This window comes from Methylophaga sp. UBA3613, from assembly GCF_002375415.1.
Lineage (GTDB): Bacteria > Pseudomonadota > Gammaproteobacteria > Nitrosococcales > Methylophagaceae > Methylophaga.
Genome location: NZ_DFLS01000008.1, coordinates 144,998 through 260,340, shown reverse-complemented (window position 1 = coordinate 260,340; position 115,343 = coordinate 144,998). Strand labels below are relative to the sequence as shown.

Here is a 115,343-nt window from a genome sequence, read left to right as displayed (position 1 = left end):
CGTCCTTCAATGAAATAGCGTTTTTCGTCAAATACGCCGTAATTAGGCAATTTTTGTTTAAGGTATTGGGCTGAGATGTGATTTTTGTTGATCACCGAAGCGGCATTAAATAATTCTTTGCCGACTTCACCGAGCGGATGACCGACAATGATCGTAATATCATCAATTTGCTGACAAAGCGTCTGCAATGCTTTATTAACCCGCTTTAACAAACCGGGTCGCAGTAACAAATCTTCCGGTGGATAACCGGTCAGACATAGTTCGGGAAATACAACCAGCTCAGCATCATGCTCTTGCCTGGCTTGCCGGGTGGCAGCCATCACTTTTCTGGTATTGCCAGCAACATCTCCCACAACGGGATCGATCTGTGCCAGCACAACCCGAAGTTGATTATTGACCATTAATTTTCCATCAGTTGCAGCATGGTTGAACCAATTTCTGCCGGTGAACCTGCAATCGCCACGCCGGCTGCTTCCAGCGCTGCGAGTTTGGCTTTGGCAGTGCCCTGTCCACCGCTGATGATGGCACCGGCATGTCCCATACGTTTCCCTGCTGGAGCGGTTAAACCTGCAATATAGGCCGCAACCGGTTTGGTCACATATTGTTTGATGTATTCGGCAGCTTCCTCTTCAGCCTGACCGCCGATTTCACCGACCATAACGATGCCTTCAGTCAGTGGATCTGCTTCAAATAACGCCAGACAATCAATAAAATTCATGCCATGTATTGGATCACCACCAATCCCGACACAGGTACTTTGCCCCAGACCATTCTGGGTGGTTTGATAAACCGCTTCATAAGTCAGGGTACCGGATCGCGAGACAATACCAATTTTGCCAGGCAAATGAATACTGCCAGGCATAATGCCAATTTTGCATTCGCCCGGCGTGATCAGGCCTGGGCAGTTTGGCCCAATTAATCTGGCATCATAGGATTTCAGCGCGTGCTTTACCCGCAACATGTCCAGTACCGGAATACCTTCCGTAATACAGGCAATCACTTTAATGCCGGCATCAGCAGCTTCAAGTATGGCATCAGCAGCGAATGCCGCTGGAACATAGATCATGCTGGCATCAGCACCGGTTTCGTTGACGGCTTCATGCACCGTATTAAATACCGGCATATTAAGATGCATTTGACCACCTTTACCGGGTGTGACCCCGCCAACAAACTGCGTGCCATAGGCAATAGCCTGCTCGGAATGGAAAGTGCCCTGTTTGCCGGTAAAACCCTGACAGATAACTTTGGTGTCTTTATTAACCAAGATACTCACGTGTTTATTACTCCCCTGCCGCAGTGACAGCCATGGCTGCTGCTTCAGTTAAATCCTGTGCTACGCGCAAATTCATGCCGCTGTTTTCCAATAATGTACGGCCCAAATCGGCATTGGTACCTTCCAGGCGAACCACCACCGGCAATGATAAACCAACTTCCTTGGCCGCCTGCATAATGCCTTGAGCAATCAGGTCACAGCGCACAATTCCGCCAAAGATATTCACCAGAATAGATTTCACTTTTTTGTCAGATAAAATCAATTTAAATGCTTCGGCAACGCGATCTGAAGTCGTACCGCCACCAACATCAAGGAAATTGGCCGGTTCACCGCCCTGCTTCTGAATCAAGTCCATTGTAGCCATTGCCAACCCGGCACCATTGACCATACAAGCCACATTGCCATCCAGAGCAATATAATTCAGGCCGAAATCACGAGCGATCACTTCAGCTGGATTTTCCTGGCTTGGATCAAATAATTCGGCTAAATCCGTGTGACGATATAAAGCATTATCATCAACATTGATTTTGGCATCTAATGCCAGTAAATCTCCGGAATCGGTAACCACTAACGGGTTAATTTCCAACAGGCTGATGTCTTTTTCACAAAACAGCTGATACAAGTTTTGCATCAATTGCTGTAACTGCTTAAAGGCGGCACCGGTTAACTGCAAAAAGAAACCTGCCTGACGACATTGATAGGATTGCAGACCGGCGACCGGATCGACATAAAGATTTAAAATAGCTTCCGGCGTTTTCTCAGCCACCTCTTCAATATCCATTCCGCCTTCAGCTGAAATCATAAACACAACACGTTGCGTGACGCGGTCGACCAGTAAGGCGAGATATAATTCACGGGCAATTGATGAGGGAGTTTCAATCCAGATTTTGTTTACCGGTAAACCTTCTGCAGTTGTCTGATGCGTCACCAGCTGACTTCCCAACATCGCATTTACCGCGTCCTTCACCGCATGCTGATTATCTTCTACCCGTACACCACCGGCCTTACCACGTCCGCCACTGTGCACTTGGGCTTTCACTACCCAACGATCACCACCAATTGCTGTAATGGCAGATTCCACTTCATCAGCCGTAGCTATCATCCTTCCTTTAGGTGTTGCGATGCCATATTGGTTAAACAATTGTTTTGCCTGATACTCATGCAGGTTCATGTTGAGTTCGCCTTGTATGTCTTTATTATTGCTGAACAGCAGTGCCAACAGTTAAACGTCATATTTTCGCCCATCAAGGTAATAATTACCATCATCTGACATGATATAGTTGCGTGCTGAAAACCATTACGGAACAGCATATGCGTACTCTATACCCTGATATCGAGCCTTTTCACAGCCAGCTATTATCCTGTGAAGAAATGCCGGATGGTCGACGTCATGAGGTTTATTTCGAGCAGTGCGGCAATCCACAGGGAATCCCGGTAATATTTTTACATGGTGGTCCTGGCTCTGGTTGCCGGCCACAGCACCGTTGTTATTTTGATCCTGAGTTATATCACGTTATTTTATTTGATCAGCGTGGTTGCGGACGTTCGTTACCAGCAGGTGAACTGGAACATAACACCACCGATTATCTGATAGCGGATATGGAAGCTATCCGCAAATTACTCGATATTGATAAGTGGATGTTATTTGGTGGATCATGGGGAGCCACATTAGCGTTAGCGTATGCCCGACAGCATCCTCAAAAAGTCTCAAACATGGTGTTACGCGGCACTTTTCTTGGAAGACAGCAGGATATTAACTGGGTTTATGCTGCAGGCGGCGCATCCAGAGTGTTTGCTGAAGCCTGGCATGAACTGGTGAAGGATTTACCTGAAAGTGAGCAAAATTCACCATTGGCATATTTTTATCAGAAATTAACCCATCCGGATGTCTCTCAACAGGAAATCGCTGCCAATACATTACAAAACTGGGAAGCCACCATTGTGATGCTCCGCGATCAACATTATCAACCCGATGCTGAGCAATCGCCAGGGCCACTGGCACATTCCAGAATCCAATTGCATTACGCGTTGAATAATTGTTTTCTGGCAGACCAGCCCTTGTTGGAAAGCATAGAATCAATTAATCATCTCCCGGCAACCATTATTCATGGCCGCTACGACATGGTGTGTCCAATGCAGCAATCGTGGGAAGTCTATCAACGCTGGCCAAATGCACAGTTTGAAGTGTTGCCTTTGGCTGGACACGCAGCAAGCGAGCCTGCGATTATTGATGCGCTGGTCAGAACGACAGATCAATTGGCATCGAAACTAAAATGATTGCATTGCTACAACGTGTCAGTCAGGCGGATGTCACTATCAATGAAAATCAAACCATTGCTCAAATCGGCCAGGGTTTGCTGGTATTGATTGGTATAGAAAAAACCGACACGATAGCTGTTGCTGACAGATTGTTAAAACGCATTTTAAACTATCGAGTATTCAGCGATGCCGACGACAAAATGAATTTAAGCTTGCTCGATATAAAAGGTGATTTACTGCTGGTACCGCAATTTACCTTGCCCGCTGATACCCGTAAAGGCAATCGCCCCAGTTTCACGCCTGCTGCACCGCCCGAACAGGGCAAACAATTGTTTGATTATCTGCTGGCACAGGCACGGCTGCAAACTGTCACGGTTGAAGCCGGACAATTTGCTGCTGATATGCAGGTTTCACTGACCAATGACGGGCCAGTCACTTTCTGGTTACAAGTTAACTAATTCGGATATTTATGCGTATATTGCTCAAATTTTTACTTGGTACGACTTTAGTCATTATTGCGATTGCTGCATTAATGCTGGTCCCCTCTCCACAACCCACCGCCCCCAAACCTTGGGAAGTGACGGTGATGCCTGATAACCAAATTCAAGTGATGGGTGTGCACTTAGGCACCACTACTTACGGGGAAATTCAACAGTTATGGCGTGAAGCCGGGGAAGCGGCTCTTTTTATTTCTGAAAACGACGATATTTCTGCTGAAGTATTTTTTGAATCCATTAATCTTGGTGGACTCTCAGCACGTACTGTCCTTAATCTTCAGCTTCCTGAAGAGAAATTACAAGCGATGGCGGCAAGAGCGGTTTCGGCAAAACTCCAACCCAGTGGAGCTCGGCGCTATGATCCTGCTTTTGATGATAAGCAGGCTTTATTAGCTGCTCCGGCAATAGTGCTTACTTATATTCCTTCAGTACGTCTCGATGAGGAAATGGTACACACGCGTTTTGGAGAACCCGAACAAATTCAGAATGAAGCAGAAGAAAGTCCGGCACAAATCTGGCATTACCCGAATATTGGTCTCACTATCCGACTTCACCCTGAAGAACGTCCAATGTTGACTTATACGGCCCGCTCATCCTGATCAGTTAGTTTTATATAATCCATAAGGTCGCTCAGGTCGATGGCCTTGCTGAAATAAAACCCTTGTGCCCGTTTGCACTGACTCTTACGTAAAAATGCCAGCTGCTCTGCAGTCTCAACGCCTTCAGCTACAACTTCCAAGGCCAGACTGTTCGACATGGCCAGAATGGCATTTACGATAGCCGCGTCATCACTGTCTTCTGTCACATCGCGAACGAAAGTTCGGTCGATCTTTAGCACATTGAGCGGGAACTGCTTCAAATATGACAACGACGAATAGCCGGTGCCAAAGTCGTCAATGGCCAGGGTAATACCAAGCAAACTCAATTCTCGTAAGGTCTGAACAGCTTGCTCAGTGTTTTCCATTAACAGACTTTCGGTAATCTCCAATTCCAGATTTTTGGCAGGCATTCCGGTTTGTTCCAGCAGATTGCGAATAAAGTTGACCAGTAAATTGCCTTTAAATTGACGGCCCGAAAGATTGACTGCCATTAAAAAGTCATCGGGCAAATATTGCTGGTTTGCCATGTACGCTTCACAGGTTTTTCTTAACACCCATTCTCCTACCGTACTTATCAGACCGGTATCTTCTAACACGGGTACAAAAATCGCTGGTGAAACATCTCCCCATTGCTCTGTATGCCAACGTAATAACACCTCGGCACCTGCCACCCGGCCCGTTTCCAGATCAATCTGCGGTTGAAACTGCAGATAAAACTCCTGCAATTCAACTGCACGACGCAAACCGGTTTCCATTGCCAGTCGCTGTGATGCCTGGGCATTCATTTCTGAGGAATAGAACTGAAAATTATTACGACCACTCCCCTTGGCGTAGTACATCGCTGCATCGGCATTACGCACCAGCATATCGACATCGCGTCCGTCTGCAGGATATAAGCTTATCCCGATACTCGGACTGATATTCACTTCAATGTTATCCAACATATATGGCAAAGCTGTCGTGCTGAGAATTTTTTCAGCCACTCTGCCGACATACTGAGCTGAGGTGATATCTTCCAGAATAACGGTAAATTCATCCCCACCTAATCTCGCAACCGTATCGCTGTCCCTGACACAGGAACGGATGCGCCGTGCCACTTCGCACAACAAGATGTCTCCGGCTTTATGGCCCAATGAATCGTTGATATGTTTGAAATGATCCAAGTCGAGAAAGAACACGGCAAGTCGACCATTTTGTCGTTTGGCTTTGTGTATGGCATGTTCAAGGCGATCTTTAAATACACCTCGGTTAGGTAAACCAGTCAGAATATCGCTGCTGGCTAATCTAGTCAGTCGCTCTTCATTCTGACGTTGATGAGTCACATCTTCATACAGCCAGATGGATCCCTCTGCTGGATTGACCGGATCAATTACCTGACCGGCGACTGCACACCAGAATTTCTCGCCATTAGCACGGATCATTTCAACTTGAGCTTCAAAGTTTTCTGCTTCAGACAATGTGCTGTAAGCCTGTTCGCCAAAGCGTTCAAAAGCTTCTTCGCTGGGATGCAGACATAAAGTGCTTTTGCCTTCAATATCCTCTCGGGAAAACAGAAACAATTGTTCGAATTTATTATTTACACGAATAATCTGGCGATTCTTGATAAAAGCAATACCTACCATGGCATTTTCAAGAATGGCATTTAATTCATTACTGGTTTGGACTAATGCCAGTTTGGTTCTTTTCCATGAGCTGATATCCGATATCACGCAAACCCAGATATCATCATCAAACTCTGATAAAGGACTGAGCGAGACCCACATGGAAAATGACTCACCAAACCAGTTCAAACCCTCAAACTCACGATTGTCTTTTTGCAGCTGCTCAATATCACCAAGCGAGTGAATCGATTCCGTTTGTGCAAAGAACTGCAATATTTTCTGGCCAGCCAATTGGCTTTCACTGGCCTTTAATATTTTTTCTGCTGCCGGATTACAGGAACTGATTGTTCCATCGGCCTGAAGCGCCAGAATAGCTTCCGGAACACCATTAAGAATGGCACGAATCCGTGTTTCCCGCACCTCCAGTGAGTGTCTGGTCTCATCCAGTGTCTCAATCAGACTCTGGGTTTGCGCAGCAAAAACATTAAAGTCATTGGCAAGTAAGTTAAATTCACTTTGACCATTATCTGTTGGCATCCGGGTATCAAAATTCTGAGCAGACAAGGAATGCATCGCTTTACGTAAGCGTTGCATCGGCTGATTAATACGTGCTGTCATGGTGAGTACAAAACCGGTAATACCTAACGAAATAATCAAACAACTTATAATCATCCACCATTTGGCTGTCTTGGCCAGTGCGGCTGAGGCCTGCGTTCTGACCAGCCCCTGCTCCCCTACTCTGGCGGAAAGGTTATTCAGATTCAGCATCAATATTTCCAATATATCCAACCCCTGCTGTTGCACGATTTGGGATTGTTCATATGCCTCTATTTGTCGGATACGCAATTGATAAACCGAATTATCATTGTCTACTACCAAGTGAATAAAGCTATCAATCTGTTGTTGTAATCTATCGGCCTGTAGCATCAAATCAGGGTAATTTTGTAGATGCTGCTTGATTACCAAAATAGCATTACGCAACATCGCCTCTTGTTCCCTAATATCGTTTTCCCTGATACTCAGCAGCAAATCCTGATTTTGTGTTTCACGAATTTTCTGACTTAACATACTGATACGCAACACATTCAGCATCAAAGAATAGCTGCTTCGTTCTACGGCACTGTAATTATCAATTAACGTAGTTGTATCAGACTGTTCAACTAATGCAGGAGGACGTAAGGACTGGATTTGTCTGGTCAGGGTCAAATCAATTTTGCCGGTAATCGCTTCGGCAATTTCCTGAATTTCTTCTCCCAGCAAGGACACACTTTCGGTACGTTGTTCAAGCTGTTCAGATAATTGGTGCTGAACCTGCATTTGCTGCAGTAACTGACTATCAGTTTCGAGAAACTGTTGATAATAATCAGTTAAAACAGTGGTGAGCTCTGGTGAAATTTCCAGCTCCTGCATACTTACCAGTAAACGTTGCCAGGTTTGTTCGAATTCAGCCTCAAGCGGCGCTCGTTTAGCAACACTGGCAAGTTCATCAGCATTTTGGGCACTGATAATCTGCTTCTGCCTGGTAATAAAGGCGGCCGCGCTGGTCGTAATTTGTCGAGCATTATCTACCAGCGGAAACACTTGTTCGGTAAGCTGGAGTTGATTTTTGGTGTAATGATGATGGCTGAACATGGCTATTGCCGCCATTAGCAATACCATCAATACGGTAATGACTGCCCAGAAGTGCAGCAGTGCACGGATGCTCCAGTTTTTAAACATATTTTCCCTGTTCATTTTGCTCACATCCTGTAGATGAAGCTACTGTGGTAACTCAAAGTCACGCCATTCAAAGGATCTAAACGAACCGTTTTCAAGTTTGCTGAGCCAGACTTTGTTGCCTACAGCAGAGGTATTACTGGCAAAACTGCTCTGGGTCTCCAGACCAATATCCCAATCCTCCAGATCATAAAGAGCATCAACAACTGACTGTCGTGTTACTGGACCATCAATACGTTTTAATGCCTGGCAAAATACTTTTGCCACGATGTAGCCTTCCAGAGAGACCGTATTGGGCTGCAAGTTTTTATCATATTGCGCCAAAGCCTGCCGATATTCATTGACGATCGGCAGATCCGCATCGACTTCCGGCACAACCTGACTGACCACAACATTTGCATCAATCCCTTTAAGAGATTGCTCCAGTACATGGCTACCGACAAATGACACATTCACAAACCACATGTCCGGCTTATCTGCATGCAATAGTTTTATAAACTTGGCCGATGGGGCATAACTGCCAGCCATCAGAATAACTTTGGGTGTTTTTTTTGCTTTGAGAATCGTCGCAACAGCACTTTCGACATTCATTGTATTGCGAGAATAATAGGCATGGGGCAGGTACTCCGCCCGATAAAACCCTTTGGCTTGCAAGGCCAGCGCAGCTGACTGATATACCGCATTGCCATAACTATCCTGCTGCGTAAAAAAAGCGATCTCATCGGCTTGAATGCCCGCATTCAATAAACCGTAAATCAACGTTGCGACTTCCTGTCGATATCCCGGCCGAATATTAATGATATAACGACTAGGGGGATCTCGCCTTAGCACTTCACCGCCGGAAAATGCACCGACCAAAGCAACCTGAGATTGTTCCGCAATCGGAACACTGACAACTGCCGTTGGTGTTCCAACATTACCCAGTACCGCCACGACATTATGCTCAGTAATAAGCTGCCGCATATTAGAGGCTGCCAGAACTGGTTCGTAGGAGTCATCCAGTGCCAATAGTTCAATACGATTGCCCTGAATGCCTCCCTGATCATTTACTTTGGAAAAAAAAGCGTTTATTCCGGCTTGCATTGACAATCCCATTTCAGCTAGTGGACCAGTCAAAGCACTACTCATGCCAACATGTATATTTTCAGCCAGGACGTTTTTCGTCAGCAAAAGGCCAACGCAACACAGAATAACAAGCCTATTCATCCTTGCGGGCTTCATTCTTTACTTGTGGTTCTTCGTCCGCTTCGAGCTCTTCAGGATCGTTATCATCATCCATCAATACCCGGTTAGCGGCGCCATCCATATCGTCGTACTGACCACTTCGAACAGCCCAGAAAAACACTGCAACACCCACCAGGCCCAGCAATAACATACCGGGTAAAAGTCCATAAATGACTTCCATAGCCTACCTCTTTACTATTCGACTAATCCTGGCAGCATTACCAATGACAAGTAACGAACTAATCGGCATCGTGATTGCTGCCAGTAAGGGACTGACTAAGGCCATCATAGCTAATGGGACCATAATCACGTTATAACTTATGGATAATACAATATTCTGCCGAATGGTGCGTAATGTCCGGGCAGCCAACTGCCTTGCCAAAGCGACCTGACTCAGTTGATTATGCGATAGGATAATATCGGCACTTTCAATAGAGACATCGGTCCCCGAAGCCAGAGCTATACCCACATCAGCCTGAATTAATGCGGGTGAATCATTAATGCCATCACCCACCATTGCAACAAAATCGCCTTGTTGCTGTAATCTCTGAATCACCTGCCGTTTCTCAGCAGGCAATACTTCGGCCAACCGCTGGATATTGCCTAAATCTGCGGTAACCGAATCCACTACCAGTTGACGATCACCACTTAATACAGTGACTTTAAGCCCCTGCGCCAACATATCAGCAATCACGTTTTTTGCGTCATCTCGTAACGTATCGAATAAGCCTAAAATGCCTATCAGTTTTTGTTCACGCGCCACAAATACACCGCTGATCCCTTGTTGTTCCAGCTGATTGACCTGTGATTGCCATTCGCCATTTAGCTTTATATCATGCAGCGTCATCCATTCCGCCGTACCTACCAGAATTTTCTGTCCCTCAATATCCGCTTCCACCCCTCTTCCCGGAGAAGCATTAAACCCGGAAATCTCCAATATAGGCAGATTCTCTTGGTGAGCGGCTGAGATAATGGTTTTTGCAATGCCGTGTTCGGACTGTTGCTCTGCTGACGCCGCAATCTGTAGGACCGTTTGTGGGGAAATGCCTTCCGCGGTGAACCGTTTAACCAGCCTTAATTTACCTTCAGTCAATGTGCCTGTTTTATCAAACACATAATGAGTCACACTGGATAACTTCTCTAATGCAATACCTTGTTTGATCAAAATACCATTGCTAGCCCCCACACCACTGGCAACCGCAATCGACATTGGGGTTGCCATGCCAAAAGCGCAGGGACAGGTCACTACTAATACCGAGGCTGCAGCCAATAATGCTTTTTCAAAATCACTTCCCACCCAATACATAAAGGTCAACGTAGCAAGAGTCAAGGTAATTACCACAAACCAGGGAACGATTTTGTCTGCCAGCGTTTGAATAGGCGCTTTAGAGGTTTGCGCCTCATCCATCAGCGCAATGATTTTTGCCAGAGCAGTATGGCGTAACACATGTTTTGCTCTGACAACAAAAGCGCCTTCCCCATTAATACTGCCGGCCACTACGGAATCGTCAGGTTGTTTGCGAATCGGTTGTGATTCGCCAGTCAACATTGATTCATCGACGGCACTTTCACCCTCGGTCACAATGCCATCGACTGGTATATTCTCACCGGGTCGGACCAGCACCAAATCCCCTGCTTTTACCGAACGGATAGGCACTGTTTTCTGGACACCCGCTTCAATTAGGGTTGCCAGTTTCGGTTGTAACTCCAGCATGCGCCGCGTTGCGGATAGCGCGTTCCGCTTGGAAAGCGCTTCCAAATATCGGCCAATAAGAATCACAAAGATAAAATTCACTACCGTATCAAAGAAGACTTCGCCATCTAACGATCCAGTGAAGGTGATATACGTTGAGTAAATATAGGTTGCAGTAGCACCGATAGCAATCGGTAAATCCATGGTCAGATAACGGCTGCGTAATCCACTTATTGAATTGCGAAAAAATGGATAACCTGAATAAAGCAATGTTGGTGTGGCAATAAAAAAGCCCACCCAATGAAACAGATTGCGGAACTCGTCTTCTGCTGCACCGGAATACAATGCGATGGAAACCCACATCAGGTTCATCATGGCAAAACCGGCAAAAGCCATTCGATAGACAAGACCACGATGTCGTTTAGCCAGTGCTCCCTCTGCGGTTTCAGGGTCGAAAGGAACAGCTGCATAACCAAGCTTGGCTAAATGTTGCATTAAAATCGATAAGGAAGTTTCGCGATTATCCCAGCGAATTCGACAGCGTTTTGCTGTCAAATTTACATCTGCCTCCAACACACCCGGTAATTTATGCAGTGCATGTTCAATTAACCAAACGCAGGCAGCACAGTGTATCCCCTCGATTAACAGGTAAATGGTGCGTTTATCGCCTAGATCATCAACATAATCTGCCTGAATTTCATCAATATCATAGGCATGAAAATCATTAGCTGTTTCAGGCGGGGGGGCAAGTGATTCGCCTTCTGGCGTTTTATTATAAAAACCCTGTAGTCCCGCTGCGTAGATTGTCTGGCATGCCATTTTGCAGCCATGACAACAAAAGTCATGTGGAAGGGAATTTATTTGTGCAGTAAATTCACCGGGATTTTTGACAATTAATCCACAATGAAAACATTCGCTTTTTTTAGTTTGCGCGGCAGATTCAGACAAAAACTATCAACTTGCTTTTAAATAATTAAGGATCAATATAAATTCTGCGGGTGATCAGAAACTCATCATCTCCACGTTTGGCTTCAACTATTATGTCCCAGTTACCTGGCAAGCCAAACTCAATATCCGCGCCATAACGTCCCAGACCAATAGGATTCATTTCAACCGAAAAATCTTCACGCTGATCTGAAGGGCGATAAGCGAATAAGCTGACAGAATCCAATTCTACAGTTGTAGAATTTTTTCCTTGGATCAGCACTTCATAAGCCTGACGCTGATTGACCCGGTTATTTGCCGGAACCATAATAACCCCGCTCCAGCCGAGCTTATTTTCCTGTTCAAGCTGCATATCTTTCTCAGCGTAAGCCTTGCCTCGCTCATAGTAATTATCGACGACCAGATTTGGTGGCGACTTAAATGCCAGGTAGATAAATATGATATTCATCGTGACAAACGTGCACAAAAAAGCGAGAAAACCTAAGACCCATGGATTTTTCAGTGCTTGATTATTTTCTTGTGAGATTGCCATCATTTCGGCCCCATAAAGACACTTTCATACTGGACAGAAACACCCGGGTTGGAAACGACATTAGCAATAAAAGTCAGGTGTTCAAGTTCTGTGTTGAGTTCTCCATCTGGCACTCTAACCAGTGCCTGTAATGGAATAACCTTACCGGGTTCAATAATAACGCTGTGGTCAATACCATGCAAAGTGGCGCCTTCCAAACCACTGATGCCATACTGAACTTCCATGGTTTTATTGGTTTTGTTAAGCATTTTAAGTGTGTAACGGTTCTGAATAGATCCATCACTTAGCTGAACAAATACCGGTTGTCGATTGTGAATAACCTGAAACTCTGTCGACGAGAGCGTGGCAAATCCATAACCAACGCCAGACATTGCCATCATCAATATAAATGAATAAATAATAACTCTCGGACGTTTATATAACGGGGCCGGTTGAGCATTGTGATGTAAATCCTTGTATGACGCATAACGAATCAGACCACGAGGCTGATTGGTTTTGTCCATAATACTGTCACAGGCATCAATACACATACCACAGGTGATACATCCCTCTTGTTGCCCCTTACGTATATCAATTCCGGTAGGACATACTGCAACACACACCTTGCAATCGATACAGCTGCCTTTACTAGAGTCCATAGCACCTTTTTTAAGCTTACCACGGGGTTCGCCACGTTCGGCATCATATGCTGGCAGCACGGTATCCTGATCATACATAACTCCTTGCAGACGGGCATATGGGCATAGCCAGAAACAGACCTGCTCACGCATAAATCCAGCAAAGATATATGTTCCAATAGTAAACATAGCCAGGACTATCCAGGCAGCTAATGACGCCTGCAGATGAAAATAGTCATACCAGAGTTGATACGCATCGGTAAACCAGGCAGCAAAGGTAACGCCAGTCAGTAAGGCAATTGACAACCATAAAGCATGTTTCAGAACAATGCGGGAGACTTTGCTGATGGTATTCGGTGAGTTTTTAAACTTCATCGCTTTTTGAGGTGTATCACCTTCAATACGGGTTTCGATAAAGGTAAAAACATCGGTCCAGACAGTTTGAAAACAGAAATAACCACAGAATACCCGACCCGCAATACTGGTTACTGCCGCCAACAATATGGCAAAGAACAATAATGTAAGGGAAAGCATCCAGATATCTTGTGGGAAAATGGTGATATCTAAAAAGTTGAATTGACGATTGGGGATATCGAAAAGAATTGCCTGTTGGCCGTTCCAGCGTAGGTAAGGCCCAATAAAGAAAATTAACCAGACCGACATACCAAACCATTTAAGGCGTCTGAAACGACCAGACATCCGCTTTGCTACGACCTTAGTGCCACCGGCATTAACATGCCAGTCAGAGACCTCATCATAGATGTCATTAATATTGAGCTCTGCTGACTTCAGTTGTTCCGACACAGTTTGTACCTCACAGGCAACTTATCCGATGGAATTATACCACGCCAAATAATATAAGCATTTACTAATTTAGCTTTTGACGTACAAAAAAAGCCGACAAAATCGGCTTTTTTTGATTCGTCGCTCTGTCAATTATCGTTGGAACTGTCTTCCATGTTTTTAACGACCTTGTAGGCAATCACGCCAATCACAACAATTGTCAATACAAGACTTACAATCGCACCAATCGCTACAGCATCTAAACCCATATCAATCTCCTTGAATCTATCGACTCGTAATTACGTTAGCTTGAGTCTACTCTACGCCACCACCGAGTTGATGGACATAAACAGCCAGTTTTTTGATTTCAGTTTCTGAAAGCCGTTGAGTTTCATCACCTTCATAATATTCTTCAGGATCATCACCGTATTCTTCTGCTTCCAAACGTACGGCAAGCTTTTCATTCCAGGCTGGCATTACTGCAATACGAGTCTTTGGATCATTCGCAGCATTTACGCCGTGAAGAATCGTATGGCGAATTTCATCCGGTTCCCCAGAAAAGCGCCAGACTTTATCTGATAAGTTAGCCGAGCCTAATTGCTGAATGCCTTTAGCATCTGCACCATGGCATGCTACACAACCTTTTTCGTTGTAAAGTTTCCATTGCGCTTCGGTGGCTTCACCAGCCGAGTTACTCAACACGAATTCAACCAGACCATCCACTTCTTCTTCGGTTAACAGCTCAGCATGTGCTGGCATCATTCCTTGACGACCTTTGGCCAGGGTTTCAATGATCTTGTTTACCGTTCCACCGTACAACCAGTCATCATCAGCCAGGATAGGATATCCCGAACCAGGTTGAGGATATCCACCCACACCATGACAAGCGGCACAATTGTCACCATAAAGCACTTTGCTTGAACCTACTGCATAGCGTAACAGCTCATCATCTTCGAGAATTTCTTCTGCTGACATTGCAGCAATACGATCTTCAAAAGGTGCACGTTTTTCCTGAATTTTTGCCATGTCATCCTTGTATTCATTGATCTGCGTCCAGCCCAGAATACCTTCGGTGTTTCCATTCACTAATGGCAGAGAAGGATAAAGAATAAAATACACCAGCACTAACAAACCGCTCAGGTATAAAGCTATTGTCCACCAACGCGGCGGTGGATTAGTCAATTCTCTGATGCCATCCCATTCATGTCCGGTATCAGGACATTCATTTGGGTTTTTATTGTTATCAGCCATCATTTTTCTCCGAATTTATATCGTCATCTCTCAGTGGCAAGTCACGATGCGATTCAAGTTTTTCTTTGTTTTTAGGGCGTAACACCCAGAAATACATACCAAACATCAGTAAGAAAATAACAACCGTCAGAATGGTACCCACCCAATCGCTTACGGTCATTGCAGACCAGTTTGTCTTAAAATAAGACAGAAAATCACTCACGGTAATCTCTTCCTGGTTCAAATTGAATCATGGTGCCAAGCACTTGCAGATAAGCGACCAGAGCATCCATTTCAGTTTTGCCTTCTACGAATTCTGCTGCTCCCAGAATTTCTTCATCACTGTAAGGAACCCCCAGGACTTTCATTGCTTTGAGTCGCTTAACCATGCCTTCACCATCGATGGTGGATTTGTCCAGCCAAGGATATCTAGGCATAACGGATTCAGGTACAACAGAACGCGGGTCACGCAAATGCTGAATATGCCATGCATCAGAGTATTTACCACCAACACGCGCTAAATCAGGACCGGTACGCTTGGAACCCCACTGAAATGGGTGGTCATATTTGGACTCAACAGCCAATGAATAATGACCATAACGATCTTTTTCATCACGGAATGGACGTACCATTTGTGAATGACACAGATAGCAACCTTCCCGCTGATAAATGTCACGTCCAGCTAGCTCAAGTGCAGTGTATGGACGTACACCCTGCAGTTCTTCGTATTCTGGAAAAACATCATCCTCAAAAGTATTATCCAAATAGAACAATGGAACGATCTCGACAATACCACCGACTGACACTACCAAAGCCGTCGCTAGCACCAGCCCCCACACATTTTGTTCAACCCACTCTTGAAAGCTAATGCGTTTATTAGATTTTTTAGCCATGCTGATACCCTCAAATATTCGCTGCAGTTGCCATTTCGGCGGACGGTTTTGCAATCGCGCGGCGAATAGTCACTGTTACGTTAAACAGCATGATGACCGCACCCAGGAAGAAAATCAGTCCACCAATTGCACGCATCGCGTAATAAGGATGCATTTGTGCTACAGACTCAACAAAGGTGTAGGCCAAATTGCCATATTCATCGTATGCACGCCACATCAGGCCTTGCATGATACCGGACACCCACATTGCAGTGATGTAAATTGCGGTACCAATAGTCGCCATCCAGAAATGCAGATTGACCAGTTTGACTGAATACATGGTTGTACCCCACATACGTTCGACCATATGGTACAAGGCACCCACAGAAACCATTGCAACCCAACCAAGTGCGCCTGAATGAACGTGACCGATAGTCCAGTCAGTGTAATGTGACAACGCATTTACGGTTTTCGAAGCCATAACCGGACCTTCGAAAGTTGACATCGCATAGAACGCCAAAGAGACAATCAGGAAACGTAAAATATAGTCTGTACGTAATTTGTCCCACGCACCGCTCAGGGTAAACATACCGTTTAACGCACCACCCCATGAAGGAATAATCATCGCAAGGGAAATGGCTGCACCCAGTGAACCGGTCCAATCTGGCAGAGCGGTATATTGAAGATGGTGAGCCCCCAACCAGACATAACCGAATACCAGCGCCCAGAAGTGGATAACTGACAGGCGGTACGAGTAAACCGGACGGTTTGCCTGTTTAGGTACGAAGTAATACATGATGCCTAGGAAACCAGCAGTCAGGAAGAAACCAACAGCGTTATGACCCCACCACCATTGAATCATCGCATCCTGAACCCCGGAGAAAATGGAATAGGATTTCCACATACTGACGGGAATAGACAGACTATTGACTACATGGAGGTAGGTAATCATGATCATCATTGCCAGGAAGAACCAGTTGGCAACATAGATATGCGAAACCTTTCGGATCGATAAGGTCATGATGAAATTGAACATGTAGGCAATCCAAACCACCGCAATTAAAATATCCAGCGGCCATTCCAGTTCAGCATATTCTTTTGATTGAGTCAGACCTAAAGGCAGAGTAATGATGGCTCCGAGAATAATCAGGTTCCAGCCCCAGAAGGTGAACCATGCCAATTTATCACTCCACAGTCTGACGCCAGAGGTGCGTTGAACAACATAAAATGCTGTCGCCATCAAAGTCGAACCACCAAACGCAAAGATAACCGTATTGGTATGTAATGGGCGTAGTCGACCAAAACTGATATACGGATTATCAAAATTCAAATCTGGCCAGGCTAACTGCGATGCAATAAATACACCCATACCTGTTCCAGCAACCAAATAGACACACGCCATATAGGCGAACCATTTGACCACTTCAAAGTTGTACTGTTGTTTCGCCTGCATAGCGATCACACCTTCTCTTTCATGAAAACTCTTTCACTGTTTCTTTATTAAGAAAACAGAACCCCATTTCATTCTGCCTAACGTTCCAGCTAATGAATTTTACCGCAAAACAACTAGGTTGATGATTTCAAATCCGTGATCCAGATCAATTTTGCTGGTTTTGCTTCTACTTTCACTGGCTTGAAGTTATCCAAATAGGAGAATTTTCCTGACTTCATCTGACGGGGTCAAGTATTAGCAAAAAAGCTATTTCAGCAGAAGCTAATAAGTAACGTAAAAACAATGATTTAATCCATATGTTTAATATGGTTATTTACTTGTTCAATTGCGGTGCATTAGTCGTCATCCGCATTAATTGTAAAAGTAAATCAATACTATTGGTTTTCTGCCTTCATTCAACAGCAAGTTATAGGTACGGCAAGCAGCGCCAAGTGACATGGTTTCCAGTGAGATCCCATACTGTGCCAGGTTGCCAGTAATTTGTAATATATTGGGAGTAATACCTTCGTTATTCACCATAATGACAACGTCAGCATTGAAGGATTTTATTATCTCAATTTGAGAATCGCTAGACTGTTCAGCGAGAGTTTGGAGATCCAGTGCATCGAATACACCTTCAGGAGATAAAACACAGTCATGTGTTATTTGTTGTGGAATTTGATTTGGAGCTTGAATCAGTAGAAAGCCGTCGCCATAACTTTTAATTACAAGAGCGTCAGTAACGGCTTCCTGACTAATTTTCATTTTTGTTAAAAACCAGCGGCATTATTAACGCGATCGCGTAATTCTTTTCCGGGTTTAAAGTGTGGTACATATTTTTCATCAAGTTTAACGGATTCACCGCTTTTTGGATTACGTCCTACTCTTGGTGGACGATGATGCAAGGTGAAACTGCCAAACCCTCTGATCTCAATACGATCACCACGTGACAGACAATCGCTCATCTGTTCAAGAATTAACTTCACCGCTAGTTCAACGTCTCGGTAATTCAATAGAGATTGTTTTTCGGATAGTATTTCTATCAAATCAGACTTGGTCATAATTTCCTAGATTCCCGGCAGTAGACTTTTGGGTTATGCCTTAAATAAAAAGGCAGCTGTATAACAAGAAAATGAGCATCCGGCCTGACCGGATGCTCACCCAATGATCAGATTAGCTGTCTTTCTGATTCATCTGTTCTTTCAGCAAATCACCTAAAGTGGTATTGCCGGAACTAACATTACTGTACTCTTTCACTGCTTCAGATTCTTCCTGATCATCCTTAGCTTTGATTGACAGAGTCAGCGTGCGATCCTTGCGAGACATTCCTGTAAATTTAGCTTCAACTTCATCACCGATATTCAGCACTTTGCTGGCATCTTCGATACGCTCACGTGCGATATCAGCTACGCGAACGTAACCTTCAACACCTTCAGCCAATTCAATCGTTGCACCTTTAGCATCAACTGCAATGACTTTACCAGTCACAACGGTGCCACGTGGGTGTTCAGACAGATAAGCTGAGAACGGATCGTCCTGCAATTGTTTGATACCCAGTGAAATCCGTTCACGTTCAGGGTCAATCGCCAATACAACCGCTTCCACTTCATCGCCTTTTTTGAAGTCACGAATTAATTCTTCGTTTTCTTCTTCCCAAGAGATGTCTGACAAGTGGATCAGGCCGTCAATGCCACCATCCAGACCAATGAAGATACCGAAATCAGTGATTGATTTGATAGCGCCGCTGACTTTATCACCTTTGTTATGAGTCATTGAGAACTCTTCCCAAGGGTTAGTCTGGCACTGTTTGATACCCAGTGAGATACGACGTCGTTCAGCGTCAATATCCAGAACCATAACTTCAACTTCATCACCCAAAGTAACCAGTTTAGAAGGGTGAACGTTTTTGTTGGTCCAGTCCATTTCAGACATGTGAACCAAACCTTCAACGCCATCTTCGATTTCAACAAAGCAACCGTAGTCAGCAATGTTAGTGACTTTACCCTGGATGCGGGTGCTGTTTGGATAACGACGTGCGATATCTTTCCATGGATCGTCGCCCAACTGTTTCAGGCCTAGCGATACACGTTCACGTTCTTTATCAAATTTCAGAACCTGTACATCGATTTCGTCACCGATAGCGACAACTTCTGAAGGATGTTTAACACGTTTCCATGCCATATCAGTGATATGCAACAGACCGTCAATACCACCCAAGTCAACAAACGCGCCGTAATCAGTCAGGTTCTTAACGATACCTTTAACAACTTTGCCTTCTTCCAATGTTTCCAGAAGGGCTTCGCGTTCAACGCTGTTCTCAGCTTCCATAATGGCACGACGAGAAACAACGATATTGTTACGTGGGCGATCCAGCTTAATCAGTTTGAACTCAAGCTCTTTGCCTTCGAGGTGTGAAGTATCACGGATAGGACGTACATCAACAAGTGAACCCGGCAGAAACGCTCGGATGTTTTCCAGATCTACAGTGAAACCACCTTTAACCTTACCGGAAATAATACCGATAACAGTTTCATTGGCTTCAAATGCATGTTCCAATCTAATCCATGCTTCAGCGGCTTTGGCTTTTTCACGTGATAATTGTGTTGCACCAAATCCATCTTCCAGTGTTTCCAGAGAAACATCGACCAAATCACCAACAGAAACGGTGATTTCACCTTTTTCGTTCATGAACTCGGCAACTGGGATAGCGCCTTCAGATTTCAGACCTGCGTTAACCATAACAACATCAGGACCAACATTGACTACCGTACCGGTAACAATTTTGCCTGGTTGCATTGGGGTTGCGTTTAGACTCTCTTCAAAGAGATCAGCAAAGCTTTCGCTCATTATAAATATCCTTGATCCTGTTCAGATAACAGAATCGCCCGTTAGTCCTGCGATTGCAGGAAATTAACAAAAAACCTGCCTGGAACACCCAGACAAGTACCCTAATAAATCAGCCGATTAATGCACTGACTTTTTCTAAAACAGCTTCGATACCGAGTTGTGTTGAATCGAGAATAACGGCATCATCGGCAGGCCGTAGTGGCGCTACTTCACGTTGCGTATCCCGTTCATCACGTTCTGATATTTCGGCTACGAGATCGGAAAGGTTACTATCAATTCCTTTCTCTTTCAACTGCTTATATCGTCTCTCCGCCCGAACCTTGGCACTGGCTGTGAGAAAGACTTTGTATGGCGCATCTGGAAACACCACCGTACCCATATCGCGGCCATCTGTGACTAAACCTGGCGGTTGGCAAAAATCACGCTGTCTTTGTAATAAAGCTGAGCGAACTGCCGGAAATGCGGCAACTTTTGATGCGGCATTGCCGGCCTGTTCAGAACGAATCAGTAACGAAACATCTTCGCCTTCGAGAACAACCTGCAACTGTCCATCCTTTAACACAAATTGCACATCCAGCTGACCCGCTATGGATGCCAGCGCTGCTTCATCAGTTAAATCAATTTGATGCTTTATTGCCGCTTGAGCCAGGACACGGTAAATTGCCCCACTATCCAGGTAGTGCCAACCCAGCTTTTCTGCCATACGCTGGGCCAAAGTGCCCTTTCCGGAGCCGCTTGGACCATCAATTGTTAATACAGGTATATCAGACATCGAAGGCATCAATCTGCAAACCACAGTGAGTCGCTAATTCGACAAAATTTGGAAATGAGGTGGCCACATTGGCACAGTCATTAATCTGTATGGCGCCGCCAGCCTGTAATGCCGCCATAGCAAATGACATCGCAATACGGTGATCACCATGTCCATCCACTTCGCCACTGCCAATAATGCCACCTTCTATAATCATGCCATCAGGCGTTGGCTGAGCGTCTATGCCTAGTGCCTGTAATCCATCAGCCATGACCTGAATTCGATCACTCTCTTTAACCCGTAATTCTTCAGCACCCGTCAATACTGTGCGGCCTTCTGCACAGGCTGCGGCAATAAATATTGCCGGAAATTCATCAATCGCCAATGGCACCTGATCCTGAGGAATTTCAATTCCGCTCAACGGTGCATAGCGAACCCGGATATCTGCCACCGGTTCACCACCGGTTACCGCTTCGTTGCTCAAGCTTATATCCGCACCCATTTGCTTCAAAATATTGATGACACCCGTCCGCGTAGGGTTAATACCTACATGTTGCAGAGTAATATCCGAACCCGGTGCAATAGCGGCTCCCACCATAAAGAACGTGGCCGAGGAAATATCGCCGGGCACATCAATACTGGTTGCGGTTAATTTTCCGCCACCCTGAATACTGATGCGGTTACCGTGAACCACGACTGGATATCCCATGCCTTGCAACATGCGTTCAGTATGATCGCGAGTTGGGGCAGGTTCCGTCACGCTAGTGGTTCCTTCAGCATACATGCCGGCAAGTAACAGACAGGATTTAACCTGAGCACTGGCCATTGGCAAGTCATATTCAATAGCCTTTAATTTATGGCCACCATGAATAGTCAGAGGCGGTTTACCATCAGCACTATCGATATTTGCCCCCATCAGGGCTAAGGGGTCGGTTACCCGACGCATGGGACGACCTGATAAAGATTTATCACCACTCATCGTCACATCAAAACTTTGCCCTGCCAGTAAACCACTTAATAAGCGAATTGACGTGCCAGAGTTACCGACATATACATCATTTTCCGGGGCTTTCAGTCCATGCATACCGACACCATGCACGGTGACTTTGCCATCCGTCGGACCATCAATTTTGACACCCATGGCACGAAAAGCGGCCAATGTCGCCAGTGCATCTTCACCTTCCAGAAAACCGCTGATTTCAGTCACACCCTCTGCCAGTGATCCCAGCATAATAGAACGATGTGAAATGGATTTATCTCCGGGCACGCGGAAGCTGCCTGTTAATTGACCACCAGCCTGTACTATAAATTTACGATCCTGCTGCCCGCTCACGCTACTGTTCACTCCCACTTTACACTTCGCTGTTATCTTTCAGATCTGGATCGGCGAAACGTGTATCTCTGGCCCGTTTTGCTCGCCCGAATATATCAATAAGATAATCGCCATCATCTTGCCGAATCGCCTGTTCAATCTTATCCAGACCACTACGATATTGTTGTAATAATTCTAGAATCGCACTACGGTTGCCGAGGCAGATATCCCGCCACATCACTGCATCACTTGACGCGATCCGGGAAAAATCTCGAAAGCCACCAGCGGCATATCGCAATACTTCATCGCAATCTTCACGCTGGGCTAACATTCCGACCAGATTAAACGCCAAAACATGCGGTAAATGACTGGTAGCAGCCAGCACCACATCATGATGCTCAACCTCCATTTCAAATACATCTGCACCGGCCTGTTGCCACATTTGACGCACTTGTTCCAGAGCTGATTTATTGGTTTCTGCCACTGGGGTTAAAACGACCCGATGCTGTTGATAAAGCTCAGCAAACGCAGCTGATGGGCCACTTTTCTCAGTACCGGCAATCGGATGGCCTGGCACAAAGTGATCAAACTTAATCCCCAATGCCTGGCGAGCCGCATCAATAACCTGTTGTTTGGCACTGCCACCATCAGTCACAATCGTCTGCGGTTTAAGATGCGGTGCTATTTGTTCAAATACTGCCTGCATCGCCCCCATTGGTACTGCCACAAATACCATATCGGCATCTGCTACGGCCTCCGCCAGCGACGCTGCTGCTTTATCGATAATACCTAACGCCAAAGCTTCTTCACGCGCGGCCTGAGAGCGAGAGAAACCTGTCACCTGTTCAACCAATCCGGCTTTTTTTAATGCCAAAGCCAGTGAACCGCCAATCAGTCCAACGCCGATGATAGCCAGATGATTAATCATTTGGCCTCTGACAAACTGTTTGCCAATGCTTCAAGACAACGCTGGTTTTCATGCTCCAGGCCGATGCTGATGCGTAAATGGTTTGGCAGACCATAGCCTGCAACCGGTCTGACAATAACGCCCTGTTGCAGCAGCTTTTCATAAATATCAGCAGCATTGGTGTTTACATCAACACAGATAAAATTGGCTTTTGAGGGAATATAATTCAATCCCATCGCATCAAAGCCATCGATGTATTGCTGCATCCCTTCGGTATTCACCTGTTTAGCACGTTGCAGATAATCTTCATCGCCCAACGCGGCAATCGCAGCACTCATCGCCAGATGATTGACATTAAATGGCTGGCGCAGACGATTTAATAAATCAGCAATCTCTGGACTTGATAGCGCAAAACCCACCCGTAATCCCGCAAGACCATAAGCCTTGGAAAAGGTACGGCAAATGATTAAGTTAGGAAACTGTTTGAGCCAATCAATGCTGTTTACCTCTTCATCGCCATATTCAATATAGGCTTCATCCAATACGACTATCACGTTATCAGCAACTGACTGCAGAAAAGTATGAACTTCCGTTGCCGGAATATGCGTTCCGGTGGGATTGTTAGGATTGGCAATAAAAATCAGCTTGGTTTTTTCAGTGATGGCCCGCTGCATGGCTGTTAAATCATGTCCATACTGTTTGGCGGGCACTTCCACCAATGTGGCACCTATTGCCTGCGTCACCAATGGATATACTGCAAACGCGTGTTGGGAGAATATGACTTCATCCGCAGGTGAAGCAAAACAGCGAGCAATAAGCTCCAGCACATCGTTAGAACCATTCCCTAAGGTAATCTGGTTGGCATCAATCTGAAACTTTTCAGATAAAGCCAGTTTTAATGCATAGCCATTACCATCCGGATAACGGGTTAAATCGCGAGTTGCCAACGCAATTGCAGCTTGTGCAGCTTGTGATGGACCAATCGGACTCTCATTTGAGGCGAGTTTGATGACATCTCTTACGCCATATTGACGTTGTAATTCCTCAATGGGTTTTCCCGGTACATAAGGCTGCAAACCGGCAATGCTTTCTACCGCTAAATCACACAGATTCATTTTTGCTCCGCTGGTTTTTTGAAACTATCCACAATCAACAATACGGCGCCAATACAAATAGCCGCATCGGCTATGTTAAAGGCTGGCCAGTGATAACTTCCAACATAGATATCTATAAAATCAATAACATAGCCATAGATGAATCGATCAATAACATTGCCGATAGCACCGCCAATAATCAATGCAATTGCTATCGCTTCGACTTTTGCCTGCGCTTTCAAACGTGATAACCAAATCATTAACACTATTGAAACGGAGATCGCCAGACCAATAAAGAAAAAGCGTTGCCAACCACCGGCCCCCGCCAGAAAACTGAATGCCGCTCCACTATTATGTGCCAAAGTGAAATTGAAATACGGCATCACGGCAACGGTTTGATAAAGCTCCAGCCAGTTTGCCATAACAACTTTGGTCAGCTGATCCAGCACAATAACCAGGGCGCTAATCCATAACCACTTCATCATAATATTGGCCTCAGGCAAAACGGCGGGTTTCGCCATCGCCATCTACGTTTTCAACACAGCGACCACATAATTCAGGGTGGTCAGCGTGACTGCCCACATCGTCAGTTTGGTGCCAGCAACGTTCGCAGCGAGAATTTGCAGAAGCTTGAATATTGACTGCCAGGCCCGTCAAACCGGTATTAATAGCCGTTCCCGGTTTATCTGCCATTGCAAAACGCCTCGCCGACGATGTAATCAATACGAACTTCAACTCATCGCCAACTTTATTCAATACATCCAGCAACTTATCTTCTGCATACAGATTAACGTCAGCAGTTAAACCGCCTTTTACTTCGCCGTGATTTCGTTTGTTTTCCAATTCTTTTGCTACGGCTTCACGTACAGAAAACAACTGTTGCCAATCAGCCACCGACAAAACACTATCTTGCGATAACGGTTCCAGAGATTGATACCAGTCATTCAATAACACCGAAGCATTACGTTGACCCGGAATAAACTCCCAAAGCTCATCCGCAGTGAAACTCAGTATCGGTGCAATCCAGCGGCTTAACGCTTCGAGGATATGATACATAGCTGTTTGCGATGAACGGCGTCCAAGGCTGTCAGCTGGCATCGTATACTGCCGATCTTTGGTGATATCCAGATAGGCACTGCCCAGCTCATTGGCACAGAAGTTATGTACTTTCTGATAAATCAGATGGAACTGATAGCTTTCATAAGCCGCCAGGATTTCCAGCTGCAGATGATAGGCACGATCCAGTACCCAGCGATCCAGTGGTAATAACTTCTCCGTGGCGACCAGATTGGCGGCAGGATCAAAATCATTCAGATTCGATAATAAATACCGTGCAGTATTACGAATACGGCGATATGAGTCCGCGGTGCGTTTCAGAATTTCATCCGATACCGTCATTTCAGCACTGTAATCCGTCGCCGCTACCCAGAGACGGATAATATCGGCACCAAGATTATTGACTACTTTTTGCGGTGAAACCGTATTGCCCTTGGATTTGGACATTTTCTTCCCTTCGGCATCCACGGTAAACCCGTGGGTCAGCACCGCTTTGTAAGGTGCTTTACCAGTAGTAGCAACTGATGTCAGTAATGATGATTGGAACCAGCCACGATGTTGATCACTGCCTTCAAGATACAAATCCGCAGGGCGTTGTAAATCATCACGCCGGGTTAACACGCAGGCATGTGAGACTCCGGAATCAAACCAGACATCCAGCGTATCGGTGACTTTGAAATAATTTTCTGCGTCTGCACCAATCAAATCGCTGGCATCCATATCAAACCAGGCATCGATACCCTCCTGTTCAACAGCCAAAGCAACTTTTTCGATTAAAGCCTGTGAATCGGGATGTAATTCCCCACTCTGCTTATGAACAAATAATGGAATAGGCACACCCCAGGTACGTTGGCGAGAGATACACCAATCCGGACGACCTGACACCATATTTTCAATACGTTTCTGGCCCCAGTCCGGCATCCATTTAGTGGTAGCAATCGCCTGCATGGCCTGATCGCGCAAACCATTCTGATTCATGCTGACAAACCATTGAGGTGTGGCACGAAAAATAATCGGCGTTTTATGCCGCCAGCAATGTGGATAGCTGTGACGGATATCGATATGGCACAGCAAAGCCGATTTTTCTTTTAATAATTCAATAACCTGTGGATTGGCCTTAAATACCGACTCACCGGCAAACACTGGGGTATCAGGCAAAAACACACCATTGCCCCCCACTGGATTATCTACTTCCAGCTTATATTTCAGACCAACAATATAATCATCCTGACCGTGACCGGGAGCAGTATGTACCGCACCGGTACCGGCATCAGTCGTGACATGGTCACCCAGAATAACTGGCACCTTGCGATCATAAAACGGGTGTTGCAACTGTAAACCTTCAAGCGTTGCGCCTTTAACCCGGGCAATCACTTCACCGGTTAATTGATAACGTTCCAGCGCTTTTTCATACAACGCTTCAGCGAGCACCAAACGCTCGTTATCACATTGCACCACAACATAATCTAACTCAGGATGTAAACAAACAGCCTGATTGGCAGGCAGTGTCCATGGTGTGGTAGTCCAGATAGCAATGCTGACAGCGCCAGAGCCATTGTTCGGACAGGCTTTATCAAATGCAGCCACATCGACCAAAGGAAAACGGACATCAATGGCCGGTGACGTTTTATCCTCATATTCGACTTCGGCTTCAGCCAAAGCTGAACCACAATCCACACACCAGTGAACCGGTTTCACACCCTTGTGTAAATGACCGTTTTCAATGATTTCACCCAATGTGCGGATAATGTCAGCCTCAAACTGAAAATCCATGGTCAGATAAGGATTATCCCAATCGGCCAGTACACCCAGTCGTTTGAAATCTTCACGTTGCCCATCAACCTGTTTAGCCGCATAGTCACGACAGGCCTGACGGAACTCTGCCGGACTGACTTTTACACCGGGCTTACCAACTTTTTTCTCGACATTTAATTCAATAGGCAGACCATGGCAATCCCAGCCGGGAACATAGGGAGTATCAAAACCACTAAGGGTTTTGGATTTAAGAATAATATCCTTGAGGATTTTATTAACGGCATGGCCGATATGGATTTCACCATTGGCATATGGAGGTCCATCATGCAGAATGAATTTGGGTTTATTTTGATTTTTTTGTCGCAACTGCTGATAAAGGTCTTGCTCCTGCCAATGCTTTAACATTACTGGCTCACGATTGGGCAAGCCAGCTTTCATTGGAAAGTCAGTCGCAGGAAGATTTAAAGTCTGTTTGTAGTCGGCCACAAAACGTCTCGTTGTCGTCAAATAATAAAGCGCTCGATTATACGGGTTTTTCGCGCTGACCTAAATCACTGAAAAGAGTTTGTTTGGCCTTTGCCTGATGTTACACAGTAAAATGCCCAATCATTGTCCCCTTTGTTAATTTAAGAGCACCACATTCAATGACTGCAACGGAAAAAGTGATCATTAAAGGCATCACCAAAGACGGCGGTAAATTTCGCCCCAGTGACTGGGCTGAACGACTGTGTGGTGCGGTGGCCAGTTATGGTCCTGGTAGAAGAATTATCTTTCACCCACGGGTAAAACTCGCCTCATTGGAAGGCACAAAATGTGTAGTAATTGATGCGCAGCTTGAAGAAGAAGATGTCATGTTGTTCGAGTTTCTCATCGAATTTGCTGACGATAACCAGCTGCAAGTTGAAAGAATGGCGAAGCTACCCGAATCATAGGCTGAAGATTGGCGCTATTTTAGTCTCAACAGAGATGACGATGGAAAGATAAACAGGCTCTAATCTTCATGTTCGGCGTCCGGCCAGTTCTGGATATAATTTTTTAACAGTTTATTTTCAAACTTCGCTTTTTTCAGCAGCTCTTCCACAATATCGGTTATGGATAACATGCCTTCAAGATTGCCTTTGTAAACTACCGGTAAATGACGGATATTATGCTCGACCATCATATTCATCACTTCTTCAAGCGTATTATCCGGATCACAAGTATAGGGATTGGGTGTCATGGCATCAGCGGCAGTTTTCGGCTCCCACATGGCGTGCTTCTTGTGCAACACATTCAGCAAATCACGCTCTGACAAAATTCCCACTAACGCACCGTTATCCGTCACCACTAATGAACCAATACGATGTTCCATCATCAAATGAACGGCTTTGTCCAGCGAATCGGTTGGTGTCAGGCCGATAACCGGCTTACCTTTGTTTTTGGTAATGAGTCTGACTTTCATCTCTCTCTCCGGTAACGAATGGAAAATTCATTCTGCTTGAGAGTGGCGCCAATTAGCAAGACTGTCAATAAAGTTTCAATATAAATCAGAGGCTACAAGCCGAAGCTATGTAGCCTCATATGTCCATTACCAGTTGTAACTGCCCGTTAGCATAACACGGCGCCCTTCACCGAAATAACATAGTTGTTCAGTGCATGACGTATCGTATTCTTTATCGAATAAATTTGTGACGTGTAATGCCAGTCCAATATTTTGAATCTGATAACGCAGGCTGGCATCCATAACGGTATAACTTTCACTGTCCAGCTCAGCGACGGTCTCACCGGTTACAAAAGCAATCGTGTTGTTATTTAACGTCGAGTAGCTGCTTTGACCCACATAACGCAGCCCCAAACCTAATCCCAAGTTTTTAAACATCCCGGTTTGTTGGGTATAGTCCAGCCAGACACTGGCAGTCTCGTCAGGTTGCATTGGGGTTCGACTGTCTTCTTCCCAGGCATTAGGTGATTTGGTGATACGAGCATTAATATAACTATAGGCTGCCGATAATCTGAAACTATCTGATAAAGCCATTGCAGCTTCAATTTCTACCCCTTTGGATTTAACTTCACCGACTTGCCGGCGAGTGGCTACACCGGCAGAGTTATATTCACTTAACACATAATTCTCTTTGGTCAGTTCAAACAAAGCCAAACTGATAAAGCTGTCGCTGCCTTCAGGTTGAAATTTAACCCCAATCTCATATTGATCAGAGAGCTCGGGATCGAACAAATTACCGTTAACATCGGTATCGTTGACAACATTAAATGCTTCGCTATAACTGATATAAGGCGCAATACCATTATCAAACTTGTAGACAAGACCCAATCGACCGGAAAACTGTTTTTCTGACTGACTAACATCAGAAGCAGAATTTTCCCTGTCAAAATTGACATCAATATCCGTTTTCACCCAGTCATAACGCCCACCCACCATCAGACGCCATTTGTTATAGGCAATCTGATCCTGAAGATAGGCACCAGTCTGACGACTGTAAACCTCTCGATCTTTTAGCAAGGCCGGATAGGCGATCTCCTGATCATAGTCAGGACTCAGGTAGTTAATAGACGGGGCATTACTTCTGTAGCGCTGTTCATCGGCATTGCTATAGCGCCAATCCAAACCAATCATCATTTGGTGAGCCAGAGCACCTGTGTCAAAAACCGTTTCAAGACGATTATCAATGGCAAGCGCATCCAGTTTTTCATTCTCTATTGCTGCGTTGCGCTGTAAGTCAGCGGTAAGGGGATTACCACCGCGTAGTGACAGATAGCGATAGTTGAGATCCACCTTGTCATAGCGAAGGTTTTGGCGAAATGCCCAACTATCGTTGATGACATGGGAGAACTCGTAACCCACTGATTGATAATCACGCTCGAACTTGTTGAAATCATCATCACCAATAAAAAAGCCGTTATCAATATCGTAAGTTGTCCCCATAGCGTTGAAAGCTTCAAGAATATAAGGCGAGAGATGTTGATTAAAACTGTAGATCTGATCATCTTTTTGTTGCAATGCTAACAGCGTAAGTTGTGTGTCATCACTTATATTCCAGGTAATTGATGGTGCGATCAATTTACGCCTGGTTTCATTTTGATCGACTTCTGTGTTGGCCTCATTGCCCAAGACTATCAGGCGATATAAAAATTGGCCGTCTTCATCAATCGCGCCGCTGAAATCACCACTTAATTCAGCAAAATCATCCGATCCCGCAGATACTCGCAATTCACGTCGTGTTTCTTCGGTCGGCCGTTTACTGACCAGATTCACCAGACCACCCGGCTGCGCCTGCCCATAAAGCACTGAACTAGGGCCACGGAGCACTTCGATCCGTTCCAGTGTGTAATTATCAGCCCGTGGCAAACCGTAAAGACTGGTCGGTTGCAATAAACCATCTCGGTAAACTTGTGATTTGGCATCAAAACCGCGCAGACTGAACCAGTCATAACGTGTGTCATAGCCGTAAGGAACACTCAAGCTCGGCGTGTAACGTAATGCATCCTGAACATTTAATGCCCCACGAAGCTGCAGTTGCTGCTGGGTAATAACAGAAACGGATTGTGGTGTATCCAATAAATCGGCACTGCCTTTGGTGGCTGAGGTACTTCGGACAGCTGCATATCCCGCTAATGGTGCATAAGGCGAAATGACTGTCTGCTGTCCCGTTACGGTAACCACTGGCAATAAGGCACTTGTCGAACCTGTATCAGTGATCAAGAAACTCTTATCCGCTTGTTTTTGAACAGTAAGTGAGGTGGGTTTTAATAACTGTGTTAAGCCTGCTTCTACTGAATATTCCCCGCGGAGTCCTTGACTTTGCAGTCCCTGAGTCAGTTCTGGTGAGTAGGTCAATAAAATATCGGCTTGATGGCCAAATTGATTTAAAACAGAAGACAGTGAGCCTGCGCTGATATCAAACTTAACTTGATCATGAAGGCCTTTGGTCGACATTTCAGCCGCTTGCACTGTATTGGTTGTGGTGAACAATAAGCCACCACTAAAGAGTATTGCGAGGGTCACGGCGCTCAATAGCGTCGGTGTTTGAAGGGTAGTTTTTAACATTTTATTTCTCGTTCTCCAGTAACAATTCAAGTCTCTATCTGTACTGTCACGTGAGAAATAAAAACGGACCACAAAAAATTAATTTTTTGATTTTGCCTTCAATGTTATCCAGTAGCGGGTTCGGTAAACCAGTTCAATCGGCAGTGAGGTCGTTAACGCTCGAAGGACACGATCAATATCATCCAGCGGATAGGTACCCGAAACCCGCATTTGGCTCACCGAGTTATCACAATGAATCCAGCCATGGTGGTGATAACCAAGCTCTTTTACAAAGTCACTCAGGAACATCGCATCAACAACCAGTATATTTTGCTGCCAGGCCAGATCACTACTCTCCGCAGCCATCAATTCACTTAAGCCATTCTGGTCAAATACCAGTTTCTGTCCTGACTCTATGCGTAACGGTGAAAAGCGCAATTGATCTGTTTGCCATAAATTGACGGCTCCCTCATAGACAGCCAATAATCCGTCTTGCTCACGGCTGCGAATATAAAACCGGGTACCAAGTGGTTGAAAACGCGCCCATGCAGCATAAACGACCAACGGCCTGGTGGCCTCATCCCTAGCTGTTTCTATCAATACATCGCCGGTTAACAAATAAATGCTACGTTCATTTATGGAAAAACTGACGTTAATAGCACTCTCTGCATTGAGCTCAATTCGCGTACCGTCGTTGAGAGTAATTTGCCTGGTTTCGCCCTTACCAGTGCGGTAGTCAGCCGCCATAACTGGAAATAACTGATGACGTTGTAAAGCGATCCCACCACCAGCACCGACAAAAGCGATGGCGAGGATGGATCGAAGCAATTGGCGACGATTTTTGTTCTCAAGCGTCACACTTTTATGGGTAAGCGTTTTGGAAATTGGGTTAGCCAATGAGCCCAATTCATGATTGAATTGTTCGATTTTCAACCACGCTTGATAATGCGTTTGGTCACTATCGATCCATGCTTTCCAGCTTCGTTGGAGCTCGGCATCCTGTGGGCTTTCTTTGAGCGAGAAATACCATTCCACCGCTTGTACAGCAATATCTTCGTTAATCTTCAGTGCCGCCATAGTTTATTGAAGATTAATAGCGAAATAACACTGTGCGGCAGCCTGAATCAGATAACGCTTAACGGTGGAAATGGAAATATTGAGTTTCTCGGCAATCTGCTGGTAACGCATACCATCAAGCTGGGAATACAAAAAAGCCCGTTTGACTATGGCAGGCAATCCATCCAAACGCGCATTTATCTCTACTATCGTTTCGATAATCACAGCCCGCTCCTCTTCTGAAGGATGCAATGGTTCTGGATACGCCCGCAAAGCGTCGAGGTAAGCCTGTTCAATTTGCTGGTGACGCCAATGATTGGCAAGACTGCGGCGAGCGATAGTTGTCAGAAAGGCCCGCGGCTCATGGATCTGTTTGTTTTCTTCACGAGTCAGTAATTTAACAAACACATCATGAGAAATATCCGCCGCAAATTCAGGAGAGTCCAGTTTTCTGCGTAGCCAACTCAGCAGCCAAGAGTGATGATCTTTATATAATTCGCCAATATAGTGCTGATCGATTATCTCTGAAGCCGACATGGAAAACTTGACCGTATAAAGTAATGAGAATCATTATCATATAATGACAGACATTACATAGGCAAACTGTCGTGCCGACTAAATCAGAGATGTTCGCGGGTAGAACGAAACTCAATTTCCGGCCAGCGTTCCATTGTCAGATCCAGATTGACCCGTGTCGGGGCAATATAGGTGAGGTTGTCTGCTCCGTCCAGAGCCAGATTCATCGACGCTTTACGCTTGAATTCCTCCAGCTTTTTCACATCATCGCAATACACCCAGCGTGCGGTATGCACCTGAACCGGTTCATATGCGCATTCAACACCATACTCACCTTTCAATCGGTGTACGACAACATCAAATTGCAATACACCAACCGCGCCGAGAATCAGGTCATTGTTATCCAATGGACGAAATAACTGGGTGGCGCCCTCTTCACTGAGTTGTTGTAATCCTTTTAACAAGGCTTTGTTTTTTAATGGATCTTTTAAACGAACGCGCCGGAATAATTCTGGAGCAAAGTAAGGAATGCCGGTGAATTGCAGATCTTCACCCTGGGTAAAGGTATCGCCAATCTGGATGGTGCCATGATTATGTAACCCGAGAATATCACCCGGCCACGCTTCTTCAGCCTGCTCCCGCTCAGCAGCCATAAAGGTCACTGCATTGGCGATAGTCACATCTTTGCCAATGCGCGTCTGCCGGAGTTTCATGCCTTTGGTGTAATGACCGCTACAGACACGCATAAAGGCAATGCGATCCCGATGCTTTGGATCCATATTGGCCTGGATCTTAAATACAAAGCCGCTGAAGACATCTTCATCGGCGGCTACGTCACGGGTTTTTGTTTCCCTTGGTTGTGGTGCTGGCGCATATTCAACATAGGCATCCATCAATTCGGTGACACCAAAGTTATTCATTGCTGAACCAAAAAACACCGGGGTCATTTGTCCAGACAAAAAGTCATCAAGATTAAATTGATCACTGGCACCGCGAACCAGTTCAATTTCTTCCCTTAAATCCTCAGCCATAGAGCCGAATAGTTCATCCAGACGCGGATTATCCAATCCTTGAATCACTTCACCTGCATCGGCATCTTTGCCATGCGCTTCGAACAAGCGAATATTGTCATTATAAAGATGAAAAATCCCTTTAAAGCCTTTTCCCATACCAATTGGCCAGGTAATTGGTGCACAGCGGATATTCAGAATATTTTCAACTTCGCTAAGCAGATCCAAAGGATCACGGCCTTCCCGATCCAACTTGTTGATAAAGGTTAGTATTGGCGTATCGCGTAGACGGCAGACTTCCATTAATTTAATGGTACGTTCTTCGACACCTTTGGCACTGTCAATAACCATCAATGCAGAATCTACTGCTGTCAGCGTGCGATAGGTATCCTCAGAAAAATCAGCATGGCCTGGTGTGTCCAACAGATTTACAATGCGGTCTTTATAGGGAAATTGCATCACTGAAGAGGTCACTGAGATACCCCGCTCCTTCTCCATTTCCATCCAGTCCGAGGTGGCATGCTTATCGGTTTTGCGTGATTTCACGCTACCAGCCATTTGAATAGCCCCCCCAAATAACAACAGTTTTTCAGTCAAGGTGGTTTTACCGGCATCAGGATGCGAGATAATGGCAAAGGTGCGTCGTTTTGAGACTTGTTTCTGTAACAGGCTTTCGGACATATTGACTCAGTTTAAAATTAGATAGGCCAAGCAAACTTGGCAGCACGCGCAATAAACCGCGTATTTTGGATGAAAATCAGGATGTAGACAATTCGGCACTTGCCGCTTCAACACGATTACGGCCTGATTGCTTGGCACGATACATAGCCTGATCGGCTCTTTCTAACAAACGCCTGCGACTTTCATCGCCTGTTATTGCTTGAGCGACACCGATACTGACGGTAATTTTCCCGACCGTTTCGAACTCAACCATTTCAATATGTTGACGCAGACGTTCTGCCAGCGCCATGGCTTCATCCAATGCGTTATGCGATGCCAGGACAATAAATTCTTCACCGCCCCAGCGACCTAAATGGTCACTGACTCGCAGTTTTGATTGCACTTCCTCTGCAAGCCGGGTTAAAACCTGATCGCCCATATCATGACCATAGGTATCATTGACCGATTTAAAGCGGTCAACATCAAACAATAATACCGAGCATGGGTGTCCATAACGTTCGGCTGCGGCCAATTCGGCATCAATAGCCAATTCCATTCGATAGCGATTCCAGATTCGGGTCAACGTATCCGTATGTGCAATCTCTTTAAGCTGTTTATTAGCACGTTGTAATTCTTTGTTGAGTCGGTTGATTTGGTGCACCGTAATCGCTACTGCCAAATCTTCAGCCAAATCCTGCGCTGCATGCTGTTCATTTGCTGACCAGCGTTGAGCTTCACTCTCAATGGTTTCTACCCAAATTTCATGACCACGCTCTTCGACACGATGCAACGGATTCGATGTCTCAGCTTCTATTCTCTGTTTTTTCCCAACCCAACTGCATTGCATTTTCTCAGCGTCACGAAACAACAAAAGCCATCCGGATTGGTTGTGCTCTATTGGTAAAGGCACGGCCAATAGACCTGCCCGTTTTCGTAGGTTAACCAGGCTATCCAATGGGCTCCTTGACAGATGGTCACACGCCCAGCAGGCCTTATGGCCGATATTTTCTGTAAGCCATTTACCGACAAGGTCCAGCTCAAAGTTATCCAGAGTTTCCCCGGCACACCGCACTTGCTCCTGATATAACAAAGCGATGCCACTGCTATTAAACAACTCCATCCAGTTTTTGCCATATTTATCGAGCAATGTTGTCGGCTGGACAACTTTGTCACGTTCCGCTGAGAGCAGTTCACGGCTATTTAAGACCTGCTCCAGAAACTGGGCCTGTTGTCGGGCTTGCAATAAAAATAATCGTTGAGATGCCATTTGCACAAGATTAAAGGCAGCATCGCGTTCCGCTGCCGAGATATCACTTGCAGCGAAATGATGACAGGTCAGAATGCCCCATAGCCGTTGTTCATCTGTTACCGCGATGGATAATGAAGCGCCGATATTTATCTCGCACAGATACTGGTAGTGAAATGGGGATAATGCTCTGAGTACACCAGCCGTTAAATCCGGTGTTGGCAAATTGATTGAGTCTGAAGTCGGCACCAATGGCACGACCTTGGCATTGACATCGGGTACGTGACGCAATGGATTAACTGCATACCGATCTCTTACTATGCTGGGAATATCACTGGCAGGAAACCGGTAATTCAATAAACTTCTGGCAGGGTCACGGCACTCTTCCGCGATCGCAATGCGTTGCCAGTGCGAATCAAACTGACATAACAACACGCGGTCATAGCCCGTAACGGCCTGCACACTTTGCACAAGCATTTGTTGTAACTGACCAATTTGCTGAACCTGTGCCAAGCGACTCAACCATTCATTAACGATTGGCAATAAACGCTGTTCTCCGGAACGGGAGAGTGGCTCAAATTCCACGACGATGGATACATCGTAACGGTAAGCCATCACATGAAATCGCTGATATGATCCATTTACCTGACGATTAATAGTGAATGCCGCGGAAAGACGTGAGTTTTTAGTGAGCGCCTGCTGCAAGCGGTGTTGTAATTTGCCACCCAGAATATCTCTTGGTGACGACATCAGGGCTACATCTATTGAAACACCCAATATATTCTGCAAATTTGCACTGACCTGGAAAACTTTCTGTAAATCAGCATCAAAACGGATTAAACAACCGAAGGGCTGGATACCTTCAATCATAATCGCTGGATGATGTTGTTCTTCAAAAGTGCTTTCCACAGAATATTCTCCAACTAAAGATTGAAGCCCTCTACTGCTAAAAGAATTGTAGGCTCAAAACAATTAAAAATCAGAATATTAATCGGAGTTCTTATCCGCGCATTGCAGACAGCGGGTAACAGTGGGATCAAAAGTCAATCTAGCGTCTGTAATGGCTTCATCACAAAGATAACAAACACCAAAATCATCATTATTAATACGGTTTAAAGCACCTTCTATGGCTTGCAGTTTGCGTTTAAGGCTGAACTGGACTTCAATGGCAAGCTGTTGGTCCTGCAACTCATCCATACGTGACAAACGCCCAATTCGCGACTGATCAAGCTCCGCCACCTGATGTGAATCTTCAGTAAGTGATTGTTCCACTTCTTGTTTGAGTAAAAATAATCGTTGTCGATAATTTTCCAACTGCACAATATTCATTTGATTAAGGAAAAGCATTTCCATTAACGAAGCAACAGAATTGGGATATCACTCATCCTGACCATCTTGGCGGTATTGCTGCCGACCAGAAACTGGCGAATACGCGAATGCCCATAAGCACCCATTACCAACAAATCAATATCATTATCACGTTGATACTGATGCAAGGCGGGTTCTACTGCGCCTTGAATTAATGCTGCAGTGACATCAAAACCAACTCCAGTCAGGCGCTGTACAGCTGAATTTAATTGAGCTTGATGGTTATTATCATCTTCAGCCACCATAACAATGTGTGCTGGCATCCCCTTTAGCAAGTCACTTTCAGCAACCTTTTCCAATGCTTTGGTAGCCGTTTCACTGCCATCATAAGCAATCATAAACTGTTGTGGAGTGTTGAATTCAGGCAAGGTAATCAGAATCGGTTTATTCAATGCACGGATAACATTTTCCAGATGACTGCCCAGACTATGTGTTTCATTTTCATGAGCCTGGCCCTGACGACCTAACACCAGCACCCGAGTGTCATCCTGCAGATCAGACAAGGTTTCCATCAAACCGCCGTGACGTTGATGCGTGGTCACTTCAACTGCACCATGTTGTTGAGCTAATGCTCTGGCATCCTGCAAAATATTTTTGCCATGCTCCAAAGCCAGCCGACCACGCTTCTCGTCAAGCTTCACTAATTCTTCAAGCAGATGTTCCCGACTGCCTAACCCAATATTGCCAGACAGATTTTTACTGTTTTCAGGTTTGGGATATTCGGTCTTATCCAAAACATGCAATAAATCCAATGGTGCTTGCAACTTAGCACTCACCCAGGCTGACGCTTTACAAACTGAGGGCGAAGTTATCGAGCCATCAATACAGGCAATTATTTTTGTCATCTCTCTCAATCCTCTACTTATTAGTGACCGGCGAGTATTTTTTCGACTTCTTCTGGCTTATCGTGCACACCAAATCTGTCGACAATCGTCGCGGTGGCTTCATTCATGCCAACCAGCTCCACTTCAGTACCTTCACGACGGAATTTGAGCACTACCTTATCCAGTGCAGAAACAGCGGTGATATCCCAAAAGTGGGCATGGCTCAAATCAATCTCGACGGTATCCAGTGCTTCTTTAAAATCAAAAGCCGCAGCAAATTTATCCGATGATGCAAAGAAGATCTGACCTCTGATTTCATAGCGTCGCTTAGTATCCTGTTCACTGAGATCGCTTTTGACCACCATAAAGTGAGCAACTTTGTTGGCAAAAAACAAGGCAGCCAGTAACACACCAACAAACACCCCAATGGCCAGGTTATGTGTTGCAACAACAACCATTACCGTGACCACCATGACGATATTGGTTGAAAGCGGATGTTTTTTCAGGTCTCGTATTGATGCCCATGAAAAGGTACCAATCGAAACCATGATCATTACCGCTACCAAAGCAGCCATGGGAATCTGAACCAGCAGATCGTCCAGAACCAAAACCATAAACAATAAAAACAGACCGGCGGTCATCGTTGACAATCGTCCTCGCCCACCTGACTTGATATTGATAATTGACTGACCAATCATCGCACAGCCAGCCATACCACCCAAAAGCCCTGAACCGATATTCGCAACACCCTGACCTTTACATTCTCGGTTTTTATCACTGGAGGTATCGGTTAAATCATCAACAATGGTGGCCGTCATCATTGATTCCAATAAACCAACGACAGCTAAGGCCATCGCATAAGGGAAAATAATAGCCAGTGTTTCAAAAGTTAATGGTACATCGGGCCATAGAAAAATAGGCAAAGTATCGGGTAAATCGCCCATATCACCTACCGTGCGGATATCGATGTTAAACACAACTGCAACAACAGTCAGCACGATAATAGTGACTAATGGAGAAGGTAATAAACGGCCAATTGTAGGAATATAGGGAAAGAGATAAATAATGCCCAGCCCAGCAGCTGTCATGACATAAACGTGCCAGGTAACATTCGTCAACTCTGGTAATTGCGCCATAAAAATCAAAATAGCCAGCGCATTAACAAAGCCTGTCACCACTGAGCGTGAAACAAACCGCATTAAATTTCCCAGTTTTAAATAGCCCATTACTATCTGGATAATCCCGGTAAGCAAAGTGGCTGCCAACAGGTATTCCAAACCATGCTCTTTAACCAATGTCACCATTAATACCGCCATCGCCGCAGTGGCAGCAGAGATCATTCCTGGACGTCCACCCACGATGGAAATAATGACTGCAATACAAAAGGAAGCGTACAAACCCACTTTGGGATCAACACCAGCAATAATAGAAAAGGCGATGGCTTCAGGGATAAGCGCCAAAGCAACAACAATACCGGCGATCAAATCGGCACGGACATTGGAAAACCAATCTCGTTTAAGGTTTTGCAACATTAATTCAGTTTCCTGCGTTCAAAAGATTTTTTTCAGATAACAAATTATTGCCAAGCTGCGTGACATTATGATTTCGGCAGCTTTCATTAAACTGTGGTTATGACCTGCACAACCTCATTTTTGGCGGAGACGATGTGTTAAACATCACGGACCAGAAAGGTCCAGGGGGAAGTAATACGCTAGGGTGGATTACGCTTCACGTCAATAATTGGGCTTGTTTGGAAAACACGCCAATATACAGTAATTTACTGGACCTTCAAAACTTTACGGAAACCTTGCCAACTTAAACAACGCCTTATGCCCCAGATTTCTGGGCCGTTTGAATGCTACAATCTGCCCCTGATGCAAAGCTGCGGAGCACAAAGTGGAAAGCTACACTCTTATAACTGAATGGCTGGAGAACTACCCTCATCTCTACACGTTGATTGGCCTGAGCTTGTTGATCCTGATCTCATGGGTCGCTAACTGGCTGGTCAAGCGTATTCTGGTTCGCGGCGTCTATCGCATTCTCAAAAACAGTGAGTTAGGCCGTTATTCTTCTCTAGCGGATTCCTCTTTTATCCGGCGCATGGCGAATATTGTACCGGCGCTTATCCTCTCCGCTGGGATCGTCATCATTCCGAATATTTCGCCCGTCGCCGTGGCAGTAGTACAGAATGTCACTACAGCATTTATTGTATTAACCATTGCGCTTGGTATTGGCAGTTTACTGACCATTGTCAATGAGGCGTATAACAAACGCCCTGATGCACACTTGAAACCGATTAAAGGTTATATCCAGGTACTCAAAATCGCTATTTATGCGATTGCGGCGATTCTGATGATTGCCTCCCTGATTGACCGTTCGCCATTAATATTGTTATCCGGTTTGGGTGCAATGGCCGCGGTATTACTGTTGATCTTTCAGGACACATTGCTGTCACTGGTTGCCAGTGTGCAAATCAGTTCAAATGATTTGATCCGGGTTGGTGACTGGATTGAAATGGCCCCGCTCAATGCTGACGGTGATGTTATCGATATCGCGCTACATACCGTTAAAGTACAGAACTGGGATAAAACCATCAGCGTCATCCCCACCAAACGGTTTCTGACCGATCCGTTTAAAAACTGGCGTGGTATGCAGGAAGCTGGTGGGCGCAGGATTAAACGCAGTCTTTTGATTGATCAGCAAAGTATTCATTTTCTGTCAGAGGATGAACGCAAAAAACTGCACCGTTTCAGCCTGATGAATGACTATTTAAAGCAGAAACAGAAAGATATTGATGAATGGAATCAACAATTAGCGGAATGGGGTAAAGAACCCGTTAATACCCGAAGAATTACCAATATTGGCAGTTTCCGGGCTTATGTCGCCAATTATCTGAAGAATCATCCCAGCATTCATCAGAACTATACATTGATGTCCAGGCAACTTGAACCAACGGCCAATGGTCTGCCGTTAGAGATTTACTGTTTTACCAATACCACCAACTGGATTGAATACGAAGGCATTGCATCAGATATTTTTGACCATCTGTTGGCAATTATGCCGGAATTTGGTTTACGGGTGTTTCAGCAACCTAGTGGCTTTGATATGCGTGAACTTAGACCACAGCCATTGCCTCAGCAGGATCCTTCAGTCAGTCCAGCTTTGGGAGACGCCCCAAAAAAACAAGATTAAATCATTATTGACTTAATTCGCCCGGTTGCTACATCAGAGAAAGCTGACTGATTAAAAATGGATAGAAATCTTTCCACCGATAAACATAACGTAGCTCAGCTTATTCTGCTTTTGGCCGGATTAACGGCTATTGCCCCATTGGCAATTGATGCCTATCTGCCAGCAATGCCATTGATGGCATCTGAATTCGCTGTCAGCATTCACGATATTGAACTTTCACTGAGTTTATTTCTGGCCGGTTTTGCTGTCGGTCAGTTGACCGGCGGGCCTTTGTCCGATCACTTTGGTCGGCGTCGTGTCATCTTTGTTGGTCTCACCTTGTTCTGCATTGCCAGCATGGGCATTGTGCTCAGCCATACCCTTTATGGATTATGGATATGGCGAGTCATTCAGGCCATTGGTGGTGGTATGGCAATCGTTAACTCCTCGGCTGTAATTCGTGATATCAGCAGTGGTCGGGACAGCGCACGCTATCTCTCACATATGGCCATTATTATGATGATTGCCCCATTGATTGCCCCGCTAATCGGCACCCTTTGTCTTTATCTCGCTGGCTGGCATTCTATTTTTATTGTGTTATTTGTCTATGCATTGCTCATCGGACTGCTATTGCATCGCCTTTTGCCAGAAACCCGACAAATCAGTACCCACAAGACATCAGCGTTACGACGCTATATCGAAGTATTGTCGCACCGGAAAGCATTGGCCTATCTTGCAGCACAAAGTTTTACCTATGGAGGTCTATTTAGTTTTATTACCGCCTCACCATCGGTATATATGGTCTATTTTGGTGTTTCAGCTTCGGTCTATCCGTTCTTGTTTGGCATTAATGTGGTGATGATGATTGTAGTCAATCGCATTAACGTCAGATTATTACTTTTTTACGATCCGCCCTGCCTGTTAAGACTTGGACAAATTATCCAGGTCATTACCGGCGTATTGATGCTCATGTATATTCTGATCAGTCCAGATCCGTCATTAAGCATGATAGTTTTTGGCATCATGATATTTATTGGATCGCAGGCGCTTATCGTCTCCAATGCCATCGCCAGTACTGTGGAATTCTTTCCACGCAGCAGTGCTACCGCCACTGCTGTGCTGGGCTCGTTTGGTTTTTTATCGGGTGCAGCCAGTGGCTTACTGGTCAGTTCCCTGGGTGATGGCAGTCTTTGGCCAATGATTACTGTCATGACCGGCTGTGCAGTTTCAGGACTCACTCTTAAAACATTGATTTTGCGTAGCTGTCGTAATAATCCGCAAATAAAAAACGGCTGTTAACGTTGCATTAACCCTCAAACAACTAGATTGACTGTCATATTGACACTCATCTCTAGGGAGCGCGTTATCAGGTGAACGTTAACAGCCGACAACATTATTTAAAAAAACTGGTTTTTCTGCCATTACTGATGCTTACTGCATGCAGTATCACTCCAGAGCAACCGGATTATGCAGCGTTAATATCTGCAGAGCAGCAACGCGTTGAACAATGGCAGAATTTTCCGCAACAAACCGACGTCGCTTATCTGAATGATTTGATCGATACCGATATGTTTGACGGATTATTGCAAACAGCAATGAAATCCAATCCCAGTCTGCAACAAACCTTGCTCACCTTACAGATCCGTCAATCACAACTGACTCAGGCTTCAGCCGAAAAGCGCCCAATTATCAGCAGCGGATTTTCAGCACTCAACAGTAGTGGTACTGATGCCAGTTTTGGTGCCGATCTCAGTGTCAGCTGGCAAGCTGATTTATGGGGAAAACTGGCCGATAATGAACGTGCTGCAGAGCTTGATATCACCGAACAAAACCTGCTTTATCAGTCAGCACGTGACACGCTGGCTGCTGAAGTCATGCAGGTCTGGCTAACACTGATTGCCCAGCAACGAGCGATTAATATTGAACAGCAACGCAATGACAGTCTGCAGCAAACCGAAAGCTTTATTTTGCAACGTTACCGCCAAGGGCTGGGCACGCTTGAAGACCTGGATCTTGCTCGTAGCGCGGTCGCCACCTCTTCAGCCAGTGTGGAGAGCTTAACTGAAAACTATCGCCAGCAATCTATTCAGCTGAAAACCTTGATTGGGCAGGTAGATAATCCACAGTTTACTCTACCCATTAATTATCCCGAAGTAGTCATTCCGGAAATTGATCTGCCCCAACAATCATTGAATCGTCGGCCGGATCTGTTAGCGGCCTATGCGGCCATTCAAGCGGCCAGTGCCAGGACCGAGGTTGCCTATAAAGACTTGTTACCCAGTCTGAATCTGCAGGCAGTGTTAGAAGATGTTGGCAGCTCTCCACGCGCCAGTTTATTTACTGCCCCGGTATGGAGTTTACTGGGCCAGTTAACCGCACCGTTATATCAGGGCGGACAGTTACGTGCTGAGGCAGAAATTAGCGAATTGGATACAGCAATTGCCTATCAGCAATATCGTGACACTTTGCTCAATGCAGTAACAGAAATTGAGCAGGCTTTAAGTCAGGAACAGGCCTTGCTTAAACGCCAGCAACATATCGAAACCGCTTTGGCGAGTGCGGAAAATAATCTGCAACAGTATCAGGCTAATTATCGTAGTGGCTTATTTACTATTCTGGATCTGTTAACCGTGCAGCAGCAGACCTATGACTTGCAGGCACAACTTGATGATCTGATTTACCAGCGTTTATTAAATCGTATCTCACTGGGACTGGCTTTGGGGCTGGAGGTTAGAGCATGACCAAATTTGTTCAATGGCTGGTGTTTCTGGGTGCACTGCTTGTATTAGTTGGTGTTTATTTTCTGAGTCAATATCAAATTGATCGTTTTGCCAACCGTTCGTTACCTGTCCGTGAAGTCCCAGAAATACGACCTGAAGTCTCTGTAAAAACGGTTGAGCCGGCTACGCATCGATCACGTGTCAGTGCCTTTGGTGCCACAGAACCCCATTACACAATAAATCTGACCACGCAGGTTGCCGGACAAGTCGAACAGATATCGCCACAGTTTGAAACCGGCTACCGCCTGAAAAAAGGCGAACAGATGCTGCGTCTGGAAAACAGTGATTACCGTGCAGCGGTGGCCGCAGCCAAACAACAACTGGCGGAAGCACGGCTCGCTTATCTACAGGAAGAACGGCAAGGCTTGCAAGCAAAGGCAGAATGGCTGGCTTCCGGTTTGGAAGGAGATCCTGATTCGGAACTGGTATTACGTATTCCTCAATTAGCCAGTGCAGCGGCAAGTGTTGCCAATGCTGAAGCATTATTAACCAGCGCTGAAAAAGACATACAGCAAAGCCTGATCAAAGCCCCGTTTGATGCATTAGTGATCAGCCGCGATGTCTCACCTGGCAGTTATCTGCAAACCGGAACCCAGGTGGCATCCCTCTACAGCACTGACTGGGTTGAAGTAAAAGTCTCGCTGTCGGATCGTGAATGGCAGAGTCTGCCGGATGCCAGTACTTTAACCACAGGTGATTGGCCGGTGACTCTGCAGGCGGTTGAAGGTGCAGCTACCTGGCAGGGAAAAGTTCTGCGGATTGAACAACATCTGGATGGTACTACTCGACAACGTTCGTTGATTGTCGGGGTAGATAAACCGTTGGATCAGCAACCTGCTCTTTATCCGGGGGTATTTGTTGAAGTCAGTCTGGCAGGACGTCAGATGGATAATCTATGGCAGGTCCCAACGACCAGTCTTAGTCAACGGGGCGAGATATGGTACGTAACGGCCGACAATATTCTTGCAAAATTCCCCACCTCGCCTGTTTTCAGTGATGAAAACTACATTTATATACGCCCACCGCAACAACTGGCTGATTTTCCCCAACAGATTTTGTTACAGCCTATCAGCAGTTATGTAGAAGGCATGGCCGTGGCCCCGATTGAGATAGTAAATAATGAGTAAGCTCATCGGCCGTAGCGGTATTATCGGCTGGTTTGCCACCAATCCGGTCGCCGCCAATTTATTAATGTTAGTGGTGATTATCCTCGGCTTAATGTCGGTGGGTGATCTGCGTAAGGAGGCTTTTCCCAGCAGCGAACCGGACAGCCTGACTATTTCTATTTCCTACGACAGCGGTTCGGCGAAACTGTCCGAGGAAGGTCTGGCAATCAAAATTGAAGAGCAGCTGGAAGGCATCATCGGGATTAAAACCATTACCAGTGAGTCGACTCGCAGTGGGGTCACCGTCACGGTGGAAATGCAGAGTGGTTATGATCTCGACATCCTGATGCGTGATGTAAAAGCGCAGGTGGATGCCATATCGACCTTTCCGACAGAGGCTAAAAATCCTGTTATCAGCAAAGCTGAACGTGAAGAACATGCTATCTGGCTGCAACTCTACGGTGATACTGATCGCCATACCCTGCAGCAACTTGCCGAGTCTCTTAAGGCCGATTTGCTTAATAAGTCAACCATCAACCGGGTGACCATTTCCGGTTGGCTGGATCCGATGATGATGATTGAAATTGATGATGGCCGTTTGCAATCCTATGGCCTGTCATTAACGGATGTTGAAAATGCGATCAACACTAATTCGTCCACGCCACTGACAGCGGTATTACGCAATGAAAGTATTTATCTGCAGCTTAATGCTTCCGAACAGGCGTATTTAAAGGAGGATTTTGCCAAAATCCCGTTACTGACCGGCGATAACGGACAGCAAATCCTGCTAGGTGATGTAGCCGATATTCTTGATAGCTTTGATGATGATACCTCCATATTGTCTAGGTTTCAGGCTAAAGAAAGTATCGGGGTTCAGGTTGTAACCACCGGACTGGATGATATCGCCGACTCTGTAGCCGACGCCTATGATGTGGTGGAAGTCTGGCAAAACAGTAATAAACTGCCGGCTCAGGTTGAACTGGCCACCTGGTATGACCGAAGTACCAGCATTATGGATCGTCTGAGTTTATTGATTAAAAATGCACTGACCGGCATCGTGCTGGTGTTTGTGTTGCTTGCAGTATTTTTAAACCTGACTGTCGCCTTCTGGGTAGCAATGGGACTGCCATTTGTATTTCTCGGCACCTTATTTTTTATGGGCGACTCTTATGCCGGTTTATCGCTCAACTCCTTTACCACTTTCGGCTTTTTGATGGCTCTGGGCATTATTGTCGATGATGCGGTGGTGGTCGGTGAAAGTATTTATAGCGTTCGATCCCGGGAAGGTGACACGTTACGTAATACCATTAAAGGTACGATGAGAGTTGCCGTGCCCACAATGTTTGGCGTATTTACCACGGTAGTGGCTTTTTTTGCATTATCACAAATTGAAGGTCGGCTCGGCGAACTCTATTCGCAGTTTGCAGCGGTAGTTGCCATTGCCCTGCTGATGTCGTTGGTTGAGTCGAAATTAATTCTACCCGCGCATCTGGCGCATTTAAACACTCATAAAAAACCTTCACAAAACATACTGGCCACTGGATGGCGAAAAGTTCAGCAAGCGGCTGATGGCGGTCTACAGTGGTTTGCTGAAAAAATCTATCAACCGGCCATTGAGTTTGGTTTGCAGTTTCGCTATGGCGTAATAATGGTCTTCATGATGATATTTATCATCGTGTTTTCAATGCCGTTTAATGGCAATATCCGAATGAGTTTCTTTCCATCCATTCCGGGCGATACAGTACGGGCCAGCATTGCCATGCATAAAGATGTCAGCTTTGGTCGCACCCACGAAACCCTGCTGATGATGGAACGCACAGCCTATGAAACCGATAAGGCTCTGCAAGCTGATAAGGATGCAAACACTACCGGTATAGCCAATCTGCAACTGATATCCCAGGCGGATCACAGTGGTGGCGTCACGGTAGAGTTGGCCGAAAATTCACCTTATGATTTGGTTGAGTTTCGCAGAGAATGGGAAAAGCGGGTTGGAATGCCGGAAGCTGTACGCAGTTTACGGATCCAGAGTGGCCGCCAGGCAGATGATGCATTGCGGGTGGAGTTACGTTCCAACGATGATGATGTTCTGACGCTGGCAGGCGCAGAATTGTATAAATTACTGGAACCAATGCCGGGTATTATTGGTTTGGAAGATAATCTGCAACCCGGTCAACCTCAGTTACAACTTAAACTCAATCAGCAGGGCCGTGCATTGGGTCTCAGTACCGATGAACTTGCCAGACAGATCCTGCAGGGCTTTAGCGGACAGGTCGTGCAGCGTTACCAGCGAAACAGCGATGAAATTGAAGTCAAAGTCCGTTACCCGGAAGCAGACCGACAAAACCCCGCTGATGTGTTGAAATCCAGAGTAAGACTGGAGGATGGCACGGTTATTCCGTTATCCAGTGTGGCTGATGTCAGTTATGGCTTTACCCGTGACAGCATTACCCGGATTGATGCTAAGCGAGCCATCTATCTATCCGCTGATGTAGATAAGGATTTACTCTCCATCACCGAATTTGTTGCTCAGTTAAAACGGGATGTTGTGCCCCAGCTGGAAGCCAAATATCCAGGTCTGACCATCTATTTTGCCGGTGAAGCGGCTGAACAGGAAGAAACACAATCTTCAATGTTAAATCTGTTTTTACTGGCCATGCTGGGCATTTATATGCTGCTGGCAATACCGTTGAAATCCTATATTCAACCGCTGTTAATCATGACCGCTATACCGTTTGGTATTGTCGGCGCATTACTCGGGCACTGGATGAATGATCTGTCATTGGGAATATTATCGCTCAACGGTATTATCGCTCTGAGTGGTGTTGTGGTGAATGACAGTCTGTTATTGGTCTCAAGATTTAATGATTTAAAACAGGAATATACTGATATACGTCAGGCCATTATGTTATCGGCCAGAGATCGTTTGAGAGCGGTATTACTGACCTCTTTCACCACCTTTGCCGGACTGATGCCATTGCTAGGCGAAACGTCCAGGCAGGCACAGTTCCTTATTCCAGCGGCGGTATCATTGGCCTATGGCATTATGTTCGCCACCGTGATTACCTTGATATTGATTCCGTTGTTATTGATGATTCAGCATGATGTGGCGCAATATTTTCATCGTGGTAGCAAAGTGGTATTACCCGCAACAGAACAAGGACCGGCATCATGATTAGTGTATTACTTATTGAAGATGATCTCGATCTGGCGCAAACCGTGATGGATTATCTGCAACTGGAGGCCATCAGCTGCGATCATGCCAGTAATGGCGCTGCAGGTCTGAATTTATTACAACAGAATTATTATGATGTGCTGTTGCTGGATCTGAATCTGCCACGTATTGATGGTTTGACAGTGTGTGAGCGTCTGCGTAGTGAAGGTTCAGATATCCCCGTTTTAATGCTCACTGCCCGCGATCAGCTTATTGATAAACAGGCAGGTTTTGCCGCCGGTACCGACGATTATCTGGTTAAACCGTTTGAACTAAAAGAGCTGGTAATGCGTATTCAGGCATTATCACGCAGACGAAGTGGTCAGACACAATTATTGCGTTGTGGCGATCTGCAAATGAATTTACAGCAACGCCAACTCAGCAGAGCCGATATCAACCTGCATCTATCCCCTATCGGCTGGCGAATTCTGGAGTTGCTGCTACGGGAATCACCCAATGTGGTCAGCCGGCAACGACTGGAGATAGCAATATGGGGTGAGGAAGTGCCGGACAGTGACAGTCTGAAAGTGCATCTGCATCATTTACGTAAAACGATTGATGGAGGCTTTGATACAGGATTACTTCAGACTATCCCGGGTATTGGCATTGCCATCAGGGCTGATAATGAAAGCTAAAATAAGTCTTAAACGACTAATAACCTTAAGTTTTTTATTATTTGGCGGCACCATTGTGCTCGGTTATTCATTATTAAGCGCCCATTTTTTTATTCGTGGCATGGATAATATTGTGACAGGCGGGATGGAAAACGCTGCGCTGACCTATCTTGCCAGTAACAAACCCCTGGCGGAAAATGAACTGGTTAATTTTCGCGGTAGTCAGTTATCCAGACGATGGGAGGCACAACCTGCAGACATTCGACAGGTGTTTACTGATCCCCCAACGCGCAGTGGTGAATTAATCAAGCGAGATGATTCTCACTGGTTTGAACGCCCGGACAAAGTCTATTTTGCCCTCAAAGTCGATTTGGAAAACCAGTCGGTTTATATCAGCAGAACCCTCTCCCGGGAGAATGTATCCAGCCTGGTAGGTCGTAATATGGCCGATAGCATGCGTTTATTATTAGGCGTCAGTGCATTAATTGCCTTGACGCTAATGCTGATCACCTGGCTATTGATGCGGAGTATCTCGACACCAGTAGCCCGGCTGAATAACTGGACACAATCATTAACCCCGGAGAATCTGTCCCAGCCGCCACCGGACTTTCTCTATCCGGAACTCAATCAAATGGCCAGACTGATCCAGAACAGTCTGTCATCGGTTCAGCGCAGCCTGGATCGTGAGCACCGCTTCCTGCGCTATACCAGTCATGAACTGCGTACACCTATCAGTGTTATTCGTAATAATATCGAGTTGCAGTACAAAGTATTACAACAGTCCGCTTCCAGTTTGAACCCGATGCAAAAGGATATTGCCGACCGGATTGATCGTGCCAGTATTACCATGCAGCATCTCACGGAAACTTTGCTCTGGTTAAGCCGTGAAGATAACGAAAAACTACCTGAATCAGTAGTAGAGATTGATAAACTGCTGTTGGAAATCACCGCAGAGATGCGTTATCTATTGCGTGATAAAACCGTTGAATTGATTGTAGAAACCCACCCCTATCAATGTTCAATAAGTGCCGTGGCAGCACGAATTGTCTTAGGTAATCTGATACGCAATGCATTCCAGCATACCTGGGAAGGTCAGGTCATTATCAGCCAACAGGGATCCCAGATCAGTATTGTAAATCGACAGTTTAATGCTGATATTGATGTTGCACCGACTGAATTGGGCTTTGGCCTTGGCCTGCAACTCACTGCTCAATTAACCGAAAAACTCGGCTGGTCTTATCAGAATATTGCCAATGAAAATGGCCACAATGTGATTCTTGATATAACACCTCGTGAAACCAGCTAGGTTTTACTGACAAACTGACGATAAAACTGTATTGCAGTGCGTCCACTATGACTGGCCCGACGCATGGCAAATTGCTTGGCCTGTTCGTGCAATAAATCCCGATCAACAGCGATATTCACAAACAGGCTGTCAACCATGTCCAGGTAGGTATCCCAACTATGGGGATAAAATGAAAGCCACAGACCAAAGCGGTCTGATAAGGCTAGTTTGTCTTCAAGGCTGTCAGTATAGTGAACCTCACCATCGACCACCCGACTCGCCTGATTTTCAGATTGCTGCTCGGGCATCAGATGTCGACGATTCGATGTGGCATAAATCCGTACATGTTCTGGCGGTAATTCCAGTCCACCTTCCAGCAGACTTTTAAGCGGTTTGAAGCCCTCATCACCCTCTTCAAATGACAAATCATCACAAAAGATCACAAAGCGAAAAGGTCTGTCTTCCAGATCATCAAGAATTTCCGGTAACCAGTTAAGTTCAGCTTTATCAATCTGCAGAATACGTAATCCCTGATCGGCAAACTGATTCAACACCGCTTTAATCAGTGATGATTTACCGGTTCCCCGTGCCCCCCATAACAGAGCATGATTACTGGTTTCTCCCTCAACAAAACGACGGGTATTTTCCACCAGTTGCTGCTTTTGCTGCTCAATACCGATCAGCTGATCCAGTTGAACAGGATCCAAACGGGTAATGGCTTTAAGTTTTTGGCTGTGCGCACGCCAAACGGCAGCATGTATTTGATGCCAATCCAGGTTATTCATCTGTTATCTTCCTGTGGTCGAACTAAACACTATGATGTTATCTGGGTTGGATTCACGTCAACTGCTTAATTCAAATGCGATCGGCACTTTCACTTCCAGTTGCTGCTGTGACATCTCATCTGGAAAAGCCGGTAACGGCTGGGCTTTTTCCAACATTTCCAACACCGCCCGATCCAGCCGCTGATATCCCGAACTGGCCTCAATACGTGATTCACTAATGTGACCATTGCGGGTGACAATAAAAAATAACTGTACTACGCCCTGTTCACCGCGCCGTCTGGAAATACCGGGATAACGTTTTTGTTCTGCCAGCGTTCTGGCCAGCAAATTGAAATAGGTCTGTTGTGCGGCTTGTTGCAATGCAGAATCAGCCTGACTTGATATCGAACTGCTCTCGGCAGATTCGCCCAGATCGGCAATTTGCGTTTTCTCCAGCTGTTTTTCAGAATTTGCTGTATTTATTTGAGCCGGTTCAGAGGTGGCGGCAAGGATTTCTGAGGTATTCTGCTTGAGTTCAAGTTTATCCTCTGGTGGCGCAGAATTGACCGCCTTTTTTATTTCCGTTTGCTGTAATGGTTTTACCACTTCTGTTCTACTGGTTTTGTGTTCCATTGAAACGGAAGCAGTATCAGGTTCCTGTACCTGGCTAATTGCCGATTCTTCCCTAATATCTGTCTTTTTTTCAGCTACCGCCGTGGCCTGTTGTTTTTCCATGGTGGTGGGTTCAAGCATGCTGATATCAATTTCAATACCGACTTCATCAACCGGCGCAACAGGTTGCAGCTGGTGAGGGTATTTAATCGTATATATGCCAAATGCAAACACATGGATTGACATGGCACTTAAAATAGCCAGAAACCAGTAACGAAATTTAATCATTTCGCCTGGACTGAGTTTGAGTAGCCAAAGAAACTTTCAATACACCGGCCGCACGTACTTGTTTAAGTAAATCCGTTAACTCACTGGCGGGCACGGATGCATCGGCTTTCACCAGTAATTTAAAAGACTGGATATCGTTAGTTTTGGATATTTTCTGTTTCAATATTTTGGTTAAAGCGCTGGCTTCCAAAAAAACATCATCCATCGCCAACGGGCCTTTAGCTGACACGAACAAAATGGCATCGTGTTCTTGCAGGGCTGATTGCTGCTGAGATGTTGGGGGTTGGATTTTCAGCAGTTCACTGCTGCTTAATTGACCCGCGATCATAAAAAAAATCAACATCAGGAACACAATGTTAATCAATGGGATCATATTGTCATCAAGCTGATGGCCTGGGGCTCTTCGGATGGGGATAAGGGTCATAGGGCTAACCCTGCCAAACTGACTTTGTCGATTCCAATGGCTTTTAACTGATCGATAAAATCAATCATTTGCTGCGTGGTCACAGCTTCAGCAACTGATACAACAAAAATCCCGGGAGGATCTTTAGCAAGTTGCTGTTTTATTGGTGTGAGCTCTGATACAGGATAACGTCGATTATCGTATTCATACTCGCCAGCGGCCGTTAACAGCAGAGCGTGCTGATTACGTATTTTATCGGTATCGTAGGATTCGCTGGCCGCTGTAATATCCAGCTGCCGCCAATGGGTAAATCCTGAAGACAGCATAAAAAACAGTAACAGGATGAAGACCACATCAATCAAAGGTGTCAGGCTAATTAACCGACGTTTTGCAGCCAGAGGTTGTTCAAGCAACATTTTTATAGTGGTTAGCGGGTTTTGTTGTTGAGGTGTTTATCAATGGTGCATGGGTAAAAACCTGTGTGACCCCATCATTAATCAAAACGGCAACCCGTTCCGTTTTACGTTCAAGCCAGTTATGGGCAACAACAGCTGGTATCGCCACTCCAAGCCCCACTGCAGTAGTCAATAATGCCTGCCAGATACCTCCGGAAAGTACCGAAGGATCGATCTGACTGCCTGCCAGTTCCATCTGCTGAAATGCCAGGATCATGCCGAGCACAGTTCCGAACAACCCTAATAACGGACTCAAACTGGCAATCACTTCCAGCGGTCGCAGATAACTGCGTAGTTGATTGATACGTAAGCTGGCAACACGCTGTAGCTCTTCTTTCAGCAGTTCCTTAGGAATTTCGCCCTGTCTAAGACCTTCCATACTAAGTGCCAGTAGTTCATCCAGTGGCTTGGAGATTTTCAGCAGCGAGAGTGCCTGTTCCGGTTCATTTTGTTTCCACAGCAAAATGGCTTTTTTGGCCGTTGTCGTAGATTCTGGCGATAACAACATTATTTGCCAGATTTTGATTAACACAATGCTGACCGCGATGACCGAAAACCCCAATAAAATCCAGACAACGGGGCCACCAATTTCCAGTAATTGCTGCAACAACTTCAAGAAAGATGGTGTTTCAACCTCATTTATCACGCAGCAGACCCCTGACAGAAGTCATAGCAGTTACCAACATCGACAAGTTCCTTTGATTAAAACAGCATTAATGATAATAGTTATCATTAAGCTTTGCAAAGAAATCTTCGACCCGGCGCGATATTTTTACTGTTGTATCAAATGGATAGCATTCCGCAGTAATGACAGTCCGATATGTTCACCACGTTGTAAATGATTGCGTTCTACCACATGCTCAGGAATATCCATCTGTATCAACAGCGGGTTGTGTCCGGTAACTTTCAGCAACACGGTGGTAATGCCGCGCAAGGTAATCATATCGTCAATTATTGCCTGCACCGGATTCTCCTGCTCACCCCGGGAAGGACGACGACGTTGATGTAGCAGAATTTTACTCGGTGCAATAATCCAATAAACGTTGCTGCCCACAGCGAAATCGGTATCGGCTATCTCCAGCAACTGCTCACACCATTGCAGTTTTTTCTGACCTTCGACCAGCACTATTTTCCCTTCAAACACATTACGGGCATCGGTCAATCTGGCCACATTCAGGCTTTGTGGCCGATTCAATACATCTTCAACCGTACCCTGCTGCAGGGTTTTTCCCTGATGAATGACACACATCTGATCGGCCAGCATCGCTGCTTCATCCAGATCATGTGTCACCAGAATAATCGGCATCGATAATTGCCGACGTAAAGCATGTAACTCCAGATAGAGTTTGCGACGGGTAACTTTATCAACTGCCGAAAACGGCTCATCCAGTAATAAAACTTCCGGATCGCGTGCCAAAGCTCTGGCTAATGCCACTCGCTGTTGCTGTCCACCGGATAACTGTGAAGGAAAACGAGATTCCAATCCACGTAAATGCACCTGTTCCAGCAGCGCTCTTACCTTATGTTCCTGAGGCGTTTGCATGGCCAGCAAAATATTCTGCATAACGGTCAAATGTGGAAATAACGCATAATTTTGAAACACCATGCCCACACGTCGCTGTTGTGGCGAGTAGTTAAGTTCATGGTTGCTATCAAACCAGATAGTTTGAGAGCGGATAAGTCCTTGTTGGGGTTTATGTAAACCTGCTATACAACGTAGCACCGTAGTCTTGCCCGAACCGGAAGGTCCAACTAACGCCAGCATTTCTCCGGCGGCACATTCTAGTTGTACTTCCAGTGGAATTGGCTGTTGCTGCTTAATGGTGGCTTCAAGCATACTAGACCCGCATTAATCGGTGGTTAAATCGGTAAATTGCCGTGACCGTTATAACAGCAATTGCCAGTAAGATTAATGACATCTGCATGGCCTGTTGCTGATCAAATGCCAACACACTGTCATAAATTGCAATCGACAGGGTTCGAGTCTCCCCGGCTATATTGCCACCTATCATCAACACCACGCCAAATTCGCCCAGCGTATGACAAAAACTCAGAATCAATCCGGTTAAAATCCCTGGCCAGGCTAATGGTAATTCAATTTTGATAAAGGTTTTCCAGCGAGATAATCCACTACACCATGCTGCTTCACGTAATTCAGGAGCAATATTTTCCAGCGCTCTGAGCATTGGCTGTACAGCAAACGGTAAACTGTAAATTATCGAAGCAAACCACAATCCGCTAAACGAAAAGGCAAGATTGTCGCCGGTAATGCTATAAAAAAGTTTTCCTGCCGCACTGTTACTATCCATTCCCACTAACAGGAAATAGCCCAATACGGTCGGTGGCAGGACTAATGGTAAGGTAATCAATGCTTCAGCCAGATATTTCCCGCGAAACCTGCCTCTGGCCAGGCTGTAAGCCAATATCAACCCTATTGGTAACAGACTCAAGCTAGTGGCTAGCGCCAGCTTCATTGATACTTCAAGGGCCTGCCAATCCATCGTTCAGGGATTCCCGGTAATGGGAAGATAACCATGTTTGATAAAAATTTTGCCGGCCGCTTCGCTGGTAATGAACTTAATAAACGGTTCAGCAAGCAATGACGCATCTTTGGTGATGATCAGCTGTTGGGACAACTCACCAGGTAATTTAATATAACGCCCCTGCTGTTTGATTTTCTCCTGAGTCATATACGGATACGGCAATATGGCTGCATCGACATTACTGGTCAGAGCAAACTGCAGCGTCTGTGAAGCACTTTCTGCCAGTAACAGCTGTGGTTGAATCGTCTGCCAAATATCCGCTTCCATCAACAGGTGTTGTGCGAGTTTGCCGTATGGCGCATGTTTAGGATTGGCAATCGCAAATTTTTCCAGCTGATTCTGTTCAATAGCCTGTTTTAGACCTTGAAGCTGATTATCCAGGTTTAATGATGAGTACTGATTAGCAAATAACACTATTTCACTGTGCGCATAGTTGATACGTTGCCCACGATGTTTCTGCTGTTCCATTAAAATATCAATAAACAACGGATTTGCTGAAAAAAATACATCATAAGGCGCACCATGAATTATCTGTGTCGCCAGATTTCCTGACGCGCCGTAAGTTACATTAATCTTATGGTGAGAAGAGTGTTCATATTCACGTATCAATTCAGGTAAAACAAACCGCAAATTGGCAGCCGCGGCCACTCTGAGTGTATCTGCGCTCGCCCCCATGGAGACTAGCAGCAACATAGCCAAAAAGGTTTTAATGAACTTGTTTCGCATTATTCATTCCAAAAAAAAGCCCCGCAGTGCGGGGCTTTTAAGTCTAACTTAACTGACTGCGTTAGTCTGCAGTAACTTCGTTAACAGCTTTCATGCTCAGACGAATACGGCCCTGGCGATCAACTTCCAGTACCTTAACGTCAATCATGTCACCTTCAGAAAGTTTATCGCTGACATTTTCCACACGCTCATCAGAGATTTGTGAAATATGTACCAGACCATCTTTACCCGGCAGAATAGTAACAAACGCACCGAAATCCATCAGCTTGGCAACACGGCCCTGATAGACCTTGCCGACTTCAACTTCTGCAGTGATTTGCTCAATACGGTGCAGAGCATCCTGACCGGCATTGAAATCTGAAGAGAAAATCATCACGGTGCCATCATCCTGAATATCAATGGTCGCACCGGTTTCTTCGGTGATTGCCCGAATAGTTGCACCACCTTTACCGATCACATCACGGATTTTATCCGCATGAATTTTCACAGTGATAATACGTGGAGCAAATTCAGACATTTCCTTACGGTGCGTTGAAATCACTGCATTCATTTTTTCCAGAATATGCAGACGACCATCACGGGCTTGTGCCAGTGCAGTACGCATGATTTCTTCGTTGATACCTTCAATCTTGATATCCATTTGCAGTGCGGTAACACCTTTCTCGGTACCGGCGACTTTAAAGTCCATATCACCCAGGTGATCTTCATCACCCAGAATATCAGTCAATACGGCGTAACCATCCGCTTCTTTAATCAGACCCATCGCAATACCGGCTACTGGTGCTTTAATTGGTACACCGGCATCCATTAATGCCAATGAGGTACCACACACAGACGCCATTGAACTTGAACCATTGGACTCGGTGATTTCAGAAACCACACGAACCACATATGGGAACTCTTCAGCGGATGGCATAACAGCCTGAATACCGCGTTTAGCCAATTTACCATGGCCGATTTCACGGCGTTTTGGTGAGCCGACAAAACCGGTTTCACCGACACAGAATGGCGGAAAGTTGTAATGCAGCATGAAGCGGTCACGGTATTCACCTTCAACAGCATCAATCATCTGTGCATCACGTTCAGCACCCAAAGTTGCCACAACAATAGCCTGAGTTTCACCACGGGTGAACAATGCAGAACCATGAACACGCGGTAGTACAGTGGTTTCAACAAAAACTGGACGTACCGTTTTGGTATCACGACCATCGATACGTGGTTCACCGGCAATAATGCGGCCACGAACCAGTTCTTTTTCCAGTTTGCCAAACACGCCTTTTACGTCATCTTCAGACCATTCGCCATCTTCACTGACTAATTCAGCAACTGCTGCCTGGCGAATTTCAGCCAGTTGATCCTGACGCTGCATTTTGTCACTGATGGCATAGGCATTTTTAATACCTTCAAACGCTTGATCTTTAACAGCGTTATACAAACGATCATCTTTTTCCGGAGCAGTCCAATCCCAGGCTGTTTTAGCGGTTTCTGCTTTCAATTCATCAATCAGTTTGATCGCTGTCTGTATTTGCTGATGACCATACATGACAGAACCTAACATCACCTCTTCAGGCAATTCAGATGCTTCGGATTCCACCATCAATACAGCACTTTCAGTACCGGCAACAACCAAGTCCAGTGAACTGGTCGCTAATTGTTTTTTGGATGGGTTGAGGATGTAGTTACCATCAACATAGCCCACCCGGGCAGCACCTAATGGGCCATTAAACGGGATGCCGGAAATAGCCAGGGCAGCAGAAGCACCAATCATTGCCGGGATATCAGGATCGATTTCAGGATCCAATGCCATTACGGTGGCAATAACCTGTACTTCGTTAATGAAACCTTTAGGAAACAATGGACGCAGTGGACGATCGATCAGACGGGAGGTCAGTGTTTCTTTCTCGGAAGGACGGCCTTCACGTTTGAAGAAACCACCCGGTATTTTACCTGCAGCATAAGTACGTTCTTGATAATTTACGGTTAACGGAAAGAAATCCTGGCCAGGATTTACATTCTTCTTTCCGACTACAGTTACAAGCACTGATGTCTCACCCAGACTGGCAATAATGGAGCCACCGGCCTGACGGGCGATCTTTCCGGTTTCCAGGCTGAGAATGTGCTCACCGAACTGAACTGTCTTTTTTACTGAATTCACTAGTATTTCCTTCTCTTGACTACATCAGCCATGAACCTTTTCATGACTGATTTAAAAAACGATAAACGCATAAATGAATATGCCCCTGAAACCGCGGGGGATTTCAGGGGCATATCAATCAACGCACCAGCCTAATGCCAATGATATTGGCGGAGGCTCGATGAGATGTTTTACAGACCACGTCGAGTAATTTAGCGACGCAGACCTAAGTCAGCAATTAAATCACGGTAACGGTTAATATCCGTTTTTTTCAGGTAATCGAGCATTTTACGACGACCACTAACCATTTTTAACAAACCTTGACGTGAGTGATGATCATGAATGTTAGTTTTAAAATGGTCTGAAAGATTTGTAATACGTGCTGTCAGCAACGCTACCTGAACTTCAGCTGAGCCGGTATCGCCTTCTGTACGACCGTATTTTTTAATGATTTCTTGCTTTTGTTCTGCAGTAATTGACATAAAAACTCCAACTTTTTATAGCCTTTGGCTATGAGTTAAATTCTGAAATAATCCAGCCAGTTAAACCGAATTACCCAACCTTTTAAGAGTGGCGAATTTTACCGGTTTTATCCGCTATTCACAAGCGAGTTAAACCGTATCACCGGTAACAAACAAACGTTTTGCTGAAACTGTGCCGTCCAGGGCCAATTCCCCCAGACCGATAAATTGATCCTGATAATCAAATAACCGGACTTTTGCGCTTTGTCCATGAATATCAGTTTTGACTGCCCGACCGTATCGCATATCATCAGACATTGCCGAATCCAGTTTGATATGGGGCCAGTCCGGCAAAGCTTCATGGGCTGGAAGTAACTGACTATCAAGTCCTGCCAATCCCTGCTGCTCGGCCAACTCCCCTAATGCTTCCAGACTTAATGCCTGAGTTAAATCATAGCCTGCCGCATCAGTACGTCTCAGCATTGTGACATGTCCGCAGCTGCCTAAAGCGGCAGCAATATCCTGCACCAGAGTACGAATATAGGTTCCTTTGCTACAGGCAACCTGCAAGGTAAAACTCTCGACATCGCACGCCAGTAATTCAATACTGTAGATGGTAATAAGGCGTGACTTTCGTTCAATTTCAATACCCTGTCGTGCCAATTTATATAATGGCTGGCCCTGATGTTTTAACGCAGAAAACATAGGCGGGATCTGTTGTTGCTCTCCGACAAAATTCAGCAAAACCTGTTGCAGCTGTTGAGGGGAATATTCTGGAATGGCTTGTTGTGCTATTACCTCGCCATCGCTATCACCGCTATCGGTAAGAATGCCCAACTGACAACGCACTTGGTATTGTTTGTCAGCATCCAGTAAATATGTGGAAAGTTTGGTCGCTTCGCCCAGGCAGACTGGTAATACCCCGGTGGCTAAGGGGTCGAGACTGCCGGTATGTCCTGCCTTGTTTGCATTAAATAATCGTTTAACGCATTGCAAAACGTGATTTGAGCTTAATCCGGTTGGCTTGTCGATAATCACGATACCAGTGATATCGCGACCTTTTTTATTGCGTTTTGCCATTGGCGAAACTCAATCTTTATCAGTTTCGGGATCAGGATCCTGTTCGTCTTTGATATCGGCATTAGCTTTGGAGATCAGCTCATCCATGTAAAAGCCATGCTCCAAAGTCGTGTCATAACGAAACTGCAGTTCAGGCATGATGCGTAACTTCACGCGTTTGGCCAGCGCCCTACGTAAGAAGCCAGCGGCATTATTCAAACCAGCCAGACATTCTTTAGCGGCTTCTTCTGAATCAAACCCACTAAGTCGAGTGACATAAATACGCGCATATTTCAGATCAGATGTCACATCAACATGTGACACCGTGACCATACTGACGCGCGGATCGGCCAGATCATGCTGAATCAGCAAAGCCAATTCACGCATCATGACCTCGCTGATTCGATTTGTGCGACTAAATTCTCTTGCCATTAAAGACTCGGTTTCATTAATACACGTTCAAATACTTCAATTTGATCGCCCGGTTTAACGTCTTTATAGTTTTTCACACCAATACCACATTCGGTACCGGCATTCACTTCGTTAACATCATCTTTGAAACGACGCAGCGATTCCAGTTCACCTTCATAGATAACAACGTTATCACGTAGAACACGAATTGGATTGTTACGTTTAACACTGCCTTCCAGCACCAGACAACCGGCAATGTCGCCGAATTTCGGTGAGCTGAATACATCATCAACACGAGCCAAACCAATGATTTCGTCTTTGTAGACGGGTTCCAGCATCCCGGTCATCGCTTTGGTAACCACATCCAGCAAATCATAAATGATACTGAAGTATTGAACATCCAGACCTTTTTCGGCAATCACTTTACGTGCTGTGTTGTCTGCACGAACATTAAAGCCGATCAAGATGGCATCAGAAGCAGCAGCAAGTTGTGCGTCGGTTTCATTAATACCACCAACACCTGAACCAACAACCCGGACCTGAACCATATCGGTCGACAACTTCTGCAGACCCTGGCTAACCGCTTCAACTGAACCATGAACGTCACCTTTGATGACCACATTCAGCGTTTTCAGATCGCCGGCTTCCATTTTGTTGAACATATCATCCAACTTGGCTGCCTGCTGCTGGGCCATTTTCATTTCACGCGCTTTGGTCTGACGGAAGCTGGCAATCTCTCTTGCCGTGCGATCGTCCGGAGCTACCTGCAATTCGTCACCTGATGCTGGCGTACCTGACAGACCCAGTAATTCAACGGGGGTTGAAGGACCGGCTTCATCCATTGCCTGACCATTTTCATTGAACAAGGCGCGAACGCGACCAAATTCCTGGCCAACAACGACAATGTCACCTTTTCTCAACGTACCACGTTGGACCAGAACAGTTACCACCGTACCACGTCCTTTATCGAGACGTGATTCAACAACAGTACCGTGAGCAGGACCTTTAACCGGTGCGGTCAATTCCATCACTTCCGCTTGCAGTGAAATCGCATCAAGTAACTCATCAACACCAAGCCCCGTCAGAGCTGAAACCGGTACAAACTGAACATCACCACCCCAATCTTCAGGGACGACTTCATGATTCGTTAATTCCTGTTTAACCCGATCTGGAGTGGCATCTGGTTTATCCATTTTGTTTACGGCAACAATCAGCGTTGAGCCGGCAGCTTTAGCGTGCTGAACAGCCTCAATTGTTTGCGGCATAACACCATCATCTGCAGCGACCACCAATACTACGATATCGGTAACCTTGGCACCGCGTGAACGCATTTCGGTAAACGCAGCATGGCCCGGTGTATCCAAAAAGGTCACTTCACCACGGCTGGTTTCTACTTTATAGGCACCGATATGCTGGGTAATACCACCCGCTTCGCCTGATGTAACCTTGGTCCGACGGATATAATCCAGTAAAGAGGTTTTACCATGGTCAACATGGCCCATTACAGTAACAACAGGTGCTCTTGGAACCGCTTCGCCGGTCACTTCAATAGATGCTTCCAGGGCTTGTTCAACTTCGTTTTCCTGAACCGGCTTGGCAACATGGCCCATTTCTTCAACCAGAATAACAGCGGTATCCTGATCCAGGACCTGATTGATAGTGGCCATTGTGCCCATACCCATCAACGCTTTGATTACTTCGGCCGCTTTAACAGACATACGCTGCGCTAAGTCAGAAACTGAAATGGTATCGGGAACACTGACTTCACGAACTACCGGAGCGGTTGGACGGGAAAAACCATGTTCTGTTGTGGTTTCAACAGTCGCCGTTTTTTGTGAGACACCTTTTTTCTTCTTGCGGCGACCTTTGCCTTCGCTGACATGAAGTTCTTTACGTTCAAATTCATCATCACGTTGGAAACGGCCACGACGTGCGGGTTTATCTTTATTCGCAACGTGTTTTGCATCGGCTTCTTTACGATCCGGTTTCTGTTCTTTGGCTTGTGCTTCCGCGGCTGCAAGACGCGCCTCTTCCTTGGCCTTTTCTAAGGCTTCCTCTTCTTCACGAGCCTTTTTCCGCGCTTCAAGCGCTTTTTCAGCTTCGATACGGGCAAGGTTGGCAGCACGACGCTTGGCATCGGCTTCTTCCAGCTTTTTATGTGCTAATTGAGAAGCCGTCAATTCCGGTTTTGCCGCTTGTTTTTTTGCAGCGACAGATTTTTTTTCTTCTTTGAGTTTCGCTTCTTCGGCGAGTGCCTTTTGCTCTTCTTCTGCAGCTAAACGTGCCTCTTCATCTGCCAGCCTTTCAGCTTCGATTGCTGCGGCAACTGCTGCAGCTTCACGTTCAGACTCTTCTTTCTGCAGGCTGGTTTGTTCTTGCTGTTTGCGTGCTATTTCCTGCTGTCGAAGCTGTTCCTGACGGGCAACTTCTTCGGCGTGTACCTGTGCTTGAGATGCAATTACCGGTTCTTCAGCAGGCGCACTGGCAGTTGTAGGTTCGGCATCAGACCGTTTGACAAAAGTGCGTTTTTTACGAACTTCAACACTGACACTTTTACCGGCTTGACGAGATGTGCCTCCACCTAATTTAATTTCACTGACTGATTTACGTTTCAGTGTGATTTTTTTAGGTGATGCATCGTTTTCACTGGCTGATTTGCCATGTCTTTGCTGTAAAAACTGCAACAGACTTTGCTTTTGGTCTTCCGTAATCAGATCATCCGGCTTTGAGACTTTAATACCGGCCTCATTAAGCTGATCAACTAAACGTTCAGGTGTGATACCGACAGTGTCGGCCAGGTCCTTAACCTTCATGTCACTCATTGGTTACTCCCCTGTTTCTGTTTGTTCGTCTGCAAACCATGACTCACGTGCTTTCATGATAAATGCGGCAGCTTGTTTTTCATCAATGCCACCCGCCTCAACCAATTCATCCACGGACTGATCTGCAAGGTCATCAATAGTGATAACACCCTGACTGGTTAACTTAGCAGCTAATTCAGCGGTCATACCGGGCAAATCCTGGATTGTCTCAGCAGGAGATGCGCTTTCAATTTGCTCTTCACTGGCAATGGCGCGTGTCAGCAGTACGTCTCTGGCACGTGAACGTAATTCATTAACTATATCAGTATCAAATTCTTCAATATCAAGCATTTCCTGTTCCGGCACATAGGCAACTTCTTCAAGTGAAGAAAAACCTTCCTGAGCCAGAATCAATGCAACGTCTTCATCAACGTCCAAATCTGCCATAAATGTCTGAATCAATGAACTGATTTCGGTTTCGGCCTTTTGGTCAGCATCAGAAGCCGACATAACATTCAACTCCCAACCGGTTAACTGGCTGGCAAGCCGTACATTCTGACCACCACGACCGATTGCCTGTGACAGCTGGCCGTCTTCAACAGCAATATCCATGCTGTGAGCGTCTTCATCAACAACAATAGATAGTACTTCTGCCGGTGCCATGGCGTTAATGGCAAATCGTGCCGGCTCTTCATCCCACAGGATAATGTCGACGCGCTCACCGGCTAATTCATTAGTGACTGCCTGAACACGTGATCCACGCATCCCGACACAGGCACCCACCGGATCAATTCGTGGCTCATGTGCTAAAACCGCAATTTTGGCTCGTAAACCAGGATCCCTTGCTGCACCTTTGATTTCAATCATGCCATCGCCGATTTCCGGGACTTCAAGACTGAACAGTTCAATCAGTAATTCTGGCGCGACACGACTGACGACTAATTGTGGCCCGCGCGCTTCAGAACGAATTTCTTTCAAATAACCACGGATTCGATCACCGCTACGGAAATTCTCACGTGGAATCATTTCTTCACGAGGCAGAAGAGCCTCAGCATTTCCGCCGAGATCCAAAGTCACGTTGCCGCGTTCAACACGTTTAACCGTGCCATGAATCATCTGGCCGACTTTCTCGCGATACATATCAACAACTTGAGCGCGTTCTGCTTCGCGTACTTTTTGAACGATAACCTGTTTGGCTGTTTGAGCAGCAATTCGACCAAATTCAACCGATTCCATTGGCTCACGAATGTAATCGCCTACTTTGGCATCTGACTGTTTGGCCAGCGCATCAGACAATTTGATTTGCAACTCTGAAGATTCGAAGTTTTCGTCGTTATCATCGACAATTAACCACTGACGGAAAGTTTCATAGTTGCCAGTCTGGCGATCAATCGCAACATGGGCATCTATTTCCATTTCATAACGTTTACGGGTGGCCATGGCCAACGCCGCTTCGATCGCCTGAAATATAACTTCTTTACCCACGCCTTTTTCATTAGACATGGCATCAACAACCAGCAAAATTTCTTTATTATTCATCACGCCCCCAGTGGATCGATGCAAGCAATTGATCCAAAACTAAGTTTTTTCATTAACAGCAAATAGTACGCTTTTTCAGGCAACCAGTCGCGCTTTAGCCAACTTTGCCAATGGTAAGGCGTACACCTCACCATCCACTTCAATTAATACTTCACCATTCTCAAAGCCCTGCAACACACCGGTAAAATTCCGTCTGCCTTCCACTGGTAATTTAGTGGTAATTTTTGCTGAGGAACCAGTAAAACGGATGAAATCACGTTCCTTAAATAAGGGACGATCGAATCCGGGTGAGGAAATTTCCAGTGAATAGGCTTTTTTGATGGGGTCTTCGACATCGAGAATGCCGCTGACCTGATGACTGACACGTTCACAGTCTTCAATACCAATACCTTGATCTGCATCAATATAGATTCTTAGGAGTGGATTTTGTCCACCCTGAATGTATTCCACACCGACCAGCTGGTACCCCAGCGATTCAATCGGCGCTTCAATTAATTTTTCAATCTGATCAGATACGGCCATAGGCAACAAATAAAAAAAAAGGGCCATCGGCCCAATTTTAACTCCACAAAAACAAAAACCCCAATCAGGGGTCCTGTCTTAACATTATTATTGGTAGCGGGGGCTGGATTTGAACCAACGACCTTCGGGTTATGAGCCCGACGAGCTACCAGGCTGCTCCACCCCGCACCTGACTAAGTCGCATACTATACACAAAGCCCTACATGCTAGCAAGCCCGATTATCAATTCTCTTTCAGTTTACGGGTAAGTGTATTTCGGCCCCAGCCCAATAATTTTGCGGCTTCTTGACGTTTGCCGGCTGTTTTCTCTAAAGCAACCTCCATTAGCAGGTGTTCTATCATCGGCACAACATCGGCCAACACGCCTTCCTGTCCGCTCAGCGCCTTGTTTGCAGCCCACTGGCGAAACATTTGTTGCCAGTCACCACCGCTACGAGCTGTTTCCACACCACCGTCAGCTGTCAGCTCCAATGGCAAATCATCCATTTGCACAACCTGCCCCGGAGACATCACAGTAAGCCAGCGAGAAGTATTCTCTAATTGTCTTACGTTGCCGGGCCAGGGTAATTGCGATAAATAACGTTCTACTTCAGGTGAGACACTTTTCACTCCCATATTAAGCTCGCGTGCCGCTTTGTTGAGAAAGTAGGCTACCAACGCCGGAATGTCTTCCCGACGTTCACGCAAGGAAGGAATATGAATACGAATAACATTTAAACGGTGAAACAAATCCTCACGGAAATCGCCACGCTCAACCTGCTGTTCCAGATTCTGATGCGTTGCAGCAATAATTCTCACATCTGCTTTTACAGCACTATGCCCACCAACACGGAAAAACTCGCCGTCTGATAAGACTCTTAAAAGGCGTGTTTGAAGTTCCAACGGCATATCACCGATTTCATCCAGAAATAAGGTGCCACCATCCGCCTGCTCAAAACGTCCCTTACGTTGTACATGTGCGCCGGTAAAAGCGCCCTTTTCATGACCAAATAATTCAGACTCCAGCAATTCTCTGGGAATAGCAGCCATATTCAGGGCAATAAACGGGTTTTGCCTGCGCGGACTATGTTTGTGTAAAGCATGGGCGACCAGTTCTTTACCAGTGCCCGACTCACCATTAATTAATACAGTGATATTGGAACGTGCGAGCCGTCCAATGGCACGAAACACTTCCTGCATGGCGGGTGCTTCACCAATAATTTCACTGCCAATATTCATTTCGCCAGCAGGATTACTGTGCTGTTGATGGTGGTGGGTAATCGCTCGCTGTACTAAATCAACCGCTTCATCAACATCAAAGGGTTTTGGCAGGTATTCAAAAGCACCACCTTCGTATACAGATACAGCACTGTCCAGATCCGAATAAGCGGTCATGATAATGACCGGCAGATCAGGTTGCTTTCGCTGAATTTCTGCCAGTAGTTGCAGCCCATCCAGGCCTGGCATGCGGATATCGCTGACCAGCACATCTGGCGGGGTATCTGTACCTCGTTTTAATTGCTCCAAAACCAGATCACCACTCTCAAAGGCTTTGACAGTGATATCTACGGCTTCCAATGCCTTTTGTAATACCCATCGAATCGATCGGTCATCATCAACAATCCATGCTATTGCTTTAGCGCTCACGGTTTAACTCCAGGGGAAAAATAATTGAAAATATGGTTTGGCCTGCATGGCTGATACAACTGACTGTGCCAGCATTTCGCTGCACCAGATTTTGTACCAGATACAACCCCAGTCCGGTGCCATCGGCTCGTCCAGTCACCAGGGGATAGAACAAACTGTCATGTAATTGTTTTGGTATACCCGGGCCGTTATCTTCGATTTCAATCAGCACGCCTAATTTATAAAAACGTTTTTCAATGGTCAGATTACGTTGAATGCGAGTTTTCAGCCGAATAATGCCGATGCCATGCATTGCCTGTACTGCATTACGCACAATATTTAAAATAATCTGGATCAACTGATCAAAATCAGCGTGTAAATCCGGGATACTGGGATCATAGTCAGCTATAAACTGAAGCCGCTCGTCGACTTCAATATCAACCAGCTGGCGAACCCGCTGTAAAACCTCATGAATATTCAAAAACTGCTTTTCGGATTGCTGATAAGGGCCCAGCATTCGAGTCATCAGGTTTTGCAACCGGTCAGCTTCATTAATGATAATTCGGGTATATTCTTTCAAATCATCCGAATCCAGCTGACGTTCCAATAACTGTGCAGCTCCTCTCAACCCTCCCAGGGGATTTTTAATTTCGTGCGCCAGACCACGAACTACCTGTTGCTGGGTATGTAAATTTTCATCACGATTGACGCGCTGTTGATAATCCAGCTGCGCCAACTCTACCAGGAGATGGGGCTCAGCAACGTCCAGCATTTTGATTGAACAATCCACTACTATTTCGCCTGCAGCAGGCAGAAATAACTGAATTTCACGTTCTATTAGCGCCTGTCCATTACTGATAACCCGGCGTAATGAATTCAACAGATGTGTTTCACCCGGTAACAAAGTCTGAAAGGGAATATGTTCAGCCTGACGTTGGCTAATTTCAAACATGACTTCAGTTGAAGTATTGATGTAACAAACCCGTAAATTCGTGTCGAGTACTAATATCGCAGTCGTTAAACTCTCCAGTACATCATCGCTGGAAAACTGTTCAACATTAATCAGTTTGTCATTTAAGTTCATGGCCTGCCATCTGCAAAAAACGCTCCATTTGTAAGCACCAAATGTCACATCATATTTAAGATTATGATTCCAATGGTAATAATATAGTTGAGTATGGAAGAGTTTAAATAAACCAACCACTTCAAGCAGTATGAAAAGTGTAATTACACTATTGCACGCATCATTTTGGTGCGACTATCTAAGGTGTTTGAGGAAAGGTCGGGATACCGGGAGTAGTTGGAAAGCCGGGAATACTGGGTGCACCGGGTCCGGGACTTGGTTGACCATTTTGACGGCCTGGTTGTTGTAAACTGGTGCGTTGTAAATAAAAGGTAATCGTTTCACTTTGAGCTAAAACTTCCCCGGAAGCGTTCAGTACATTTGCTGACAAGGTATGTGTTCCCCTGTCCAGATTTTCCAGCATAAAACTCAGTTGAGGCATTGGCATGCCTGCCGGTAAGCCATCGAGGTATAACTGAATCAAATCGCCACGTGCAGAATTTAATGCTGGAAACACTTGTAGATTGACTGTTACATTGCCGTTATTAACACGAATCCCGGCTTCATCTTCGGGCGCAACAATAGCTACCTTATAATTTGGGGCAGCTTCAGGCTCATCAGCACTTTCCTGTTCTTCAACGCTAGCGGAGGCCGTTTCTTCAGGGATTTGTACTGGTGAATAAGTCATGGGCTGTTGTAATTCAACCTTTTCAGCGTTCTCACCAGGCTGATCTGAATACACCTGATTGCCATTGTCATCAACCCAGCGATAGATATCCTCAGCCGCAACAGCTGTGCCAAGACCAAGCAACATGACAAGAATCAATTTCATGCCTATGAATATAGGTCAGCCATCACCAATGTGCAACTGCGAAACATAAAAAAACGCCTCCACATGGGAGGCGTTTTGTGACTGCAATCAAAAAAATTACAGACTGTAGTAAAGATCGAACTCTGCAGGATGCGTTTCCATACGCAGACGAGTGACTTCTTCCATCTTCAAATCAATATAGCCATCGATCATATCATCAGTGAACACACCACCTTCTGTTAAGAAAGCACGATCTTTGTCCAGTTCTGCCAATGCTTGATCAAGCGCATGACATACTTTTGGAATCGCTGCATCTTCTTCTGGTGGCAAGTCATATAAATCCTTGTCCATCGCATCGCCAGGGTGAATTTTGTTTTTGATACCATCCAGACCCGCCATCATCATTGCACTGAATGCCAGATATGGGTTGGCTGATGGGTCAGGAAAACGTACTTCAATACGACGGCCCTTTGGATTACTGACAAAAGGAATACGAATAGAGGCACTACGGTTACGTGCTGAATAAGCCAACATAACAGGTGCTTCGAAACCAGGAACCAGACGTTTGTAGCTGTTAGTACCTGGGTTTGTAAACGCATTTAATGCTTTAGCGTGCTTGATTATGCCACCGATGTAAAACAAAGCAGTTTCTGATAAACCGCCATATTTGTTACCTGAGAACAGGTTGTCGCCATCTTTAGCCAACGACTGGTGAACATGCATACCACTACCGTTATCACCTACCAATGGTTTTGGCATGAATGTGGCCGTTTTACCGTAAGCATGAGCAACGTTATGCACAACATATTTCAGTATTTGAACTTCATCGGCTTTTTTTACCAACGTATTAAACTTGGTACCAATTTCACACTGACCAGCAGTAGCAACTTCATGGTGATGAACTTCGGTTACCAGACCCATTTCCTCCATGGTTAAACACATGGCTGAACGAATGTCTTGCAATGAATCAACTGGCGGTACTGGAAAATAACCACCTTTAACACTTGGACGGTGACCTTTGTTACCGTCAGGGAAGACTTTTTCAGTATTCCAGGAAGATTCGTCAGAGTCGATTTTATAGAACGAGCCAGAGATATCACTGCCCCAGCGAACATCATCAAGGATGAAAAATTCAGGTTCAGGACCAAAGAAAGCCGTGTCTGCCAAACCAGTAGATGCCAGATAGGCTTCTGCACGTTTCGCCACACTGCGTGGGTCACGCTCATATCCTTGCATGGTAGCCGGTTCAACGATATCGCAACGAACGATCAGCGTTGTATCGTCCATAAACGGATCCAAAACAGCAGTCGAAGCATCCGGCATCAGAATCATGTCCGATTCGTTAATACCTTTCCAACCGGCAACTGATGAACCATCAAACATGACACCCTCAGAGAAGGTATCTTCATCAATTGAATGCGCTGGGTAAGAAACGTGTTGCTCTTTACCACGCGTGTCGGTGAAACGGAAATCAAGGAATTTAACGTCCTCGTCCTTAATTATCTGAAGCACATTTTCGACTGACATTTATAATCTCCAAATTAAAAAACTGCACACCTTGGTGCAAAAAAACTCACTTGCTGATACAGCACAAACCTTGCCAACTCAACAGCCCCATAAAATCAACCATTTGAGTGCAGACACCAGCCACTAATGATCACTATTGGTGCACTCGACACTTGCAATGCACCAATAAAGTGCTACGCACCAACACAGACCGTAATAATGATTTCATCATCCTTTTCAACCGACTTTACAATCTGATGTCCATGGATCCTTGCCCATGCCGGAATATCACTCAACGCACCGGGATCGGTGCAAATAACTGTGAGAATATCTCCAGATGATAATTCCGCTACTTTATTCTGCGTTTTGATGACTGGCAAGGGACATAACAATCTTCTTGCATCTAATTCAATCTGTTTCACACGTACCACTCCTGTGGAACCTGCTCAACTTTAATCGGGCGAGCCTGAATATGCCTCGGTGGTTTATCCGGTACGGTAATTTCTACTTCAACTTCATCAGCATGTCGGCCCTGACCATAACGCGCCACGATGGATGCCGCCAGCGGAAAATCCTGTTGTTCAATATCACCATCAATAATGGCCATTGGTCCATTATGGCTGGTTGAATACAGGCTGGTAAACTGTTTGCGATAACCTTCGAGGAATTTACTCTCTCCAGCATCCCGGGCAATGATCATTTTAAAATCCGCTTTTGGCCGAATATGCCGGCCAACTTTCAATAACATAATGTCATCCAACTCATATTCACGGCTGTTTCTGGCTGTCCATAAATCGACTAACTTACTTGAATAACTTTCATCGGTCAGGAAACAGCATCCTCCGGCAGGGGTGGCAAAATCATCAAAGCCAAACTGTTTTGCCAATGCAATCTGCGGCTTGCGGTTGCGTCCATGAAAATCATAAAGCTTATTGCGGTCTACCCATCCTTCACGTTCTGGTTTGGTTGGTTGGAGGTTTTTGGCACATAACGGACGTAACAGTAAATCCTCAGCCCCCGATTCAGCTGCCACGATCGGCATAGTGCGCTTTAATTGAGATTTGGGACGCTGACCAATGACTTCGCCGGTAATGATAAAATCAAAACCCTGCATATGATTTTCTTTCACCCATTCAACCGCTTTTTTGACCATAAAGATTTTACAGTCCAGGCAAGGGTTCATATTAGCGCCATAGCCATGTTTTGGATTGAGCAACACGTCTTTGTATTCTTCAATCACATCAATGATATGTAATTTGATTCCCAGCTGTTCCGCGACCCATAATGCATTATTACGTTTCTGCTTGTCTTTATGCTGATTACGAATTGCGTGGGTATGCCCTTCAACGCAGAACCCGGTAAAAAAGTTGATGCCTTCTACTTCAATTCCCTGTTCCTGAAGTACCCGCACCGCAAGCATGGAATCCAGACCGCCTGAAATCAAAGCGACGGCTTTGTGCACTGAACTCATTATGCTGTGCCCCCAACCGTCAAAGCATCAATTTTCAATGTCGGCTGGCCGACGCCAACTGGCACGCTCTGTCCTTCTTTACCGCAGTTACCAATGCCCGAATCCAGTTCAAGATCATCAGCCACCATACTGATACGATTCATGACTTCAGGACCGTTGCCAATTAATGTGGCGCCTTTAACGGGACGAGTCACTTTGCCATTTTCAATCAGATAGGCTTCACTGCTGGAAAATACAAATTTGCCGGAGGTAATATCAACCTGACCACCACCAAAATTAACCGCATAAATACCCTTTTCAACACTGGCGATAATTTCTTCTGCTTTGTGTTGTCCAGCCAGCATATAGGTATTGGTCATACGGGGCATCGGCAAATGTGCATAGGATTCACGACGACCATTGCCGGTACTGCGCATCCCCATCAACCGGGCATTTAATTTATCCTGCATATAGCCTGTGAGTCGGCCGTTTTCTATCAATGTGGTGAATTCGGTTGGCGTACCTTCATCATCAATCGTCAATGATCCACGTCGATCCATTAATGTGCCATCATCCACCACGGTACATAAGGGTGATGCTACTTGTTCACCGATTTTGCCAGAAAAGGCTGAGGTATCCCGGCGATTGAAGTCGCCTTCCAAGCCATGCCCTACAGCTTCATGCAATAACACGCCAGGCCAACCTGAAGCTAACACTACAGGCATTGTTCCAGCAGGAGCATCAACGGCTTCCAGATTAACCAGAGCCTGCCGCACAGCTTCTTTGGCAAAACCTACCGCTAAATCATTATCAATAAAATACTGATAGTCCAGACGCCGACCGCCACCGGCGCTGCCACGCTCCCGCCGTCCATTAGATTCAACGATAACACTGACATTCATCCGTATTAACGGCCGAATATCAGCAGCATAGGTACCATCACTGGCAGCGATTAGAATATGTTCGAGACTACCGGCTAAACTGACTGTCACCTGGGTAACGCGGGGATCGGCTGCGCGGGCATATGCATCGGCTTCCCGCAACAGGTTTAATTTTGTCTGAGTATCCATGCCCAATATGGGATCAAGGTCAGAATAAAAGGGCGACGCATGAACGTTTTTCCGAGCATCAATCTGTTTTTGCTGACCATGTTTTACCACAGCACTGGCCGCGCTGGTCGCCTCCAGCAATGACTTCAAACTCAGATCATCGGAGTAGGCAAAGCCGGTTTTTTCACCGCTGCAAGCCCTTACCCCAACGCCCTGCTCAAGATGATAGCCACCGTCTTTTATAATGCCGTCATCCATCAACCAGTTTTCGCCACGCGAACGCTGAAAATACAAATCAGCAAAATCAACACCAGGACGCATGGCGCTTGATAAAGCTTGTTCGATATCCTGTGACTGCAACTCTGCAGGCATCAGGATCTGTTGTTCCAGTTGGTCAAATATAGGATTTGTCATTACTTTTGAACTACGCGATAAATTGACTATCTTAGCAGATCAAACATTACTAACCGACTCTGTTGTGACTGACAACAATTAAACCTGGAGTATGGCAAGTAAAATTTATGATACGCATTCAGTTATCCCGGCATTTTGCGAGCGACGCCTACAATATTGCTAACAGGCTCTTCCAGCCACCTGGAATGGCGGGAAGATATAGTACAGAACATGAACAGTGATATTATTTTCTAAACACCTCCTACTGATCTCGACAAACCTCAAGGATTTTCATGTGTCTTCAGCGATAAATCCGGGTCATCCCAAGGACCAGTGAGTCGATAACGATAGCTAATCATATCGACCAGATCCCGATCAAATAATCGACCGGCAATTCGATCAACCAGATAGATCGCTGTTCCAACTCCCAGACCAACTGGCCCGCCGGCAACTGCACCGGCAAGTGGCAGGGTGGATGATACATTTGGCGTGACAACAACTGTTTGGTGATAGGTTCTATCAACAATATTAATCGGTCCGGTAACATCAATACTGGCGCTGTCGCCACGCATGTTCAAGTTATCAGTAACCGCCTGACCATTGGCAAATTGAAAATCGCCACTGATTTCCCGGAAAGAAAAACCTTTACCAAAAAAATCACTGAAATCCAGTGCCAGCCGCCGTGGAATAGCAGCAAAACTCATTAAACCAAATATGCGTCCTGCTGCACCTGGCTCAACGTCCACCAATTGACCATCATCGATTTGCAAATTCAAATTGCCTTGCAGGTTGGCCATTGAAAGATTTAACGGTTCGTCTGGCCAGCTAAACTGTCCGGTAACCTCAACCTGATTAGAATGAATGGCGGCTTGATAACCCAAATCCTCAAACAAGCCGGCAAGATCATTACTGGTGAGTTTTAAATTTAGCTGACTGCTATCCGCAAGGTCGTTTTTTTGCCAGACGCCATCCAGTTCCGCTTGTAAAACTGCCGATTGCATACTGGCACTTTGCAACAACCAGCTATTCCCTTGCTGAAGCGCCCGGGCCTGTACACGTCCCAGTTGCATACCATCAACTGTCAAACGATCAATATTTAACTGAAAACTTGGCCATAACTCGGATTTGAATTTTTTGCGACCATTTGACTGATTGTTCGATGCGGGTAACTGCAGATCGACGAAGTCAAAGTGCAAGGTTGGCAGTGAATCTGAATCAACGGGCCAACGAATATCGCCTCTTAGCTGCCGAGATTGAATATCCATTTGCCATATTTGATTACGTTGAAAAGCTTTGGTTTGAACGTCGTTAAGCACCCACTGATTAAACCGCAGGTTGTCCACTGCAAGTTCAATATCAACCGCTGGCCAATTATCGAAGTTTTGTTCAGTAATGCTGTCTGCCAACCAGGTTTGTTGCCATTGCGTCCACTCCGAAATGGACAACTCGTTCAGACGCCCTCTTAATCGAATACCGCTTGCCGGTAGCTCAGGCTCTGGAATACCAATAGTAATTTCACCGCGAGCAGAATCCGCAAGCAGCCAGACAGCGCTTGCTATATCAGCATAATTTAATTGCAGTAATGATCGCTGTTCGTCATCTTTACTCAATTTAATATCTAATAACCGTTTATCAGCGGCAGTTTTCCCCAACGGTTCCGGAGCCTCAATTGTCAGCCCCGCCAGTTCAGAAGTCACCCGAATATCGGTATCAAATTCACCTAATGACTTTTCACTCACTTCCACATCGGCTTGATATTGTGTCGTACCTTTTACAAAGCCAGGCATTTTGCCCTGCCATAACTGCGCCAGCTGCTGGCTGGATATCTCACCTTTTGCAGTCACCAATGTCGACTCCGTTCCAGGTAGGACATCAATCTTCATAGGCCTGTCTAAAAAAGTGGCGGTAATCGCCTCTGCGTTTACTCCATCATTACTGAAAAATAACTGGCCGTTGATATTTTGAATCGGCATATCCGGCATGGCGGTAACCGTGAGCTGACTGGTTTCAAAACTGACATGACCATCGGCATCAGTGGCATTTGGATCAAGTAATGGAATTTTCAAGTTAAGGGCAATATTGCTTTTGCCTTCAGCTTTTACCCAATCGGTGATATCGCCATACCGCGAACTGAGCGGGCTTGCCTGTAAAAAATTCAAGGCATCCTCTGTATTTCCTGATAACAACCCGGTCAGATCCAACACCGGTTTGCCAGCGTAGATATTGTTGATTTCAGCACTGACATTTACAAAATCAAACCCGGCAATTCTGCCGGCTTTAGGCAAAATATCTAATTTGTTGCCGCTGCTCAGAACTTGGCCACTAATATTTTCCAATACCGGCCAGCCTTTACCATAATCCAGGCCCACGTTAATGACATTAAGCGTAGCTTCAAATTCGTTTTTGCTATTCTCGCCAGTAAACGGAAACTCTGCCAAATTGCCTTTTAATTTGAGGCTTCCTGTTTCAATCTGGCCGCCGGTATAAGCCTTTTCTGCCCACTTTAGATAATCCGGATCCAGAATTGAACGCGGCACATAACTCAACCAATTTGCAATTGCCACATCCAGCATCTGCAGATCTATATCGGCAAACGTGGTATTGGATTGATGTTCAAGACCAACTTCACCGCGCAGGGTCATATCATTGTTCCAGATATTCAAATCTGTCAGCTGCATCTGCCAGTTCGTTTCAGCAGTGTTCCAGTCCAGATTAGCTTCGGCCACATCGAAATAAATTGCTTCAGGCAACCAGGTGGGTGCATACATCGTCAGGTTACGGCTGCTGATCAGTGCATGGGCGGAAGCCGGTTCCCATTCAACCTCCATACTAAGTCCAGTCACCCCTGGCACTTGATCAACCGGTTGACTGGCAAACTCATCCACAATCATCTTTGCAGACTGAAGTTCATTATTACTGTTCAGTGATAGTTGTATGTCTCGGATATCTCCAGCAGGCTGATACTGTGTCAGTAGGGCTGGTGCTTTATCACTTAATAATGCTAACGCTGTCAGATCGCTGAGACGAACAAAACTGGTTTCTGCAAACCAGCCATCAGTTTCTGAAAACTTTAGATTTAATGTGGACTGAGGCCAACTGTCATCATCAATAGTTAGCTGGATCGGCTCGGCAGCTAATTGCCATGCAGTTCCATCTCCCTGCCAGTTAAATTCTCCTGACAAAGAATTTATAGTGACTGATCCACGATCTGGATGACTCAGGTTTTCCAGTGCAACATCTAAAAGCTGAATTTGCCCTTGCCATTGTTTATTCAAGTTTGAACCAATACCAACACTGACATCAGCACGGCCACGTGTCACAGACACATCTTGCATTTGTTGATTCTGAAAAATTGTGGCCAATTGCAATTGTCTGGCGTCCAGCTGCTCAACCTGCCAATTTGAGATTCCTGATGACGTTAACATTGCGTCTACTGTGAAACTTAGTTGCTGCCCCAGATGGTGAGGTAATTGAATATCACCTATCAATGTGGATTGTTTGCCCTGCAATAAGGCCAGTTCATTTACTTCATAAAGACCACTGAACTGAGGTTGCATTTGGTCATCGAATTGGATTTGGGCCGACAATAGTTCGATGCCACGCCATGAGCGGATCTGCTCGGCCCAGTCAATCTGTGTGTCATCAAACTTTTGATCAACAGACTTTCCCTGCAGACCGATAAGGCTGATATCACCATCAGCAGAACGTTTTATGCCCAATTGCAGACCAGAGATACGTGCCGTATCAACCACCAACGCTCTTTGCTGCAAACTGGCAATCAGATCGACACCGATATAAAGCTCTTCTGCGGTAAACAGTTCACCAATATCTGGCTCTGCCTGCATCACCGAAATATCGGTCACCATTAATTTTGGAAACAAATCAAACCAGTAAAGACCTGCTTCACCAATTTGAATCGGATAACCGGTTTTTTCAGTTGCCCATGCAGCAATTTCATCTTTTCGTTCGGCAATGGCATTGGAAAACCAGTACGCCAGTCCAACACAGACCAGCATGATCACCGCAGTCATAACCACAATATTGGTAACTTGTCTTCCTGCAATGTGCAGGCTGCGATGCATAAGCGACATAACTACATCAGCACCACATTAAATTGTTCACGGCCATATTGAGGCTCACACTGAAACAGAATCGGTTTACTAATAAATTGCTCTAACTCAGCCACTTTCGTGGAATCTTCATCATTAAGACGATCAATCACGTCCTGAGAGGCCAACACCAGAAACTGTTTCGATTCGTATTGACGCGATTCACGCAGAATTTCTCGGAAAATCTCATAACAGACCGTTTCAACATTTTTGGTATAGCCTCGACCATCACAGCAGGGACAGGGCTCACAAAGGATATGCCCCAGGCTTTCACGCGTGCGTTTACGGGTCATTTCCACCAGCCCCAGTTCGGAAACCGCACAGATATTATGTTTGGCTCGATCCAGCAACATGGCTTTTTCCAGCGTCCGCAAAACCTGTTCACGGTGACTGAGTTCTTCCATATCAATAAAATCAATAATGATAATGCCGCCAAGGTTTCGCACTCGCAGCTGGCGTGCTATGGCCTGTGCAGCTTCAAGATTGGTTTTGAAAATGGTTTCTTCGAGATTTTTATGGCCGACAAAGCCACCGGTGTTTACGTCGACGGTGGTCATAGCTTCGGTCTGATCAAAAATCACATATCCACCTGATTTCAGTGGCACCTTACGATCCAGTGCTTTCTGAATTTCGTCTTCCACACCAAATAAATCAAATAATGGTCGATCCCCCCGATAATGTTCCAGTCGGGCAGCACATTCCGGCATAAATCCTTCAGCAAACTGCTGAGCTTCTTTAAAGGTTTCAGCAGCATCAATGCGAATGCGATCAATCTCTGGAGAAAACAAATCCCGCAAAGCACGTAAGGTTAAGGGCAAATCCTGATATAAAGCCTCCCCGCATTGGGTAGAAGTGACGCGTTGACGCAGTTTTTCCCACAAGCGATGCAAAAAATCCAGATCGGCGCGTAATTCGGCATCGCTGACACCTTCTGCTGCTGTACGTAAAATGTATCCCCCCTGTTGCTCTCCCAACAGCTCCGACAAACAGATTTTCAGTCGCTCGCGCTCAGCTTCACCCTCAATTTTCAATGAGATGCCGATGCCTTCCGCTTCGGGCATATACACCAGATAACGGGATGAAGCTGACAACTGCGTGGTCAATCTTGCGCCTTTACTGCCCATCGGATCCTTGATCACCTGAACCAATAACTCATCACCCTCGCGTAGCAGGCTGGTAATCGGCGGTGTAATTCGCGGGGCTTCTTTTAAATCACCAGACTGTCCTTTGGGAATCGAAATATCCGAAGCGTGCAGAAAGGCTGCACGGGATAAGCCGATCTCAACAAAGGCAGCCTGCATCCCAGGTAATACCCGACAGACTTTTCCTTTGTATATGTTGCCAACTAATCCACGATGTTCACTGCGCTCAATGAAAATTTCCTGCAACACACCGTTTTCCACCACTGCAGCACGGGTTTCACTGGGCGTGACATTAATCAGAATTTCACTGCTCATTGACGATATTTACCTGTTGTAAAAGCTGACTGGTTTCAAATAATGGCAGGCCCATCACACCGGAGTAACTGCCTTTGATATTTTCAATAAACATAGCAGCTAAGCCCTGTACCGCATATCCTCCAGCCTTATCTTTTCCTTCTCCAGTGGCAAGATACCAGTCAATTTCGGCTGAACTCAGCTTTTTGAATTGTACGTCACTGATTTGCAAGCTTAGCCAATGTTGCTGTTGCCAGACAATCGCCACTGCGCTGAGCACCTGATGTCTGCTAGCAGATAATTGCAGCAAAAAAGCTTCTGCCTGTTGCAGGTTTTCCGGCTTGCCAAGAATTTGCTGTGAAGGCAAAACCACAGCAGTATCGGCGCCTATGACCGGTCGATAGTCTGTCTTTAGAGTTTCCCAGCCTGCCTGAGCTTTGGCTAATGCAATACGCTTGGCATAATCGGACGGCGTTTCTGCCGCTAAAACAGATTCATCAACGGCAACGTTTAATACAGAAAAATCGACTCCGATTTGAGTCAGGAGTTCACGCCGTCGCGGTGAAGCAGAGGCCAGATAAACTTTGGGAAATTTCATGCGCGATGGTAGGGATGATTCTGCAGAACCGTCCAGGCACGATATAACTGTTCTGCAACCACAATTCGAACCAACGGATGTGGCAAGGTCAGATTGGATAATGACCATTTTTGATCGGCACGTTGCTGGCACTCATCGGATAAGCCATCCGGTCCACCAATCAACAGACTGACATCCCGACCGGATGCCTGCCAGTTTTTTAATTGCTCCGCCAGCTGTTCCGTCGACCAGTTACGACCACCGACTTCCAGCGCGACCACATAATCATTTTGCGGTAAAGCGGTCATGATCCGTTTGCCCTCTTCCTGCATCCATTGTCCTGAACTGCCTGATTTACCTCGCTTTGACGGAGCAATTTCCTGCAGATTAAGCTGACATTCCCTCGGCATACGCCGTGCGTATTCGTTATAACCTTCGATAACCCACTGCGGCATTTTCTGGCCGACAGCAAGCAGATTCAGTTTCATTCACTATCTGCCGAAGCACTTTGCGTAACTTCAGCGACAGACCATAATTTTTCCAGATTGTAAGTCGCTCTGGTTTGCGGTGTCATAATATGTGCAATTACGTCACCTAAATCCACCAAAGCCCATTCGCCAATATCTTCACCTTCCATGCCGAGAGGTTGGACGCCAGCCGCTTTTGCCTGCGAAGAAACTTCATTCGCCAATGCTTTAACCTGTCTGTTGGATTTACCAGTAGCGATGATCATCACATCCGTAACATCGGTCATACCGGTTACATCCAGCACGGTAATATCCTCTGCTTTAATGTCTTCCAGTGCGTCTATCACTAATAATTTCAATTGTTCTGCCTTCATGGGCACTCCAAATAATAAATTTCGTTGTTAAGTTTAACGTATGTCAGCCTGTGCGTCTGTGGTGGTTTCGACGAAGCGGTCACTCGGCCCCTCCGGAAACCACTGGCTGGTTTTTCTGGTAATGAAATAGGCGGTCAGTCCGACCCACTCGCGCCAGGCAGGCTCAAGTTTTTCCAGTTGTTCAAAAACCGCAAAGTCCAACTGACGGGACTCTCCCGTCTGACTGCGATAATCCACCGGATAGGGTAATACCTTTATACCCTGTTTTTCAGCAATGCCTACTGACCGCGGCATATGATAAGCCGATGTCACCAAAAGATACTGGCCATTTCTTTTGGGTATGACTGTTTTTAGCCGTTGGAAATTTTCGTAGGTATTACGTGACTGAGATTCAATGATCAGTCGCTCTTCATCAATTCCCACCATGGTCAATAATTGATGGCTAAGCTCGGCAGGCGTTGCCCCGGCATCAAAGCGCAGTAAATTGCTACCACCGGTAAAAATGATTGGACTGTCAGGGTACTTTTTGGCTAACAATGCAGCCCCAAAATAACGGTCACTGGCCTGGCCGACCTGAGGCTGTTGCCAACTGATGGTGGTTTTTATATCTTCACCGCCCCCCAGAACAATGATGCCATCAATATTTTCTGGCAGCTGCTGGGGTTGGCTGATACGGGCTTCCAGTGGATGAATTAACCAGTCGCCAATTGGAAATATCATCAGACTCAAACTGAACACCAGCGCTGGCAACAGAAATCTTAACGCGATTGTTCGGTAACCGAACAATAAAAATAGCGTGCCAAATACCAGGAACAGATTAAGCATCATAAACGGACTGAGCAATGCCCAAGCCAATTTTGATAGTACAAAAAATACTTGTTCCATTAAACGTTACTGTTTTTTCGACTGGTAGAGTTCTAATTGCTCTATCACAGCAATAACCGAATCCGGTAACAAAAAATTGACCGGGTTTCCCGCCGACAATTCATCACGGATTTGCGTGGCGGAAATCGCCATTGGCGTTACATTCAATGGCCATATCTTGCCTGATGAGAGTTGTCGATCTTCTGCCTGAGCCATATTCTGGTGATACCAGACCTCTAGTTCTTCATGCATATCCAATGTTTCATCAGGTCTTTGCACCACCACGATATGCGCTAAATGCAAAATCTGTTGCCAGCGGGACCAGCTGCTAATGTTACGAAAAGCATCGGTACCCAGAATAAGAAATAATGGGTTATTAACAAATTGTTCGCGCAGACTGAGTAAGGTATCCACCGAAAAAGAGGGCCCTTCACGATGCAGTTCTCGATCGTCAACGGTTAATTGGGGAACATATTTTACTGCGATTTCCAGCATCAACCGCCGTGCATCAGCACTGGCCATGGTGGGCTGGCGATGCGGCGGTATCGCACACGGAATCAGCCGGACATGATTTAACTCCAGCTGCTGACAGACTTCCAGAGCCGAGCGCAAATGCCCGAAATGCACCGGATCAAAGGTACCGCCAAGAATGCCTATTGCCTCGGTTTTATGTTCTGATTTGACCACTACCAAACACTATCCATTTTTGTGACGTCAAACCATTTAAACCCACCGGACCACGAGCATGCAATTTATCGGTAGAAATACCGATTTCAGCACCCAGACCATATTCAAAACCATCAGCAAAACGTGTCGATGCATTTACCAACACTGAACTGGAGTCCACTTCCTGCAGAAAGCGTCTAGCGGTGTCATAATTTTGCGTCACGATACTTTCGGTATGGGCAGAACTATGCTGATAAATATGCAGCATCGCATCGTCTACATCATTGACAATTTTTATCGACAGAATGGGGGCAAGATATTCAGTATTCCAATCGGCGTCCGTTGCCACGGTGATATCCGGCAGAATATGTAAGGTTTCATTGCAGCCTCGTAATTCAACGCCTTCATTGATAAAACGCTTGGCCATAGCAGGCAAAAACTCGCTGGCAATATCAGCATGTACCAGCAGCGTTTCCATTGCATTGCATACACCATAACGGTGACATTTGGCATTAAAGGCAATCTCTTGCGCCATGCTCAAATCAGCTTCCACATCGACATATACATGACAGATGCCATCAAGATGCTTGATAACAGGCACTCGAGCGTCATGACTGATACGTTCTATCAGACTCTTCCCACCGCGTGGCACTATGACATCGACATATTCAGGCATAGTAATCAGTTGACCTACTACTTCACGATCCGTGATTTCAACGACCTGAACCGCAGTAATTGGTAAACCGGCCTGCTGCAATCCCTGATGGATGCAGTCTGCAATAGCCTGATTCGAATGTATTGCTTCGCTGCCACCACGCAGAATAGTTGCATTACCGGATTTCAGACATAATCCTGCTGCATCCGCGGTCACATTTGGCCGTGATTCATAAATAATGCCAATAACGCCCAGCGGTACCCGCATCTGGCCCAATTGAATACCGGAAGGCCGATACCGCATATCACTGATTTCGCCGATAGGATCAGGTAATGCCGCAATTTGTTCCAGACCTTGTGCCATTGACTCAATCCGGTCATCGGTCAATGTCAAACGATCCAGCATCGCAGCATCCAGTCCTTTGGCTTTGCCAGCCTGCAAATCCTGTTTATTGGCAGTTTTCAAGCCATCAGCCTGACTGCGGATCGCCGTGGCAATCGCCAATAGCGCCGCATTTTTATTATTGGTCGTTGCGCGTGCTAATACCCGGCTGGCTTCGCGGGCCTGTTGACCCAGTTTCTGCATGTAGGCTGCGACTTCCACAGCACTCTCCTCTTTTAATTTCTCTGCTTTCATGTTTGCTGTAATTGCATTGGCACACCAGCAACCTGTAGACACAGGGTGGTCAGCATCCGCCATGCATTATCATTACCGCCACCTTTTGCAGCGCGATCAATTGCCGCCATTTGCGGTAAAAATGTTCGCCATTTTGCTGCAGCATGGCGACGTAATCCTGTTTGAATCAACGGTCTCGCCTTATCCCAAACGGGAGGTTTCTGACTGCTGAAAACCTGGGCCGGTGCAGCACCTTTGTCCAATTGATCGGCCATATCAACCATTCGATGTAAAGACCAGGATACTGCCGAAAACACGGCCAATACATCATTACCTTCCGCCTGTAACATTCTTAACATACGCGGAATCTTGGCAGACTGACCAGCATAGACAGCATCCATCAGTGAAAATGCTTCAAATCGGGCACTGTCAGTAACGCTTTCCATTAATAAGGGTTCATCCACATTTCCATCAGGGCTAAGTAATACCAGTTTATCGATTTCCTGAGCGGCAGCGAATAAATTGCCTTCTGTTCTTTCTGCCAGCATGGTGGCGACAGAGAAGTTTGCCTGCAAGCCTTTCTGTTGCATGCGCTGCTGGATCCAGCGGGGAAGCATTTCAATACTGACCGGCCAGAGCGGAACACTGATGCCTGCACTTTCCAATGCAGTAAACCACTTTGCTTTTTGTTGCTGGGGCGTCAGCTTGCCAGTGATCAGTAATAAAAACGTATCGGGTGCAGGTTGCTCGGCAAATTCTCTCAGAAACGCTCCGCCTTCTTTACCGGGGGCCCCTGAAGGCAACCTGATCTCGACCAGTTTCTGCGAAGCAAACAGGGAAAGACTATCGTCAGCAAATCTAAGTTTGGACCAGTCAAAACGGGCATCGGCATGCCAAACCTGCCGTTCGGTAATACCCTGAACTTTGGCTTGCTGACGGATCGTATCCGCAGCTTCTTCCACTAGCAGAGGTTCATCACCATATAGCACACTGGTGACAGGAAAACTACGTTGTATCTGTGAGCTGAGCTGTTCTGCTTTAACTCGCATCAAATCTAATCCAAAGCGGATAAACGGCGAACTATTGCCTGACTGATTTGTTTTTCCATTTCTTCACGCAACAAACTTTCTTCACCATCACGTCCTAATACCTGTTCCTGGTCAAACTGATAATCTCGCTGGGCTTCAAATCGTTCATTATCGATTAGTTTATTTTGCTGATTGTCTGTCAGTTGAAATGCGACTTCCAATATCAATTCATATTCACTGACCTTGGCATTACCCCCGACTGACAATACATGTCGCTCATAGCGATTTTCCAGGAAGCTTAATACCGCCGCGCCTTCCATATAGTCGTCAACCACATTAATACCGTTACGTCTCAAGGTGCGTTTCAGTTCCAAGCCGAGTCCCTGACGCATACTGATCCCCTGAATATGCAATGTCTGTATGCTTTCAGGTAAATCTGCGGCACCACGCAACTGGAAACCGCAAGCCGCTACCGTCATACAAAAAACTGCAATTATCAGTTTCTTCAACATTACTGTTTCCTTTGTTTATCAGCCGACAACAATATTAATCAGTCTTCCTGGCACCAGAATAATCTTGCGGATGGTTTTACCATCAATATAACGCTGAACATTTTCATCTGCGATAGCCAGTGGCTCGATATCCGCTTGCTGGGCATTTACATCGACCATCAATTTCGAACGTAGCTTACCATTGACCTGAATCATCAGCTCGGTTTTGTCCTGTTTTAGCGCCTCAGCATCGACTTCAGGCCATTGAGCGTCAATCACGGCTTTGTCATAACCCAGCTGAGACCATAATGCATGACAGATATGCGGCGTAATAGGTGCCAACATCAACACCACTAATTCAAGTACTTCCTGGCGAACTGCCCGCGCCTGAGTATCTTGTTCGGTAAATTTGCTTAAGCCGTTCATCAACTCCATCACTGCTGCAATAGCTGTATTAAACGTATGACGACGCCCCAAATCATCGCCAACTTTTGTCAGTGTCTGGTGGGCCAGACGGCGCAAGTCTGTCGCAGCTTCGGACAGGTCGGTAAGGTTTTTGTCTTTAACAACACCTTTTTCAGTATGCTCATGAACACTGCGCCATAACCGTTTAAGAAAACGGTTAGCACCTTCCACTGCGTTATCTGACCATTCCAGTGACATTTCGGGTGGCGCGGCAAACATCATAAACAGGCGCGCGGTATCGGCACCGTATTCATCAATTAATGCCTGTGGATCAACAGTGTTACCTTTTGACTTGGACATTTTGGCACCATCTTTCAGTACCATGCCCTGAGTTAACAGGTTCTTGAATGGCTCATCACCACTGACCAAACCTTCATCACGTAATAATTTATGGAAGAACCGGGCATACAGTAAATGCAAAACAGCGTGTTCGATGCCACCAATATATTGATCAACCGGTAACCAGTAATCAGCACGTTGATCCAGCATCGCTTCGTGATTATCAGCACTGGTAAAACGTGCGTAATACCAGGATGATTCAAAGAACGTATCAAAGGTATCGGTTTCGCGGCGAGCCGGTTTGCCACACTCCGGACAATCACATTGATAAAACTCAGGCATGGATTTGATCGGTGAGCCCGAGCCATCGACCACAACATCTTCCGGCAATAACACAGGTAAGTCGGTTTCCGGCACGGGAACTGCACCACAGTGATCACAGTAGATTATCGGGATCGGCGTGCCCCAATAACGCTGTCGTGAAACACCCCAGTCACGTAAACGGTAGTTGACCTGGCGTTCGCCTTTATTCTGTTTGGTTAATTCATCGGCAATCGCGTCAAAGGCTTCTGCAGAAGTCAGCCCGGTAAACTGCGACGAGTTTACCAAGCGACCTTTTTCAGTAAAGGCATTCTGTTGCAGGTCAATTTCACTGTCGTCCGTTGGTGCAATAACCTGACGGATAGGTAAATCATATTTTTGCGCAAATTCAAAATCACGCTGATCGTGGGCAGGTACAGACATAACCGCGCCGGTGCCATAGCCCATCAATACAAAGTTAGCAACCCAAACTGGAATACGTTCACCACTGACTGGATGAATGACCGATATACCGGTCGCCATGCCTTTTTTCTCAGCGGTTTCCATTGCTGCTTCGGTGGTGTCAGTTTTCTTACATTCTTCGATAAACTGCTGTAACTGCACATTGGTCTCAGCCATACGCAAAGCTAACGGATGTTCTGCTGCAATGGCCAGATAACTGACCCCCATCAGAGTATCTGGACGTGTGGTGTAAACAGCTAGATCCTCATCACTGTCTGCCACAGCAAAGGTGATTTGTACACCTTCGGAACGACCAATCCAATTGGCCTGCATGGTTTTGACCTGATCCGGCCAGCCAGATAACTGTTGCAGATCATTACGCAGATCTTCTGCGTAATCTGTGATTTTCATAAACCATTGCGGTATTTCACGACGCTCAACTAATGCACCTGATCGCCAACCACGTCCATCTATAACCTGCTCATTGGCCAATACCGTTTGATCGACCGGATCCCAGTTAACAGCAGCGGTTTTGTTATAAACCAGACCTTTTTTGAATAAGCGTACAAACAGCCATTGTTCCCAACGGTAATAGTCCGGTTTACAGGTGGCGATTTCTCGATCCCAGTCATACGCGAGACCCAGACGCTGTAACTGAGCACGCATATAATCGATGTTTTTGTAGGTCCATTCGGCAGGTGGCACCTGATGTTTTAATGCAGCATTTTCAGCAGGTAAACCAAAGGCATCCCATCCCATTGGTTGCAACACATTTTTGCCCAGCATGCGCTGATAACGTGAAATAACATCACCAATGGTGTAATTACGCACATGCCCCATATGCAGCTGACCGCTGGGATAGGGAAACATCGACAGGCAATAGAATTTTTCTTTACTGGTGTCTTCGGTAGCACGGAAAGTTTGATGCTGCTGCCACCAGGTTTGGGCAGCAGTTTCGATCACATCTGGGCGATAATCAGCTTGCATGGGTTCTCTTTGTGAATACGGTGCAGGAAAGGTGGAAGGATACCTCAGCGACAGAAATGCCGAAAGCACCGAATAGTTTATTGACTCATCAGAGGGTAATTTCTATCGGCTATGCAATCAGAAACAGTGCAGCAGAAGATACTGCACTGTGAAGTTTTATCTAGATTCTGAATTCTTCTAACTTACGTCCACGATTCAGTTCTTCAACTAACCATAAAGGACGTTTACCAAACCCTTTCCAGGTTTTTTGCGGATCTTGCGGATGACGGTATTTGTCAGCACTTTCAGCACGAGGTTTGCGTGCACCTGATAAACCCACTCGCATATTTTTAGCCACAGCCGTCAGGGCTTCTGCAGGAGTAACTTTTTTTTCTTTTGCCAGGGCTCTTACCGCATCAGCCACAGCAACAACATCGCTATCTTTACTATTGAGTTCTGTCACTTTTTTAGTTTTCAATTTTTTAATTTGTTTTTTTGACTGACTAATCAATTTTTGCAGCTCTTGTTCTGAGAGTTTTTCCAGTTGCAAAGCAGATAAATTACTCATCGCATTACCTTTTATCTAAAACTTATAAAAACAAATAATATCAGTATTATTAACTTTGTCTATTTGAAAACTTTTTAATTCCCAGCAGACACCAGTACTTTGTATTTTGCATAAAGTTGATCATGAGATTCAACATTATCTGGATCTTTAGGTATGCAATCCACCGGACAGACTTCTACGCATTGTGGGGTATCAAAATGGCCTACACATTCCGTACACAGGTCAGGATCAATTACATAAATTTCCTCACCTTGCGAAATTGCGCCATTAGGACATTCCGGTTCGCATACATCACAATTAATGCATTCGTCAGTAATAAACAGAGACATGGTTTACTCCGATAACTCTTTATAAAACGGTAATTAAACCGATAAATTTTAACTCGACTGTTTTTTGTCTGCCAGTTGCTGCTGTAATGCCTGTTGCACACAGGGCGCAACAAATTGGGAGACATCTCCACCCAAAGCCGCTATTTGTCTGATCAGGCTTGATGAAATAAACGTAAATTGTTCTGCCGGAGCCAGAAATAGTGTTTCAACTTCCCACTGTAAACGGCGATTCATTGCGGCAAGTTGAACTTCGTATTCAAAATCTGAAACAGCACGAAGTCCACGAATAATGACTGAGGCATTTCGCTGCATTGCATAATTCACCAATAAACCATCGAAGGATGTAATTTCGATATTGGGTAAATCATCCAGGGTTTGTTTGGCTAATGCCAAACGTTGCTCAATTGAAAATACCGGTTTTTTACCGGTGTCCGCAGCGACAGCAACAATCACTTTTTCAAATAAGCGGCTGGCACGTTGAACCAAATCTGTATGCCCGTGGGTAATCGGATCAAATGTACCTGGATAGATGGCGGTGATTGACATGCCAAAACCTTATTGCATTTTAAATAAACAATATCTTACATCACCTGCCTGTTTATCTTTAAATAAATGCCAGGTATCTGGTAACCCAGTCAGATTTTGATGTTTATTACATTCCAGATAAACCAGACTATTTTTATGCAATAAATTTCGCTGAGTTAATAAACCGGCTATTTCAGACCATAAATCCGCACCAAAAGGCGGATCCAGAAAAATAATATCGTAAGAGGTGCTGCATTGATTTAAAAACTGCTGTGCGGTTTGCCTGAACAATGCACATTGCTCTGCAGCTAACATTGTTTTATTGGCCTGCAACTGTTTATAAGCCTGCAGATCCAGTTCAACCATATCAACTTTTGCAGCGCCCCTTGAGGCTGCCTCAAAACCCAAAGCACCGCTACCACTGAATAGATCAATACAAACGGCTTCTGGTAAATGCGGTTGTAACCAGTTAAACAGTGTCTCGCGGATACGATCAGAGGTCGGTCTCAATCCTTCCACGGCAGGGAATGATAATCTTCTCCCACCCCATTGGCCGCCGATAATTCGAACAGATTGACGTGATGTTTTATTCAGCGTCGCCACCCACCAGTATTGTGACCATTTTTTGGGGATGGATACGTTTTTGATAAGCGGCTTTTATTTGATCAACCGTCACTGCGTTCACTCTTGAATTAAAGGTTTCCAGATGATCCAGCGGCAACTGATAAAAGCCCATCATCGCCAGATAATCGGCAATTTTACTATTGCTATCCAGGCGCAAGGCAAATCCACCGGTAATATTTTTCTGTGCGGCTGTGAGTTGTTCTTTAGTGGGGCCCTGCTCAACAAAATCCACTAATGTCTGATTCAGTACTTCCAATGCCAGTTCTGCCTGATCATTACGGGTTTGCAGACCAAACTGGTAAGGGCCGGCCTCCCGCATTGGTCTGAAATAACTATAAGCACTATAGGATAAGCCACGTTTTTCACGAATTTCATCACTGATAATGGACACCAGTCCACTGCCACCTAAAACATGATTACCGACATACAGCGGGAAAAAATCTGGATCATCGCGGGTCAAACCAGGTTGCCCCATCAAAATCGTGGTTTGACTCGATGGATAAGGCAAATTCTTTTGTTGGGCAGTTTCAAGTGGTTCAACTTCAGGTAAGGCCGCAGCCTTTTTTCCCGCGGGAAGGCTACCGGAAATTTTTTCTGACAAGGCTTTTGCCTGTTTAATATCCACATCACCTACAATGACCAGTACAGCATTGTTCGCCACATAAAATTGCTGATAAAACTGTTGCAAATCGGCAATGCTGATTTCTTCTATTGAAGCTTCGGTGCCTATTGGCATGGATGAATACGGATGGTCATCATATAGCTGCTGATAAAAAGCGCGGTCAGCTATAGCAGAAGGCGATTGTTTTTCGCTTTGCAAACTGGTTTTAACTTGATTAATAAGACGATCAAAAGACCTTTCCGGAAAGGACGGTTGACTGATAACTTCTACAAACGTATCGATAGCAGGTTGTAAAGCATCTGCTTTGGATAAAGTCCGCAAACTCAACACCGCCATATCGCGCTCAGACTCAGAGCTGAATTCGGCACCGACATCATCAAATGCAGTAGCAATAGCATCGGTGTCTTTGTTTTTGGTACCTTGATTGAGCATTGAACTCGTCAGTAATGCCACCCCGCCTTTCGGATCTCTCGCGGCGCCAGCATCAAATACCAGACGAATGTCCAATATGGGCAATTCCTGGGCTTTGACAAAATATACCTGGGTGCCATTGGCAGTTTGCCAATTTTCTATTTGCGGACTGGCAGAAACGCTAAAGGCCAGTAATAATCCAGTGAATAAAAAAGAGAACTTAGCGAGCATGTGGATCTCCCGAAGTAGGACGTGGAGTAGTATTGTCTGTGGGCATTGGAATCAGTTCTGCGACGGTAAGTCCTTCATCAATAAAATATTTTTGTGCAACCTGTTGAACCTGTTCAGCAGTAATTGCACTGATTTTATCGGGATAACTGTCAACCAGACGCCAATCGAGGCCAACTGTTTCCAGCATGCCTAACTGCATGGCCTGGTAGAAAACACTATCAAGCTGATAGACAGAGCTGGCAATCACCTGAGTTTTGACGCGTTGTAACTCTGCCTCGGTAACGAGTTCTGCTTTAATTTTATCAAGCTGATTCAACACAGCGTGCTTGACGTCCTCAACAGACTTACCTTGAGCAGGTGTACCAGCAATGGTAAATACATCATCTAAACGGGAAAACGCACTGTTATAAGCACTTATTCCGGCAGCTACCTGCTGTTCACGAATCAATTCACGAGAGAACCGGCTACTTGCACCACCATCAAGAATGCCTGCCAGAACATCTAAGGCATAGGGTTCCCAATCTTGCTCAGCAGTTTTAACCACCGGCACTTTCCAGCCCATCATCAAATAAGGCAGTTCTGCAGGCGCTTTTAACTCCAAAGTACGCTTGCCACGCTGAACAACTTCAATCTGAGGTTTAACCGTTGCCAGTTCTTCTGGTTTCAATGGGCCAAAATATTTCTGTGCTAACTGGTAAACCTCGTCGGGCTTAACATCGCCGACCACCACAACGGTTGCGTTATTTGGGGCATACCACATTTGGTACCACTCACGCAGGTCTTCTGGATCATAATGATTAATATCATTCATCCAGCCAATAACCGGGTGATGATAAGGGCTATTCATAAACGCCATGGCATTCATTGCTTCACGTAGTAACGAACGTGGATTATCATCGGTACGCATGCGCCGCTCTTCAGCAACCACCTCTCGTTCTTTGAGTAACTCGGCATCATCAATAATCAAATTGCGCATTCGCTCGGCTTCAAGGCGAAAACTGATTTCCAAACGCTCTTTTTCCAGTGTTTGAAAATAGGCCGTGTAATCACGTCCGGTAAAGGCGTTTTGAGAGCCACCATTTTCGGCAATAATGCGGGAAAACTCATTTGGTCCAAGGTTTTCCGTGCCCTTAAACATCATATGTTCAAGAATATGTGATATACCGGTAATGCCATTGTGCTCATAGCTTGAACCGACTTTGTACCAGACCTGGGAAACCACAACCGGTGCCCGATTATCCGGTTTGACCAGTAATTTAAGACCATTGTCCAGCTGATATTCACTGACTTGCGCAAAGCCAATAACAGGCACTATCAGCAGTGCCCAAACAAGTTTTTTTAAGGTGTGCATCTGCATCTCACAATTGATCACATGATAAGATTAATAATCGAACACTAACGACAAACCGAGAATATGTTTAGTTTCCTCAGAAAAAAAGCCAAACCCAGCGAAAACAGCAGTGAGGAGCAACTCCTCACTGAACAGCAGTCAGCCGCACATGATGCGGAAAATACCGCAGATACTCAAGCCAGCAATGTTTCAGAGACCCCAGGATTTTTTGGACGCCTCAAACAGGGACTGAGTCGCAGCAGCACCAAATTGACCGAAGGCTTTGCCGATTTGGTACTAGGCAGAAAAACTATTGATGATGATTTGCTTGAAGAACTGGAAACCCAACTGCTCAGTGCAGATTTAGGGATAGAAGCTACACAGACCATCATTAACGACTTAACACAACGTGTTGCCCGTAAGCAGCTTAATGACCCGGAAGCCCTGTTTGCAGCAATGCACGCTGATATGGTGGACATCCTCAAACCAGTTTCCCGACCGCTGCAGATTCCATCATCTGCCAGTCCTTTTGTGATCCTGATGGTGGGTATTAACGGTGTGGGAAAAACGACAACCATTGGCAAACTGGCCAAACAGTTTCAGCTGCAAGGCAAAAAAGTGATGCTGGCGGCCGGTGATACATTTCGTGCTGCAGCTGTTGAACAACTTCAGGTCTGGGGAGAACGTAATCAGATCCCTGTGATTGCCCAACAAAATGGTGCTGATTCTGCCTCGGTTATCTTTGATGCCTTACAAGCGGCCAAAGCCCGGCAGATGGATATTCTGATTGCTGATACGGCGGGTCGTCTACATACCCAATCCAACCTGATGGAAGAGCTGAAAAAAGTAAAACGCGTTATGGCCAAACTGGATGGCAATGCGCCACATGAAGTCATGCTGGTGCTGGATGCCGGCACTGGACAAAATGCTTTGTCTCAGGCTGAACAATTTCATCAGGCGGTAGGATTAACCGGTATTACCCTGACGAAACTTGATGGTACGGCAAAAGGCGGTATTATTTTTGCCATCGCTAAAAAAATCGGCTTACCCATTCGTTATATTGGGGTTGGTGAAAAGATCGATGATTTAAGAACCTTTGAAGCAGAGGATTTTGTCGATGCATTACTGGGCCGTGAAACACAATAATGATCCGATTTGAACAGGTTTATAAACGTTATGAAGGCCAGCAGGAAGCCCTGTCGGGTCTTAGCTTTGAACTGCTCTCAGGAGAAATGGCTTTTTTGACCGGTCACTCAGGTGCCGGTAAAAGTACCTTATTAAAACTGATAGCACTGATCGAACGTTGCTCTCATGGTCAGGTGATCGTCAATAATCAAAATCTGAGCCGACTGCCGAAGTGGAAGATCCCCTATTACCGTCGAAAAATTGGCCTGGTGTTTCAGGATCACAATCTGTTACACGATCGTACGGTGTTTGATAATGTTGCTCTGCCATTGATTATTGCAGGTGAAAACCATCGTGAAATTGGTCGGCGGGTGCGAGCAGCTCTCGATAAAGTCGGCTTGCTGGGCAAAGAACGCAACTTACCTATTGCCTTGTCAGGTGGTGAACAGCAACGGGTAGGTATTGCCCGCGCGGTGGTTAATCGTCCGCCGGTTCTGCTGGCCGATGAACCAACAGGAAACCTGGATCCGGAATTATCCCGCGAAATCATGCATTTATTTGAACAGTTCAATCAGGTTGGCGTGACGGTATTTATTGCAAGTCATGACCAGGATTTAATCAGCCAGTTACCTTACCGCCACATTACCCTGCAACAGGGAAGGCTTGCAGAAAACCATTCATGAAACTACTGAATATTCATAATTACCTGCTGCGTCATGTTCAGGTCATGCTCTCCAGTCTGGGTGAGTTATGGCGTCAACCCGTCGCGACTTCAATGACCTTATTGGTGATCGGTATTGCCTTGTTATTACCTGCAGGTTTGTTTGTCATCCTGAAAAATGTCGAACAGGTCAGTGGAGAATGGCAGCATGCCAATCGTATTTCGCTGTTCCTGCAAGATGAAATAAGCGACAAACGTGGCGAGCAATTGGCTGAGCAACTCAAGACCTGGCCCGATATTGTTGATGTTTCATTTCAATCTGCGCAGCAGTCGTTAAATGAATTTCGGGAAATATCGGGACTGGAAAGCCTGTTGGATACATTACCTGAAAATCCGTTGCCTGCGGTGATCATCATCGAACCCGAAGAAGAGCAACAGCAGGAAGCAATTGAGGCATTATTAAAAAGACTCGATGCCTTACCGGAAGTCGATTTGGCACAACTCGATATGCAATGGCTACAACGATTGCGCAGCATCAACGAAACAGGCCAACGCGGCATTAGCATTCTGGCTATCTTGTTATCACTGAGTGTATTGCTGGTTATTGGTAATACTATCCGACTGGCCATTCTTAACCGTCAGACGGAAATACGCGTAATCAAACTGGTTGGCGGTACCAATACATTTGTCAGAAGACCTTTTTTATACACTGGTATGTGGTATGGCTTTCTGGGTGGTGTATTAGCCTGGATAGCGTTACTGATTAGTCTGCTGATTATCAGTGGACCGATTGATGAATTGGCGGCCTTGTATGACAGCCAGTTCACCTTAAAGTGGTTTGGCGGTCAAATGTTATTTTCATTACCAATCTGCGGGCTGTTACTGGGAGTCATGGGGGCATGGCTTGCCGTGAGTAGACATTTGAATGCAATTGAGCCAAGCTAATGGTAATAAAGAAACTTTTCATGCATTAACCATTCTAATGGATACATTTTAAAATGCTTTTTGCTAAAATAAAGCGATAGGTTTTCATAGGGAGAACGCACACATGACAACGCATGCAGCCCAATATCAACTTGCCACAGCACCAATTGGCAACCTGGATGCATACACCAATCTCGTGCATCAAATTCCCGTTTTAACGGCTGAAGAAGAGCACGATCTAGCGACACGCCTGCAACAAAATGGCGATCTGGAAGCGGCACAGCGACTGGTATTGTCGCATTTGCGTTTTGTGGTTCGTATTGCCAAAGGCTACAGTGGTTATGGTCTTCCGGTTGCCGACCTGATTCAGGAAGGTAATATTGGTCTGATGAAAGCGGTCAAACGCTTTGACCCGGAAAAAGGTGTCCGACTGGTTTCATTTGCTGTTCACTGGATCCGCGCAGAGATTCACGAGTATGTCATTCGCAACTGGCGGATCGTGAAAATTGCCACTACCAAAGCACAGCGAAAATTATTCTTTAATTTACGTAGTGCCAAACAACGTCTGGGTTGGCTGAATCAGGATGAAATTGAAGCCGTTGCTGATGATCTTGGTGTTACAGCCGCCAATGTCATCGATATGGAGCGCCGTCTGGCTCAACCGGATACATCATTTGATTTGCCGGTTGATAATGACGATGATGAGTCCAGCTATTCACCAGCCGCTTATTTAAAAGCGCCTGATAATAGTGACCCATCGAAACAACTGGAAAATGAAGATTATGCTGACTTTCAACAGCAGAAGCTGGTCAATGCATTAGCAACACTGGATGAACGTAGTCGCGATATTATCAGTAAACGCTGGTTGCATGATGACGATAAAGCCACCTTGCATACATTGGCCGATCAATATCAGGTCTCCGCTGAGCGGATTCGACAGATTGAAAATAATGCGATGAAAAAACTTCGCCAGCTAATGGATTAATAGCAACCATAAAAAAGCCCGCTGACCTTTCGGTAAGCGGGCTTTTTTTTACCCATGCTTACCGTTCAAGCAAAGGTGTTTTGTTAGGTTTACCGTCCCACTCTTCTGCATCATCCAAAGGATCTTTTTTCTCAGATAATACAGGCCAGACTTGTGATAATTCCGCATTAATCTGCAAGAATTCCATTTGTTCATCCGGTAAATCATCTTCAGAAAAAATCGCTTCTGCTGGACATTCGGGTTCGCAAAGTGTGCAATCTATACATTCGTCAGGATCAATAACCAAAAAGTTAGGACCTTCGTGAAAACAGTCTACTGGGCAGACATCAACACAATCAGTATATTTACATTTAATACAGTTTTCAGTGACAACAAAGGTCATGGTGAAATCTCCACAAATACAATTTTTTACAGGCCAGACCTGTCAGAATGTTCGATATTCTACATGATTTACCAACGTTCTGGGCAATGATGATAAATACGGTATGATCAACTTTGCTCTGAAGATTACCCGTCTGAAAACAGGATGACCCGATGATAAGAAAAATTCTAATCCTAGCCGTATTTATCAGTTTTTTTCTGATCAGTACTGCATTTGCTGTGTTCAATATGCAAACCGTTTCTCTTGATCTGTTTTTTGTACAATGGCAACTGCCATTGGCCGTTTTATTAATCGCCTTTTTATTATTGGGATTAATAATCGGCGCCACGATTATTGCTTTGAGCACGCTTCGAATCCGCTATGACAATCATCGCTTGGAAAATAAATTACAAAGTGCCGAGCAAGAACTGAACAGCCTGCGTATCTTGCCAGTACGAAATAGCCACTAGGCCCAATCATGATGCAATGGCTTTTTTTCCTGTTACCCGTCGCAGCACTGTCAGGTTGGTTTCTGGCCATGCGGCATTATAAAAAACAGCCACAAAGACATGCTAAAGCCTTTAATCCGGAATATTTCAAAGGCTTGAATTATCTTCTCAATGAACAGCCCGATAAAGCAATTGATGTCTTTATCGGACTTCTAGAAGTAAATAGTGAAACGGTCGAAACCCATTTGGCTCTGGCGAACCTTTTCCGTCGCCGTGGCGAAACCGAACGCGCCATTCGTATTCATCAGAACTTGATAGCCCGACCAAGTCTGCACGGCGAACAACGTCTGCAAGCCATGGTGGAACTGGGCCTGGATTATATGCATGCGGGTGTATTGGATCGTGCAGAACACCTGTTTCTTGAATTACTGCAGCAACCGCAGCCTCATCCGGAAGCAGCAAAGCAATTAATGCGCATATACCAACAGGAAAAAAAATGGGCGCAGGCAATTGAAATGGGCAAACAGATTGATGCCAGTAAAACTGCACAGGTGAAACCCTTAATTGCTCAGTTTTATTGTGAACTTGCCGAACAATATACCGACCACGATCGCCACGAAGCATTTAATATGCTCAAGCAAGCCTTGTATCATGATGAAAATTGCGTGAGAGCCAGCCTGCTGGAAGCCCGACTGTTTTTGAGTATAAAGCAGCCCAGAAAAGCGCTTAGTGCGTTGCAGACTATCGAACAGCAAAATCCTAAATTTTTGTCAGAAGCTTTACCTTTCTGGCATGAAGCATATCAGCAATTGGGAGATTTACCGGCATTACGCAACCAGTTAACCCAGCTTATCAGCCGTCATCCACATCTGACTTCTGCCCGTATTATGTTGACCCATATCGTGGCTGAACTGGAAAACAATAAAGCCGCCCAGCAAATGCTTTACGAACAATTACATCACCATCCCTCAGTAGAAGGTTTGCATACCTTGATTAAACTGGGTGAAAACAATCAAATTGCGCTTATCCCTTTGATTGAGCGCATTACCAGAACCATGGTAGAAAAAGGTGATCGTTACACCTGCAAAAACTGTGGTTTCTCAGGCAAAACCATGCACTGGCTGTGTCCTGGTTGTGCCAGCTGGGGCACGGTTCGCCCCACTGAAATTCATCTTACTGCTTTGGAAAAATTACTGGATCCACCTTCATGAATAAAATCCGAATTTATCATAACCCTCGCTGTAGTAAATCACGCGAAACCCTGCTTTTACTGGAAAATCAGCAGCAGGATATTGAGATTGTGGAATATCTTAAGACTCCCCCGACAGCGGAAGAATTATCCGATATCCTGCAGCAGCTTGATATGCAACCAAGACAGTTGTTACGTACTAAAGAAACGCTATACAAGGAATTACAGTTAGATAATAAAGATTTATCTGATCAAGAACTCATCAGAGCCATGTGTGACAACCCGAAACTGATTGAACGCCCCATCGTCATTAAAAACAATCAAGCCATTATTGGCAGACCACCTGAAGCGGTGCTGAATATTCTCTGAGACCCCACTATGAATGAGATTTTGATCCTTTATTACAGCCAGTCCGGGCAGGTCAAAGCTATGGCTGAACAAATTGCGCGTGGTGTGGAAAAACATACTCATTGCACGGCAAGAATTAGAACGGTGCCCAGGGTTTCCACCGTTTGTGAAAAAACCGAACAAGAGATTCCTGCCTCCGGTCACCTTTATGCCACATCGGCTGACTTGCAGGAATGTGCAGGGCTTATTCTGGGTAGCCCTACCCGTTTTGGCAATATGGCAGCTGCACTTAAATATTTTATCGATGGTACCAGTGATGATTGGTTATCCGGCACCCTGAATGGCAAGCCTGCTGCGGTATTTACCTCCACTGGAAGTCTGCATGGAGGTCAGGAAACCACCTTGTTATCCATGATGCTGCCGTTATTACATCACGGTATGGTGATTGCCGGCTTACCTTATACAGAAGCCGCTTTGATGACCACGCAAACTGGCGGCACACCCTATGGTGCCAGCCATTTTGCCGGAGCAGAAAATAAACGGACTATGAGTCAGGAAGAAATTGATCTGTGTCAGGCGCTAGGGTTGCGGGTTGCTGAGCTTGCCGTTAGGCTTGCCAGATGAAGTTTGTGCACTCACTCAGAATTATTTCGTTAATCAGTTTTTTTGGACTGATGATCAGCTTACTGCTTTGGATTTTAATCGCAGAACACAGTGAAAACTTTCCTGTCGCGGCGTGGCTGATCATAGGCGTGGTGCCATTATTATTTCCAATGAGAGGTGTTCTGTATGGAAAAACCTATACTCATGCCTGGGCCAGTTTTTTGATGTTGTTTTACATTGCTCATGGAATCGGCGAGTTATATAGCAGAGATGCTATTATCTGGTATCCATTACTGGAAGTGATATTCAGCAGCAGTTTTTTTGTAGCAGCGAATTTATATGTTCGTGCCTCTGCAAAATTGCGAAAAAAATCACAGACTTAATATATTGATAATGTTCCAATATCCGTGACTATTTATTGGAGTTACCTATGAGTACCATTCCTGCCATTCAATCAGCGTATCAAGGCATTCAAAATGGCATGCAAAGCTTGAACAAAAATGCTTTCGCTGTGGCAAGTGAATCAACTAAAGGTGGTGACTTCGTCACGCCTATGGTCGAGATAAATAGCGACAAGCTACAGGTACAGGCTTCAGCAAAAGCTCTGCAAATCAGCTCTGATACACTTGGCTCCCTGCTTGATATCAAAGTCTGAAAAAATTTTCATTCTTCTTAACTCGTAAATACTGGCAACAAAAAGGTATTTGACGCTACACTATAGTCGTTACTGACTACGAAGCCCTATTTTGAGTTTATCCCCATACGTCGCACTTGACGAAAACATTATCCGTGCAGCACTGAATCCCGAAATTATCTCTCAACTTGACAGCCTTCAGGTTTTTTCTGAAGTGACTTCAACCAACGATATTCTCTGGAAAAAAGCCCAAACGGGTATCTCGGGCACAGCAGTATGTCTTGCAGAAATGCAGACCGCTGGCCGTGGTCGTCGTGGTGGTCAGTGGGTTTCACCCGCCAGTGGCAATATTTATCTTTCTTTAATGCGGTCATTAAACATTGAAGATGTCCGTAATGGCCTGAGCATTGCCATCGGCATCGCCTTGATAAATACCCTTCGGACAGAGGGAATAGAAGGTTTGCAATTAAAATGGCCCAATGATGTTTTATATAAGCGACGTAAACTTGCAGGAATTCTTGTAGAATCACGTTACGGAAGCCAAAACTACGTTACCATCGGTATCGGCTTGAACCTTTCACTACCGGATAATTTACATACTGCCATCCCTCAGCCCGTTATCAGCCTTGAGCAACTTTGTAATCCGCTCCCATGTCGCAATCGGCTGGCAGCCAAAATAATTCAAAATATGATTGAAACCCTAGAACTCTTTTCTCATCGTGGTCTTAGTGACTTTCTGCCATTATGGCCACAATATGATGCCCTGCATAATCAGGCTATCAATATCATCAGCGAAAACGGACAATTTACCGCTCTCGCCTGTGGTATCAACGAACAAGGTGAATTACGGTACATGCGTGACCAGCAAGTAGCATACTTATCTAACAGCCATCTCAGTATCAGGTTTGCCTCATGATCTTATTAGTCGATATTGGAAACAGTCAGATTAAATGGACCACGATAAAGTCCAAGGTGTTGGCGGACTCACAACATTTCAGCAGGCCAAAGACCGGTATCAAAGCAGCTTTGAATAAAGCGTGGAAATCACTTGAAGATATCGAGGCTGTTTTTGTCAGTAACGTTGCCGGCGACAAGATTGCCGCACAACTGACCGAATGGATCGACAAACAATGGAAACTGACACCGGTATTTGTGCAAAGTGAGAAAAGAAGGTTTGGTGTGACCAATGCTTACGAACAACCTGAAACACTGGGTGTGGATCGCTGGTTAGCCATTGTCGCCGGTCGCCAGCATGCACGACAGGTTACCTGCATCATTGATTGTGGCACAGCTATCACCGTGGATATCGTGACTGAAAAAGGACAGCATCAGGGCGGTTTGATTGTCCCCGGATTGTCACTGATGAAAAAAATGTTGACCGATAACACCGATGCGCTCAGCAATGTGACACAAGAAAATGAATTTAACTTATTGGCAACCAACACTCATAGCGCTATTCAGGCGGGTACGTTGTACATGGTTACGGCTACCCTGGAAAATCTCATCAATGATCTGCAACAGAATTTCACAGATGAGGTTCGATTTTTAATTACCGGAGGTGATGCTGAGGAATTAATTCCACTCATGCCCCAGCCACTAATCCACGAACCTGATTTAGTGCTGAAAGGTTTGGCGCAATACGCCAGACAAAACAATCAACGCAATAAAAATAAACCGATGAAACAGATTGAGTCCAACTCGGATGAAACCCCGATAGAAGACTCAACAGCATTGCCAGAAAACGCGAACTGAGATAAGCTTTCGCACCCTTAAGGAGAACTGGCCGAGTGGTTGAAGGCGCACGCCTGGAAAGTGTGTATAGGTTAATAGCCTATCGAGGGTTCGAATCCCTCGTTCTCCGCCAAATTAATTTCTTACACTACGGCTTGTTGATCTCCATTGGTCATTCTCCACCCATCGCTTTATCGGATTTTTAAAAGTAATGGTTGATCTTGCGCATGGATATTAAGCATTTTCAGAATACAGAAACCAGCTTCATCTTATTGAACCCAGTTTTTGCTTCCCCTTGGCCGAACTGTCTGAATGAACAGACAATAATAAATTTCTTTATTTTTATTACCGCTATGCATGGCACTCAAATCAAAAAAAGCATAGAATAGCCAACTCTATGGTGGCCCAGCCGGTCTCCTCGCGACGATATGTTGGTTACCACGTCAGGCCCGGAAGGGAGCAGCGCAGCCATCGGACTCGGGCGCCGAGATTGGGCTGGTTTGGGTCACCACCCTTATACCACATTGGGTATCTGACAAGCTGCATGAGTTATCTGGTACTGGCCCGCAAGTGGCGCCCCAAAAAATTTGCCGAAGTTGTCGGCCAGCAGCACGTATTACGTGCGCTGATCAATGGTCTTGACCAAGACCGCTTACATCATGCTTTTCTGTTTGCCGGCACCCGCGGGGTGGGTAAAACCACATTGGCTAGAATATTTGCCAAATCTCTCAATTGTGAACAAGGCATCAGCTCTACTCCCTGTGGCGAGTGTAATAGCTGTGTTGAAGTCGACAACGGTCGTTTTGTTGATTTGATTGAAGTTGATGCCGCGTCACGTACCAAGGTCGATGATACCCGTGAGCTGCTGGATAATGTTCAATATGCGCCCAGTCGCGGACGCTACAAAGTTTATTTGATCGACGAAGTCCATATGCTGTCCACCAGCAGTTTTAATGCGTTACTAAAAACACTGGAAGAACCCCCTCCTCACGTCAAATTCCTCTTTGCTACAACGGATCCGCAGAAGTTACCAGTCACGATTTTATCTCGTTGCCTGCAATTTAATCTGCGTCGATTAGATATTAAACAAATTTCCGATCATCTGGCGTTTATTCTGCAGCAAGAAAATATAGATTTTGAAGCCGAGGCTTTAAATCAGATTGCCTTTGCTGCTGATGGCAGTATGCGGGATGCTCTGAGCCTGCTGGATCAGGCAATAGCCTTTTCCGGCGGCAAAGTGACAACGGAAATTGTCAGTCAGATGCTGGGCAGTGTTTCCCAACAGCAATTAGTCCAATTGCTTGAAGCGTTAGCTGCTAAAGATGCCAAATCACTCTTGATATATATTGATGAATTGGCCTCTTTAGGCCGTGACTTTGTGGTGGTACTGGATGGTTTGATGACCAGTCTGCAACGCATTGCTACAATTCAATTAATTGCCGACACAGAATCACTAGATCAACAGGATGATGCGGCATTACAGAATTTAGCCAATGTTTTCTCCGCTGAAACAGTACAACTGCTTTACCAGATTGCCTTGCATGGCAAGCGCGATATGCCTTATGCAGCTGACCCACGTAGCGGTTTTGAAATGACCTTGTTGCGGATGTTGAGTTTTCAACCTCAGGCAGTAACTTTTAACGCGGGGCAGCCCCCCGTAAAAAAGTCGCAAGCCAATAGTGAATCAGCGCCTGTTTCGGCAGCGGTAAGTTCATCCGTTGAACCAGCTGCAACGTATTCTCCTCCATCAGGTTCAACGGTTACCCATTCTACAAAAGCTGAGCCTGAGTCCGCAGAACCACCGCCAAGTGCACCAGCAAAACTTGAGGTAAAGGAACCACCGCCGGTCGAGCCTGAATCGCATTCGATAGTGGTCACTAATACTTCAACCGAAGTTCAGCCCAAAGAAACTGCACATTCTAACTCTGACGATGCATCACAGCTGCTCAATTTGACCACAGCAAACTGGACCGCGTTGATTGCACAATTAAAACTGTCCGCATTTGCCAGGCAATTGGCGGATCACTGTGCCTATCTCCGCTCGGATAAAAATAAAATTTATCTTTCCGTCGCATCTGAATTACAGCATCTAGCAAATGATAAATCGGTTGCAAAACTGCAAGCAGCTGTCAGTAAACAGCTACAGTTTGAAGTCACATTAGTGTTCACCGAAACAACTGATACGGAAAATGTCCCGACATTAGCTGCTGAGCGTGCACAACAGGCCGCAGAACTTCAACAAAACGCAGTTGATGCCATTCACAATGATCCTGTGGTTGAACAGATCAAAAATGCATTTAATGCCCGTATAATCGATACAACAATTAAACCCTTATAACTTTAAAGAGGATCTCCTATGAAAGGTGGATTAGGTAATCTGATGAAACAGGCCCAGGAAATGCAGGCCAATATGCAAAAGGCTCAGGAAGAACTGGCCAACGTCGAAGTCACTGGCCAGGCTGGTGGCGGCATGGTGAAAATCATCATGACCGGCAAACACGATGTTAAACGTGTGAGCATTGAAGACAGCCTGTTTCAGGATGATAAAGAGATGCTGGAAGATTTGATTGCAGCAGCTCTTAATGATGCAGTAAAACAAGTCGAGAAAACCACCCAGGAACGCATGGCCGGCATGATGCCTCCAGGCATGAAATTACCTTTCTAATTCAAATATGGCTACTCTCGGTCCCAGCATTGATCAATTGATCCAGGCTTTACGCTGTTTACCCGGCGTGGGGCCAAAATCAGCTCAGCGAATGACGTTTCATTTACTGGAACGCGATCGCAGCGGTGGAGAACATCTTGCAGAAATGCTGAGCAAAGCGCTGACTAATGTAAAACATTGTCAGCGCTGTCGTATTTTAAGTGAAGAAGATATTTGCAGTCGCTGTAACGACAGTTCACGTCGTGAAGATCAACTGTGTATTGTGGAAATGCCCAGTGATGTGATTGCTATTGAACAGGCAACGCATTATCAAGGACAGTATTTCGTGCTGACCGGTCATTTATCACCATTAGATGGTATAGGGCCTGAAGCATTAGGCATCCCCGATCTCATTGAGCGCTTTGATCAGAAAATCGTTACTGAAGTCATTCTGGCAACCAATCCAACGGTTGAAGGCCAGGCTACAGCGCATTATATTAGTGAAATAGCGCGTTCAAGAGACATACATGTAACACGGTTGGCACATGGTATACCATTGGGGGGTGAACTTGAGTATGTTGACAGTGGTACACTGTCTCATGCATTTGCTGGGCGAGAAAAATATTAACCGAACCAAACAATATTAGAGCGGATTTACATGACGGAAATCTATACGGCATACGACTCATTAAAAAACTTTAACGGTCTCATTCACCGCCAGCCGTTGTTTATTTCCAAAAAACTTGATGTCGACAGTTATCACCTGACATTTCTTGATACCGAAGGAAATCCTCTGGGTGAAGACGCGCCCGTACCTGATTTTCTATCGCAGCTTTCAGCCATATTAAAGGCGATAAATCATAATCAAAAAACCTTATTAACCATTCCCGGATCATGGCAAAAAGCACTTTTTGAGTATGAAATGCCTGGAATTGATCTGATCATTGAAGCCAATGATCGTTCAATAACGAAACCGGCCAGTTCACATGTCAGTTATGCGGAAAATGCCAAGAGTAATGTCGGTAATGGTCAGACCCTGTTAATTGATCTGGAAGAGTTCTCTGAAAATGAGATATCTGAAAATCTGCCAAAATGGCGCCAGCAACATCCCGTGTTGTGTGCTTTAAACGTCAATGCCTTCTCACAGTTCAGTCTCTGTCAGTTACATGATATCGATTTACTTCAGGGATTTTTCTACACTCTGCCCGATAACAGTATTGATAAGAAAATCGCTCCTGCTGCACAAACGCTGATGGAGCTTCTGGTCAAGTTGCAGGATCCTGAAGTAGAGGTTGATGAACTGGCGGAAATTATTAATCAGGATGTGGCATTAAGTTATAAATTGCTGCGTCTGATTAACTCAGCTTTTTTTGGCCTTCCCCGTGAAGTTGGCAGTACCCGTCAGGCGATCGTGATGCTGGGTCAGAACAAAATTAAAACATGGGCAAGTCTGTTATGCCTCTCCGGACTCGATGATAAACCCAATGAACTTCGTACCACCGCGATGATTAGAGGGCGGATGTGTGAATTACTGGCGAAACATTATAAAGGCCATGCCGATGTATTTTTCGCCGCGGGTTTGTTTTCCACACTCGATGCGTTAATGGATAAACCGCTTGAAGTACTGTTGCAGGACCTGCCATTAAGCGAAGAACTGCACTCAGCGCTTTTACACAAAGAAGGCCCGGCAGGTAATGCTCTGAATCAGGTACTGAATTATGAGCGCGGTAATTGGTCTGCAATTGATTATTCAGTGGCGAGTTCTGATGCCTTATTATCTGCGTATCTGGATGCACTTTACTGGGCTAAAGAGTTAAATCTCCAGCTAAATGATTAATGGCTATAAGCTGGTTAGCAACTCCTGAGGATAGCCCTTTTCCACCAGTCGATCAGGCGACATCCCATGGTTTGCTAGCGGCCGGTGGAGATTTATCCATCACCCGCCTTCTCAATGCCTATCGTCATGGCATTTTCCCCTGGTTTAACGCATATGATCCGATTTTATGGTGGAGCCCTGATCCGCGAATGGTATTTAATACCGATAAAATGCATATCAGCAAAAGCTTAAAAAAAGTATTACGACAAAAACCATTCGATATTACATTTGATCAGGATTTTAAAGGGGTTATGCATGCCTGTGCTGCGCCCAGACTATTAAAGTTGCCTGTTGAGCAACATGAAACCTGGATCCATAATGAAATGATTTCGGCTTATATGGAACTGCACCATACCGGATATGCTCACAGTGTGGAATGCTGGCAGCAGGGAGAGCTCGTTGGAGGAGTTTACGGTGTCGCAATTGGGAAGATGTTTTTTGGTGAATCCATGTTCAGCTTTAAAACCAATGCCTCAAAAATTGCTTTAGTAGCTCTGGCTCAGCAGCTAAAACAATGGGGTTATCCTTTGATTGATTGTCAGGTATATTCCGAACACCTATCTCGTCTTGGCGCAGTCACTCTGCCAAGAGAAATTTTTGTGCAACAAGTACAAATGCTTTGCGCACTGCCCGGCCAGACTGGCTATTGGCAAACCACAACACTTCCTTTTTCCTATGAGCCTTGATTTTTACCAGGATCGTCCGCATGCCTGCTCATATCTTGAAGACCGGCAGGCGCGAAATATTTATCCCGACCCAATGCGGCCGCTGACAAATGCCTTATACAGCCAATTGATTCAGCACGGATTCCGCCGCAGTGGAGAACATGTTTATCGTCCATTTTGTCAATCATGCAATGCCTGTGTTCCGGTCAGAATATCGGTTAACCATTTCCGTCCTAGCCGCAGCCAACGACGCTGCCTGAAAAAAAATGATGACGTCAGTCTAAGCATCCGGCCCGCAGTGTTTGATGATGAACACTATGATCTTTATCAACGCTACCTGGCGCATCGCCATGCTGGCGGGGGAATGGATAATCCAAGCAAAGACACCTATCTTCAGTTCCTCACCAGCAGTTGGAGTGATACGGCATTTATAGAATTCAGGACACCGGAAAAACTGCTGGCTGTAGCGATTACCGATTTTGTAAACGACGCTGCTTCAGCGTTCTATACGTTTTTTGACCCTGATTATTCGGACAGAAGTTTAGGTACCCTTGCTATTCTCAAACAGATTGAATTAGCGCAACAACAGAATTTATCCTGGTTGTATTTAGGCTACTGGATTGGTGATAGTCCTAAAATGCGATACAAGAGCCATTTCTCTGCATTACAGCAATTTGATGGCCAATGGCGCGAGTTTGATAAAAAAGCTTTGAATAATCAGTAATATTACGGCAAAATGGATCTTTTAATAGTTAGGTAAAATCAGACCTGTATGGCAAAAGAAGATCATATTGAATTCGAAGGCACTGTCATTGACACCATGCCCAATACCACTTTCCGTGTTGAACTGGAAAATGGACATGTTGTTACAGCACATATTTCGGGAAAAATGCGTAAAAACTACATCCGCATTCTGACCGGAGATAAAGTGACTGTGCAGCTGACCCCGTACGATTTAAGCAAAGGCCGCATTGTTTATCGCGCCCGCTAACCGCTAAAAGTAACAACTGCTGTCACTAATAGTTGTTGTTAAACTCCGTTTTTAATGCTGTCGCCAGGCAGCTGCAATTGCCAAACCTAACATCCCCACAAAGGTCAGCAACGTCCAGGCAGGTATACTGAGGGTCAGAAATGTCCAGGATACTTCCGCACATTCTCCTGAACCGCTCAGCACCATGGACAACGCATCGGTCAATGGAAAGTTTTCCATAATAAAACCCATTCCGGGGCCGCAACTGGGTACCTGATCGGCAGGCAAACTCTGCAACCAGACATGTCGTGCTGAAACGGCCGCACCGAGTAATGCCGTTAAACCAATCAGACCCGCATAAATTTTAGTACCTGTTTTGGCAGGATTATGTATCGCTGCTATCAGAAAAAATATCCCGGTAACCATTACCAATACACGTTGCAAAATGCACAGCGGACAAGGCTCCAATTCCATTACATGCTGCATATAGAGAGCAGCCACAAATAAGCTGAAACAAAATAAAAATCCGCCAAACAATAGCTTGCGTGTGGTGATCAAAACGGTTTCCTCCATTGGATTAATTTGTGCTAAGTTAACCTAAAAACCGCATCAGATAAAGGGTTAAGTCATGTCAGAAAATAACTTCGAAGAAAAGTTCACAGCAGCCTATGACAAAATGATGGAACGTATTCAGCATTTTTTTGAGGAATCTGAAACCAATGCTGTTCCTACCCTGAAACAACGCATTGAACTGGCAAAATTACGCGCTATAGAGTTACGGGAAGTCACCGCAGAAGAAGCCGACAAAATTGCCTATTATGTTGAGCGCGATTTACATGATGCTGCGGAATATCTGGAAACAACAGGCAAGGAATTTTCCACCTGGTTTAATTTTGATTTGCAGCTCGTTGAAGCGCGACTATATGAATTATTTGCCTCTGTCGCAGACCGCACCCGCCTTGAGCTCGGCCAGCTGGCCAGTCAGGCGCAAATGGCACAGCAATATCACACTGGAGAAATTACCGGTATAGGCACTTTATTCTGTGATTCATGCGGTACACAAATGCACTTCAAGAAAACAGGTCGAATCCCTCCTTGTCCGAAGTGTCACCACACGGAATTCAGGCGCTATTCAAAATAAGCTTTAAATAAAATCTTTCGGCCAATAGAAAGCACCTTCTGCAACCAATTCGCAACAGACATCAGATAATGCTGGGTATTTGCGTAATTGCTGCCAGTCCTTTTGGTCGAGTTGAGATTTGGTGGTTAGCCATGACAGCGTTTCCGCTGCAGCCAACTCAACAAAATAAGCTTCACCAGCAACAAATAAATATGCCGTAGCAGCATCATTATGCCAGGCAAAGCGCAAATACCCATTGCGTTGCAAATACTCGCCGTTGTTAAACCGTCCATCCAGTTCCACCAGCGTCGGTTTATCGGTGATAAATTCGTCGGCCAGCTCCTGTAAGGTCGATTTGGTTTCCGTGACCAGGCGCCCTGCCGCTAAAGCCATAAAGCCAGAGTTTTCATTGATGGTTTTCAGCAATAAATCCTGAAACCGCTTTACTGCACTGTCATCAATTTCCGTTGAGGAAGACACTGTGCTTATATCGGCATCAGCATAAAGTTGTTCTGCAATATCCTGCTCTTGCAGTGTATGACTGAAGGCATCGAGCAACTGTAACTGTGATGGGGCCCTAAAACCTACTGAAAACGTCAGGCATGGATTTAATGCCACTCCATGATGAGCATAGTGCGGTGGTAAATAGAGCATATCTCCAGGATGCAAATCCCATTGCTGATCCGCTGAAAACTGCTGCAATATACGTAAATCGGCATCATCTCTGAAAACTGCATTGGCTAACGGTTTATCACTGATCTGCCAATGTCTGGTTCCCTGCGCCTGCAGTAAAAATACATCGTAGCTATCGGTATGCGGTCCAACTGAACCGCCCTCCGGTGCGTAACTAATCATTACATCATCCCGACGCCAGTCGGCAATAAAATCAAAGGCTATTAACAGCTTCTGTAACGGTGGATAATGTTTATCCATATCCTGGACCAGTAACGTCCAGTGAGTTTCCGGTAAAGCGGCAAAATCATCTTCATCAAAAGGACCATGTTGCAGCTGCCAGGGCCTCTCACCAAACTCTTGAATCAAGCGTGATTCGATTTCTATTTCACCTGCAAACGCCGCTAAATCCTCTTGCGTCAGATCACTGACGGGCAGCGGAAATGCCTGACGAATCACTAACGGTTTCTTTTGCCAGTATTCATCGAGAAACTGCTGCTGAGTCAAACCGGTATTAAAAAACGCTGTCATAAGCTTGCTGCATGAAACTGTAACTGGGGGTAAAGCCTTGGGCCTTCATTGTGAATAACAACGCGACTAATGGCGGCGTAAGGCACTTGAATGCGAAACATTGCCTCAAGCGGCATCGCTAACACCTCGGCGAGAATAACGCGAATAACCCCTGCATGAGCAATCAGCAAAATATGATTATCGGTATGCGATTGCACCAGGGTTTGCCAGGCTTTTTGAATACGCCGCTGAAACGCTAATAATGGTTCGGCATTGGCTGGTGTGTTATTTATCGGGTCATCATAAAAGGCATAAAACTCTTTTTTGTTCTGTTGCTCCAATTCATTGGCCGTTTTACCTTCCCAGTCACCAAAGCCGATTTCTATAAATCCCGCATCACATTGCAATGAAATTGCATGTTTATCAGAAAGTTCTTTGGCAAAATCAGCGCAACGAATTAATGTGGAACTGACTATTTTTTGCCAGGGCTGTTTATTTTCAGTTGCACAGCGCATCTGCTTCCACCCTAACTCACTTAAAGGATCATCCAGTTGCCCACGATAGCGCATTCCGCCCTGGGGTTCTCCATGACGCATCAAATCGATCACTAAAGCCATTGTTAACCAATAATTTCAACTTTGAGAATGACGTTATCCACCGCTGTGACCTGGACTCGAGTTCCCGTAGGACAATCGGGCCCGTGCACTTTCCAGGTTGAATCGTCGAGAATGACTTTCCCCTGTCCATTCACAATAGGGTTAGTCAAGGTGATAATACGGCCAACATGTTGTTCGCCGCGCCGGTTTAATAAAGGTTCATCCGTGGCGATGGGATGTTTAGTGTAATAGCGGCGCCACAACACAATACTGAGGACCGACAATATCGCAAACATCAACCATTGAAACTGCCAGTTAATCTCAGGAAACAGCAGCAACACCAGACCGGTGAGAAAGGCCGCGATTCCCAGCCACAAAGCAAAAAAACTGGGCAGAATAATTTCCAGTGTAATCAACACTACCGCTAATACCCACCAGTGCCAGAAGTCGATAATGAAAGGCATATCAGTTCTCTTTACGTACGAAGGCTTCTTTAGCCAGTTCGGTAATACCTGCCAGTGAACCGATAACACTTCCAGCTTCCAGCGGCATCATAATGATTTTGTGATTATCGGCACTGGCCATGTCTTTAAGCGCTTCAATATATTTTTGGGCAACGAAATAGTTTACTGCCTGCACATCACCCTGAGCAATCGCTTCAGAAACCATGGTAGTAGCTTTGGCTTCTGCCTCTGCCAGGCGCTCACGTGCTTCCGCATCTCGAAAAGCCGCTTCACGACGACCTTCAGCATCCAGTACTGCAGCCTGTTTCTCACCCTCTGCCCGCAAAATTTCAGATTGACGATGTCCTTCAGCTTCGAGAATATTGGCACGCTTAATCCGCTCCGCTTTCATCTGACGGCCCATGGCCTCAATCAGATCAGCAGGTGGTTCGATATCCTTAATTTCAATCCGGGTAACTTTTATGCCCCATGGGGTTGTTGCATCATCGACAACTGTTAGCAGGCGTGTATTGATTTCATCACGTTTGGATAGCAACTCATCCAAATCCATTGACCCCATCACTGTCCGCACATTGGTCATGGTTAAATTCAGAATGGCATTATCCAGACCACTGACTTCATAGGCTGCTTTTGCAGCATGGATCACCTGATAAAACACCACACCATCAACGCGTACCATCGCATTATCCTTGGTGATAATACCCTGAGAAGGAACATCCAAAACCTGTTCCATCATGTTGATGCGTGCGCCAACCTTATCAATCACCGGTACAATCAGATTCAAACCTGGACGCAAAGTTTTGGTATAGCGGCCAAACCGTTCGACCGTATATTCCCAGCCCTGGTCTACTGACTTGACGCCCATTAAAACAAGGACAATGGCCAGTACCAGCACCACGATAACAAATAGCGAAAAACCTTCCATTACTCTGCTCCATTGCGACTTTTAATGTTCACTGGATGATACCAGCAAAGAGAATTATTAGGGCCGATTGATTGTTCATAGCCACACCCCAAAGAGCTGGGACTAGATTTGCCATCAGCAGTGGTGGCTATGAACAATCAATAAGCCCTTAGATCTTGGACATTTTGGGGTCAGCGTTAGACAATAGACAACATGATCATTCGGAACCGTTTTATATGAAATCTTTGAGTCTAATTCGTAGCCTGCTTTTTGTCGCTTTAATGAGTTTTGGAGCCTTAGCACATGCTCAACAGTGGTATCACGTTGAACTGATCGTTTTTGAAGTACTCAATCCATCCGATAACGAACAGTCGCCGGTGTTTACCTTGCAAGACCCTGCCCCTCTGAAAGTGGGAATGGCCAACAAAGTCATTCAGCCAGCCGGTAATAAAAACCTGACAGATATTTCACAACGGCTGCGTAATTCAGCCGGTTATCGGGTCATCAGCCATCAAACCTGGCAACAGGCTGTTGGCAGTCGCAGTCGGGCACAAGCTGTGGCGATAGACTCTGATCGGGTTCAAGGACAAGTACGTTTTCATATCGCTACCTATTTACACGCGAGCCTGGATCTATGGTTACAGGATGGTGTGCGCTCAGTGGAAAGTGATTCATATCATACTTTGCATCAACCACGTTTAGTGGAATTGCGCCGTATCCGTAGCAAGCAGGTGCATTATTTCGATCACCCGCGGTTTGGCGCTATTCTGCAACTGATACCGGTAGCAACACCGGATCAAGTGCTCAGCAATATGACCGAGCCAGAAACCTATTCCCTGCCGTCTGAAGGTGAAGCTACAACAGCGGAATAACACCTTTCAATAATCGCCTTACCTGCCCCATCGACTCTTCCATGGTATCCAGTATGGCTTCTATCGTCAGTGGGTGTGAACTTAAACCAGCGGCCTGATTAGCCACAACAGCAATGCTGGCATAGGCAATATTTAATTCCCGTGCCAGCGCTGCTTCTGGCATGGCGGTCATGCCCACCATGTCAGCACCATCATTTTTTAATCTCTGGATCTCTGCCGCTGTTTCCAGTCTCGGTCCCTGTGTTACCGCATAAGTTCCGCCATCGATAACTGTCATTTCTTCACTATTAGCCGCAAGCAGTATTTGCTGACGCAGTGTTTCATCAAATGGGTAGGTAAAATCAATATGCTTATCGGCTGAAAAATCCTCACTGGCAAAACTGGAATCCCGCCCCCAACTGTAATCAATCAACTGGTCTGGTAATGCGATTGTTCCCGGCATATAGGGCTCCGTAATACCACCCACCGAAGCAACAGCAAGTATTTGTTCTACCCCTAACTGATGAAACGCCCAGATATTCGCCCGATAATTAATTAGATGTGGTGGAATCGTATGATGTTCGCCATGTCTGGGCAGAAAAGCCACCGTTTTGTTGGCATAACGACCAATCATTAATGGTGCGGAAGGCTCTCCAAAAGGCGTTTCCCGCTGCATTTGCTGTTCCAGGACCAATCCCTCCAGCTGGCTTAACCCACTGCCTCCAATTAATCCAATCATGATGCATTCTCCTTGACGGCAAAGATGCCAGGCGCATTACGTAAATAGCCTTTGTAATCCATACCGAAACCGAAAACATAGCGATCAGGAATTTGTAAGCCAATATATTCCGGTTGAACGCCATATTTATTGCTGTGTTGTTTATCTGCCAATACCACTGCTTTTACAGAAGTCGCGCCAGCCTGCTGACAAAAGTTACGCAAGGCAGCTAAGGTAATGCCCTCATCGTAAATATCATCCACTAACAACACATGCCTGTTATTGAGATCAATATTAGGCTTGGCCCGCCAATTCAGTTCGCCGCCCACTGTTTTATCACCGTAACGTGTCGCATGAATATAGTCTGTTTCAAGCGTAAACTGCAGTTTCGGTAATAAATGCCCCATGGTCATCACCGCACCGTTCATTACGCAAAGCAGCACAGGATTTTTGTCGAGATAATCCCTGTTCAACTGCATGGCCAGTTGTTCAAGACTTTCATCAATCACCTGCAGAGTAAATAAACACTCTGCATCGGGCATTATCTGCTTCATTTACTTCACCTATCGCTATTAACATCAGGCAGTATAATAGGCTGTTTTGATTACAGGAAAGCCAAAATGGCACGTTTTTGGCCGATTCTGCTGTTTATTGCGATATTTATTTTCGTCTGGCTGCAGCCTGAAAAACCGCAGTTGGAAACTAATGGGTCGGAAATATCCTCTCCTCAGCGGGTCATCAGTCTTGCTCCCAGCATTACTGAAACGCTGTTTGCACTGGATGCGGGTGATAAAGTCGTAGCGGTAACCGACTACTGTCAATACCCCAATCAAGTGAAAAAACTGCCCAAAGTTGGTGGTTATCTGGATCCCAATCTGGAGCAGATTGTTCGCTTGAAGGCCGATATAGTTATCCTGCTGGAACGTCAACAAAGCTTAAATAGGCAACTGCAGCAACTGGGGATACAAACGCTAAGTATCGATAACTCAAGTCTGAACGGCATTCGAAACAGCATTATCGATATTGGCTCCGCAGTTAATAAAGTGTCATCGGCCAGACACCTGGTCAGCGAGTTTGATAATCGGCTAGAAGCAATTAAACAGAAAGTCCGAGATCAGCCTGAACCAACTGTTTTGCTGGCAATAGCCCATAGTTCACATACAGATTTTCTGGATAAGGTATATATCGCCGGACAACAGGATTTTTATAATGATTTATTGTCTTTTGTTGGTGCAAAAAATGTCTTTCACGGACCAAATATAAAAGTGCCGGCGGTTTCCACAGAGGGCCTGTTACGGCTTAACCCTCAAATTATTGTCGATATTTTTCCTGGCGAAGAAGTGTATTCACCCGATCTCACCAAGCTAAGGCAGCAATGGCAGCGGCTGGATAAAATGGATGCTATCAGCAATAAACAGTTACATATTATTCAAGCTGATTATGCGGTAATACCCGGCCCCCGAATCATCCAACTGGCAGAGGATCTCGCTCGGATATTTCATCCACAACTGGATTGGGATTCATCTCAAAATGATTAGCTGCAGCAATATTTCGGTAAAAATCGGCGATAAAACACTGATTGAAGACATCAATTGCGATATTGCCCGTGGCGATTACCTGTGTATTGTGGGACCTAACGGCTCTGGAAAAAGCACGTTTTTGAAAACCTTATTAGCGCTTCTGCCTGCATCCGGGGGAAAAATATCCGTTGATGGAGAAACGCTCTCACATTACAGCCATAAAAAACTCGCCCAACTCATCAGTTATGTGCCTCAAACCGGGGGTAGCCACCTGAGCTTCAATGTTGAAGAATTTGTTCGGATGGCAAGATACAGTTATCACCATGTCTTTTCAGAGTGGCAATCGCAGGATCAGGAAGCCGTAGAAAATGCGCTCACTATTACCGACAGCCACCCTTTTCGCTTGCGTAGAATGTCGACTCTGAGTGGTGGAGAGTGCCAACGGGTAATGATTGCCGCCGCCCTGGCGCAGGATACGCCGGTTTTGATGTTGGATGAACCAACTGCCTTTCTGGATCCCCATCACCAGGTTGCTGTACATCAATTGATCCGCAAACTGAATCAGCAACTGCAGAAGACGATTATCGAAGTGACTCACGATATCAATCATGCCGCGCAGCACAGCAAACATGTATTGGCCTTACTGGAAGGTAAATGTCTGTGGCATGGTCCTGCTGAACAGTTTTTAGATGCCGAGCGCTTACACCAGCTTTACCAGCAAGCGTTTGTGTTTGCCAAACATCCACATCATGAGCGTTTGATTGCTGTGGCAGATGAATCATGAGCATAAAACGTAAACTCATCGCATTAAGTCTGTTTACCGTTCTGGTGGTAATTATCAGTCCGTGGGTAGATTTTGCAGCGGCTGGTTCGACAGAAATCCAGCAAATGATTATCCATGAGTTGCGGATCCCAAGGGTGTTATTTGCATTTACCGCAGGCTGTGGACTGGCATTATGCGGCATGGTATTTCAGGCAATGTTTCGTAATCCGCTGGCCACACCATTTACCCTCGGCGTTGCCAGCGGCGCCTCATTAGGCGCAGCGATCAGTGTCTATGCGGGCATCAGTTTTACGATATTTGGATTAAGTGCCACCAGCCTCAGCGCCTTTGCCGGTGCCTTGATAGCCATCAGTTTTGTTTACAGTATCAGTCGGTTTCGTTTTGGCTTTTCCGGCGAAACCTTATTGTTAACCGGTGTGGCTATCAGTTTCTTCTTTTCCAGTCTGATTCTGTTTATTCAATATCTCAGCAATGTTGCTGATTCATTTCAAATTATCCGCTGGTTGATGGGGAGTTTAACCGTCGTCGGTTATCAGGAATTAAAGCAGCTATTACCTTTCGTTACACTGACGGCAGTAGTAATTATTTATCTGAGCCGCGAACTGAACCTGTTAATGGCCGGTGATGAAATAGCCACAAGTCGAGGCGTTTCAGTGAAATACGTACGCTACGCATTATTTTTTGTTACTTCGTTGTGCGTGGGGGCTATTGTTGCCTTATGCGGTCCTATTGGTTTTGTCGGAATGATGGTGCCACATATCTGCCGATTGATTATCGGTGAAGATCATCGCTATCTGATACCGGCGACATTGCTTTTTGGCGGTAGCTTTCTGGTGATTTGCGATACGCTTGCCAGATTGGTTATTGCCCCTGCAGAGTTGCCTGTCGGGGTCATTACGACGTTATTAGGCGGACCGTTTTTCCTGTGGCTGTTGATGCGATATAAATCACAGCATTAAACAGCCCCTAGGGCTTGTTTATCTTTCATATCCACCACTGCTGGCGACTATTTTTGTGTCCGACAAGACGGAAAGCACGCAGTGTAGCCACGCTACATAAGTGATTGACAACGCAGGCGGTCGCAAAAATAGTCGCCAGCCCTTTGGGTTGTGACTGAAAAAGCGCCACTCTGCGTTGCTCGTCGCTTATTTAGAACAATAAAAGGCGCTCCTCGTGCCTTGATTGAC

At 45.6% G+C, this 115,343-nt stretch carries 113 protein-coding genes, 2 tRNA genes and 1 other RNA gene (1 of these 116 cut by a window edge); 37 read left to right on the top strand and 79 right to left on the bottom strand.

All coding sequences use genetic code 11. The annotated features are described in order from the left end of the window. The 3 genes in view from B3S93_RS11110 to sucC are tightly spaced (at most 7 nt apart) and all read right to left on the bottom strand, a layout consistent with a single transcriptional unit that may run on beyond the window. Positions 1 to 401, bottom strand: partial view of an NAD+ synthase gene (locus B3S93_RS11110; RefSeq protein ID WP_292402139.1) — the 5' portion only. 1,243 nt of this gene lie to the left of the window's left edge; 401 of the gene's 1,644 nt are visible here — the first part of the coding sequence; its start codon is at positions 399 to 401; its stop codon lies beyond the left edge, outside the window. Continuing rightward, a complete protein-coding gene (gene sucD / locus B3S93_RS11105) occupies positions 401 to 1,273 on the bottom strand; it encodes a succinate--CoA ligase subunit alpha (protein WP_292355464.1) in 873 nt (290 codons plus the stop codon). Before sucD ends, B3S93_RS11110 begins: the two co-directional genes overlap by 1 nt. Before the next feature lie 7 nt (positions 1,274 to 1,280). Continuing rightward, complete coding sequence (gene sucC / locus B3S93_RS11100; protein WP_292748830.1) at positions 1,281 to 2,444, bottom strand: ADP-forming succinate--CoA ligase subunit beta; 1,164 nt, start codon at positions 2,442 to 2,444, stop codon at positions 1,281 to 1,283. 113 nt (positions 2,445 to 2,557) lie between these two features. On the opposite strand from sucC, the gene pip reads away from it, so the two are divergent. Genes pip through B3S93_RS11085 form a run of 3 tightly spaced genes read left to right on the top strand, consistent with a single transcriptional unit; the run spans position 2,558 to position 4,628 of the window. After that, the gene (pip, locus tag B3S93_RS11095) at positions 2,558 to 3,550 is read left to right on the top strand and encodes a prolyl aminopeptidase (protein ID WP_292355460.1); all 993 of its coding nucleotides are present in this window, start codon (positions 2,558 to 2,560) and stop codon (positions 3,548 to 3,550) included. Further along, entirely contained in the window at positions 3,547 to 3,990 is a 444-nt protein-coding gene (dtd, locus tag B3S93_RS11090) for a D-aminoacyl-tRNA deacylase (RefSeq protein WP_292355458.1), read from the top strand. Before pip ends, dtd begins: the two co-directional genes overlap by 4 nt. A gap of 11 nt (positions 3,991 to 4,001) precedes the next feature. Further along, entirely contained in the window at positions 4,002 to 4,628 is a 627-nt protein-coding gene (locus tag B3S93_RS11085; protein ID WP_292402130.1) for a lytic murein transglycosylase, read from the top strand. Here the strand turns inward: B3S93_RS11085 and B3S93_RS11080 are convergent. From B3S93_RS11080 to ileS, 19 genes are all read right to left on the bottom strand, one after another. Then, complete coding sequence (locus tag B3S93_RS11080) at positions 4,607 to 7,963, bottom strand: EAL domain-containing protein (protein ID WP_292402127.1); 3,357 nt, start codon at positions 7,961 to 7,963, stop codon at positions 4,607 to 4,609. The genes B3S93_RS11085 and B3S93_RS11080 overlap by 22 nt on opposite strands. 24 nt (positions 7,964 to 7,987) lie before the next feature. Next, a complete protein-coding gene (locus tag B3S93_RS11075) occupies positions 7,988 to 9,073 on the bottom strand; it encodes an ABC transporter substrate-binding protein (RefSeq protein ID WP_292402124.1) in 1,086 nt (361 codons plus the stop codon). A 70-nt stretch (positions 9,074 to 9,143) separates the two neighbouring features. Beyond that, on the bottom strand, positions 9,144 to 9,350 hold the full coding sequence (gene ccoS, locus B3S93_RS11070; protein ID WP_292402121.1) for a cbb3-type cytochrome oxidase assembly protein CcoS: 207 nt from the start codon (positions 9,348 to 9,350) through the stop codon (positions 9,144 to 9,146). Between the two features lie 3 nt (positions 9,351 to 9,353). After that, positions 9,354 to 11,810, bottom strand: coding sequence for a heavy metal translocating P-type ATPase (locus B3S93_RS11065; protein WP_292402117.1), 2,457 nt, complete (start codon positions 11,808 to 11,810; stop codon positions 9,354 to 9,356). A 25-nt stretch (positions 11,811 to 11,835) separates the two neighbouring features. Further along, positions 11,836 to 12,342: a FixH family protein gene (locus tag B3S93_RS11060; protein ID WP_292402114.1), complete on the bottom strand. Its 507-nt coding sequence runs from the start codon at positions 12,340 to 12,342 to the stop codon at positions 11,836 to 11,838. Continuing rightward, positions 12,339 to 13,760 carry a cytochrome c oxidase accessory protein CcoG gene (ccoG, locus tag B3S93_RS11055; protein ID WP_292402111.1) on the bottom strand — a complete coding sequence of 474 codons (1,422 nt, stop codon included), beginning with the start codon at positions 13,758 to 13,760 and terminating at the stop codon, positions 12,339 to 12,341. Before ccoG ends, B3S93_RS11060 begins: the two co-directional genes overlap by 4 nt. Before the next feature lie 294 nt (positions 13,761 to 14,054). Then, positions 14,055 to 14,990 carry a cytochrome-c oxidase, cbb3-type subunit III gene (gene ccoP, locus B3S93_RS11050; protein WP_292355442.1) on the bottom strand — a complete coding sequence of 312 codons (936 nt, stop codon included), beginning with the start codon at positions 14,988 to 14,990 and terminating at the stop codon, positions 14,055 to 14,057. After that, the gene (locus tag B3S93_RS11045; RefSeq protein WP_292355440.1) at positions 14,983 to 15,192 is read right to left on the bottom strand and encodes a cbb3-type cytochrome c oxidase subunit 3; all 210 of its coding nucleotides are present in this window, start codon (positions 15,190 to 15,192) and stop codon (positions 14,983 to 14,985) included. The genes ccoP and B3S93_RS11045 overlap by 8 nt, the downstream gene beginning before the upstream one ends. Further along, a complete protein-coding gene (gene ccoO, locus B3S93_RS11040; RefSeq protein ID WP_292355438.1) occupies positions 15,185 to 15,862 on the bottom strand; it encodes a cytochrome-c oxidase, cbb3-type subunit II in 678 nt (225 codons plus the stop codon). Before ccoO ends, B3S93_RS11045 begins: the two co-directional genes overlap by 8 nt. Positions 15,863 to 15,872: 10 nt before the next feature. Then, positions 15,873 to 17,294: a cytochrome-c oxidase, cbb3-type subunit I gene (gene ccoN / locus B3S93_RS11035; protein ID WP_292355436.1), complete on the bottom strand. Its 1,422-nt coding sequence runs from the start codon at positions 17,292 to 17,294 to the stop codon at positions 15,873 to 15,875. A gap of 351 nt (positions 17,295 to 17,645) precedes the next feature. Further along, on the bottom strand, positions 17,646 to 18,038 hold the full coding sequence (locus tag B3S93_RS11030) for an MTH938/NDUFAF3 family protein (RefSeq protein ID WP_292355434.1): 393 nt from the start codon (positions 18,036 to 18,038) through the stop codon (positions 17,646 to 17,648). A 5-nt stretch (positions 18,039 to 18,043) separates the two neighbouring features. Further along, on the bottom strand, positions 18,044 to 18,334 hold the full coding sequence (locus tag B3S93_RS11025) for an integration host factor subunit beta (protein ID WP_069296502.1): 291 nt from the start codon (positions 18,332 to 18,334) through the stop codon (positions 18,044 to 18,046). Positions 18,335 to 18,446: 112 nt separating this feature from the next. Further along, a complete protein-coding gene (rpsA, locus tag B3S93_RS11020) occupies positions 18,447 to 20,120 on the bottom strand; it encodes a 30S ribosomal protein S1 (protein ID WP_292355430.1) in 1,674 nt (557 codons plus the stop codon). A gap of 109 nt (positions 20,121 to 20,229) precedes the next feature. Beyond that, positions 20,230 to 20,892, bottom strand: coding sequence for a (d)CMP kinase (gene cmk, locus B3S93_RS11015; protein ID WP_292402108.1), 663 nt, complete (start codon positions 20,890 to 20,892; stop codon positions 20,230 to 20,232). Then, complete coding sequence (aroA, locus tag B3S93_RS11010) at positions 20,885 to 22,204, bottom strand: 3-phosphoshikimate 1-carboxyvinyltransferase (RefSeq protein ID WP_292402105.1); 1,320 nt, start codon at positions 22,202 to 22,204, stop codon at positions 20,885 to 20,887. Before aroA ends, cmk begins: the two co-directional genes overlap by 8 nt. 19 nt (positions 22,205 to 22,223) lie before the next feature. Further along, complete coding sequence (locus B3S93_RS11005) at positions 22,224 to 23,111, bottom strand: prephenate dehydrogenase (protein WP_292402102.1); 888 nt, start codon at positions 23,109 to 23,111, stop codon at positions 22,224 to 22,226. Further along, positions 23,108 to 24,205 carry a histidinol-phosphate transaminase gene (gene hisC / locus B3S93_RS11000; RefSeq protein WP_292402100.1) on the bottom strand — a complete coding sequence of 366 codons (1,098 nt, stop codon included), beginning with the start codon at positions 24,203 to 24,205 and terminating at the stop codon, positions 23,108 to 23,110. The genes B3S93_RS11005 and hisC overlap by 4 nt, the downstream gene beginning before the upstream one ends. Beyond that, entirely contained in the window at positions 24,202 to 24,669 is a 468-nt protein-coding gene (gene lspA, locus B3S93_RS10995; RefSeq protein ID WP_292402385.1) for a signal peptidase II, read from the bottom strand. Before lspA ends, hisC begins: the two co-directional genes overlap by 4 nt. 10 nt (positions 24,670 to 24,679) lie before the next feature. Then, positions 24,680 to 27,481 carry an isoleucine--tRNA ligase gene (gene ileS / locus B3S93_RS10990; RefSeq protein WP_292748823.1) on the bottom strand — a complete coding sequence of 934 codons (2,802 nt, stop codon included), beginning with the start codon at positions 27,479 to 27,481 and terminating at the stop codon, positions 24,680 to 24,682. 158 nt (positions 27,482 to 27,639) lie between these two features. On the opposite strand from ileS, the gene B3S93_RS10985 reads away from it, so the two are divergent. Then, positions 27,640 to 27,927: a DUF3579 domain-containing protein gene (locus B3S93_RS10985; protein WP_292355419.1), complete on the top strand. Its 288-nt coding sequence runs from the start codon at positions 27,640 to 27,642 to the stop codon at positions 27,925 to 27,927. 59 nt (positions 27,928 to 27,986) lie between these two features. Here the strand turns inward: B3S93_RS10985 and B3S93_RS10980 are convergent, their stop codons facing one another. From B3S93_RS10980 to B3S93_RS10940, 9 genes are all read right to left on the bottom strand, one after another. Then, the gene (locus B3S93_RS10980; RefSeq protein ID WP_292355418.1) at positions 27,987 to 28,436 is read right to left on the bottom strand and encodes a CBS domain-containing protein; all 450 of its coding nucleotides are present in this window, start codon (positions 28,434 to 28,436) and stop codon (positions 27,987 to 27,989) included. Positions 28,437 to 28,562: 126 nt separating this feature from the next. Beyond that, positions 28,563 to 31,037 carry a TonB-dependent siderophore receptor gene (locus B3S93_RS10975; protein WP_292402094.1) on the bottom strand — a complete coding sequence of 825 codons (2,475 nt, stop codon included), beginning with the start codon at positions 31,035 to 31,037 and terminating at the stop codon, positions 28,563 to 28,565. 78 nt (positions 31,038 to 31,115) lie between these two features. Continuing rightward, positions 31,116 to 32,093, bottom strand: a complete 978-nt coding sequence (locus B3S93_RS10970; RefSeq protein ID WP_292402091.1) for a FecR domain-containing protein — start codon at positions 32,091 to 32,093, stop codon at positions 31,116 to 31,118. Between the two features lie 3 nt (positions 32,094 to 32,096). Beyond that, positions 32,097 to 32,609 (bottom strand): sigma-70 family RNA polymerase sigma factor, encoded by a 513-nt coding sequence (locus B3S93_RS10965; RefSeq protein WP_292402089.1) that lies wholly within the window; start codon positions 32,607 to 32,609, stop codon positions 32,097 to 32,099. Positions 32,610 to 32,692: 83 nt separating this feature from the next. Next, entirely contained in the window at positions 32,693 to 34,279 is a 1,587-nt protein-coding gene (locus B3S93_RS10960) for a peptide chain release factor 3 (protein ID WP_292402086.1), read from the bottom strand. Positions 34,280 to 34,355: 76 nt separating this feature from the next. After that, on the bottom strand, positions 34,356 to 36,413 hold the full coding sequence (locus tag B3S93_RS10955; RefSeq protein WP_292402083.1) for a sensor domain-containing diguanylate cyclase: 2,058 nt from the start codon (positions 36,411 to 36,413) through the stop codon (positions 34,356 to 34,358). A 78-nt stretch (positions 36,414 to 36,491) separates the two neighbouring features. Next, positions 36,492 to 36,857 (bottom strand): TraR/DksA family transcriptional regulator, encoded by a 366-nt coding sequence (locus B3S93_RS10950; RefSeq protein WP_292748817.1) that lies wholly within the window; start codon positions 36,855 to 36,857, stop codon positions 36,492 to 36,494. Then, complete coding sequence (locus tag B3S93_RS10945; RefSeq protein ID WP_292748814.1) at positions 36,857 to 37,717, bottom strand: universal stress protein; 861 nt, start codon at positions 37,715 to 37,717, stop codon at positions 36,857 to 36,859. The genes B3S93_RS10950 and B3S93_RS10945 overlap by 1 nt, the downstream gene beginning before the upstream one ends. A gap of 20 nt (positions 37,718 to 37,737) precedes the next feature. After that, positions 37,738 to 39,228: a SulP family inorganic anion transporter gene (locus B3S93_RS10940; RefSeq protein WP_292354827.1), complete on the bottom strand. Its 1,491-nt coding sequence runs from the start codon at positions 39,226 to 39,228 to the stop codon at positions 37,738 to 37,740. 364 nt (positions 39,229 to 39,592) lie between these two features. Between B3S93_RS10940 and B3S93_RS10935 the strand changes: the two genes are divergently transcribed. From B3S93_RS10935 to B3S93_RS10905, 7 genes are all read left to right on the top strand, one after another. Next, a complete protein-coding gene (locus B3S93_RS10935) occupies positions 39,593 to 40,888 on the top strand; it encodes a mechanosensitive ion channel family protein (RefSeq protein ID WP_292402075.1) in 1,296 nt (431 codons plus the stop codon). Between the two features lie 57 nt (positions 40,889 to 40,945). After that, on the top strand, positions 40,946 to 42,166 hold the full coding sequence (locus tag B3S93_RS10930; RefSeq protein ID WP_292402072.1) for a multidrug effflux MFS transporter: 1,221 nt from the start codon (positions 40,946 to 40,948) through the stop codon (positions 42,164 to 42,166). Between the two features lie 71 nt (positions 42,167 to 42,237). Then, entirely contained in the window at positions 42,238 to 43,608 is a 1,371-nt protein-coding gene (locus B3S93_RS10925) for a TolC family protein (RefSeq protein ID WP_292402069.1), read from the top strand. Continuing rightward, positions 43,605 to 44,774 (top strand): efflux RND transporter periplasmic adaptor subunit, encoded by a 1,170-nt coding sequence (locus tag B3S93_RS10920; RefSeq protein WP_292402066.1) that lies wholly within the window; start codon positions 43,605 to 43,607, stop codon positions 44,772 to 44,774. The genes B3S93_RS10925 and B3S93_RS10920 overlap by 4 nt, the downstream gene beginning before the upstream one ends. Then, positions 44,767 to 47,925, top strand: coding sequence for an efflux RND transporter permease subunit (locus B3S93_RS10915; protein ID WP_292402064.1), 3,159 nt, complete (start codon positions 44,767 to 44,769; stop codon positions 47,923 to 47,925). Before B3S93_RS10920 ends, B3S93_RS10915 begins: the two co-directional genes overlap by 8 nt. After that, the gene (locus B3S93_RS10910; RefSeq protein ID WP_292402061.1) at positions 47,922 to 48,599 is read left to right on the top strand and encodes a response regulator transcription factor; all 678 of its coding nucleotides are present in this window, start codon (positions 47,922 to 47,924) and stop codon (positions 48,597 to 48,599) included. The genes B3S93_RS10915 and B3S93_RS10910 overlap by 4 nt, the downstream gene beginning before the upstream one ends. Further along, positions 48,589 to 49,884 (top strand): sensor histidine kinase, encoded by a 1,296-nt coding sequence (locus tag B3S93_RS10905; RefSeq protein WP_292748810.1) that lies wholly within the window; start codon positions 48,589 to 48,591, stop codon positions 49,882 to 49,884. Before B3S93_RS10910 ends, B3S93_RS10905 begins: the two co-directional genes overlap by 11 nt. Here B3S93_RS10905 and B3S93_RS10900 read toward each other — a convergent pair. From B3S93_RS10900 to B3S93_RS10705, 40 genes are all read right to left on the bottom strand, one after another. Continuing rightward, positions 49,881 to 50,648 (bottom strand): ATP-binding protein, encoded by a 768-nt coding sequence (locus B3S93_RS10900; protein ID WP_292748807.1) that lies wholly within the window; start codon positions 50,646 to 50,648, stop codon positions 49,881 to 49,883. The two genes, B3S93_RS10905 and B3S93_RS10900, sit on opposite strands and share 4 nt — an antisense overlap. Before the next feature lie 57 nt (positions 50,649 to 50,705). Then, entirely contained in the window at positions 50,706 to 51,527 is an 822-nt protein-coding gene (locus B3S93_RS10895) for an energy transducer TonB (RefSeq protein ID WP_292748804.1), read from the bottom strand. After that, complete coding sequence (locus B3S93_RS10890) at positions 51,520 to 51,951, bottom strand: ExbD/TolR family protein (RefSeq protein ID WP_292748802.1); 432 nt, start codon at positions 51,949 to 51,951, stop codon at positions 51,520 to 51,522. Before B3S93_RS10890 ends, B3S93_RS10895 begins: the two co-directional genes overlap by 8 nt. Further along, positions 51,948 to 52,346 carry an ExbD/TolR family protein gene (locus tag B3S93_RS10885; RefSeq protein ID WP_292748800.1) on the bottom strand — a complete coding sequence of 133 codons (399 nt, stop codon included), beginning with the start codon at positions 52,344 to 52,346 and terminating at the stop codon, positions 51,948 to 51,950. The genes B3S93_RS10890 and B3S93_RS10885 overlap by 4 nt, the downstream gene beginning before the upstream one ends. Continuing rightward, positions 52,336 to 53,031, bottom strand: a complete 696-nt coding sequence (locus B3S93_RS10880) for a MotA/TolQ/ExbB proton channel family protein (RefSeq protein WP_292748797.1) — start codon at positions 53,029 to 53,031, stop codon at positions 52,336 to 52,338. Before B3S93_RS10880 ends, B3S93_RS10885 begins: the two co-directional genes overlap by 11 nt. 126 nt (positions 53,032 to 53,157) lie before the next feature. Then, positions 53,158 to 54,222 carry an ABC transporter ATP-binding protein gene (locus B3S93_RS10875; protein WP_292402050.1) on the bottom strand — a complete coding sequence of 355 codons (1,065 nt, stop codon included), beginning with the start codon at positions 54,220 to 54,222 and terminating at the stop codon, positions 53,158 to 53,160. A gap of 1 nt (position 54,223) precedes the next feature. Beyond that, positions 54,224 to 54,886 (bottom strand): molybdate ABC transporter permease subunit, encoded by a 663-nt coding sequence (gene modB / locus B3S93_RS10870; RefSeq protein ID WP_292402049.1) that lies wholly within the window; start codon positions 54,884 to 54,886, stop codon positions 54,224 to 54,226. Positions 54,887 to 54,889: 3 nt separating this feature from the next. Continuing rightward, entirely contained in the window at positions 54,890 to 55,654 is a 765-nt protein-coding gene (gene modA, locus B3S93_RS10865; protein ID WP_292402047.1) for a molybdate ABC transporter substrate-binding protein, read from the bottom strand. 61 nt (positions 55,655 to 55,715) lie between these two features. Further along, positions 55,716 to 57,809, bottom strand: coding sequence for a polyribonucleotide nucleotidyltransferase (gene pnp / locus B3S93_RS10860; RefSeq protein WP_292402045.1), 2,094 nt, complete (start codon positions 57,807 to 57,809; stop codon positions 55,716 to 55,718). Positions 57,810 to 58,000: 191 nt separating this feature from the next. Continuing rightward, positions 58,001 to 58,270 (bottom strand): 30S ribosomal protein S15, encoded by a 270-nt coding sequence (gene rpsO, locus B3S93_RS10855; RefSeq protein ID WP_278361242.1) that lies wholly within the window; start codon positions 58,268 to 58,270, stop codon positions 58,001 to 58,003. 129 nt (positions 58,271 to 58,399) lie between these two features. Further along, positions 58,400 to 59,329 carry a tRNA pseudouridine(55) synthase TruB gene (gene truB / locus B3S93_RS10850; RefSeq protein ID WP_292402043.1) on the bottom strand — a complete coding sequence of 310 codons (930 nt, stop codon included), beginning with the start codon at positions 59,327 to 59,329 and terminating at the stop codon, positions 58,400 to 58,402. A 9-nt stretch (positions 59,330 to 59,338) separates the two neighbouring features. Continuing rightward, the gene (gene rbfA, locus B3S93_RS10845; RefSeq protein ID WP_014706505.1) at positions 59,339 to 59,740 is read right to left on the bottom strand and encodes a 30S ribosome-binding factor RbfA; all 402 of its coding nucleotides are present in this window, start codon (positions 59,738 to 59,740) and stop codon (positions 59,339 to 59,341) included. Next, positions 59,740 to 62,541, bottom strand: a complete 2,802-nt coding sequence (gene infB, locus B3S93_RS10840) for a translation initiation factor IF-2 (RefSeq protein WP_292748792.1) — start codon at positions 62,539 to 62,541, stop codon at positions 59,740 to 59,742. Before infB ends, rbfA begins: the two co-directional genes overlap by 1 nt. 3 nt (positions 62,542 to 62,544) lie before the next feature. Beyond that, positions 62,545 to 64,059 carry a transcription termination factor NusA gene (gene nusA / locus B3S93_RS10835; RefSeq protein ID WP_292748789.1) on the bottom strand — a complete coding sequence of 505 codons (1,515 nt, stop codon included), beginning with the start codon at positions 64,057 to 64,059 and terminating at the stop codon, positions 62,545 to 62,547. A gap of 75 nt (positions 64,060 to 64,134) precedes the next feature. Next, positions 64,135 to 64,608: a ribosome maturation factor RimP gene (gene rimP, locus B3S93_RS10830; RefSeq protein WP_292402037.1), complete on the bottom strand. Its 474-nt coding sequence runs from the start codon at positions 64,606 to 64,608 to the stop codon at positions 64,135 to 64,137. Positions 64,609 to 64,672: 64 nt separating this feature from the next. Then, positions 64,673 to 64,749 (bottom strand) — tRNA-Met (locus tag B3S93_RS10825). A gap of 54 nt (positions 64,750 to 64,803) precedes the next feature. Next, positions 64,804 to 66,207, bottom strand: a complete 1,404-nt coding sequence (gene ntrC / locus B3S93_RS10820) for a nitrogen regulation protein NR(I) (protein ID WP_292402035.1) — start codon at positions 66,205 to 66,207, stop codon at positions 64,804 to 64,806. Next, positions 66,197 to 67,270, bottom strand: coding sequence for a nitrogen regulation protein NR(II) (glnL, locus tag B3S93_RS10815; RefSeq protein ID WP_292402033.1), 1,074 nt, complete (start codon positions 67,268 to 67,270; stop codon positions 66,197 to 66,199). Before glnL ends, ntrC begins: the two co-directional genes overlap by 11 nt. A 178-nt stretch (positions 67,271 to 67,448) precedes the next feature. Then, positions 67,449 to 68,081 carry a DUF4124 domain-containing protein gene (locus B3S93_RS10810; protein ID WP_292402031.1) on the bottom strand — a complete coding sequence of 211 codons (633 nt, stop codon included), beginning with the start codon at positions 68,079 to 68,081 and terminating at the stop codon, positions 67,449 to 67,451. A 96-nt stretch (positions 68,082 to 68,177) separates the two neighbouring features. After that, positions 68,178 to 69,587: a glutamate--ammonia ligase gene (gene glnA, locus B3S93_RS10805; protein WP_292402029.1), complete on the bottom strand. Its 1,410-nt coding sequence runs from the start codon at positions 69,585 to 69,587 to the stop codon at positions 68,178 to 68,180. 173 nt (positions 69,588 to 69,760) lie between these two features. Beyond that, positions 69,761 to 69,988 (bottom strand): sulfurtransferase TusA family protein, encoded by a 228-nt coding sequence (locus B3S93_RS10800; protein WP_292354788.1) that lies wholly within the window; start codon positions 69,986 to 69,988, stop codon positions 69,761 to 69,763. Further along, a complete protein-coding gene (locus B3S93_RS10795; protein ID WP_292402028.1) occupies positions 69,985 to 71,037 on the bottom strand; it encodes a tRNA (5-methylaminomethyl-2-thiouridylate)-methyltransferase in 1,053 nt (350 codons plus the stop codon). Before B3S93_RS10795 ends, B3S93_RS10800 begins: the two co-directional genes overlap by 4 nt. Continuing rightward, a complete protein-coding gene (tldD, locus tag B3S93_RS10790; protein ID WP_292354785.1) occupies positions 71,037 to 72,479 on the bottom strand; it encodes a metalloprotease TldD in 1,443 nt (480 codons plus the stop codon). Before tldD ends, B3S93_RS10795 begins: the two co-directional genes overlap by 1 nt. A 260-nt stretch (positions 72,480 to 72,739) precedes the next feature. Then, a complete protein-coding gene (locus tag B3S93_RS10785; protein ID WP_292402026.1) occupies positions 72,740 to 76,549 on the bottom strand; it encodes a YhdP family protein in 3,810 nt (1,269 codons plus the stop codon). Between the two features lie 2 nt (positions 76,550 to 76,551). Continuing rightward, the gene (rng, locus tag B3S93_RS10780) at positions 76,552 to 78,024 is read right to left on the bottom strand and encodes a ribonuclease G (RefSeq protein WP_292354781.1); all 1,473 of its coding nucleotides are present in this window, start codon (positions 78,022 to 78,024) and stop codon (positions 76,552 to 76,554) included. Further along, positions 78,014 to 78,601: a Maf family protein gene (locus B3S93_RS10775; protein WP_292402024.1), complete on the bottom strand. Its 588-nt coding sequence runs from the start codon at positions 78,599 to 78,601 to the stop codon at positions 78,014 to 78,016. The genes rng and B3S93_RS10775 overlap by 11 nt, the downstream gene beginning before the upstream one ends. Next, positions 78,598 to 79,068, bottom strand: a complete 471-nt coding sequence (gene rlmH, locus B3S93_RS10770) for a 23S rRNA (pseudouridine(1915)-N(3))-methyltransferase RlmH (RefSeq protein WP_292354777.1) — start codon at positions 79,066 to 79,068, stop codon at positions 78,598 to 78,600. The genes B3S93_RS10775 and rlmH overlap by 4 nt, the downstream gene beginning before the upstream one ends. Continuing rightward, positions 79,065 to 79,421: a ribosome silencing factor gene (gene rsfS, locus B3S93_RS10765; RefSeq protein WP_014706491.1), complete on the bottom strand. Its 357-nt coding sequence runs from the start codon at positions 79,419 to 79,421 to the stop codon at positions 79,065 to 79,067. Before rsfS ends, rlmH begins: the two co-directional genes overlap by 4 nt. Before the next feature lie 33 nt (positions 79,422 to 79,454). Further along, positions 79,455 to 80,306 (bottom strand): YdcF family protein, encoded by an 852-nt coding sequence (locus B3S93_RS10760; protein ID WP_292354774.1) that lies wholly within the window; start codon positions 80,304 to 80,306, stop codon positions 79,455 to 79,457. A 6-nt stretch (positions 80,307 to 80,312) separates the two neighbouring features. Continuing rightward, on the bottom strand, positions 80,313 to 80,972 hold the full coding sequence (nadD, locus tag B3S93_RS10755) for a nicotinate-nucleotide adenylyltransferase (RefSeq protein WP_292402023.1): 660 nt from the start codon (positions 80,970 to 80,972) through the stop codon (positions 80,313 to 80,315). Continuing rightward, complete coding sequence (locus tag B3S93_RS10750) at positions 80,953 to 82,209, bottom strand: glutamate-5-semialdehyde dehydrogenase (RefSeq protein WP_292402021.1); 1,257 nt, start codon at positions 82,207 to 82,209, stop codon at positions 80,953 to 80,955. Before B3S93_RS10750 ends, nadD begins: the two co-directional genes overlap by 20 nt. Before the next feature lie 29 nt (positions 82,210 to 82,238). Further along, a complete protein-coding gene (gene holA / locus B3S93_RS10745; RefSeq protein ID WP_292402019.1) occupies positions 82,239 to 83,270 on the bottom strand; it encodes a DNA polymerase III subunit delta in 1,032 nt (343 codons plus the stop codon). A 5-nt stretch (positions 83,271 to 83,275) separates the two neighbouring features. Further along, positions 83,276 to 83,761, bottom strand: coding sequence for an LPS assembly lipoprotein LptE (lptE, locus tag B3S93_RS10740; RefSeq protein ID WP_292354766.1), 486 nt, complete (start codon positions 83,759 to 83,761; stop codon positions 83,276 to 83,278). Between the two features lie 18 nt (positions 83,762 to 83,779). Then, positions 83,780 to 86,233 (bottom strand): leucine--tRNA ligase, encoded by a 2,454-nt coding sequence (leuS, locus tag B3S93_RS10735; RefSeq protein WP_292402016.1) that lies wholly within the window; start codon positions 86,231 to 86,233, stop codon positions 83,780 to 83,782. Between the two features lie 160 nt (positions 86,234 to 86,393). After that, on the bottom strand, positions 86,394 to 86,780 hold the full coding sequence (locus tag B3S93_RS10730) for an H-NS family nucleoid-associated regulatory protein (RefSeq protein ID WP_014706484.1): 387 nt from the start codon (positions 86,778 to 86,780) through the stop codon (positions 86,394 to 86,396). A 74-nt stretch (positions 86,781 to 86,854) separates the two neighbouring features. After that, a complete protein-coding gene (locus B3S93_RS10725) occupies positions 86,855 to 87,109 on the bottom strand; it encodes a YfhL family 4Fe-4S dicluster ferredoxin (RefSeq protein WP_014706483.1) in 255 nt (84 codons plus the stop codon). Between the two features lie 48 nt (positions 87,110 to 87,157). Continuing rightward, positions 87,158 to 87,655: a pantetheine-phosphate adenylyltransferase gene (gene coaD / locus B3S93_RS10720; RefSeq protein ID WP_014706482.1), complete on the bottom strand. Its 498-nt coding sequence runs from the start codon at positions 87,653 to 87,655 to the stop codon at positions 87,158 to 87,160. A gap of 9 nt (positions 87,656 to 87,664) precedes the next feature. Beyond that, positions 87,665 to 88,237: a 16S rRNA (guanine(966)-N(2))-methyltransferase RsmD gene (gene rsmD / locus B3S93_RS10715; protein ID WP_292402013.1), complete on the bottom strand. Its 573-nt coding sequence runs from the start codon at positions 88,235 to 88,237 to the stop codon at positions 87,665 to 87,667. Next, entirely contained in the window at positions 88,221 to 89,522 is a 1,302-nt protein-coding gene (locus B3S93_RS10710) for a M16 family metallopeptidase (RefSeq protein ID WP_292402010.1), read from the bottom strand. The genes rsmD and B3S93_RS10710 overlap by 17 nt, the downstream gene beginning before the upstream one ends. Beyond that, the gene (locus tag B3S93_RS10705; protein ID WP_292354755.1) at positions 89,512 to 90,873 is read right to left on the bottom strand and encodes a M16 family metallopeptidase; all 1,362 of its coding nucleotides are present in this window, start codon (positions 90,871 to 90,873) and stop codon (positions 89,512 to 89,514) included. The genes B3S93_RS10710 and B3S93_RS10705 overlap by 11 nt, the downstream gene beginning before the upstream one ends. 63 nt (positions 90,874 to 90,936) lie before the next feature. Between B3S93_RS10705 and ftsY the strand changes: the two genes are divergently transcribed. The 4 genes from ftsY (at position 90,937) to rpoH (ending at position 94,547) form a co-directional block, all read left to right on the top strand. Then, positions 90,937 to 91,998 (top strand): signal recognition particle-docking protein FtsY, encoded by a 1,062-nt coding sequence (gene ftsY, locus B3S93_RS10700; RefSeq protein WP_292402007.1) that lies wholly within the window; start codon positions 90,937 to 90,939, stop codon positions 91,996 to 91,998. Next, the gene (gene ftsE, locus B3S93_RS10695; RefSeq protein ID WP_292354751.1) at positions 91,998 to 92,660 is read left to right on the top strand and encodes a cell division ATP-binding protein FtsE; all 663 of its coding nucleotides are present in this window, start codon (positions 91,998 to 92,000) and stop codon (positions 92,658 to 92,660) included. Before ftsY ends, ftsE begins: the two co-directional genes overlap by 1 nt. Beyond that, positions 92,657 to 93,583, top strand: a complete 927-nt coding sequence (gene ftsX / locus B3S93_RS10690) for a permease-like cell division protein FtsX (RefSeq protein WP_292402003.1) — start codon at positions 92,657 to 92,659, stop codon at positions 93,581 to 93,583. Before ftsE ends, ftsX begins: the two co-directional genes overlap by 4 nt. A gap of 103 nt (positions 93,584 to 93,686) precedes the next feature. Beyond that, positions 93,687 to 94,547 (top strand): RNA polymerase sigma factor RpoH, encoded by an 861-nt coding sequence (gene rpoH, locus B3S93_RS10685; RefSeq protein WP_292354747.1) that lies wholly within the window; start codon positions 93,687 to 93,689, stop codon positions 94,545 to 94,547. A 58-nt stretch (positions 94,548 to 94,605) separates the two neighbouring features. Here the strand turns inward: rpoH and fdxA are convergent, their stop codons facing one another. Next, a complete protein-coding gene (fdxA, locus tag B3S93_RS10680) occupies positions 94,606 to 94,929 on the bottom strand; it encodes a ferredoxin FdxA (RefSeq protein ID WP_069296830.1) in 324 nt (107 codons plus the stop codon). Positions 94,930 to 95,081: 152 nt separating this feature from the next. On the opposite strand from fdxA, the gene B3S93_RS10675 reads away from it, so the two are divergent. The 17 genes from B3S93_RS10675 to infA all read left to right on the top strand — a co-directional run bounded on the left by B3S93_RS10675 (position 95,082) and on the right by infA (position 106,038). Continuing rightward, complete coding sequence (locus tag B3S93_RS10675) at positions 95,082 to 95,378, top strand: LapA family protein (RefSeq protein ID WP_292354743.1); 297 nt, start codon at positions 95,082 to 95,084, stop codon at positions 95,376 to 95,378. An 8-nt stretch (positions 95,379 to 95,386) separates the two neighbouring features. Then, entirely contained in the window at positions 95,387 to 96,568 is a 1,182-nt protein-coding gene (gene lapB, locus B3S93_RS10670; RefSeq protein WP_292402000.1) for a lipopolysaccharide assembly protein LapB, read from the top strand. Continuing rightward, positions 96,565 to 96,915, top strand: a complete 351-nt coding sequence (arsC, locus tag B3S93_RS10665; protein ID WP_292354738.1) for an arsenate reductase (glutaredoxin) — start codon at positions 96,565 to 96,567, stop codon at positions 96,913 to 96,915. The genes lapB and arsC overlap by 4 nt, the downstream gene beginning before the upstream one ends. Before the next feature lie 9 nt (positions 96,916 to 96,924). After that, the gene (gene wrbA / locus B3S93_RS10660) at positions 96,925 to 97,518 is read left to right on the top strand and encodes an NAD(P)H:quinone oxidoreductase (protein WP_292401997.1); all 594 of its coding nucleotides are present in this window, start codon (positions 96,925 to 96,927) and stop codon (positions 97,516 to 97,518) included. Continuing rightward, the gene (locus B3S93_RS10655; protein WP_292401993.1) at positions 97,515 to 97,880 is read left to right on the top strand and encodes a DUF2069 domain-containing protein; all 366 of its coding nucleotides are present in this window, start codon (positions 97,515 to 97,517) and stop codon (positions 97,878 to 97,880) included. Before wrbA ends, B3S93_RS10655 begins: the two co-directional genes overlap by 4 nt. A 47-nt stretch (positions 97,881 to 97,927) precedes the next feature. Continuing rightward, complete coding sequence (locus B3S93_RS10650) at positions 97,928 to 98,152, top strand: hypothetical protein (protein WP_292401990.1); 225 nt, start codon at positions 97,928 to 97,930, stop codon at positions 98,150 to 98,152. Positions 98,153 to 98,243: 91 nt separating this feature from the next. Then, positions 98,244 to 99,047, top strand: a complete 804-nt coding sequence (locus tag B3S93_RS10645) for a biotin--[acetyl-CoA-carboxylase] ligase (protein WP_292354731.1) — start codon at positions 98,244 to 98,246, stop codon at positions 99,045 to 99,047. Continuing rightward, positions 99,044 to 99,883: a type III pantothenate kinase gene (locus tag B3S93_RS10640; protein WP_292401988.1), complete on the top strand. Its 840-nt coding sequence runs from the start codon at positions 99,044 to 99,046 to the stop codon at positions 99,881 to 99,883. The genes B3S93_RS10645 and B3S93_RS10640 overlap by 4 nt, the downstream gene beginning before the upstream one ends. 21 nt (positions 99,884 to 99,904) lie before the next feature. Then, a tRNA-Ser gene (locus tag B3S93_RS10635) sits at positions 99,905 to 99,995 on the top strand. A 274-nt stretch (positions 99,996 to 100,269) separates the two neighbouring features. Then, positions 100,270 to 100,366: signal recognition particle sRNA small type (gene ffs / locus B3S93_RS10630), an RNA gene on the top strand. Between the two features lie 40 nt (positions 100,367 to 100,406). Next, on the top strand, positions 100,407 to 102,200 hold the full coding sequence (dnaX, locus tag B3S93_RS10625) for a DNA polymerase III subunit gamma/tau (RefSeq protein WP_292401985.1): 1,794 nt from the start codon (positions 100,407 to 100,409) through the stop codon (positions 102,198 to 102,200). An 18-nt stretch (positions 102,201 to 102,218) separates the two neighbouring features. Next, the gene (locus tag B3S93_RS10620; RefSeq protein ID WP_292401981.1) at positions 102,219 to 102,527 is read left to right on the top strand and encodes a YbaB/EbfC family nucleoid-associated protein; all 309 of its coding nucleotides are present in this window, start codon (positions 102,219 to 102,221) and stop codon (positions 102,525 to 102,527) included. A 7-nt stretch (positions 102,528 to 102,534) separates the two neighbouring features. Then, positions 102,535 to 103,134: a recombination mediator RecR gene (recR, locus tag B3S93_RS10615; RefSeq protein ID WP_292354724.1), complete on the top strand. Its 600-nt coding sequence runs from the start codon at positions 102,535 to 102,537 to the stop codon at positions 103,132 to 103,134. Positions 103,135 to 103,164: 30 nt separating this feature from the next. Beyond that, positions 103,165 to 104,343, top strand: coding sequence for an EAL and HDOD domain-containing protein (locus tag B3S93_RS10610; RefSeq protein WP_292401978.1), 1,179 nt, complete (start codon positions 103,165 to 103,167; stop codon positions 104,341 to 104,343). Continuing rightward, entirely contained in the window at positions 104,343 to 105,068 is a 726-nt protein-coding gene (aat, locus tag B3S93_RS10605) for a leucyl/phenylalanyl-tRNA--protein transferase (RefSeq protein ID WP_292401975.1), read from the top strand. Before B3S93_RS10610 ends, aat begins: the two co-directional genes overlap by 1 nt. Then, the gene (locus B3S93_RS10600) at positions 105,058 to 105,771 is read left to right on the top strand and encodes an arginyltransferase (protein WP_292401972.1); all 714 of its coding nucleotides are present in this window, start codon (positions 105,058 to 105,060) and stop codon (positions 105,769 to 105,771) included. Before aat ends, B3S93_RS10600 begins: the two co-directional genes overlap by 11 nt. A gap of 48 nt (positions 105,772 to 105,819) precedes the next feature. Next, the gene (gene infA / locus B3S93_RS10595; RefSeq protein WP_009726411.1) at positions 105,820 to 106,038 is read left to right on the top strand and encodes a translation initiation factor IF-1; all 219 of its coding nucleotides are present in this window, start codon (positions 105,820 to 105,822) and stop codon (positions 106,036 to 106,038) included. 51 nt (positions 106,039 to 106,089) lie between these two features. On the opposite strand, the gene B3S93_RS10590 is transcribed toward infA, so the two are convergent. Beyond that, positions 106,090 to 106,590: a disulfide bond formation protein B gene (locus B3S93_RS10590; protein WP_292401970.1), complete on the bottom strand. Its 501-nt coding sequence runs from the start codon at positions 106,588 to 106,590 to the stop codon at positions 106,090 to 106,092. Between the two features lie 55 nt (positions 106,591 to 106,645). On the opposite strand from B3S93_RS10590, the gene B3S93_RS10585 reads away from it, so the two are divergent. Continuing rightward, positions 106,646 to 107,158 carry a zinc ribbon-containing protein gene (locus B3S93_RS10585; RefSeq protein WP_292354708.1) on the top strand — a complete coding sequence of 171 codons (513 nt, stop codon included), beginning with the start codon at positions 106,646 to 106,648 and terminating at the stop codon, positions 107,156 to 107,158. A gap of 3 nt (positions 107,159 to 107,161) precedes the next feature. Here the strand turns inward: B3S93_RS10585 and B3S93_RS10580 are convergent, their stop codons facing one another. From B3S93_RS10580 to B3S93_RS10565, 4 genes are read right to left on the bottom strand one after another with little or no spacing between them, the layout of a single operon-like run. After that, complete coding sequence (locus B3S93_RS10580; protein ID WP_292401967.1) at positions 107,162 to 108,340, bottom strand: cupin domain-containing protein; 1,179 nt, start codon at positions 108,338 to 108,340, stop codon at positions 107,162 to 107,164. After that, positions 108,337 to 108,936, bottom strand: coding sequence for a histidine phosphatase family protein (locus B3S93_RS10575; protein WP_292401965.1), 600 nt, complete (start codon positions 108,934 to 108,936; stop codon positions 108,337 to 108,339). The genes B3S93_RS10580 and B3S93_RS10575 overlap by 4 nt, the downstream gene beginning before the upstream one ends. A gap of 2 nt (positions 108,937 to 108,938) precedes the next feature. Next, a complete protein-coding gene (locus tag B3S93_RS10570; protein WP_292354703.1) occupies positions 108,939 to 109,379 on the bottom strand; it encodes an NfeD family protein in 441 nt (146 codons plus the stop codon). 1 nt (position 109,380) lies between these two features. After that, on the bottom strand, positions 109,381 to 110,304 hold the full coding sequence (locus tag B3S93_RS10565; protein WP_104934543.1) for an SPFH domain-containing protein: 924 nt from the start codon (positions 110,302 to 110,304) through the stop codon (positions 109,381 to 109,383). Between the two features lie 215 nt (positions 110,305 to 110,519). Here B3S93_RS10565 and B3S93_RS10560 point away from each other — a divergent pair, with 215 nt between their 5' ends. Continuing rightward, on the top strand, positions 110,520 to 111,155 hold the full coding sequence (locus tag B3S93_RS10560; RefSeq protein WP_292401963.1) for a CsiV family protein: 636 nt from the start codon (positions 110,520 to 110,522) through the stop codon (positions 111,153 to 111,155). On the opposite strand, the gene B3S93_RS10555 is transcribed toward B3S93_RS10560, so the two are convergent. Further along, entirely contained in the window at positions 111,139 to 111,873 is a 735-nt protein-coding gene (locus B3S93_RS10555) for an S-methyl-5'-thioinosine phosphorylase (RefSeq protein WP_292354698.1), read from the bottom strand. The two genes, B3S93_RS10560 and B3S93_RS10555, sit on opposite strands and share 17 nt — an antisense overlap. Beyond that, on the bottom strand, positions 111,870 to 112,406 hold the full coding sequence (locus B3S93_RS10550) for a hypoxanthine-guanine phosphoribosyltransferase (RefSeq protein ID WP_292401960.1): 537 nt from the start codon (positions 112,404 to 112,406) through the stop codon (positions 111,870 to 111,872). The genes B3S93_RS10555 and B3S93_RS10550 overlap by 4 nt, the downstream gene beginning before the upstream one ends. 66 nt (positions 112,407 to 112,472) lie before the next feature. On the opposite strand from B3S93_RS10550, the gene B3S93_RS10545 reads away from it, so the two are divergent. From B3S93_RS10545 to B3S93_RS10535, 3 genes are read left to right on the top strand one after another with little or no spacing between them, the layout of a single operon-like run. Beyond that, complete coding sequence (locus B3S93_RS10545; protein WP_292748775.1) at positions 112,473 to 113,390, top strand: ABC transporter substrate-binding protein; 918 nt, start codon at positions 112,473 to 112,475, stop codon at positions 113,388 to 113,390. Beyond that, the gene (locus tag B3S93_RS10540) at positions 113,383 to 114,156 is read left to right on the top strand and encodes an ABC transporter ATP-binding protein (RefSeq protein ID WP_292748772.1); all 774 of its coding nucleotides are present in this window, start codon (positions 113,383 to 113,385) and stop codon (positions 114,154 to 114,156) included. The genes B3S93_RS10545 and B3S93_RS10540 overlap by 8 nt, the downstream gene beginning before the upstream one ends. Then, a complete protein-coding gene (locus B3S93_RS10535) occupies positions 114,153 to 115,115 on the top strand; it encodes a FecCD family ABC transporter permease (protein WP_292354690.1) in 963 nt (320 codons plus the stop codon). The genes B3S93_RS10540 and B3S93_RS10535 overlap by 4 nt, the downstream gene beginning before the upstream one ends. Positions 115,116 to 115,343: the final 228 nt, after the last annotated feature.

Coding starts and splice junctions, on each gene's coding strand:
- B3S93_RS10620 (WP_292401981.1), top strand. CDS start 102,219: ATGAAAGGTGGATTAGGTAATCTGATGAAACAGGCCCAGGAAATGCAG.
- ccoS (WP_292402121.1), bottom strand. CDS start 9,350: ATGGAAGTCATTTATGGACTTTTACCCGGTATGTTATTGCTGGGCCTG.
- B3S93_RS10550 (WP_292401960.1), bottom strand. CDS start 112,406: ATGAAGCAGATAATGCCCGATGCAGAGTGTTTATTTACTCTGCAGGTG.
- dtd (WP_292355458.1), top strand. CDS start 3,547: ATGATTGCATTGCTACAACGTGTCAGTCAGGCGGATGTCACTATCAAT.
- B3S93_RS10890 (WP_292748802.1), bottom strand. CDS start 51,951: ATGACCCTTATCCCCATCCGAAGAGCCCCAGGCCATCAGCTTGATGAC.
- glnL (WP_292402033.1), bottom strand. CDS start 67,270: ATGAACTTAAATGACAAACTGATTAATGTTGAACAGTTTTCCAGCGAT.
- infB (WP_292748792.1), bottom strand. CDS start 62,541: ATGAGTGACATGAAGGTTAAGGACCTGGCCGACACTGTCGGTATCACA.
- B3S93_RS10905 (WP_292748810.1), top strand. CDS start 48,589: ATGAAAGCTAAAATAAGTCTTAAACGACTAATAACCTTAAGTTTTTTA.
- B3S93_RS10650 (WP_292401990.1), top strand. CDS start 97,928: ATGAGTACCATTCCTGCCATTCAATCAGCGTATCAAGGCATTCAAAAT.
- truB (WP_292402043.1), bottom strand. CDS start 59,329: ATGGCAAAACGCAATAAAAAAGGTCGCGATATCACTGGTATCGTGATT.
- rbfA (WP_014706505.1), bottom strand. CDS start 59,740: ATGGCAAGAGAATTTAGTCGCACAAATCGAATCAGCGAGGTCATGATG.
- B3S93_RS10575 (WP_292401965.1), bottom strand. CDS start 108,936: ATGGCTTTAGTGATCGATTTGATGCGTCATGGAGAACCCCAGGGCGGA.
- arsC (WP_292354738.1), top strand. CDS start 96,565: ATGAATAAAATCCGAATTTATCATAACCCTCGCTGTAGTAAATCACGC.
- B3S93_RS10810 (WP_292402031.1), bottom strand. CDS start 68,081: ATGAAATTGATTCTTGTCATGTTGCTTGGTCTTGGCACAGCTGTTGCG.
- B3S93_RS11005 (WP_292402102.1), bottom strand. CDS start 23,111: ATGATTAATCATCTGGCTATCATCGGCGTTGGACTGATTGGCGGTTCA.
- B3S93_RS10600 (WP_292401972.1), top strand. CDS start 105,058: ATGAGCCTTGATTTTTACCAGGATCGTCCGCATGCCTGCTCATATCTT.
- B3S93_RS10555 (WP_292354698.1), bottom strand. CDS start 111,873: ATGATTGGATTAATTGGAGGCAGTGGGTTAAGCCAGCTGGAGGGATTG.
- B3S93_RS10875 (WP_292402050.1), bottom strand. CDS start 54,222: ATGCTTGAAGCCACCATTAAGCAGCAACAGCCAATTCCACTGGAAGTA.
- rpoH (WP_292354747.1), top strand. CDS start 93,687: ATGACAACGCATGCAGCCCAATATCAACTTGCCACAGCACCAATTGGC.
- B3S93_RS10885 (WP_292748800.1), bottom strand. CDS start 52,346: ATGTTGCTTGAACAACCTCTGGCTGCAAAACGTCGGTTAATTAGCCTG.
- B3S93_RS10565 (WP_104934543.1), bottom strand. CDS start 110,304: ATGGAAGGTTTTTCGCTATTTGTTATCGTGGTGCTGGTACTGGCCATT.
- B3S93_RS11080 (WP_292402127.1), bottom strand. CDS start 7,963: ATGAACAGGGAAAATATGTTTAAAAACTGGAGCATCCGTGCACTGCTG.
- glnA (WP_292402029.1), bottom strand. CDS start 69,587: ATGTCAGTCGAAAATGTGCTTCAGATAATTAAGGACGAGGACGTTAAA.
- B3S93_RS10900 (WP_292748807.1), bottom strand. CDS start 50,648: ATGAATAACCTGGATTGGCATCAAATACATGCTGCCGTTTGGCGTGCG.
- B3S93_RS10590 (WP_292401970.1), bottom strand. CDS start 106,590: ATGGAGGAAACCGTTTTGATCACCACACGCAAGCTATTGTTTGGCGGA.
- recR (WP_292354724.1), top strand. CDS start 102,535: ATGGCTACTCTCGGTCCCAGCATTGATCAATTGATCCAGGCTTTACGC.
- ftsE (WP_292354751.1), top strand. CDS start 91,998: ATGATCCGATTTGAACAGGTTTATAAACGTTATGAAGGCCAGCAGGAA.
- hisC (WP_292402100.1), bottom strand. CDS start 24,205: ATGAATCTGTGTGATTTAGCGGTAGAAAGCATTGCCGGTTTGCAGCCT.
- B3S93_RS10980 (WP_292355418.1), bottom strand. CDS start 28,436: ATGAAAGTCAGACTCATTACCAAAAACAAAGGTAAGCCGGTTATCGGC.
- infA (WP_009726411.1), top strand. CDS start 105,820: ATGGCAAAAGAAGATCATATTGAATTCGAAGGCACTGTCATTGACACC.
- coaD (WP_014706482.1), bottom strand. CDS start 87,655: ATGTCAATCACCGCCATCTATCCAGGTACATTTGATCCGATTACCCAC.
- wrbA (WP_292401997.1), top strand. CDS start 96,925: ATGAATGAGATTTTGATCCTTTATTACAGCCAGTCCGGGCAGGTCAAA.
- lptE (WP_292354766.1), bottom strand. CDS start 83,761: ATGTTGAAGAAACTGATAATTGCAGTTTTTTGTATGACGGTAGCGGCT.
- tldD (WP_292354785.1), bottom strand. CDS start 72,479: ATGACAAATCCTATATTTGACCAACTGGAACAACAGATCCTGATGCCT.
- B3S93_RS10930 (WP_292402072.1), top strand. CDS start 40,946: ATGGATAGAAATCTTTCCACCGATAAACATAACGTAGCTCAGCTTATT.
- B3S93_RS11030 (WP_292355434.1), bottom strand. CDS start 18,038: ATGAAAATTAGTCAGGAAGCCGTTACTGACGCTCTTGTAATTAAAAGT.
- B3S93_RS10655 (WP_292401993.1), top strand. CDS start 97,515: ATGAAGTTTGTGCACTCACTCAGAATTATTTCGTTAATCAGTTTTTTT.
- leuS (WP_292402016.1), bottom strand. CDS start 86,233: ATGCAAGCTGATTATCGCCCAGATGTGATCGAAACTGCTGCCCAAACC.
- fdxA (WP_069296830.1), bottom strand. CDS start 94,929: ATGACCTTTGTTGTCACTGAAAACTGTATTAAATGTAAATATACTGAT.
- B3S93_RS10535 (WP_292354690.1), top strand. CDS start 114,153: ATGAGCATAAAACGTAAACTCATCGCATTAAGTCTGTTTACCGTTCTG.
- B3S93_RS10795 (WP_292402028.1), bottom strand. CDS start 71,037: ATGAGTTCAGTGCACAAAGCCGTCGCTTTGATTTCAGGCGGTCTGGAT.
- rlmH (WP_292354777.1), bottom strand. CDS start 79,068: ATGAAACTGAATCTGCTTGCTGTCGGCCAGAAAATGCCGCAGTGGGTT.
- B3S93_RS10985 (WP_292355419.1), top strand. CDS start 27,640: ATGACTGCAACGGAAAAAGTGATCATTAAAGGCATCACCAAAGACGGC.
- B3S93_RS10725 (WP_014706483.1), bottom strand. CDS start 87,109: ATGTCTCTGTTTATTACTGACGAATGCATTAATTGTGATGTATGCGAA.
- modA (WP_292402047.1), bottom strand. CDS start 55,654: ATGCGAAACAAGTTCATTAAAACCTTTTTGGCTATGTTGCTGCTAGTC.
- lapB (WP_292402000.1), top strand. CDS start 95,387: ATGATGCAATGGCTTTTTTTCCTGTTACCCGTCGCAGCACTGTCAGGT.
- B3S93_RS10950 (WP_292748817.1), bottom strand. CDS start 36,857: ATGGAAATGCTTTTCCTTAATCAAATGAATATTGTGCAGTTGGAAAAT.
- B3S93_RS10960 (WP_292402086.1), bottom strand. CDS start 34,279: ATGTCCGAAAGCCTGTTACAGAAACAAGTCTCAAAACGACGCACCTTT.
- B3S93_RS10560 (WP_292401963.1), top strand. CDS start 110,520: ATGAAATCTTTGAGTCTAATTCGTAGCCTGCTTTTTGTCGCTTTAATG.
- rpsA (WP_292355430.1), bottom strand. CDS start 20,120: ATGAGCGAAAGCTTTGCTGATCTCTTTGAAGAGAGTCTAAACGCAACC.
- B3S93_RS10920 (WP_292402066.1), top strand. CDS start 43,605: ATGACCAAATTTGTTCAATGGCTGGTGTTTCTGGGTGCACTGCTTGTA.
- B3S93_RS10580 (WP_292401967.1), bottom strand. CDS start 108,340: ATGACAGCGTTTTTTAATACCGGTTTGACTCAGCAGCAGTTTCTCGAT.
- ccoP (WP_292355442.1), bottom strand. CDS start 14,990: ATGGCTGATAACAATAAAAACCCAAATGAATGTCCTGATACCGGACAT.
- aat (WP_292401975.1), top strand. CDS start 104,343: ATGGCTATAAGCTGGTTAGCAACTCCTGAGGATAGCCCTTTTCCACCA.
- cmk (WP_292402108.1), bottom strand. CDS start 20,892: ATGTCTGATATACCTGTATTAACAATTGATGGTCCAAGCGGCTCCGGA.
- ftsX (WP_292402003.1), top strand. CDS start 92,657: ATGAAACTACTGAATATTCATAATTACCTGCTGCGTCATGTTCAGGTC.
- B3S93_RS10940 (WP_292354827.1), bottom strand. CDS start 39,228: ATGTTGCAAAACCTTAAACGAGATTGGTTTTCCAATGTCCGTGCCGAT.
- rsfS (WP_014706491.1), bottom strand. CDS start 79,421: ATGAAGGCAGAACAATTGAAATTATTAGTGATAGACGCACTGGAAGAC.
- rimP (WP_292402037.1), bottom strand. CDS start 64,608: ATGGCCCTTTTTTTTTATTTGTTGCCTATGGCCGTATCTGATCAGATT.
- ccoN (WP_292355436.1), bottom strand. CDS start 17,294: ATGCAGGCGAAACAACAGTACAACTTTGAAGTGGTCAAATGGTTCGCC.
- rpsO (WP_278361242.1), bottom strand. CDS start 58,270: ATGTCAATTACTGCAGAACAAAAGCAAGAAATCATTAAAAAATACGGT.
- B3S93_RS10610 (WP_292401978.1), top strand. CDS start 103,165: ATGACGGAAATCTATACGGCATACGACTCATTAAAAAACTTTAACGGT.
- B3S93_RS10895 (WP_292748804.1), bottom strand. CDS start 51,527: ATGATTAAATTTCGTTACTGGTTTCTGGCTATTTTAAGTGCCATGTCA.
- B3S93_RS10675 (WP_292354743.1), top strand. CDS start 95,082: ATGATAAGAAAAATTCTAATCCTAGCCGTATTTATCAGTTTTTTTCTG.
- B3S93_RS10540 (WP_292748772.1), top strand. CDS start 113,383: ATGATTAGCTGCAGCAATATTTCGGTAAAAATCGGCGATAAAACACTG.
- B3S93_RS10585 (WP_292354708.1), top strand. CDS start 106,646: ATGTCAGAAAATAACTTCGAAGAAAAGTTCACAGCAGCCTATGACAAA.
- B3S93_RS11060 (WP_292402114.1), bottom strand. CDS start 12,342: ATGATGGCAATCTCACAAGAAAATAATCAAGCACTGAAAAATCCATGG.
- B3S93_RS10785 (WP_292402026.1), bottom strand. CDS start 76,549: ATGTCGCTTATGCATCGCAGCCTGCACATTGCAGGAAGACAAGTTACC.
- holA (WP_292402019.1), bottom strand. CDS start 83,270: ATGCGAGTTAAAGCAGAACAGCTCAGCTCACAGATACAACGTAGTTTT.
- ftsY (WP_292402007.1), top strand. CDS start 90,937: ATGTTTAGTTTCCTCAGAAAAAAAGCCAAACCCAGCGAAAACAGCAGT.
- B3S93_RS10945 (WP_292748814.1), bottom strand. CDS start 37,717: ATGACAAAAATAATTGCCTGTATTGATGGCTCGATAACTTCGCCCTCA.
- rng (WP_292354781.1), bottom strand. CDS start 78,024: ATGAGCAGTGAAATTCTGATTAATGTCACGCCCAGTGAAACCCGTGCT.
- modB (WP_292402049.1), bottom strand. CDS start 54,886: ATGGATTGGCAGGCCCTTGAAGTATCAATGAAGCTGGCGCTAGCCACT.
- B3S93_RS10570 (WP_292354703.1), bottom strand. CDS start 109,379: ATGCCTTTCATTATCGACTTCTGGCACTGGTGGGTATTAGCGGTAGTG.
- B3S93_RS10970 (WP_292402091.1), bottom strand. CDS start 32,093: ATGGCGGCACTGAAGATTAACGAAGATATTGCTGTACAAGCGGTGGAA.
- dnaX (WP_292401985.1), top strand. CDS start 100,407: ATGAGTTATCTGGTACTGGCCCGCAAGTGGCGCCCCAAAAAATTTGCC.
- sucC (WP_292748830.1), bottom strand. CDS start 2,444: ATGAACCTGCATGAGTATCAGGCAAAACAATTGTTTAACCAATATGGC.
- B3S93_RS11075 (WP_292402124.1), bottom strand. CDS start 9,073: ATGAGTAGTGCTTTGACTGGTCCACTAGCTGAAATGGGATTGTCAATG.
- nusA (WP_292748789.1), bottom strand. CDS start 64,059: ATGAATAATAAAGAAATTTTGCTGGTTGTTGATGCCATGTCTAATGAA.
- B3S93_RS10975 (WP_292402094.1), bottom strand. CDS start 31,037: ATGTTAAAAACTACCCTTCAAACACCGACGCTATTGAGCGCCGTGACC.
- ccoO (WP_292355438.1), bottom strand. CDS start 15,862: ATGGCTAAAAAATCTAATAAACGCATTAGCTTTCAAGAGTGGGTTGAA.
- lspA (WP_292402385.1), bottom strand. CDS start 24,669: ATGATGAAGTGGTTATGGATTAGCGCCCTGGTTATTGTGCTGGATCAG.
- B3S93_RS10965 (WP_292402089.1), bottom strand. CDS start 32,609: ATGTCGGCTTCAGAGATAATCGATCAGCACTATATTGGCGAATTATAT.
- B3S93_RS10640 (WP_292401988.1), top strand. CDS start 99,044: ATGATCTTATTAGTCGATATTGGAAACAGTCAGATTAAATGGACCACG.
- B3S93_RS11025 (WP_069296502.1), bottom strand. CDS start 18,334: ATGACCAAGTCTGATTTGATAGAAATACTATCCGAAAAACAATCTCTA.
- B3S93_RS10545 (WP_292748775.1), top strand. CDS start 112,473: ATGGCACGTTTTTGGCCGATTCTGCTGTTTATTGCGATATTTATTTTC.
- B3S93_RS10910 (WP_292402061.1), top strand. CDS start 47,922: ATGATTAGTGTATTACTTATTGAAGATGATCTCGATCTGGCGCAAACC.
- B3S93_RS10775 (WP_292402024.1), bottom strand. CDS start 78,601: ATGAAATTTCCCAAAGTTTATCTGGCCTCTGCTTCACCGCGACGGCGT.
- B3S93_RS10705 (WP_292354755.1), bottom strand. CDS start 90,873: ATGCACACCTTAAAAAAACTTGTTTGGGCACTGCTGATAGTGCCTGTT.
- B3S93_RS10730 (WP_014706484.1), bottom strand. CDS start 86,780: ATGAGTAATTTATCTGCTTTGCAACTGGAAAAACTCTCAGAACAAGAG.
- B3S93_RS10710 (WP_292402010.1), bottom strand. CDS start 89,522: ATGCTCGCTAAGTTCTCTTTTTTATTCACTGGATTATTACTGGCCTTT.
- B3S93_RS10760 (WP_292354774.1), bottom strand. CDS start 80,306: ATGGAACAAGTATTTTTTGTACTATCAAAATTGGCTTGGGCATTGCTC.
- B3S93_RS10915 (WP_292402064.1), top strand. CDS start 44,767: ATGAGTAAGCTCATCGGCCGTAGCGGTATTATCGGCTGGTTTGCCACC.
- B3S93_RS11085 (WP_292402130.1), top strand. CDS start 4,002: ATGCGTATATTGCTCAAATTTTTACTTGGTACGACTTTAGTCATTATT.